The following is a 94,629-nucleotide window of genomic DNA, read 5'->3' on the forward strand; positions in this document are numbered from 1 at the left end:
GGGCCGTGCGCGGATGTTTCGCCGGGGCGGGCGCCGTGGTCCATCGCTCTCGCCTCTCCCTCGCCTCGCCGGTCCGCGTACGGGCCCGGACCTCTCGCTTCCACGGTATACCCCCCACCGGTACATGGGACAGCCCCCGGGCGGATCGCTCGGGGGCTGTCGCCGGTATCGGGGTTCGGGCAGCGGCCGGGTCAGCGCTTCTTTTCGCGCTTCATCCGCTCGGTGGCCTTCGCGGCCGTCTCCTTGACCTTGCCGGTCATCTTGTCCGTCGTGCCTTCGGTCTTCATGCGCGGGTTGTCGGTCGCGTCTCCGGTCTTCTCCTTGACCTTGCCCTTGACCTGCTTGGCCTTGGCCTTCGCCTTGTCCATCATGGGAGCGTCCTTCCGTTACGGATACGTGCGTTCGCTGCGGGCCGTGCTGCGTACCAGCGGGCCCGTCCGCCACCGCCTGCCGTGCCGCGGACCAGGAAGCCGAGGAGCCGGAGCACCAGGAGGGCAATGGCGATGTACCAGAGCACCTTCACCGCGAACCTCCACCGCGAACCCGGCACCGAAGAGGACCAGGATGAGGAGGAGCGCGAGGAGGAGCGGGACCATGTCGATGCCTCCAGTGGCAGTGGTCTCGACCGGCTTCCGTACCGGCGTCTGCCCCGGAGGCCGCACGTCATGCGTTGCGCAGGCGTATCCCCGTAGCTTTCGGGAAGGTGCCTGGGCAGAACGGAAGGGTGATGCAGGATGGTTCCGGGAGCGGACAGCGAGCGCTTCACCGTCGCGGTGCAGACCGTGGACGGTGCCGTGGTCTTCGAGCTGGCGGGTGAGCTGGATCATGACACGGCACAGCCCCTGCGGGAGGCTCTCGACGCGGCTGTCACGCCGGGGGGCCGGCTCGTGGTCGACCTCTCGGAGCTGGGGTTCTGCGATTCCACCGGGCTCAACGTGCTGCTGCACAGCCGACTGACGGCTCAGGAGGCCGGCGGCAGCCTGGAACTGGCGGGGCTGCGGGGATCGGTCGCCCGGATGTTCCACATCACCGGCGCGGACGGGGTCTTCCCCGTGCACGCCGATGTGGCGGAAGCGCTGGGCCAGCGCAGCGGCCCGGCGGCCGGCTAGCCGGCGGCGCCCCGGGCCCGCGGATGCGGGGCCGCCTCCGCGACCGGGCCTCCGGGGCCTGCCGGGACCTCAGCACCTGGGAGGTCCACCGGTACGTGGGTACACGGGTACTCCGGTACCCGGCACTTCGGTACCGGGTACCGCCATTTCTAGATATCGCTTCGTCGACACCGAGGAGTACGAGCGCCATGGAGCAGCGGGGGTCACCCGACCGGACCTGGTACCTGGTACTGGACGGGACCACCAATGCCGTGACGCGGAGTCGTGACTTCACCCGCCGGGCTCTGACCGCCTGGCACTGGCTCCCGGCCGAGGGGGAGGCGGGCCAGCAGGCAGCGGACGACGTGCTGCTGCTGGTGTCGGAGGTGGTCGCCAACGCCTGCCTGCACGGCGGCGGTCCCACCTCGCTGCTCCTGGACTGCACCGATGACCGCCTGCGGGTGGAGGTGACCGACGGGAACCCGGCGCCGCCGGTGCCCGTGCAGCCGCGGAGCGCGAGGGACCGGGGGCGGCCGGGCGGCCACGGGCTGCGCATAGTGGAACGCCTCGCCCGCAAGTGGGGTTCCCTCCCGCTGCCGGAGGGCAAGTGCGTCTGGCTGGAGGTGCCCGTTCCGGCCGCGGTTCGACACCCGGGCCTGAGCGGACCGGTGGGGACGCCCGGGTGGTGACGGCGGCGCCGCCGCGGAACCGCTGATCGCCTCGGCTCCGTGGAGCGGTCGACGCGGCGACGTCCTACGGGCGTCCGTACTGGAGCAGGACCACGCCGTTCCCGAAGGCCCGGGTGCCTTCCAGACGCAGCGGTGTGCGCGTGTCGGAGGGCGGGAAGAGCGGCTTCCCGCGGCCGATGCGCACGGGGTGTACGTAGATGCGGTAGCCGTCCACCAGGTCGTGGCGCAGGAACGAGGCGGCGAGACCGGCCCCGCCCAGGACCAGGTCACCGCCCGCGGAGGCCTTGAGTGCGACGACCTCCGCCGGGACGACATCCCGCACGACCGTGGTGTTCCAGTCGGCCTCCCGCAGGGTGCGCGAGTACACGTACTTCGGCATGGAGCGCCAGATGGCCGCGAACTCGGCCATCGGACCCGTGACCCCGGGGTCGGAATCGGCCGTGGGCCAGAACCCCGCCATGAGCTCGTGGGTGACCCGGCCGCTGAGGAATCCGCCCATGGCGCGGAGCTCGTCGTTGAAGTGCTGGTGCAGTTCGTCATCGACGAGGTGCCAGTCGATCTGCCGCTCGGGGCCCTCGATGAAACCGTCGAGAGACACCGACATCATCAGCATGATCTTCCGCATGCCGGCCACGCTATGCCCGGGTGCCCGGTAGGCACCTCCTGCGGGCGCCGACTCGCCGTGACACCCCACCCTCATACTGATCGGTGTGAAAACCGAAGACGAGAGCGTCCTGTTCGGCATCGAAGGCGGGACCGGGGTGATCACCCTCAACCGTCCCAAGGCCCTCAACGCCCTCACCCACCCCATGGTGCTGCGGATCACCGAGGCCCTGACCGCCTGGGAACAGGACCCCGCCGTCCGGCAGGTCCTCATCCGCGGCGCCGGCGAGCGCGGGCTGTGCGCGGGCGGGGACATCCGCGCCATCCACGACGACGCCAAGGCCGGAGCCGCCGCCTCCGCGGACTTCTGGCGCGACGAGTACCGCCTCAACGCCCACATCGGCCGCTACCCCAAGCCCTACGTCGCCCTCATGGACGGCATCGTGATGGGCGGCGGCGTCGGCGTATCGGCCCACGGCAGCGTCCGCATCGTCACCGAGCGCTCCCGCGTCGCCATGCCCGAGACCGGTATCGGCTTCGTACCCGACGTCGGGGGCACCCGTCTGCTGGCCCGCGCCCCCGGCCTCCTCGGTACGCATCTGGCCCTCACCGGCGCCGCGGTGGGCGCCGCCGACGCGCTGCTGTGCGGCCTCGCCGACCACTTCGTGCCCGCCGGCCGGCTCGTGGACCTGGTCGGCGACCTCGCCGCGGCCCCCGTCCACGAGGTGCTGCCCCGCTACGCCGCCACGCCCGAGCCGGGGGAACTCCCCGGACAGCGCTCCTGGATCGACCACTGCTACGCCGCCGGCAGCGTCGAGGAGATCGTGGCGCGGCTGCTCGCCCACGCGGCCGAGCCCCACGGCGACCCGGCCGCGAAGGAGGCGGCCGAGACGATCCTCGGCAAGTCCCCGACCGCGCTCAAGGTCACCCTCGCCGCCGTGCGCCGGGCCGCCGGGCTCGGTTCCCTGGAACGGGTGCTGGCCCAGGAGTTCCGGGTCTCCTGCCATGCGCTGCGCACGCCCGATCTGGTGGAGGGAATCCGGGCGCAGGTCATCGACAAGGACCGGAACCCCCGCTGGTCCCCGCCGGACCTGGCCGCCGTCACGGACGCGGACGTGGAGCGGTTCTTCGCCCCGCTCGGCGCCGGCCGCGAGCTGCGCCTCATCGAGAGCGGGGTGCCTCAGCGGTAGCCGGTGGTGTCCGCGGGCCGGCCCGGGTCCTGCACCTCGACCATGTACCGCCAGGCGTCCGGCCTGCTGCCGTCGAGGTCCGTGAAGCCGTACACGCCGGCGAGCTGCCCGCTGGAGAGCGACTGCCCGTTCCAGCGCGCCACCTGAGGATCCGCGGCCAGCGCCGCCACCGCCCGGCCCACGTACGAGGGGGTCTCGGAGATGGCGAAATGCGGAACCGTGGCGAGCGCGTCCCGCCAGTTCGCCTCCGTCACCCCGAAGTGGTCGAGCATCATCTCCGAGCGCAGCCAGCCGGGCGTCAGCGCCACCGCCGTGGCCCCGCGCGGCCCGAGCTCGTGCCCGAGGGCGAAAGCCATCCGCAGGACGGAGGACTTGGCGATGTCGTAGAAGAACGACACCCGGTAGTGCCTCCCGTTGTAGTCGGCGGTGCCGTCCGTCATCTCCACCACCAGCCCGCCCGGCTCGCGCAGCAGCAGCGGCAGCGCGAAATGGCTCGTGATGGCGTGGGTCTCCACCGCCAGCCGCATCAGGCGCAGCCCCTTGTCCAGGTCGTGCTCCCACACCGTGCTGTCCCACTCGAAGAGCTGCTCGCCGCCCCAGATGTCGTTGACCAGGATGTGCAGGCGCCCCTCCTCGGAGTCGATCCGCCCGACCAGCGCCTCGACCTGCCCCGGCTCCAGATGGTCGGCGACCACGGATACGCCCCGGCCGCCCGCCGCCGTGACCAGCTCGGCGGTCTCCTCGATGGTCTCCGGCCGGTCGTACTCCGAGCGCCGGCCGCGGGTGCTGCGCCCCGTCACGTACACGGTCGCGCCCTGCGCGCCGAGCTGGACCGCGATGCCCCGCCCGGCCCCCCGCGTGGCCCCCGCCACGAGGGCTACCTTGCCGGCGAGGGACAGCCGGGCAGCGGGTGCCTGCCGAGTCGTCTCCGGTGCCTGCTCTGCTCGCGGTGTCCGCCGTCCGTCCGACATGGCCCGACTCTACGCCGCGGGCGCGGTGGAGCGCCGGTGTCGGGCCGCCCCGCCGGAACCTGTTGGACGTGCTCCTGGCAGCCGGTGTGGTCACGCACGCGGGCGGCCGGCCCGTTCCGCGGCCCGGCGCGCCATGGTCTCCAGGTAGTTCTCGGTGATGCCGTCCTCGGTACCGGCGCCGGCCCGGCCCGTGGCCAGCTCTGCGCGCTTGCGCAGCTCCACCACCCCGTCCGTGAGCAGTTCCCGCAGATCGGACGGGCGCGGCAGATCCTGTGCCCGGTCGGCGGCCGGCCCGGTGGCGGGCCCGTCCGCGGCCGGCTGCTCCGGCAGGGCCTGCTCCGGCAGGGGCCGTTCCGGCAGGGGCTGCTCCTGCTCAAGCCGTTCTCGTTCAGGCCGTTCTTGATCGGTCTGGGACATGCTCGGTGCTCCTGAGGCTTCAATGGCGTCATGCCGGCACGGAGTCATGCCGTCACGGCGTCACGGCGTCGGAAAGGGCGGCCGCCGGATCGCTCCGGCTGCCGCCCTGCTCGTTTCCGGCCCAGTGAACGACCGTCCGCCCCGCGCGGGGCGCCGTTCAGGTGACTTCTCCCTCGCACGGGTACCGAGATTCCCACGGGAGGGTGACATCACCGTATGAAGTGATCGTCAGCTCCCTCGTGGTGTTACATCAGCCGGAGGCGGCCGCCGAGGGCAGGAACGCGGCGGTCCCGGCGGCCAGTGCGTACGGATCCCCGGTCGGCTCCTCCCGGTGCCGCGTGGTCCGCCGCGCCCACTCCTCCTCGAAGGCGTACCAGTCGATCGCCCGCGGCGCGGTCGCACCCACCAGTGCCTCTTCCAGCGAAGTGAAGTAGGCGTTCCACCGCCGGCCGTACAACTCCGCGACCAGCCCGCCCCATTCGCGGTTCGCGTAGTCGTGCAGGAAACCGCCCTCGCTCGTGCTGCGCCGGCCCCACACGCTCAGGATCGAGCGGGCGTCGTACTCGTACCGGTCCCGCTCGGCCTCGTCGGCGCCCCAGGACCGGGCCGCGCCCAGCCACTTGCCCAGCAGGAAGTTCGGATCGGAGCTGGTGAGCGCTTCCAAGTGCCCTTGCGCACGCCGCCATTCGGCGGTCAGCTCGCGGAAGTGGGCGAGGTCCTTCGCCTCGTACGCCGCCTTGATCTTGGGCAGCAGGACCCGCGCGTGGTTGGCGAGGGCCTGCCGGGCCGTGTCCACCAGGTCGAAGCGGTAGGCACTGGAGCCGCGCAGCGCCGGATCCACCTGGAGCAGGTGGTCCAGGGCCCGGCGCACGGACGCGGCCGGATAGCGCATGGACTTCGGACTCCAGTACGCCGCCCCTGCCGCGGTCAGGCTCGGCCGGGCGGTGAAGAGGCTGTCCTGCGACTCCGACCACAGCCCCGAGGAGGTGCTGTACGGCCCCTTGCGCAGCTCCTCCCAGGCTGCGGCGGCCTGGGCGTCGGGTTTGCCGTAGCGGCGCGCCGCGAAATCGGCGAACCATGTCCGCTGGTCGACCGGCCCGGGCTGCCACGCCAGGTCGGTGAAGAGGTCGAAGGCCGCCGGATTGGTCCCGGTGGCCTCCGGCAGGTAGGCGATGCCCCTCAGCGCGCTGCCGTTCTTGGCGCGCCAGGCCCCGAAGCGGTCGAGCCACACGGAGGTGTTCGCGCCGATCGTGGTGTGCCCGCCGAAGTTGTAGATGGTCCCCATGGCGTACGGGGCGCCGCCCCAGCGGGCCTCGCGGTCGAGCCGGTTGTACCGGTCGGACAGCCCGTCCAGGATCAGCAGCTTCGAGGTGTCCACCCCGGCGAGCAGTTCCTTCGTCGGATCGTCCTGCCAGCCCAGTACGGCCCACAGTGCGCCGGGGTGGGCGGCGTGCAGCGCCTTCTGGATGGCCCCGGCGGCCGAGCTGACGTCGACCGTGCCGGTCTGGCCGCCCTCGTGCAGCGGACTCATCCGGTACATCGTGCTGTCTCCGAACACCGCGCGCTGCTCCGCGTAGTAGGCGGCGGCCAGCTTTCCGAACACCGGTGAGGCCGGGTCCAGCCAGTCCGGCCGCTCAAAGCCCGCCCACTCGCCCTGGGGCACCGTCTTCGCCCCCGGGTTGCGCGCGACGAACTGCGGCGGCACGGTGCCGAAGTAGCCGGGCAGCACCGGGGTCATGCCGAGGCCGCGCAGTTGCTCGGCGATCCGCCCGCCGAGCGCGGCCCGCTCCCGCATCAGCCGCTCGGAGACCGGGCCGCCGAAGCCGCTCAGGTTCTGCAGCAGCCACCAGCTCTGGTGGGCGGGGGCGGGGATCCACTTCCGCAGCTCCTCGGCGGAGTAGCCGAAGCCCTGGAGTGCGCGGTAGTACGGGTACTCGGCCCCGACCTGCACGAACACCTCGTTGACCCCGTGCAGGGCGAGCAGGTCGATCTGCCGCTGGTGCTCCTCGAAGGAGCGGTAGGGGCCGGAGTATCCGTCGTCGGTGTCGTTCAGCGCGTACCGGTGCGGGACCAGCGCGCTGCGGGTGACCGGGGCCGGGACGCCCGGCAGCTCGTCCGGGAGCATCCCGATGCTGTCGCCGGGCCAGCCGATGTCGGCCCCGGCGATGTGCTGGAGGTACCAGCCGACGCCCGTGAGCAGGGTGGCGCCGGTGCTCCCGCGCACGGTGATGGCGCCCGCCGTACCGGAGACGGTGAAGGTGTCGGCTGCGGCGGCCGCATCGGCCACGAGGGTGAACTGCCCGGCGTGCACGGGCAGCAACCGCTTCAGGGAGGCCCGCGCGGGCGCGGTGTCGAAGGTGCGGGTGCGGGCCGCGGCTGCCCGTACGTGCTGCGGTTGTGCGCGGTCCGGTTGTGCGCCTTGTGCGCCTTGTGCGTCGTCCGGTCGTGCGCCGTCCTGCCGCACGTCGGTGTGGCGTACGTCGGCCCGCGCGGGGGAGCCCGACGCCGGGGCGGTCGCGCCGGGCGCGGAACCGGCGCAGACCAGGGTCAGCAGTGCGGCGGGCAGAGCCGCGAGAGCGAGCGGGCGCGGCAGTGGCCGGGGCCGGAATCGGGGGAACGGCCATGGGGGTGTGGGGCGCAGTGCGGGGCGCAGTGGCCGGCGGCTGCCGCTCGGCATCGAGTTCGTCATCCGTTCGCCGTCAGACCGGAAGGGACCAGGCCTGGTCGACCCGGTGGTCGCCGCAGGTGATCAGCCGCAGCCGCTCGGCCGGTGCGTCGGGGGCCGCGGCCGCCGCGGGCGCCGTCAGGCACAGCCCGCTCGCCTTCTCGATCAGGGCGCCGTCGCGCCGGTGTGTCCAGCTCTGCCCCTGCGGTGCGGGCGTGGGTGCGCAGTCCGCCAGCTCCACCCGGCCGTCCCCGCTCGCCGTCAGGCACTGACCGGCCAGGCGCAGGCTCGCGTCCTGGCCGAGGATCCAGCGCTGGTCGGGAGCTCCGGTGCACGGCGACATCACCACCGCGCCGACGCCCGTGGTGTTGGCGCCGTCGGCGCACTGGACGCCGTTACCGGTGATCTGTCCGGTGGGCACGGCTTCGGCGCAGCCCTGCGGGGTGAGCCGCCAGACCGCCGTGTCGTGGGCGGCGAGTCGCCCGGTCAACCGGCTGGAGATGGTGCGCGGTTCGCCGCTCCAGAGGTCTTTCGCGCTGACGGTGCAGGAGGGCAGGCCGATCTCGTCGAGCGGTACGGAGATGTCCCGGGTCCGGTCCGAGCGGTTGAGCACGGCCACCGCCCGGTCGCCGTTGGCGAGCGGCCGGGCCAGGATCTCGAAGGTGGCGTTGGAGGAGACCACCGCGCCCTGACGGCCCAACGGGTCCTGGTCCAGCTCGATCAGATCGGTGTTGCCGAGGGCGTCGAGCCCGGCCGGGGTGAGCGCGGACACCTCGGAGGAGAGGATGAACGGAGCCGCCATCATGGCCCACAGGGCGACCTGGCTGCGGCTCTCGGCGGCGGTCAGCCCCGGGGCGCCCGCGATGAGGAAGTCGGGGTCGTTCCAGTTGCCGGGCCCCGCGTACCGGCCGAGCCAGCGGTTGTAGCCGTAGTTGCCCATCACCGAGCCCCAGCGCGAGGTGGCGGGCGCGGCCGGTTGGTAGACCTTGATGTCCCGGCCCTCGCGCCACAGCTGTCCGGTCTCGCCGACCCAGCCGAGCACCTTGTGCCAGTCCGGGCTGCCCCACTCGCCGTACTGGAAGTAGGCCGGCGCCGAGGCGGACAGCACCATGTCACGCCCGCTCTCGCGCAGCGCCCTGGCGACGGCGGTGTACGCGTCCCGGTACGCCTGCTCCTTCGTCTTGCCCTCCGGCACCCACAGGTTGCAGCCGTCCATCTTGACGTAGTCGACCTTCCAGGAGGCGAACTGCCGCGCGTCCTGGGCGTAGTGGTCCGGGCCGCCGCCTTCGGGGGCGCCGCTGCCGGGGTAGCGCTCGCAGGTGAGATGGCCGGCGTCCTGGTAGATGCCGAACTTCAGACCCTTGGCGTGCAGGTATTCCCCGAGCCAGGCCATGCCGTGGGGGAACTTCTCCGTGTCGACCACCAGGGCGCCCTGCGCGTCGCGGCTCCTGGTCATCCAGCAGTCGTCCACGGTCACCGTGTCGTAGCCCTTGGCGGCGAGCCCGGTGGAGACGAGCGCGTCGGCGTTCGCGACGACCTTGGCCTCGTCGATGTCGCACATGAAGTGCGCCCAGTTGTTCCAGCCCATGGGCGGGGTGAGCGCGAGCGGTGTGTCCGAGGTCGCGGTGGGATCCGCCGCCGCCGGCGCGGCGGGGGAGAGCGAGAGGGCGAGCAAGGCGGCCGCGGTCAGGCAGGGGAGCGACGCACGCAGGCGAAGCGGCACGGAGTCTCCTTGACGTGGGGGCGGGCATACCGGAGGGATCGTGCCCCAGTGCAGCGAGGTGACTACACGCTGTCAACGCAAGTCGCCGGTTGTCACCCAATGACCAGCAGGATGGCCGCAGTCGGGTCACACGAAAGAGGTCATCCGCCGTACGTGCGACATGTGATACGCCGTATGATACGGTGTATCACATGCCCCGAAGATCAGCCGCGCTCAACCGCGCGACGCCCGAGGCGATCGCCGTCGCCGCCCTGCGGATCCTTGACGACGAGGGGCCCGGCGCGCTCAGCTTCCGCGCCCTCGCCGAACGGCTCGACGTCTCCCACGCGACCGTCCAGCGCCGCTGCCACGATCTCGCCGGCCTGCTGGACCTGTGCACCGAGCACCTGGCCGCGCAACTGCCCGAGATACCCGCCGGGACCGACTGGGCCGAGGCCACCGAGCGGCGGTTCACCTCTCTCTACCGGGTGCTCACCGCCCACCCCGGGCTGCTGATCCTGCGCGGCGGCCGGCCCTGGCTCGGCCGGCAGCTGCTCGCCCGGCTCGTGGAGCCCGCGCTCGCCGACAGCGTTGCCGCGGGGATGACCGCCGCCGAGGCCATGACCGCCTACCGCCGGATGTACCTGCTCACCCTCGGCAGCGCCGCCTTCGTCGACCACCGCGATCCGGCCGGGGCCACCGCCGCCTCGCGGGCGGCCCTGGCCGCGCTCGATCCGGAGCGCTTTCCCGTGCTCGGCGGCGCACTGGCCGACGTACTGCCCGCCCTGACCGACCACGAGGTGTACTACGGGGCCCTGCGCCAGCTGATCGAGGCCGCCCGGCCCGCCGTCTGAAAGGCAGTCCCACCATGGAACAGCAACTCGACCAGGCCGCGGTGCGCGCGGCCGCCGACCGGATCGCCGGCGCGATACGGCCCGTCACCCTGGCGCCCGCCGCCGAGGGCGTCTGGTACGCGCTGGAATACCTCCAGCACACCGGCTCCTTCAAGGCGCGCGGCGCCCGCAACTTCCTCGCCGCGCACCACGAGGCGGGCACCCTCCCGGCCGCCGGTGTCACCATCGCCTCCGGTGGCAACGCCGGGCTCGCCTGCGCCTGGGCGGCCCGCGCGCAGTCCGTGCTGGCGACCGTGTTCCTGCCCGCCACCGCCCCGCGCGTGAAGGTGGAACGACTGAGGGGATACGGGGCCGAGGTGCGGCTCGTCGGCGAGCGCTACGCCGAAGCCCTGGCCGCCTGCGAGGAGTTCGCGGCCGGCAGCGGGGCCCTCAGCAGCCACGCCTACGACCATCCGCTCATCGCCGCGGGTGCGGGGACCCTGCTGGAGGAGATCCGGGCCGCGCTGCCCGGGCTGGACGCCGTGATCGTCGCCGTCGGCGGCGGCGGGCTGTTCGCCGGGATCGCCACCGCCGCACGGGAGTACGGCGTATCGGTGATCGCCGCCGAGCCGGAGCACTGCCGCGCCTTGAACGCGGCCCTGGAGGCCGGGCGTCCCGTGGACGTCACCGTGGACTCGGTCGCCGCCGATTCGCTCGGGGCCACCCGGGTCTCGGCCGACGCGCTGGCCGCCGCGCGGGAGAAGCACGTGCGCTCCGTCCTCGTCCCCGACGCGGCGATCACGGCAGCCCGCCGCGCCCTGTGGGAGGAGCACCGGATCGTGGTCGAGCCGGGCGCCGCCACCGCCCTGGCCGCGCTGCGCAGTGCGGCCGAGCCGCTGGGAGCGCGGGTCGCCGTCGTCCTCTGCGGGGCCAACACGGACCCCGCTGACCTGATGACGCCCCGGACCTGAGGACCCTCGACCGGGACCGGGCCCAGGCTCGACCGGCGCCGACGAGGTCCTCGCCCGCACACGCGAGGACCCCACCGGCGACACGTTCCGGCCTCGTCACCGGCATCCTCCGGATGCGGAGCCACGGCGGCTGGCGCCCCGGCGGGTGATGCGACGAGGTGGCGGGTCGGGACCGGGGCGGTGTATCAGCCCTTGTCGACCTTGATGACGACGGTGCTGCACACCTTGTCGGCGAAGGTCTGCTTCTTCTCGTCCCACAGCGGCCACAGCCAGCCGATGTAGCACGGCAGACCGTCGAGGACGTGGGCGAGCTTGCGCACCAGCGCCATGCCGAAGCCGAGCGGGCTGCCGTCGGCCTCCCGGCGCAGGCTGATGCCGACGACCTTCTTGCCGGTGGACTGGCCGGTCTTGCCCTCCTTGTAGAGCTGGAAGAAGCCCATCGCGAAGGCGTACACCACGCCGATGACGAAGAGGAACCCGGGCTCTTCCGGATTGTCGCTGGTGGCGAGGTCGATGAGGCCCAGCGCGTACATCGGACCGACGATGATCAGGGCGTCCAGCAGGTACGCGCCCACGCGGTGGCCCCAGTGGGCCAGTGGCGGCATGCCGGCACCGGGCATACCGGGCATGCCCGGTATGCCGGCCGGCGGGTACGCGCCGTACGGCGGCGGGGCCTGCTGCGGGTAGCCGTACTGCGGGGGCACGCCCTGCGGCGCCTGCTGCGGGTAGCCGGGCTGGCCCTGCGGGGGCTGCTGGCTGTACGGGTTGTTCGGATCGCCGAAGCTCATGGCGAAATCTCTCCAGGGATGAACCGGGGACGAAGCGGGACGACGCGGAGTGGAGGCGCATGGCTCTGAGCGGTCGGCCTCCGTGCTGCCGCGATCTTGCAAGTCATCATCGTGTTCGCAACGTCGGCCGCTGTCCAATTCGCTCGGTCGGGCGCCGGCCCGGACCCTCGCGCGAACCGGTCCAATGATCTTGAATGGCCGTCGCCGACCGGGGCGGCTGCCGCGTGGCGGAGAGCCAAGGGCAAGAGGTTCGACGCCATTTGGCGAGACATCCGGTAAAGCGCATTAGTGCGGGTCTTCGCCCACCGTCGATAAGAAGTCAATCCCCTGACGCCGGACCGGCTTCGTTGTTGAATCGATACCACCGGCGACCGGCTTTCTACTAAAGCGCATCAGTCCAGCTCAGTTGGGGGAGTGCGAGGCCATCTATGCCAGTCGGCAGCCCAATTGCGGCATTCGGGACCGATGCCCCACCAGCCAATGGGAACTTCGGCTCATTGACGTGATCTGCCTCACGGGCGACCGTGGTCACCGCCCTCCGGCAATGAGGCCGGACTTCTGCAGAGGCGGCCACGATGACTCGTTGGAACCTGACCCGTATTGCCGTCACCGCGCTGGCGGCCGGCACCGTCCTGTCCGTCTCGGCCTGCGGGATGAGCGGCGGTGCCGGGGATGTGGAGGAGGCGGAGAGGACGGGCCGCGTGACCGGAGACATCACCTTTCGCACGCTTCAGCTGAAGCCCACCTTCACGGCTTATGTGCAGGGGGTCATCGACGCCTTCGAGCAGAAGTATCCGGAAGTCAAGGTGAAATGGGAGGACATTCCGGGCGACGGCTACAACGAGAAACTCGTCGCCGACGCCCAGGCGGGCGCCCTCCCCGACGTCGTCAACCTCTCCACCGACTCCTTCCAGCTTCTCGGCGACCGGGGCATGCTCGCCGACGTGGCCAAGCTGGACGGGGCCGTGGCCAAGGAGTACGTGCCCGGCGCCTGGGAGCAGTTCAGGCTCCCGGGCAAGGGCGACGGCGTGTACGCGTATCCCTGGTACGTGACCCCGGAGATCCTCACCTACAACAAGGATCTCTTCGAGAAGGCCGGTCTGGATCCGGCCAAGCCGCCGACGAGCGTCGAGCAGTTCTTCGACTACGCCGAGCAGATAGCCGCCACGTCCGGCGGCCAGTACTCGGCCTTCATGGCCGACCCCAAGGGCAGACTGCCCGGGGACTGGCAGAAGATGGGCATCCCGATCCTGAACGAGAAACGGGACCGGTTCACCTTCGACACCGACCAGGCAGTCGAGTGGGTCGAGCGGATGAAGAGCTTGTACGCCAAGGGCGCCATGCCCAAGGAGTCCCTCCTCAAGTCCGACGACATCAACCAGCTCTACGGCGGCAGCAAGCTCGTCTTCGGCCCCGGTTCCCCGGGCTTCGTCAAGGACATCAAGCAGAACGCGCCGCAGGTCTACGCCCGCACCCAGGTCGCGGGAGCCGTCACCGGGAAGCTGGGCCACATCGGCATCTACGCGCAGTCGCTCGGCATCAGGAAGGACACCAAGCACCTGGACGCGGCGGCGGAGTTCGCCAAGTGGGTCACCAACGGGCCCAACCAGGTCGCGTTCTCCAAGAAGGCCACCATCTATCCGTCCAACGCCGTCGGCCTCGCCGACCCGTACTTCGCGGACCGGGGCGACGGGAAGGACGCGGAGACCGTCGCCCGCGCGGTCGGCGCCGAGCAGCTGAGGACCGCCGCACTCGACGCCAACACTCCCGTCCAGTGGACCAACCAGGTGGGCGACGCCGTCGTACGGGAGATGCAGAAGGCCATCAAGGGTGAACAGGATCCCCGGACGGCGGTGCGGAAGGCCGAGGAGGAGGCCAACAAGCTGCTCGCCCACGCGGTCCAGAAGTGACCGCCGACGGCTTGAGGGAGGCGCGGGAGGAGGGGGCGCGGCAGGCCGACCACCGGGCCGGCCGGGCACGGCGCGCTGAGTGGGCCGGGCGGGCGCAGCGCCCGAAGTGGGCGGAGCGGCCGAAGTGGGCCGGGCGGGCGGGGCCGGGCGAGCAGGTCAGGGGTGCGAGGCCGGCCAGGCGGGCCAGGCGGGCGAAGCGGGCCATGGAGGCCGATACGGGACTGCGCCACCGCACGTGGTGGACCCCCTACCTGTTCCTCGCCCCCGGCCTGGTGATGGTCGTGCTGTTCAGCCTCTGGCCCTTCGTCAACACCGTGGTCCTCTCCTTCACCGACTCCCGGATCCTGCGCGGCGGCTCGTTCGTCGGCTTCGACAACTACCGCCGCGCCTTCGCGGATTCCGATTTCTGGGTCGCGACCGGCAACAGCGTGCTGTACCTCGTGGTAGTCGTACCGTGCCTGGTCCTCATGCCCCTGGCCCTCGCCGTCCTCGTACAGGCCAAGATCCCCGGCATCGGTTTCTTCCGCTCCGCCTTCTACACCCCGGTGATCGCCTCCGCCGTGGTCGTCGGCCTGATCTGGCAGTGGGTGCTGCGCAGCGACGGCGTCGTCAACACCGTCTTCCAGAAGCTCAGCATCATCTCGGAGCCCATCCCGTTCCTGACGGACAGCACCATGCTGCTGGTCTCCGCGATGATCGTCACCGTGTGGAAGGGCCTTGGCTACTACATGGTCTTCTACCTGGCGGCCCTCGGGAACGTGCCCGCCTCCCTCTACGAGGCGGCCGCGATCGACGGCGCCGGCCCCGCCCGCCGCTTCTTCAGCATCACCGTGCCCCAGGTCAAGCCGATGATGCTGCTCGTCGGCACCCTGTCGGCCATCTCGGCGCTCCGCGTCTTCACCGAGATCTACATCCTCGGCGGCGAGAGCGGCGGCCCGGGCGGCGGCGCGCGCACCCTGCCCTTCCTCATCCGGCAGGCGGGCCTCGGCTTCGCCGGTGAGACCGGTTACGCCTCCGCCATCTCCATCCTGCTGTTCCTCCTGACGCTGGTGTTCAGCCTGCTGGGCCGGCGTCTTTCGAAGGGAGACGAGAGTTGAGTACCCCGTCCTCCCCCGGGAGCACGGCGAGCACGCATGCCGGCGGCGCCCGCACGCGTACCGGCGCCGGCCGCAGGCGCTACCGGATCGGCCTGGCCGCCCGGTACGCCACCCTGGTCCTGATGCTCGTCGTCATGCTGGGCCCGATCGTCTGGCAGTTCCTCACCTCGATCCGGGGCCGTACGGAGAACGTGTACGACGGAGTGCTGCCCTCGCAGCCGACCCTCGACAACTACGTCCGGGTCGCGGAGTCCTTCCCGCTGCTCCAGTACGTCGGCAACACCCTGATCGTGGCGGTGCTCGCGATCACCTCGAACCTGCTGTTCGCGGCCATGGGCGGCTACGCCCTCTCCCGGACCGCCTGGAAGGGCCGCAAGACCGTTTTCACCGTGCTGGTGGCGACCCTGATGTTCCCCTTCGAGTCCGTCATGATCTCGATGTTCCTCACGGTCCGCGAGATGGGGCTGGTCGACACCCTCATCGGGGTCTGGCTCCCCGGAGCGGTCTCCGTCCTCAACATCATGATCATGCGAGCGTCGTTCCTCGCCGTGCCCAAGGAGGTGGAGGAGGCGGCCGTCCTGGACGGCGCGGCCGAGTGGACCCGCTTCACCCGCGTCTTCCTCCCTGCCGCGAAGGGCGCCCTGGCCGTCGTCTGCATCACGAGTTTCATGGGCGCCTGGGACGACTTCCTGTGGCCCCTGCTGGTTCTCACCGACAGCGACAACTACACCCTCCAACTGGGTCTGAAGTCCCTGGCCGGCGCCACCACCGTCAACGACCAGCGGCTCATCGCCGCCGGTGCGATGGCCGCGCTCATCCCGATGGTGCTGCTCTTCTTCGCCCTCCAGCGTTTCTTCTTCAAGGGAGTGGGCGAGGGAGCCGTCAAGACCTGAGCCGCGCCCGCACGCTTACCCCGCCACCTCCGCCTCCTCGCGTACCCCTCTCGACCTCCCCTCTCCTGGAGCAGCCGTCATGCACGATGACCGCAGCATCACCGAACACCGCCTCCGCCGGGTCCTCAAGGAGCGCATCAAGCCCGCCGTCCACTCCCAGTCCGTTCCACTGGCCATCGAGCGGTGGGAGGCCCCGGGAGAGCCCGTCCCCGTCGCGGAGGGACTCGCCGCCGTCTACGAGCCCTGCTCGATCGGCGACGCCTGGGGGCCCGCCTGGGGCACCACCTGGTTCAAGGTCACCGGCGCCGTGCCGGCCGAGTGGGCGGGCCGTACGGTGGAGGCCGTGCTCGACCTCGGCTTCGACCGGATGATGCCCGGCTTCCAGTGCGAGGGCCTCGTCCACCGGGCCGACGGCGGCGCGATCAAGGCGCTGAACCCGTACAACGACTGGGTGCGTGTCGCCGACCGGGCGGAGGGCGGCGAGCGCGTCGAGTGGTATGTCGAGGCCGCGTCGAACCCGGTCCTGGTCGACCACTCGGCCACCTACGAGGGCGATCGGCAGACCAGCGCGGACCAGCCCCTCTACCGGCTCGCCCGGATGGACCTCACCGTCTTCGAGACCGAGGTCTGGGAGCTCGTCCAGGACCTCGAAGTGCTCCACGAGCTGATGATCCAGCTCGACGGGGGCGACGCCCGGCGCTACGACATCCTGCGCGCGGTCGACGCGGCGCTGGACGCGGTGGACCTCGGTGACGTTCCCGGCACGGCGGCCGCCGCCCGCGCCTGCCTCGCCGGGGTGCTCTCCGCCCCAGCGCACGCCTCCGCCCACCGGATCAGCGCGGTCGGGCACGCCCACATCGACTCCGCGTGGCTGTGGCCGCTGCGCGAGACGGTGCGCAAGGTCTCCCGTACGACGTCGAACATGGTCAGCCTCATGGACGAGCACCCGGAGTTCGTCTTCGCCATGTCGCAGGCCCAGCAGCTCGACTGGATCAAGACCTACCGGCCGGAGCTCTTCGAGCGGATCAAGAAGAAGGTGGCCGACGGGCAGTTCGTGCCGGTCGGCGGCATGTGGGTGGAGTCCGACACCAACATGGTGGGCGGCGAGGCGATGGCCCGCCAGTTCCTCTACGGCAAGAAGTTCTTCCTGGACGAGTTCGGCATCGAGACCCGCAACGTCTGGCTGCCCGACTCCTTCGGCTACACCGCCGCGATGCCGCAGATCGTCAAGCTCTCCGGCTCCAAGTGGTTCCTCACCCAGAAGATCTCCTGGTCCCAGGTCAACAAGTTCCCCCACCACACCTTCTGGTGGGAGGGCATCGACGGCACCCGCGTCTTCACGCACTTTCCGCCCGTCGACACCTACAACTCCGATCTCGGCGGCGCCCAGCTGGCCCACGCCGCACGCAACTACCGTGAGAAGGGCCGGGGTTCGCGCTCGCTGGTGCCCTTCGGCTGGGGCGACGGCGGTGGCGGGCCCACGCGCGAACAGCTCGCCCGGGCAGCGCGCCAGCGGGACCTGGAGGGCTCCCCGCGGGTCGAGATCGAGAGGCCGGACGCCTTCTTCGAACAGGCCCACGCCGAGTACGGGGACGCGCCCGTCTGGGCCGGCGAGCTCTACCTGGAGCTGCACCGCGGCACCTACACCTCCCAGGCCAAGACCAAGCAGGGCAACCGGCGCAGTGAGTCGCTGCTGCGCGAGGCGGAGCTGTGGGCGGCCACCGCGGCGGTGCGGGTGCCGGGGTACGCGTACCCGTACGAGGCTCTGGAGCGGATCTGGAAGACGGTGCTGCTGCACCAGTTCCACGACATCCTGCCGGGCTCGTCCATCGCCTGGGTGCACCGCGAGGCGCGTGAGACGTACGGCGCGGTACGCGAGGAGCTGCGGGGGATCACCGCCGCCGCGCAGCGGGCGCTGGCGGGGGAGGGCGCCGAGGAGCTGGTCTTCAACTGCGCCCCGCACACCCGGCGCGGCGTCCCGGCCGGCGGCGCGGGCCGGCCGGCCGCCGCCGGGCCGCCGGTCACGGTGGAGGAGCGGCGCGGCGGCGGGCACGTCCTGGCCAACGGGCGGCTGCGGGTGGCGCTCGACGGCCGTGGGCTGATCGTCTCCGCCTACGACCTGGAGGCGGGGCGGGAGGCCGTCGCACCGGGCGGTGCGGCCAACCTGCTCCAGATCCACCCCGACTTCCCCAACATGTGGGACGCCTGGGACATCGACGCCTTCTACCGCAACAAGGTCACGAACTTGGTGCAGCTGGACGCGATGGAGGTCACCGAGAGCGGCCCGGAGGCCGTGACCGTGCGGGTGACGCGCTCCTTCGGCGGCTCGAAGGCCGTCCAGCACGTCACCCTGCGCGCGGATGCGAAGACGGTGGACATCGTCACGGACGTGGACTGGCACGAGACGGAGAAGTTGCTCAAAGCCGCCTTCCCGCTGGACGTCAAGGCCGAACGGACGGCGTCGGAGACGCAGTTCGGGCACGTCTACCGGGCCACCCACACCAACACCTCGTGGGAGGCCGCCAAGTTCGAGATCTGCGCGCACCGCTGGATCCACGCGGAGGAGCCCGGCTGGGGCGTGGCGCTGCTCAACGACTCCACGTACGGGCACGACGTGACCCGTGACATGCGGGCCGACGGCGGGCAGACCACCACGGTCCGGCTCTCCCTCCTGCGGGCTCCGCGCTACCCGGACCCGGAGACCGATCAGGGCCCGCACACGCTGGGCTTCTCGCTCGCCCCGGGCGCCGGGATCGGGGACGCGGTCCGCGAGGGGCACGGGCTGAACCTGCCCGAGCGCACCCTGCGGGGCGCCGGCCCCGTCGCCCCGCTGGTCACCGTCGACAACGACGCGGTGGTCGTCGAGGCGGTCAAACTCGCCGAAGACCGCAGCGGTGATGTGATCGTCCGCCTCTACGAGTCCCGCGGCGGGCGCGCGACGGCCACCCTGGCGGCGGGCTTCCCGCTTACCGCCGCCGTCGAGAGCGACCTGCTGGAGCGTCCCTTGGAGGGCGCCGCCGTCGCCGCGCCCACCCCGGCGGGCACGGCCGCCCTCACCCTGCGCCCGTTCCAGATCGTCACGGTCCGCCTCCGCCGCGCCTGACGGCCGGACGGGCCGGACAGGGGTCGCCGCGTCACGGGGCCGGGGCCCCTTCCCCAGGGTCACCGTGGCTCCCCGGAGGCCGGCGCCGACCGGCGCGGGGCGTGAAGTCCGCCACAGCGCCGACGGGGTCGGACCGGTGGGGAAGGGCTCCTGGCCCGGCGGGCCGCCCGCCTGATTTTGCACTTAGTTGCAAAACCGGGCAGGCCTCGCTAGAACAGGTTCATCACCCGCGCGCGAGGAGGCCGCCCCCGATGAGTCCGCAGAGCCCGCAGAGTTCCCAGAGCCGGTACCCGCACCTGCTGAGCCCCCTGGACCTCGGCTTCACCACGCTGCCCAACCGCGTGATCATGGGATCGATGCACACCGGCCTCGAAGAGCACGAGGGCGGCTTCGAGCGCCTGGCCGCCTTCTACGCCGAGCGCGCCCGCGGTGGCGCCGGCCTCATCGTCACCGGCGGCATCGCCCCCAACGACCAGGGCCGCCCCTTCGAGGGCGGCTCCCGCCTCACCACCGAGGAGGAGGCCGCCGAGCACCGGGTGATCACGGACGCGGTGCACGCCGAGGGCGGGAAGATCGCGATGCAGATCCTCCACTTCGGCCGCTACGCCTACCACAAGGACCTCGTCGCCCCCAGCGCCCTCCAGGCACCCATCAGCCCCTTCGTCCCGCACGAGCTCACCGACGTCGAGGTCGAGCGCACCATCGAGGACTTCGTCCGCGCCGCCCGCCTCGCCAAGCTGGCCGGTTACGACGGCGTGGAGATCATGGGCTCGGAGGGCTACCTCATCAACGAGTTCATCGCCGCCGCCACCAACCGGCGCACCGACCGCTGGGGCGGCGCGTACGAGAACCGCGTGCGCTTCCCGCTGGAGATCGTCCGGCGCACCCGCGCGGCCGTCGGCGAGGACTTCATCCTCGTCTACCGCCTCTCCATGCTCGACCTGATCCCCGGCGGCTCCACCCTCGACGAGGTCGTCCGCCTCGCCAAGGAGATCGAGGCCGCGGGGGCCACCATCATCAACACCGGCATCGGCTGGCACGAGGCCCGCATCCCCACCATCGCCACCTCCGTCCCGCGTGCGGCGTACACCTGGGTCACCAAGCGGCTGATGGGCGCGGTCTCCGTGCCGCTCGTCACCAGCAACCGCATCAACACCCCCGAGATCGCCGAAGAGCTGCTCGCCGACGGGCGCGCCGACCTCGTATCGCTGGCCCGCCCCTTCCTGGCCGACGCCGACTTCGTCGCCAAGGCCGCGGCCGGCCGCTCCGAGACGATCAACACCTGCATCGGCTGCAACCAGGCCTGCCTCGACCACACCTTCAGCGGCAAGATCACCAGCTGCCTGGTCAACCCGCGCGCCTGCCACGAGACCGAGCTCGTCCTGTCCCCCACGCGCCGCAAGAAGCGCGTCGCCGTCGTCGGCGCCGGCCCCGCCGGACTGGCCTGCGCCGTCTCCGCCGCCGGACGCGGTCACGCCGTCACCCTCTTCGAGGCCTCCGGACACATCGGCGGCCAGCTCGACATCGCCCGCCGCATCCCGGGCAAGGAGGAGTTCCAGGAGACCATCCGCTACTACGGCAACCAGCTCGTGGACAGCGGCGTGGAGGTCCGCCTGAACACCCGCGCCGACGTGGAGATGCTCAGCGGCTACGACGAGGTCGTCGTCGCCACCGGAGTCACCCCCCGCACCCCCGACATCGAGGGCGTGGACCACCCCAAGGTCGTCAGCTACCTCGACGTCCTGCGCGACGGCGCCCCCGTCGGCGAGCGCGTCGCCGTCGTCGGCGCCGGCGGCATCGGATTCGACGTCGCCGAGTTCCTCACCGACAGCGGCGAAGGAGCCTCCCAGGACCCCGCCGTCTACTTCCGCCACTGGGGCGTGGACACCGAGTACGCCGCGCCCGGCGGGCTCACCGCCCCCAGCCGTCCGACGCCGCCGCGCCAGGTCCACCTGCTCCAGCGCAAGACCACCAAGGTCGGCGGCGGCCTCGGCACCACCACCGGCTGGATCCACCGCGCGGAGCTCAAGCACCGCGGTGTCGTCTCCGTCGCCGGGGCCGCGTACGACCGCATCGACGACGAGGGCCTGCACATCACCGTCGACGGTGAGCAGCGGCTCGTGCCCGCCGACACGGTGGTCCTCTGCACGGGCCAGGAGCCCCGCCGCGACCTGTACGAGGCGCTGCGCGCCGCCGGCGTCGAGGCGCACCTGATCGGCGGCGCCGACGTGGCAGCCGAACTCGACGCCAAGCGGGCCATCCGCCAGGGCACCGAACTGGCCGCCGGCCTCTGAAACGGCGAAGATCCCGACGGAGCAAAGGAGTTGTGGCGGCCCGCGCCGGGCCGCCACAATCTCCCCCGTGACGCTCACACCGGCAGACGCAGACAAGATCCTCGCCGCCCACTTCGCCCCCTGGGTGCTCGCCCTCGGCCTGACCGTCCAGGAGACGGGCGAGCGGCACGCCGTGCTGCGGCTGCCCTGGTCCGACGAGCTGGCCCGGGACGGCGGCGGCCTCTGCGGGCAGGCCCTGATGGCGGCCGCCGACACCGCCACCGTCATCGCGGTCTGCGCGGCCCGCGGCGGCTACGGACCGATGACCACCGTCCAGCAGTCGGCGAGCTTCCAGCGGCCGGTGGTGGGCGCGGACGTACTGATCCGCGTACAGGTCACCAAACTGGGCAAGCGCATGGCTTTCGCGGACATCACGATGACGCCCGAGGGCGCGGACGAGCCGGCCGCCACGGCCTCCACCGTCTACGCCCTGCTGGGCTGAGCAGCGGGTGCCGGACCACCGCCCGCTGGGGCGGAACACCAACTTCAACGTCTTCTGGCTCGGCCAGGCGCTGTCCGTCCTCGGCGGGTCCATCTCGCTGCTCGCGCTGCCGCTGCTCGTCCTGGACGCCACCGGGTCCCTCGTCCAGATGGGCCTCGTCACGGTCATCTCGGCGGCCACCGCCACCATCACCGGCATGTTCGCCGGATACGTCGTGGACCGGGTGGACCGCCGCCGCCTCATGATCGTCTGCGATCTGGCGCGGGCCGTGCTCCTCGGGGCCGTACCACTCCTCTGGTGGGCGGGCGGTCCGCGGATCTGGCTGCTGTACGTGCTGACCGCCCTCATCGCCGTCCTGAAGATGCTCTTCGACGTGGCGTACGTGACGGCCGTGCCCCAGCTGGTCCCCGCGAGCGACCTCACCGCCGCCAACGGGCGGCTGATGAGCACCTTCGCCTTCGGGACCCTGCTCGGGCCGGTCGCGGCCGGCGTCATCACGGCCGGGGCGGGCGCGGACTGGGCGCTGGCGGTGGACGGAGCGACCTTCCTGGTCTCCGCCGCCAGCCTCGGCTGGGTGAAGTTCGCCCCGATCGCCCCTGATCCGAACCCGGCGGGGGAACGACCGCCCGGGGCGGGTGGGGGCGGCGGGACGGTGGCCGTGGTGTTCCGGGAGATGTTCGTCGTGGGCTTCCGCTTCCTGTGGCACCACCCGCTGCTGCGCCCGTTGACCGTGCTGCTCACCCTCCTGACCTTCGTCACCACGGGCGCCACCGACCTGCTGATCTACCGGGTCCAGCACGACCTCGGCCGGGACGCCACCACCCTCGGCTACGTGATCGCCGTGAGCGGGGCCGGCGCCGTGATCGCCGCCTTCACCGCCGGGACGCTGCGCCGGATCTTCGGCTTCGGCGCCTGCTGGCTGGTCTCCGTAGGGATGATCGCGGTGGCGGTGGCGGGGACCGGTGTCAGCCGCGACGTGCCGGTGATCGCCGCTCTGGCCGCCGTTTTCATGTTCGCGGTCACCCTGGCCGGGGTGTGCTCCATGACCCTGCGCCAGGAGGTGACTCCGACCACCTGCTCGGCCGGGTCACCTCCGCCTTCTGGACCGTGCACAACGCGTCGGGCCCCGTGGGCGCGGCCGCGCTGACAGTCCTGGCCGCCCGGCACGGCGTACCGGAGGTCAGCGTGGCCGCCGGGGCCTTCTGCCTCCTGATCGTCGGGGCGGAACTGCTGAGCCCGCTGCGGGCGGCCGGAGCCGCAGCCGCAGCCGGGGCGCCCGGCCGGACCGGGCCCCGGAGCCCTGAGACCGGCGACCCGGCGGGCAGCGCGGACGAGATGCCGCTGAGCCGGTAGGGGATCGGAGCCCCCTTCGCGCCGACGGCACGGCCGGGGCACCGCCCGTGATGACGCGGACGGTGCCCCGGGGACGAAGCGGTGCGCGGAAAGCGCAGGCTGTGGTGGGGCGGCGCGGACGCCGGGTCAGAACCGCCCGGGTCCGGCCGGGAACGGCAGCGGCTGCGACGGGGTCAGCGACTCGCGGCGTTCCGCACCCGGGGCCGGCGTCTGGCAGGTCACGTCCTCGTCCGGCAGCCGGCCCGTGGTCAGGTAGGCGTTGACGGGCGCGTTGGCGCAGGAGGCGGGGTCGATCAGGTACACGCCGTGGCCCTCACCGCCGGCCGCCACCACCATCCGCGAGCCCTTGAGCGCGCGGTGCAGGCCCTGGCCGCTGACGAGCGGGGTCTGCGAGTCCCACTCGTTCTGCACGGTCAGGACATCGGCCCGGGTCTTCATCGGAGTGGCCGCCTCGACCGGGCGCTGCCAGAACGCGCACGGCTTCACGTTGGACGCGAAGTCGCCGTACAGCGGGTACTTGGCCTTGTCCTTCACCGCGTCCCGCTCGTACTGCTCGGTGTAGCGGGGCCAGACGCCCGTGTCCCCGCAGACCACCGACCAGAAAGCGGCGGTGCCGTTGTCCGAGGCGGGGTCGGCGGCGGGGCCGGCGCGGCGTACGGCGCCCGGGCCGTCGGCCCGCACGTCGGCCAGCAGCTTCTTCACGTCCGGTACGGCGGAACCGGCGGGCTGCGGCTTGCCCTCGGCCGCGGCCTTGAGCGCCACGATGACCGGCGCGGCCTGCGCGGGGTAGAAGAACAGCGCCCGCGCGGTCCGGATGTCATCGCCCGTGAATTTCTGGCCCTCGAACTCGATGGGCTCCCGGTCGGCGCGCGCCACCAGCGCCCAGAAGGTGTCCGACACCGCCTTCGGCGTCTCACCCAGCTGGAACTCCCCCGACCGCTCGGCCGTCCACTGCGTCCACCGGGCGAAGGCGGGCTCGGCCTCGGTCGCCCACACCTGGAACATGCCCCGCCAGATCCGCTGCGGGTCCACACCGCTGTCGAGCACGAAGCGGTCGGTCCGGGCGGGGAACATCTGCGAGTACACCGCGCCGAGGTAAGTCCCGTACGAGTAGCCCACGTACGAGATTTTCCGCTCGCCGAGCACCGCACGGATGACGTCCATATCGCGCGCCGTATTGCGGGTGGTGATGTGCGGCAGCACCGCACCGGACTTCTCGCGGCACTTGTCCGCGACGGTGCGCGCCCAGGCCACGTCGGACGGGAAGGTCTCCGGCCGGTACGGCCGCTCGGTGAGCTGTTCGGCGTCGGTCAGTCCGCAGGTGACCGGGGTGCTCGCGCCGACGCCGCGCGGGTCGAAGCCGATCAGGTCGTACTGCTCGCGTACGTCCTTGGGCATCAACTGGTTCATCATCAACGGCAGATCGAGTCCGGAGCCGCCGGGACCGCCCGGGTTGAGCAGCATGGCGCCGTGCCGTTTCGCCGGGTTCTCGCTCTTCATCCGGGATATGGCGAGGTCGATCGTGCGGCTCTCGGGACGCCGGTAGTCGAGCGGGACCTTGATGGTGGCGCACTCGTACGAGGCCGGCTGGTCGGGACTGCAACGCTGCCAGGAGGGCTTCTGCTTGAGGTACTCCGCCGCCGGGGCGGCGGAGGCCTGTGTCGCGGACAGCAGGGGCACGGTGGTCGCGAGGAGGCCGGCGGCGGCGAGCAGGGGTGCGAAGGGTTTCATGCGCACGAAGAGGCCGTTCCTTTCGGAGGATTCGTCTACGCGACCACCCTGTTACACGCGCAGGCGAGGCGAATCATCCCGAAGGGCAGGTCCTTGTGCTCCTCACGAAGGAGCTCAAATCCGGACAACTGGCCGACACGCCGCAGGGTTTGCGGGGCGGCAGGCATGACAGAGGCCCCGCGCCCTTTCGGAAAGGTGCGGGGCCCGGGGGCTTCAGCCGGCGGTGGGCCGGTTCCGTCATCCGGTCAACCAGTCAACTGGTCATCATGTGCGGTGCGAGGTCGCCCTGTCAGTGGCCGTCAGGTGTAGCCGTCGGGCGACTGGTCGAGGGTGAACAGGCCCCCTCGGGGTCCCGTACGGTCACCTGCTGCCGGGCGCCCCATTCGTTGGCCAGGACCGCCCCGTAGAAGCGCTCGGCGGCCCGTAGGTCACTTGCCATCGGGCTGAGCCAGCCCGGCGCACCGAGCACGTCCGCCGCGACGAGCACCACGGTCGTCTCCTTCCTCGGCCGGTCCCTCGTCCGGTCGTCCGGTCCCTCAGCCGGTCGACTGCCGCGGCTGCCCGTCCGCGAAGTCCGGGGCCGCCCTCGCGGCGGCTCGTTTCGCCCGCCGGGCCGCCTGCTCCAGGAGCCGCCCCATCTGTTCCCGTACCTCCTCGAAGTCGTGCCAGGGGTCCGACGGGGCCCTGCCGTCGCTGCGTCGCGGGGGCGAGATCTCGCCCCGGTCGGGGCGTACCGGCGTGTTCACGGCGCCTCCCACGTGCCTTGTGCTGCTCAGCTGGCGGCCGTGCCCACGGGGGGAGGACGGCCGGCTGCTGTCCTTGCGGGTGCGTCTTCCCGCAGATGGCGCGGCCATGCATCCGGTGACGCCCGCACCTGGGGCTCCTCTACGTCCCGTGCGGCTGCCTCGGCGCCTGCGCGTGGCCTGCCTCCCCGTCATCGACCGGGCTCGGCGGCTCGGCGTGCCGGATCAGGCGGCGGAAGGCGACGCTTTTGGGGTGGGGGAGGTCCCGGGGGCCGGCTTCTTGCATTCCGGGACGGCCGGCACGTCCTGCGTGCGCGTCGCCGAGAGCCAGCCGTAAGCGGTCTTCCCGCCGCTCACGCCCGTCCCGCCCGTCCCGCCGTTCTCCGAGACCCTGACCCGGTACCAGTTCGCCGAGCTGACGCCGTTCTCGTCCGCGACGCGGGTGGCACCGTACGCCACGCAGTCGGCGACCAGGGCGTCGCCGTGCCAGACGCGCTGGGCCACCACGTTGTCCGGGACGTAGGGCTGCCAGGGATCACGGGCCAGCCCCAGGCGGCAGTTGGCGGGCCGTTCGGTGTTGCCGAGGCAGCCCTTCTCCACGTTGAACACGTGGATGACGACGCCCGGGGAAGCGGTGGGCTTCGAGGGGGGCGGCCACAAGAAGGCGTAACCGAGTGCCCCGGCGGCCGCGGTGACCACGCCCGCCGAGGCGAGGAGCACGCGCCTGCGGCGCCACCTCGGGGTGCGGGCACCCCGGTCCCCGGCGGCCGCCGCCCTGATCCGCGGGAGCAGGGTGTGCACGGTGTGGCGGGCCCTGCGCGCCGGTTCCACGGTGAGGCAGTCCGAGACGACCGGGCGCCACTCGTCCGGGAGTTCCGGGCTGAGCCGCAGCTCCGCGCGGCCGGCGCCGTACTCGTACAGCGCGGCGGCGCGCGCCGCGGCCGTGGCCCCCGGGAACGGCAGCCGTCCACCGGTGAGCACCTGGTGGGCGGTCACCCCCAGGGCCCAGACGTCCAGGCTCGGCCGGATGGTGATGCCGCGCTCGCTGAGCGGCTCCGTGCTGCGCTCGGGCGGCAGGTAGTCGGGGGAGCCCATCGGCGGCGCGTAGCCGTGGGTCCCGTCGAGCCGGGTGGCGAGCCCGAAGTCCGCGAGGCGCACCGACCCGTCGGACATCAGCAGGACGTTGCCCGGCTTGAGGTCGCCGTGCACCCAGCCGGAGGCGTGCAGATGGGCCAGGGCCTCGCACACCTGCGTGAGCAGGGTGCCCGCGTCGGGCATGGGACCGGCCGTCGGTTCTCCGGCGTCGTGCAGGAGGTCGAGCAGGCTGCGCTCGGCCCGCTCCATGACCAGGACGACAGCGCCGTCGAGTCCGGGATGCGCGCCGTCCCGGACTTCCATCGTCTCGTACACGCGGATCAGATGCGGGTGCGAGGCCTCCCGGCTGAACTCGACCTCGCGCCGCGCCGTCTCGGCCAGCTGCCGCGCCTGGCGCGGTGCGAGCCCCGCCGTGGAGAGGAACTTCAGGGCGGCCTCGGCGGGCCGTCCCGCCCCGGCCGGCCCGAGGCGGCGGGCCGCGTACACGCTGCCCCAGCTGCCCTCCGCTATCGGTTCGGTGACCTCCCAGTCGCCCACCCGGTAGCCGACGGGTACCTCCGTCGGACCTGCCGGCCTCATGGCGTGCCCGGACCGGCGACGGCCGAACGGGGCGGCAGCAGGGCCAGGTGCTCCTCGCGTACGAGCCCGAAGCGCAGCGCGAGCGACACCAGCGCCTCGCGCCGTCCTTCGAGCCGCCGCCCGGGGTCGTCCTCCTTGCTCTTGACCCGCAGCTTGTTCCGCGCCAGGTAGTCGATGTGGAAGCTCACGGCCTGTTCGGTCAGTTCCCGGCAAGCGGGGTGCGGGCGCAGCCTCGCGGTGATCTGCGGCGTGGTGGGGACGGCAGCGGCCGGCAGATCGCGCAGCCGGGGCTCGCACAGGGCCACCAGGACCAGGAAGTACGTGGCGGACTCGTCCAGCGAGTACGCCACGAGGGTGGCCGCCCCACCGAGCCGGGCGAGGTCGGCGGCCTCGCCGTAACTGTGGGAGGGCGCGAACACCTGGAAGGACAGTCCCTGCGGGGAGCGCGTCGGCAGGACGACCCGGGAGAACTCGAACGGCACCGGGGCGCCGAGCCGCCGGGCCGCGACGCGCACGTACTCGCCCGCGCCCTCCGGGTTCTCGACCAGATAGCTGCGCGTGGCGCTGAAGTTGCTCAGCTGCCAGTGGTCCTCGCTCGCACGGATCTCGCCGGCCAGCCGGGGCACCGCCGGGTCGTCGAGCACGACACCCACGGGTGTCCCGGGCGCCCCGCGCCCAAAGCGCACCGCCTCCCCTGGTCCCAGTTCGAGACTGACCGGCTCGGCTCCCACGCCCGCCGGCACATGCACAACGACCGTCATGCCGTTCCCCCATGGCCCGTTTACGGGGCGCACGGTAGCACTTGTCGGCACTGCGTCAACATGGGGAAACGCGCCAGTGGCGCACCGGGGTCGCGCGCCGGTGCGCCACTGGACGGGTGGAGCGGTGGAGCGGTGCACTGGTGGAGTGGCGCGTGGGCGTTCTTGCCGGGCGCGCGCTGTCCCACCGGGCGCGTGGTGCTGCTACCAGGTGCCGTTCCCGCAGGAGTACACCCACCGGTGCGAGGCGGAGTTGTCGTGGACCCGCTCGCCCAGGCCCCGCGTGTCGCCGTTGCGGGTCCAGTTGAACGTGTGCGAGTTGGTGCGCAGGTTCCACGCGGTGCCGTAGCCGATGCACGCGTAGGCGCCGGTGTTGTTGTCACCCCAGTAGATGTTGACGTCGTCACGGCCGCCGGAGGAACCGTTGTTGTGGACCCAGTCCACCTTGTTCTTGACCTGGGACGGCCACGAAGAGGAGTTGCCGGCGTTCTGGTAGAGGTAGTTGTGGTCGTCCGAGTAGGCGCAGAAGTTCGTGTAGCCGCAGCCGCCGTCGGCCTGCGCCGCGGTCGGAACCGCCACGACCGCCGCACCGGCGATCGCGAGGCCCGCGAGGACGGTCCTGAGCTTGTTCATTTCTTTCCCTCCCAGTGTGCTGTGCGTGGTTCACCGCCGGACGGCGGTACGCGACGTCAGTTCCCGTCAGTGCCGGGCGACCACATCGCGAGCTGTGGGCAGGGCCGCCAGCTGCATCCGCCGCATGGCGTCGAAGGCGGCCCGGTTCTCGGCGCGGACACGGTCCGAATGGCGCCGGTGCAGGTCCTGCGCGGTGTCGGCGAGGCCGGTGGAGCGGGCGCATTCGGCCTCGGCGGTGGCCATCGGCACGTCCTGGGCCTCGGCGGCCGCGCCGGTCCGCCGCAGCTGCTCCTCGCGCTGCCGCAGCGGATGGCCGGCCGCCGGGAAGCCGCGCCGGCCGACGCACTCGTTCCACGCGGCCAGCGCCGACCGGAAAGCGGGGTCCTGGCCGACCCGGCTCGTGCGGACCGCCGCGAGCTGGTTCACCGTCTCGCTGGCCCGGTACCAGAGCCGTGCGTCACCGTAGAGCCGCCGCCACGATTCGGCGACGCAGCCGCGGTCGCTGTGGCTCAGCGTGCCGCCGAGAGGGCTCTCGACCTCCAGCCCCTTCGGTTCGGGCCCCAGCAGGGCCACCCCCATGGCCTCCCGGCGCTCCGGGGAGAGCCCGCTTTCGTACTGGCCGCGCGGGCCGGATCGTGCCTCCTCGTCGAGCTGCCGCTCGATCTGGCGCCCGTACCCGTGGCTGCGCGCCCAGGCCACGTCGTCCACCCCGTACGGAAACTCCCGGAAGTCGGGATGCGGCAGGCGCGGCAGGGGCCAGTACGAGAACCCCTGCGCGCGCATGCAGTCCTGTACGAGCAACTGCCCGGCGCTGTGGAGCAGATCCAGCTCGGCGGCGTCGGGTGCGCGCACCGGGGCCTGCCGGTCGGCGCCGTCCGCCGGCAGCCCGGTCCAGGCGGCCACGGCCAGCAGCGCGCCGCAGGCGGCGAGGGAGGCGGAGATCCACGCCCGCCGGGCGGTGATCAGCATGGCGTGGTGACGACCCCCGTGGCGCCACCCCGCCGACTGTCCGCCGGCCCCGCAGACCGCCGCGGAACCCCCGGGCCGCAGCGCGCCGGCGGCGTCACCCCCGTACCGGGACCCGTGACACGTCGGCCCGTCCCGGCACGGTCGCCGCCCCCTGTCCCGGCACGGGCACCGGCCACGCTGCTCCGGCCAGCGGCGGGCGCGTTCAGCACCACCCGCCGCCGGGCCGCACCTCCCTCCCGCACCGCCGCGTTCGCGTACGCGTACGCGGCCACAGCGGGTTCTTCGACCATCCCCGTGCGGGCGGCCATGACGACGGCCTGCCGTCTCCTCCGCATGGCAGGACCCCTTCCCGAAGGCGTTTCACCGACGGGGACGAGGAAACCGTGTCCGTGGCCCTTCGAGAACCTGTGAGTTGATAGGTAGCCCCGGCCCGCCGGCTCGGCTAGGTCCTGTCCCGGCCCCCATCGGCTGGGCAGCCGCTCCGTTCATGTCCCGTACCGGCGGGCGGGATCGGAATCCCGCCAGGTGCGGCGGCGGTCACCTCGGCTCGCCAGGCGTCATGTGTAACGTTCGACGTGCGGGGGGACCGTGACGCGGGGGCGAGGAGGAGGGGGCAGTGAGCGGGGTAGTGATCCATCTGCCGCAGGGCACGGGGGACGGCGGAGGGGGACCGTGCGGCGAGGCCGTGACATTGCGGCTCGGCCCGGGGGAAGTGGCCCGTTTCGGGCGGGGTTCCGCGACCACCCCCGTCGAACTGCGCCTCGTCGATGCGGCGATCTCCCGGCTGGCCGGGGAGATCCGGGTGACGGACGACCACTGGCAGCTCAGCAACCACAGCGCGACCCAGAGCTACCTGGTGGAGAACCCGGAAGGAGCGGGGGAGTACCTGAGGGTGCCGCCGCGACGAGCCGGCGCGCCCATTCCGTTCGAGTTCTCCCGGGTCGTGCTGCCCACCCGCGGCACCACCACCGTCGCCTTCCAGGTGTTCGCGCCCGACCACGTCTACCTCGACCCGGAGGGCCTCGGCGGGCCGTGGGGAAGCCGCACGGTCACCGCGTACTCCATGGACGAGACGGCCCTCTACTTCCTGGTACTGGTCGCGCTGTGCGAACCGAGGCTGCGTGACGAGTCGTCGGTCGCGGTGCCGACCACCCCGCAGATAGTCGAGCGGCTCAGGGGCCACGCCGCCTGCGGCCGGCTGACGGCCCGGGCGGTCAGCTCGCACATCGACTACCTGGCAGAAGAGAAGATGCGGATCAGCGTTCCGGTCGAGAGCGGGGCCCGGAGGGAAGCCCGCCGCAACGGCAAGCGGGAGACGCTCGTGGGGCTCGTGCTGCGGTTCGGGCTCGTCCGGGAGGAGCACCTCGCCCTGCTGCCGCCCCGGGCGGCGGCGGGCACACGGGAGCGGACGGCGGGATGAGTCACACGCCGAGGGAAAGCAGCCGCACGCGGCGGTACGGCCGGCGGACCGCAGGAGGACACGGTGCACGGCGCGGCCGACACATCCGGAAATGATCTGACCGAACCGCTCCCGCGCGGCTACCGCGTCGGCGGCTGGCAGGTCACCGAACCCATCGGGGCCGGAGGCTGGGCGACGGTCTACGGGGCACACCCGGTCGGCTGCCCGGCGGTCGGGGCGGCGGTGGGGGCGGCAGACGGTGCGGTGGTCGGGGCGGTGGTCGGGGCGGCGGGGCCGGAAGAGGTCGCGCTGAAGATCCTGCCCACCGCCGGTCTCGCACCGCGCCAGGCCCGCAAGGTGGCGGAAACCGCCCGCCGCGAGGTGGAGCTCGGCCGCCGGGCCGGCCATCCCAGGCTCATCCGCCTGCTGGACTCCCTCATGCTGAGGGAACCGGATCACCCGTTCCTGGACGGCGCGATCGTGCTGGTCATGGAGCGGGCCGCGGGCAGTCTGCGGGATCTGCTCGACACCGCGGTGACCGAAACCGAAGCCGCCCGGCTGTTCGCCGAGATCTGCGAGGGCCTGGTACACCTGCACCGCAGCGGCTGGGTGCACGGCGACCTCAAGCCGGACAACGTCCTGCTCATGGCCGACGGTTCGGTGAAGCTCTCCGACTTCGGACTCGCCACGGAGATGACCGGCACCCACGGCACCCACGGGTACGGGCCTCCGATGGGCACCTTGGACTACCTGCCGCCCGAGCGCTGGAAGGCCCCGCTCGGCGAGCACGGCGTGCAGGTCCGGCCGAGCGCCGACATCTGGGCCCTCGGCATCATGATCCACGAGGTGTTCGCCTCCGGCGCCTCACCCTTTCCCGGCGCCACGCCGGGGGCGCGCGGTGCGGCGACCCAGGAGTACGCCGACGGGCGCGCGCTGCTCCGCATGGACAACGCGGTCCCGCCGTTCTGGCGTGCGCTGGCCGCCGACTGCCTGGCCCCGACGCACGCGGCGCGCGCCGCGCACACGGCGGACAGCCTGCTGACGCGCATCACCACCAGGCAGACGGCGGACACGGCCACGGACACGACCACGGCCGCGGAAACGGACAGGGACACGGAAACGGAGCCCACGGGCGAGGCCGCCGAGACCGTGGCCGGCCGTCCGTCGGGCCGCCCGTACGAGCAGGCCTCCGGTTTTCAGGCCTCCGGGCAGGCGTCCGGGCGCGCCTCGGCACGTCGGCGCAAGACAACCCGCACCGCCCTCGCGGCCGTCGCCGCGTGCACGGCGGCCGCGGCGATCTGGGCGTACGCCGTCCGCGACGGCGCCTCCGGCACGCCCGCCGCCGCGGGATCGGCCGGCGCGGTGCCCGATCCCGCCGGCCGCATCCAGGTGTTCAACGCCGAACAGCGGTGCAGGGACCGTACCGACCGGGATCCCCAGTGCAGTCTCGGTCTGGCGATCGACCCCTTGAAGCTCTACACCAGTGACAACGTCGTACCCACCCGGGTGTGGCACGGCGACGTCCTCGCCGTCGACTGCCGGCTCCCCCTGGGCATTCCCATCATCGACGAGGCGGACGCGCAGTCCGCCGACTGGTTCCGCGTCCGCCTCCCGGCGGACTCGGACCGGCCGACCGCCTGGCTGCCCGCCGTGCGGACGAAGGACCGCCCCGAGGTCCCCGACTGCCCGCGTCCCACTCCCGTACGGTGAGGCGGCGCCGGGCCGTGGCCCCGCCGGCCTGACCCCGCTCGTCACCGCGGACCGCCCCCGGCCGGTGCTCCCGCCGGTCCGCGAGTGGCGGGAGGCCAAGACCCCCGAAGTTTCGCCGGATCGCCGAGCGCTGTCACTCCGGATCGTTCCGGATGCCCCGGGCCGGCGTCCCACGACTACCTTGCAGACCGTCCGTCCACGGACCGCACTGGTGACCCCTCCGTACCGGGGGGGGGCGAAGCGCGTCGGGGGGCCCGCCGCTCGATCCCCGTATTGGGGCCGGGGCCGGGGCGGGGACCCGGGCGGGGCCTCCCCTCCGGTCATCCCCTTCCGGCGAATCCATTGACCGGCAGGCTAGTTGACGATGCGAAGGAGTTGGCAGGTGCACGGCTTAGCCGCACGACGCACGAGCTTCAGAACGGCGGTCCTGCTCCTCATGACCGCCGTGTCCGTTCTGGGACGCCCGGCGTGGGCGCAGGCCGCGGACGACGTGCCCGGCCCCCTGCGAAACGCGGCTCCGGCCGAGGCGTACTGCCATGTCCCTCCGGAACGGGACATCGCGGTGACGCGCAAGGTCTACGAGGTGGGCCAGCGGCGGGCCGTGTCCGACAAGGTCATGCTGGCCGGCTTCGAGACCGGCTGGGTCGAGTCCCGGATGAACAACCTCGATTGCGGGGACCGGGATTCGCTCGGCGTCTTCCAGCAGCGGCCCTCGCAGGGCTGGGGCACACCCGAGCAGGTCCTCGACGTCGACTACGCGGCCGACAAGTTCTTCGAAGTGGCCCAGCAGATGGAGCCCGACATGGAGGGCAGCACCCCCGGGCAGCTCGCCCAGGCCGTGCAGCGCTCCGCCTACCCGGAGCGGTACGACCAGGCGGAGAACATCGCTCGGGCCCAGCGGGACGAGGCCTTCCGGCCGTACGGCGCGATCGGGGCCAAGTACGACGCCATGGGCGGTCCCGGTGGGGCGCTCGGCTGGCCGGTCCGCGCCGAGGAGGACGCGTCGCTGGGCGGGCGTTTCCAGCTGTTCCAGAACGGGATCGTCATCTGGCGTCCGGATGTCGCGCATGCGATCCACGGGGACATCCTGTCGGCGTTCTGGGCGTCGGACTCGGAGCGTCGGTGGGGTTTCCCGACGATGGACGAGGCGGAGGGGGCGCAGGCTCCGGACGGGACGCGGGGCCGGTACCAGTTCTTCGAGCGGGGGCTGTTCCTGTGGTCGCCGCAGACGGGCGCGCATGTGGTGCACGGGGCGATCTACGACGCCTTCCATGCGGCGGGTCACGAGGGGGCGCTGGGCTATCCGGTGACCGATGAGATGGACGAGGCGGGCGGCAAGGCCCAGAAGTTCCAGAAGGCCACCATCCACTGGAACCGGTCCAAGGGCACCTGGATCACCAACAACTGACCAGGGCCGCTCACCACTTCCACCCACCGCCCCTACGAACGACCACTTACCACCCACCACCCATTACTTACCGACCAGGAGGCCGTTGTGAGCGAGCACCACCCCACCCGCAGGAGTGTCCTGAGGACCGTCGCCGGAGCCTCCGCGGCGATGGCACTCGGCGGCGCGGGCGTCGTCGCGGCGGCATCGGCGGCCCACGCGGTCGGCGACAGCCCCGACCTGCGCATCGTGGACCGCATGGAGAGCGACCACCGCATGTGGTACTACCGGTTCCAGACCAATGCCATCGGCTGGAACCCCGCCGTCAACGTCCTGCTTCCCGACGGCTACCACACCAGCGGACGCCACTACCCGGTCCTGTACCTGTTCCACGGCGGCGGCACCGACCAGGACTTCATCAGCTTCGACCGTCCTCCCCTGGACATCCGCGCCTGGACCGCCGGCAAGCCGATCATCGTCGTGATGCCCGACGGCGGCCATGCGGGCTGGTACTCCAACCCGGTCAGCTCCAACACCGGGCCCCGCAACTGGGAGACCTTCCACATCGCCCAGCTGATCCCCTGGGTCGAGGCCAACTTCCGGACGTACGCCGAGTACGACGGCCGGGCCGTCTCCGGGTTCTCGATGGGCGGCTTCGGCGCGCTGAAGTACGCGGCCAAGTACTACGGCCACTTCGCCTCGGTGAGCACCCACTCCGGCCCGGCCAGCCTGCGCCGCGACAACGACGCGGTCATCCACTGGGCCAACGTGACGTCCGCGGCCCTGGACCTCGGCGGCGGCACGGTCTACGGCGCGCCCTTCTGGGACCAGGCCAGGATCAGCGCCGACAACCCGGTCGAGCGCATCGAGAGCTACCGGCACAAGCGGGTCTTCATGGTCGCCGGTACGAGCCCCAACCCGGTCAACTGGTTCGACACGATCAACGAGCATCATGTCCTCGCCGGGCAGCGGGAGTTCCGGGCCCGCCTCGGCGAGGCCGGGATCCACCACGAGTGGTACGAGGAGCCCGGTGGACACTTCGTCCGCCCGGAGCTGTTCAAGCGCGACCTCGACGGCATCATCGACCGCCTCCGCAAAGCCTAGACGGCCCCGAACCCCGGGGCGGCGCCCCGCTCCGAGCCCGGTCCCCCTCACTCATCCCGGACCGGTCTCGGAGCGGCGGCTTGCACGGGTGGCTTCCAGGCGGTCATGGTGCCGCGTCGGCTCCGGGATGGCCCCGCCCGGCCCGGCCGAGCGCTCAGCGGCCGTCGATCAGTGCCTCGGCCAGCTGCGGGGAGAACGTGCCGGCCTGCGGGGAGCCCGCCGGGCACTGGGCGGAGTTGCCGTCCGAGTCACCCAGGTTCTTGATCCACAGCTGGTACTCCGCCCCGCCGGCGCTGCCGGCGCGGGAGCTCACACCGAGCTAGCGCAGGGGCGGGTTGCAGAATCCGACGTGCCCGCTGCCCGGCGAGCCGGGCACGACATAGCCGCCGTTGCCGTTGCGGGATGTGTCGACCACCCAACGCGTGGTACACCGTCGTCTCCGACGGCTACGCCAAGCGGCTGACCGCGCAGCTCAAGACGGACTTCGGTCGGACGGGCGGTGGAGGTCAGGAGAGCGGCGGCCAGTACGGAGGCGGCGGCCGCCCGGCCAAAGGGGTGCTGTGACGCGTGCCATAACGCGCGGCGGCCACCCGCTGGGAGCGCGGTGGTGGAATCGGGGTGGTGGTCGATCGCGGACCGAGCCTGTCCGCAAGGGGTGTCAGGGTGGCTCCATGGACGTGAACGCGAGCCCTTGCCCCGAGGCCCGTGGCCGCCCCCGGTGCCGCACATCCACCCTGAACTGATCCACCACCGGTCCGATGTCTGCCTGCCGCGGCCTCTGCCCGCGCACATGAACCGCTACGAACGGAGCAACCGATGAGCCGCCACATCCAGGTCACCTTCGACGCCCATGACCCGCGGGCGCTGTCGTCCTTCTGGCGGGACGTGCTGGGCTACGTCCATCCCGGGCCGCCGGGAGTCGACCTTCCCGAGGGCGCCGACCCGCTGGCCGCGTGGGACGACTTCCTCGCGCGGGTCGGCGTACCGGTGGAGCGGCGCAACGCGAAGTCGGCCATCGAGGACCCGGACGGGCACGGCCCACGGCTGTTCTTCCAGCAGGTGCCGGAGGACAAGATCGCCAAGAACCGCGTCCACCTCGACGTCCGTGCGGCCCCGGGACTGCACGGAGAGGAGCGGATGGCGGCGCTGGAGGCCGAGTGCGACCGGCTCGTCGCGCTGGGAGCGGCGCGGGTGCGCCGCTTCGAGCCCGAGCCCCCGATGAGCGCCGGCTACCTCGTGATGACCGACCCCGAGGGCAACGAATTCTGCCTGGACTGACGCGGCGCGTTCTTCCGTCCCCGTGCCGATCCGTGCCGATCCGGGCCGATCCGGGCCGATCCGTGCCCCGGATATCGCGTCGCGTGGCCGACGTGGGGCCGGACGTGCGGGCGGACGTGCGGGCGGACGGACGGACCATGTCGCAGTGCCGTCGAGGCAGACTCGGCGGCCGATCCGGGTAGGTGAAGGTCAGGATTCCCGTCAGTCGCAGCGTTCCCGCGGGAAGGGAGGCCGACGGTGAATGAGACGTTCACGCTGGGGCGGATAGCCGGCGTGCGGGTGTCGGTGAACTGGAGCGTCCTCGTCATCTTCGTCCTGGTGGCGCTTTCTCTGGCCCAGGGCCGGCTGCCCCACGCGTACCCAGCTCACCCCCAGGTCGTCTACTGGGCTTGGGGGCTCGTGGCGGCCGTGGTGTTCTTCGCGTCGGTGCTGGCGCACGAGGTCGCCCACGCGGTGGTGGCCAAGCGCCACGGTGTCGAGGTCGAGGGCATGACCTTGTGGATGCTCGGTGGCGTCGCGCGGCTGAAGGGTGAGGCTCCCACTCCGAAGGCGGAGGTACGCATCGCCGGCGTGGGTCCGTTGACCAGCGCCGTGCTCGGCATCCTGTTCGTGGTCCTGGCGGCCGTGGCCGCCGCGCTCACGGGCCCGAGTCTGCTGGTGGAGGTGCTCGCCTGGCTGGCCGGGATCAACATCATGCTCGCGCTGTTCAACAGCATCCCCGCAGCGCCCCTCGACGGCGGCAGGCTGCTGCGGGCCTTCGTGTGGAAGCGTACGGGGGATCCGATGCGGGCTGCCGTGGTGGCCGCGGCGGCCGGCCGCGGCTTCGGCTGGCTGCTCGTCCTCTACGGCTTCCTCTCCATGCTGCTCACCGGCAGCCTGGCAGGGCTGTGGACGGCGCTGATCGGCGGATTCATGATCGCCGCCGCCACCGTGGAGGGCCAGCAGGCGCAACTGCGGGCCACCCTCGCGGGAGTGTCCGTGGGCCGCATCATGACCCCGGATCCGGTGACCGTGCACACCGGGACGACGATCGACGAGTTCCTCGCGGCCGCCCCCTTCGGACACCACCGCCACACGGCGTTCCCGGTGGTGGCCGAGGAGGGGACACCGGTGGGTCTGGTGACGGCGGCGAGAATAGAGGGGACGCCGCCACGCGAACGACACGACGTCACGCTCGACCAGGTGATGTGCCCGCTCGACCGGGTGGCCACCGCCTCTCCTGACGAGTCCGTCAGCGATGTGCTGCCGAGGCTGGAATCCGCCGCCGAACGCCGGGTCCTGGTCCTGGACCCCGCCACGCGAGCCCTGGTCGGCATCGTTTCCGACTCCGACATCAACCGCGCCGTCACCTGGCTCGCCACCACGCGCTCTCGATCCTGACGGCCAGGCCATCCGCCGCTTTTGTGTCGGTTTATAGCTTGGTGCCGGTTTATCCGGTGGCGGGGCGGACAGTCGCCTGTCACCGGGAGCGGAGCGGGTCGCCGACCGGTCCCTGTTCCGCTTCCTGTCGTGGACGACATGGAGGTGTTGATCATGGTGTTGCCCATTCGGCGCGGCGGGGCCTTGCCCGAGCGGCTGCGGCCGGCGTGGGGATCGTGGGACCCGTTCCGTGATTTCGAGAACATGTGGGGCGAAATGGGCCGCATGCTGGAGCAGGCGGCGATGCCCGGAGAGAGCGGCCAGAACTGGCTGCCCATGGCGGAAGAAGAGGAGACCGACGACTCGTACGTCGTCCGGATGGAGCTGCCGGGTGTGCCCGCCGAGAACGTCGACATCGAGGTGGACGGGAACGAGCTGAGCATCTCCGGCGAGGTCTCGGAGGAGCACCGCGGGAAGGTCCTCTCCCGCAGGACGGGCAAGTTCTTCTACCGCACCAGCCTGCCGGGCACGGTGAACGCGGACCAGTGCGACGCGGACCTCAGTGAGGGCATGCTCACCATCCGCATTCCGAAGGCGGCGGAGGGCACGCGTCACAAGATCGAGCTTCGGGGCAAGGGCTCCAAGAGCATCGAAGGCGCCCAGGCCGGCGGCGGCGTGGAGGGCATGGGGGGAACCGAGGGCATGCAGGACATGCAGGGGACCGAAGGCAGGCGGGGCGGCGCAGGCATGGAGGGGACCCAGCCGGCAGCTGGGGACATGGACGACATGAAGGACACACAGGGCAGGCGGAGCACTCCGGGGATGCGGGACACCCAGGGTACCCAGGGGACGCAGGGCATGACGGGCGACGTGGCGTAGTCCCGCGCGTCCACCCGGACCGGAGCGGCGGACTGACCGGCAGGTGATGCAACTGCCGGTCAGTCCCCCGCCACTGGGCCTTGACGGCTTTCCCGTCCCTCGCTGGGAGATTCCGCCTCATCTTCAGCGGGTGACGATCACAACATGGAGCCGTCTTGGGCCGTGCACGCCTTCGACGCGGTCCAGTTCGATGTCGCTGGTGGCGGAGGGGCCGGAGATCCAGGTCTGGGGGCGGGTTGGGTCGAGGCGTGGCAGGGCCTGGGGAATGGAGGCGACGACTTGGTCCTTGGCGCGTACGACGCAGACGTGTAGGTCGGGGACGAGAGTGAGGGCGCGGCGGCCCTGGCCGGGGCCGCCGTCCAGGACGATCGTGCCGGTCTCGGCGATGGCGAGGGCGCAGCTGGTGACCACGGCGTCTGTGGTGTCCAGCTCGTGCGGCGTGAGGGTGGCGTCCGCGTCGTGGTACTGCTCGGCCGTCGTCGCGGACAGCCATGCGGCGGGCAATCCGGGTGGTACGGCGACGGTGTGGGCGTCGTGCCGGTGGAGGAGTTCTGCCACCAGGGCGGGGAGCTCGGTTTCCGTGGTGCGATGGACGATCGCGCGGTAGTCGGCGAGGTTCTCCTGGAGGAGGTCCAGGATGGTGACGGGGGCGTCGGGGGTGTGGGTGGTGAGGTAGTCGCGTGCCGGTTCCGGGGTGAGTGGCGTGTCGGCGAGTGCCTGGCGGATGCGGTCCAGGACGCGTTCGCGGGAGTTCTGATTCACGTGCGGTTCTTCTTCCACCAGTCACGGAACGGCTCGGCGGGCATCTCGGGCAGGTCGCGGCTCTCCGACCACGGGCCGACGCCCGGCCCGGGCAGCTTCCTCGGGTGCAGCGCGCGCGTCCTCGACGCGACGCGCTCGCCAGCGGCGAGAACGCCGGGGTGGTCGAGGATCCAGCCGGCGGCCTTCATCGCCGCCCTCTCCAGCCGGTGTCCCTTCCCGCCCTGCCCGGCGACCTTCTCGCGGAGGTGGACGAGGACCTCGGGGATGTCGATGGCGACCGGGCACACGTCGTAGCAGGCCCCGCAGAGGGAGGAGGCGTACGGGAGGGAAGCGTCGATCTCGCTCTGTGTGCCCCGAAGTTGGGGGGTGAGGATGGCGCCGATCGGGCCGGGGTAGACGGAGCCGTACGCGTGGCCGCCGGCCCGCTCGTACACGGGGCAGACGTTGAGGCAGGCGGAGCAGCGGATGCAGCGCAGGGCCTGGCGGCCGACCTCGTCGGCGAGGGTGTCGGTCCGGCCGTTGTCGAGGAGGACGAGGTGGAAGGTCTTCGGCCGGTCCGCGTCGGTGGTTCCGGTCCACATGCTCGTGTACGGGTTCATCCGCTCGGCCGTCGAGGAGCGGGGGAGCGTCTGGAGGAAGACCTCCAGGTCCCGCCAGGTGGGGACGACCTTCTCGATGCCGACGACGGAGATGAGGGTCTCGGGGAGGGTGAGGCACATGCGGCCGTTGCCCTCGGACTCGACGACGACGAGGGTGCCTGTCTCGGCGACCATGAAGTTCGCCCCGGAGATCCCGACCTTCGCGCGCAGGAACTTCTCCCGCAGGTGCAGCCGGGCCGCCTCCGCCAGCTCGGCCGGGCTGTCGGTGAGGTTGTCAGGTGCCTCTCGGCCCCACTTGCCCATCTCGGTGCGGAAGATGTCGCGGATCTCGCCGCGGTTGCGGTGGATCGCGGGGACGAGGATGTGGGAGGGCCGGTCGTTGCCGAGCTGGACGATCAGCTCGGCGAGGTCGGTCTCGTAGGCCCGGATCCCTTCGGCCTCCAGCGCCTCGTTGAGGCTGATCTCCTGCGTGGCCATCGACTTGACCTTGACGACCTCCCTTTCGCCGGTCGCCTTGACGAGGTCCGCGACGATCCGGTTGGCCTCGGCCGCGTCCGCCGCCCAGTGCACGGTGCCGCCGGCCGCGGTGACTGCTTCCTCCAGCTGGAGCAGGTAGTGGTCGAGTCTGCTGAGGGTGAGGTTCTTGATCTGCTTGCCGGCCTCGCGGAGCTCGGCCCAGTCCCCGAGCTCGGAGACTGCCATGGCTCGCTTGTCGCGGATGGTGTGGGTGGCGTGGCGCAGGTTTGCCCGCAGGGTGTCGTTGCGTACGGCGTCGTGCGCGGCCTTGGGGAAGGCCGGCATGCCGATGAAGGTCCCGCTCATGCCAGTGGCTCCTCTTCCGTGCTCGCGAGGATCTCCGCGAGGTGCAGGGCGCGTTGCGGGGCTCCTTGGCGGCGCAGCATGCCGTCGATGTGCATCAGGCAGGAGTTGTCGGCGCCGCACAGCACCCCGGCGCCGGTGGACAGGGAGTTGCGGATCTTGTCGGCGCCCATGGCCGCCGACACGTCCGGGTTCTTCACCGCGAAGGTGCCGCCGAAGCCGCAGCACTCCTCCGCCCCGGGCAGCTCCCGCAGTTCGAGCCCCTTCACTGCCTGAAGGAGCCGGCGGGGGCGTCCTCCCAGACCGAGCATGCGCAGGCCGTGGCAGGAGGGGTGGTAGGTCACCTTGTGGGGGAAGTACGCCCCCACGTCCGTCACGCCGAGGACGTCGACGAGGAACTCCGTCAGTTCGTACGTCCTCGGGACGACGGAGTCGGAGGCCTCTGCCAGCGTGCCGCCGCGGCCTTCGGCGCGGGCCTTCCGGGCGATCCTCGGGTAGTTGTCGCGGACCATGGCGACGCAGGAGCCGGACGGGGTGACCACGTAGTCGTAGCCCTCGAAGGTGCGGGCCATGCGGTGGACCAGGGGTTCGGTCTCGCGGCGGTAGCCGGTGTTGTACTGGGGCTGGCCGCAGCAGGTCTGGGCGGCGGGGAAGTCCACCGTGACGCCGAGGCGTTCGAGGAGTCTGACGGTGGCGATGGCCGTGGAGGGGTAGATCGCGTCGTTGACGCAGGTGACGAAGAGGGCGACGCGCATCAGGGGTTCCTCGGGACGGGGTCGAGTCGGGCGGCGGCCGCGTTCCATGCGGCGGTGTCACCCTGGGGGGTGTAGTGCCGCAGGTGCTGTGTGGAGGCGGTCAGGCGGCGCATGTCGGCGAGGTCGCCGGTCAGGCCTGTGGCGCGGGCCTGGACGAGGATGTTGCCCAGTGCGGTGGCTTCAGTCGGGCCGGCGATGACCGGCAAGCCGGTGGCGTCGGCGGTGAGCTGGCAGAGGAGTTCGTTGCCGGAGCCGCCGCCGACGAGGTGGATCCGGGTGATGTCGCGGTCGGCGAGCTCGGCGGCCTGGCGCAGGGTGTGGCGGTGGGCGAGCGCCAGGCTTTCCAGGATGCAGCGGACGACTGCGCCTTGGCTACCGGGAACGCGCTGCCCGGTGCGGGCGCAGTAGTCCCGGATGCGGGCCGGCATGTCGCCGGGGGCGAGGAACTCCGGGGCGTCCGGGTCGAGGAGGGAAGCGAAGGGTTCGGCCCGGGCCGCGTCGGCGAGGAGCGCGGGGATGCGGGTGGGCAGGTTCTCCCTCTCCCAGGTGCGCCGGCACTCTTCAAGCAGCCACATGCCCATGATGTTGCGCAGGTAGCGCACGGTGCCGTCGATGCCGCGTTCGTTGGTGAAGTTCGCCGCCCGGGAGGCTTCGCTGAGGACCGGGGTGTCGAGTTCGAGGCCGGCGAGCGACCAGGTGCCGCACGAGACGTAGGCGAAGCCGGGTTCGGTCGCGGGCACGGCGACGACCGCGGAGGCGGTGTCGTGCGAGGCGACCGTCGTCACCGGCGTCCGGGGATCGAGCCCGGTGTACGTGGCGACGTGGGGCAGCAGGGTGCCGGCCGGGTCGCCGGGCGCGCGCAACGGTGGGAAGAGGCCGGGATCGAGAGAGAGCCGGTTCAGGAGGTCCTTGGACCAGGTGCCGGTGCGGGCGTCGAAGAGGCCGGTGGTGGAGGCGTTGGTCTCCTCGGCTCCGATGGACCCGGTCAGCCAGTGGATCAGCAGGTCCGGGATGAGCAGCAGCGTGCGGGCGGCCTGCCACTGGGCGGTTCCTTCGGCGGAGGCGAGCTGGAAGACCGTGTTGAACGGGAGGTGCTGGAGGCCCGTGATGCCGTACAGCTCCTCGGGGCCGACCTTGGCCCAGACACGGGCGGCCGCGCCGTCGGTCCGGTCGTCGCGGTAGTGGAACGGGTGGCCGAGCAGGGCTCCGTCTGTGTCGAGGAGGCCGTAGTCCACGGCCCAGGTGTCGACGCCGACGGAAGCGACGCCGCCGGAGCGGGCGGCCTCGCGCAGTCCGTCGAGGACGCCCTGGAACAGGGCGAGGGTGTCCCAGCGCAGCCCGTCCGGCAGGCGCACGGGTGTGTTGGGGAAGCGGTGGACCTCGGTGAGGTCGAGGTTGTCCGGACCTGCCCGGCCGACGATCACCCGTCCGCTGGTGGCGCCGAGATCGACTGCGGCGAACGCGGACGCGAAGGCGGACGACGGGGGAGTGGTGGTCATGTGGATACCTCTGCGGTGCGGGCGGCTCGTCGAGGAACAACGAGGGAAGAAGGGGCGGACCGGCGGCGCCCGGCGGGCACCGTGTCAGGGCCGGTTCCCGTACGGCAACGCGCCGCCGGTCCGCGGAGGCACCTGGGGCGAGTGCGTCAGTGGAGGCACCTGGGGCGAGTGCGTCAGCCACCCGCCCCAGGGCGATCAGAGGGCCCTCAGCGAAGGAAGGCCGCGGCGACGCCGGCGTCGACGGGGACGTGCAGGCCGGTGGTGTGGGTGAGGTCGCCGCCGGTGAGGGCGAAGACCGCGTTCGCGACGTGCTCGGGCAGGACCTCGCGCTTGAGGAGGGTGCGCTGGGCATAGAACGTGCCGAGCTCCTCCTCCTCGATGCCATAGGTGGCGGCGCGCTGGGCGCCCCAGCCTGCGGCGAAGATGCCGGAGCCGCGCACGACCCCGTCGGGGTTGACGCCGTTCACCCGGATGCCGTGCTCCCCGAGTTCGGCGGCGAGGAGCCGCACCTGGTGGGCCTGGTCGGCCTTGGTGGCGGAGTAGGCGATGTTGTTCGGGCCGGCGAAGACGGCGTTCTTGGAGGCGATGTAGACGATGTCGCCGCCGAGGCCCTGCTCGATCATGACGCTCGCGGCCTCGCGGGAGACCAGGAAGGAGCCCCGGGCCATGATGTCGTGCTGGAAGTCCCAGTCCTTCGCGGTCGTCTCCAGCAGCGGCTTGGAGATCGAGATGCCGGCGTTGTTGACGACCAGGTCGACACCGCCGAAGGCGAGGACAGCCTTGCGGAACACGGCGCTGATCTGCTCCTCGGACGTGACGTCCACGGTGACCGCCACGGCCTTGTCCGGGCCGCCCAGCTCCTCGGCCACGGCGGCGGCGTTCTCGCCGTTCAGGTCGGCGACCACGACACAGGCGCCCTCGGCGACCAGCCGGTGCGCGATCGCCTTGCCGATGCCCGAGCCCGCGCCCGTCACCAGAGCGACCCGGGTCGCGAGGGGCTTCGGCTTCGGCATTCGCCGCAGCTTGGCCTCCTCCAGCTCCCAGTACTCGATCCGGAACTTCTCCGCCTCCTCGATCGGCGCGTACGCCGACACCGCCTCGGCACCGCGCATGACGTTGATCGCGTTGACGTAGAACTCGCCCGCCACACGTGCGGTCTGCTTGTCCTTGCCGAACGAGAACATGCCGACGCCGGGAACGAGGACGATCGCCGGGTCGGCGCCGCGCATCGCGGGCGAGTCGGGACCGGCGTGCCGCTCGTAGTAGGCGGCGTACTCCTCCCGGTACTCCGCGTGCAGCTCCCTCAGCCGGGCCACGGCCTCGGCCAGCGGAGCCGTGGGAGGCAGGTCCAGGACCAGCGGGCGCACCTTCGTCCGCAGGAAGTGGTCGGGGCAGGACGTGCCCAGGGCCGCCAGGCGAGGGTGCTGGTCGTGGGCGAGGAAGTCGAGGACGACCTCCGAGTCGGTGAAGTGCCCCACCTGCGGGCGGTCCTGGGAGGCCAGAGCGCGGATCACGGGCGCGAGCAAGGCGGCCCGTTCCCGGCGCTTCTCCTCACCCAGCGGCGCGTGGCTTTCCAGGGGCGAGCCGAACGGCTGCTTCCCGCCCCGCTCGGTGAGGAAGGCATCCGCCGTGCGGATCATCCACACGGCATTCGCCTCGCACTCCTCGGAGGTGGTGCCCCAGGCGGTGATCCCGTGCCCTCCGAGGACGACGCCGACGGTCTCCGGGCTGGCCTCCTTGATCGCCGCGATGTCCAGACCGAGCTGGAAGCCGGGCCGGCGCCACGGCACCCAGGCCACCTTTCCGCCGTAGCACTCCGCCGTCAGCTTCTCGCCGTCGGCGGCGCAGGCGAGGGCGATGCCGGAGTCGGGGTGAAGGTGGTCGACATGCGGGGCGTCCACCAGGCCGTGCATGGCGGTGTCGATCGACGGGGCGGCGCCGCCCTTGCCGTGCAGGCAGTAGTCGAAGGCAGCGACCATCTCGTCCTCGCGCTCGACACCGGGGTACACGTCCTTCAGCGCCCGCAGCCGGTCGAGGCGCAGCACGGCCAGGCCGTCCTCGGTGAGCGTGCCGAGGTCGCCGCCGGACCCCTTCACCCACATCAGCTCCGTGTCGGAGCCGGTGACGGGATCGGTGACAGTGCCCTTGGCGGAGACGTTGCCGCCGGCGTGGTTGGTGTTGCGGGGGTCGGAGCCCAGCCGGTGCGCGCGGCCGAGGAGCGCGGCGACTTCGGGGTGGGTGGCCATGTGTGATCGGTCCTTCAGAGTCGAAGTGTGCGGGAAGGGGAAGGAAGGCGTCCCTGAGGGGGCGGGCATCATCCGGTCCTGCGGACCGAGCGGTGGGAAGCCGCGTGGTCAGGCTCCCCAGCCGGCCTGCTGGCCGCCGACACGATCGATGGCGATCCGCTCCTGCCACCCGGAGGCGGCGTACGCGGAGACGGGGTCCGGTGCGAGCCCCTGTTCCTCGCGGACTTCGCGCAGCGACGGGCGCACGTCGGTGTTGTACGCGTCCATCAGCACCGCGTTCGCGGCGAGGACGTCACCGTCGCGCTGGGCGGTGGCGAGCGCGTCGAGGTCGACGAGGAGGGCCTTGGCGGTGGCCTCCTGGACGTTCATCACGGAGCGGATGACGGCCGGGATCTTCGCCTCGATGTTGTGGCACTGGTCGAGCATGAAGGCGACGTTCGCGGCCGGGGCGAGGCCGCCGTTCTTCGCGACCTCGTGCATGATCCGGAACAGCTGGAAGGGATCGGACGAGCCGACCATCAGGTCGTCGTCGGCGTAGAAGCGGGAGTTGAAGTCGAAGCCGCCGAGCTTCCCCTCGCGCAGGAGGAAGGCCACGATGAACTCGATGTTGGTGCCCGGCGCGTGGTGGCCGGTGTCCACGACAACCTGGGCCTTGGGCCCGAGCTTGAGACAGTGGGCGTAGGACGTACCCCAGTCCGGGACGTCGGTGGTGTAGAAGGCCGGCTCGAAGAACTTGTATTCCAGGAGCAGGCGCTGCTCGTCACCGAGCCGCTCGTACACCTCGGCAAGAGCAGCGGCGAGACGGTCCTGGCGAGCCACGATGTCGTCCTGGCCGGGGTAGTTGGTTCCGTCGGCGAACCACAGCTTCAGGTCCGACGAGCCGGTCGCGTCCATGATGTCGACGCACTCCAGCAGGTGGTCGACGGCCTTGCGGCGCACCTTCACGTCCGGGTGGCAGACGCTGCCGAGCCGGTAGTCATCGTTCTGGAAGGTGTTGGAGTTGATCGCCCCCAGTTCCAGGCCGCGCTCCTTCGCATACGCGGCGAGCCCGGCGTAGTCGTCGACACGATCCCAGGGGATGTGGAGGGAGACTTTCGGGGCGATGCCGGTGAACTCGTGCACCTTCGCGGCGTCGTCGAGCTTCTCCCACGGCGTCCTGGGGACACCGGGCTGGGCGAACACCCTGAAGCGGGTGCCTGAGTTCCCGTAGCACCAGGAGGGCGTCTCGATGGTCTGGGCCTTGAGCGCGGCCTTCACGGCGTCCCGCACGACAGTCATTGGGCAACCTCGGAACCAGGGCCGCGCTGTACCGCGTCGGCGTAGTGAATCGTTTCATCGTTACGGAAGCATGTATCCGTGGAGTGGTCAAGAGAGTGCGAGTGATCTGTCGTGAAAGGATTCACCGAGGATGGTGTGGTGGCGACCTAGGATGGCGAGCACACGGATTCGAGGCGAACGGACGGTCGGCAATGGTGGGCATCAAGGACGTGGCGCGCCAGGCGGGCGTCTCCGTGGGGACGGTCTCCAACGTCCTGAACAGGCCCGAGCGTGTCTCCAGTGAGGTCCGAGCCCGTGTCCACGCGGCGATCGACCTGCTGGGGTACGTCCGCAGCGAGTCGGCGCGGCAACTGCGTGCCGGCCGGAGCCGCATGCTCGGGCTGCTGGTCATGGACACCGGGAACCCCTTCTTCGCCGTCCTCGCCCAGGGCACCGAGCGGGTGGCCGTCGAAGCCGGCCTCGGAGTGATGGTGTGCAACAGCGCCGAGAGCGCTTCGGCCGAGCAGGCCTATCTGTCGCTCTTCGTCGAGCAGCGCCTGCGTGGTGTCCTGTTCGCACCGGTCGCGTCTGACGGTGAACCATGGGAGGCGCTGCGACGCGCGAACATCCCGTTCGTCATCGTCGACCGGGCGGTCGACGCGCGGACCGCCTGTTCAGTGGCCGCTGACGACGTCCTGGGAGGCAAGCTCGCGGGCCGGCACCTGCTCGCCGCCGGCCATCGGCGTATCGCCTACGTGCGTGGCTCCGGTGATCTGCAGCAGGTCCGGGATCGGCGTGAGGGCCTTGTCCGCGCGGTGGAGGAGTCGGGGCTCGGCGCCGACGCGATCGTCGACATCCCAGCCGAGAAGCTGGACGTCGGCGCCGGCCGGGACGCCGGGGCCCGGCTCATCGGCCTCTCGCCCCGACCGACGGCCGTCTTCTGCGCGAACGACCTCCTGGCCCTGGGCGTCATGCAGACGGCCTTCGATGCGGGCGTGCGTGTCCCGGACGACCTTGCCGTCGTCGGCTACGACGACATCGAGTTCGCAGAGGCGAGCCTTATCCCGTTGACCTCGGTGCGCCATCCGGCCGCGGAGATCGGCCGTCTCGCAGCACGGCTCCTGCTGCAGAAGCTAGAGCCGTCGGACCCGGAGCACGACCATCAGCACACCGGCATCGTGCTCCAGCCGGAGCTCGTCGTGCGCAGGTCGAGCATGCCGCGGTCCTGACCTGAGTCCGCCCCCGTGGTCCCGCCGCGCAGCGTCAGGATTGCCGCCGGCGCGGACGGGCTTGAGCCTTGCGGTCCTCTTGCTCCATTCGCGACAGGTAACGCAGGTCTGCCCATGCCGTTCGAGGCGGACGAGGGGCCGTGACGCTCGCCGCCGTGGCGAACCCGCGAACGTCGGTGAGTGAGAGGCCGGTCCCTCACGCGGCCCGCCAACTACGCCTGCAGCAGCGGTTTTATGTGAATCCGGTCACTGTATTGACAGTGGCTGGAGCGCGGCCCTACGTTCACGCCCAGTCGATTGAAACGATCCAGAGCGTCTTTGAGGCCCACTCCCGGACTGCGCAGTCACGGGGCTGAGAAGGGTGTACACATGCTCAGATTGGGTTTGAGCGAACGATCACACAGCGGATTCCTGCGGTCGCGAGGTTCGGCCGCGGTGCGCCTGACCGCAACCACGGCAGCCCTGGCGTTGAGCCTGACCGCCTGCGGTTCCGGCGGGGACGATTCGTCGTCCGAGGGTACCGTGACCATCACCCTGGAAGGCCCGAACCAGTGGAGCGAGAGCGGTTCGTCGTTCGGTGAGCCGTGGGAGGACCTCGTCGCATCCTTCCAGAAGGAGGAGCCGAACATCGAGGTCAAGACCGTCGTCCTGCCGCTGAACAGCTTCGCGCAGACGATCTCCACGCACCTTGCCGCCGGTACCGCACCAGAGTTGGTGTTCAGTCAGGTACCCCACAAGCCGCACATGGTGCACGCCCTCGACGAGTACCTCGCGAAACCCAACCCCTACATCAGGTCCGGACTGGGCAGCGAGAAGTGGGCCGACGCCTTCCGCAAGCGCTACTACGGCCCGGAGAATCCGGCGCTCCGCAACGCTGAGGGCAAGCTTGAATTCGTGCCCTTCAACCTGGCCGGGACCGGGTTGTTCTACAACAAGGAGGCGTTCGACAAGGCGGGGCTGGCGGGGCCGTTCAAGACCTTCGAGGACTTCATCGATGGGTGCGCCAAGCTGAAGGGGGCCGGCTACACACCGCTCGCGATGGACCGGTCCGACCTGGGCCCCGATTGGACGATGACCGCGATCAGCGGGATGTTGCTCGACAAGCACGTCGATCGGCTCAACGTCTACACGGCGGACGGCACACCCGGAAAGGCGACGTCGGCGACGGGCGAACCCGTCGTTACCAACAAGTCGCTCGCCAAGGCCGTGCTCTCCGGCGATCTGACGCCGAAGACCCCCGAGGCCGTCGAGTCCCTCCAGCTCCTCAAGAAGGTGTGGGACTCCTGCGTCGACAAGCAGTGGTCGGGCAACACCGAGGGGCTCAACGGTGCCGTGGTCGGACTGCGTGACTTCGCGGCCGGCAAGGCCGGCATGGCGTGGGGCGTCAATTTCGGTGTCACCTCCTTGCAGGACGTGAAGTTCGACTTCGGCAGCATGCCGTTCCCACAGATCACCGAGGAGTCCACGCCGCTCGCCAATGGCGCTCCGGCGCGGTTCGGGGCCGGTGTCGGCGGCACCAACTACATGATTCCGTCGACCGTCAAGGGCAAGAAGCTCGAAGCCGCCGTGAAGTTCCTGCAGTTCGTCAGTGCGCCGGAGAACGTGCAGCCCTGGCTGAACGCCACCGGTGGCATCCCCGCGGTCGAGGGCGCTTCCGGCGCCGACGAGACGAAGATGTTCGCCGAGGGCAGCTGGGGCGACCAGGTCCCCCTGGTCATGCCCATCGGGCCGCCGGGCGTGACCAGGCTCAGCCTCGTCGACGGATGGCTGCTGGGCACGAAGTCACTCCCGGAGCAGCAGCGTTACCTCCAGGACCTGTGGATCGATGGGCAACGCCAGGCCGTCAAGGACGGCAAGTGGGGGAACGAGCCTTGGGCGAAGTAGAGGCCGGCGGAAACAGCGGGCGGGCGACTCGCCCGGTACAGGACGAGGCGCGACGCCCGGAAGGAGGAGTGATGGCGAGGGGCTGGAAACGCTTTCCCTGGTTTGCCTATCTGGCCCTCATGCCACTCTTCACGACGCTGGCCGCGTTCGCCTACTACCCGGCGGCAAGCGGGATCTGGCACTCGTTCTACGAATGGCGGCCGGGCTTCGACTCGCCCTTCGTCGGACTGGACAACTACAGGGCCATGCTGGACGACGGCCTGTGGTGGCGGTCGTTCCGCAATCTCGGTGCCATCTTCGTCTTCGGTATCACCGTGGCGTGGGCGATTCCGCTGCTCGCGGCCGAGCTCATCATCAGCCTGAAGAGCAAGCGCGCGCAGTTCTTCTTCCGCACCGCCCTGATCGCGCCCATGGCGTTTCCCGGAGTCGTCACGGTCCTGCTCTGGGCAGCGATGTACGAACCCAACAACGGCGTCATCAATCGCGTACTGCGAGCCGTCGGACTTGACGCTCTGGCGCAGAACTGGGTGGGCGATCCGCAGTTCGCGCTCCTGTCGCTGCTGTTCATCGGTTTCCCGTTCGTCGCCGGACTTCCGTTCCTGGTGTTTCTCACCACCCTGCAGAACGTCCCGGCCGAGGTTTTCGAGGCGGCCGCCCTCGACGGCTGCGGCCGGCTGCGGCGGCTCTTCGCGATCGACCTTCCGCTGATGGTTAGCCAGCTCAAACTGCTGGTGTTCCTGGCGACGATCAACGTCCTGCAATACGGCTTCGCGGCGTACCTGCTCACCGGAGGCGGACCCGACAACGCGACCGAGGTGCCGGTGCTCCGCATGCTCGGAGTGGCGTTCCAGGGCAGCGAGTGGGGCTATGCCGCCGCGCTGTCCACCACGCTGTTCGTCATGACGATCCTCCTGAGCGTCATCATCGTGTTCGTCAGAAGAGAGGACCGGGCCGATGTCCGTCGACTCTGAGCTCCAGCTCCGCCGGCCCAGCGCCCCGGACCGGAGCGAACCGGGGCGAACCGGGGCGGGGCCGGCCACGTCGGGCGGACGTCGGCGCGGCAACCAGCTCGCGATCAAGGGCGTGCTCAGTGTCATCGCGTTCGTCGGGCTCTTCCCGTTCCTCTTCATGCTCATGACGTCGCTGAAGACCAACCAGCAGTACTACGAGTCGTGGTGGATGCCCAGCCTGCCGTTCCACTTCGACAACTACGCCAGGGCCTGGGAGCAGATCCAGCCGTACCTGGTCACCTCAGTGGTCGTGGCGATCGCCTCCGGTGTCGGAGCGCTCGCGCTGTGCATGGTGGCGGCGTTCGTCTTCGCCCGTTACGAATTCTTCGGAAGGAACGTGCTCTTCGGGCTGGTCGCGGTGCTGCTCATGGTGCCGGGCATCTCCAGTCTGATCCCGATGTTCGTGCTCATGCGCGACATGGGGCTGCTCAACACCCGCATCGTCCTCGTCATCCCGCACCTCGTAGGCGGCGCGGTGCTCGGAACCCTGCTGATGAAGACGTTTGTCGAGCAGCTGCCGCAGGAGCTCTTCGACGCCGCGCGTGTGGACGGCGCCGGCGGGCTGCGGATGTTCGTCTCCATCATGGTTCCGTTGTCGCTCCCCGTGGTCGGAACCGTCGCGTTGGTGACCGTGATCGGCGTGTGGAACGACTTCTTCTGGCCCTTGCTCACCGCCACGGAGAACGATCTGCGCACCGTGTCGGCGGGTCTGCAGTTCTTCCAGACTCAGCACGCGACGGAATACGGTCCGCTGTTCGCGGGATACGCCATCGCGAGCATCCCGCTGCTGCTGCTCTTCGTGTTCCTGTCCAAACATTTCCTCGCCGGAATGCAGGGCGGGCTTGCGGGCGGCGGCACCGGCAAGTAGAACCCGGCCGCGGCTGATCAGACAGCCGAATGGGCTGCGGAACTGTCCGCGACGCCCGGCTCGATGGGCCGCTCGTCCAGTCGGCCGGAGCCGCGGAGACGATCCGATGGAAGCCCGAACGGCCACCTCCGCCGGCCTCGCGGCCAAGACAGCTCCAGCCAGCCTGAAACGAAAGGACCGCACCATGGGCACCAACGGCATCGGACGAAGGCAATTCCTACAGTACGGCGCTATCGGCACGGTCGCCGTGCTCGGCAGCGGTTTCTTCCGGGTCACACCGGCCGGTGCCGCGGAGCGCGCTGACACCGCGCCCTGGGAGTTCGATTCGGCTCGGGGCTTGTTCATCCAGCCGATCACCACCACCGGCACAGCCGTGGGGTGGGAATTCAACAAGGACGGCGACGCCGAAGGATGGACGGCGGCGAAAGGCCTGGCGCCGTTCGTCGTGCGCGGCGGCACACTCAGCACCAGCGTCACCGGCTCCGACCCCTACATGATGGCGCCGCCGTTGCACCTCAACGGCATCCGCGACCGCATCCTCCGGTTCCGGATGCGGGCGACCGCCGGTGAGAGCATCTCGGTCTACTTCGCCACCGACAAGTCCCCGACGCTCGGCGTGGACAAGCTGATCGAGATACCGATCAAGGCCGACGGAGCGTTCCACGAATACACGGTGGACCTCGCGGCGAAGAACGCGCTGTGGCAGCAGGGAACGGTGCAGGTGTTCCGCCTGGACCGGGAGCCGCCGGGCGCCGACGGCGCCCAGATCGAGTTCGACTACATCCGCATCGAGCAACTCGGGGCCAGAATCGCGGTCGCGCCACTGATCGTACGGCCGGGCTCCGTACGCCCCGGCGAAGAGGTCACCCTGGCCGTCCAGCTGTCCAACGTCGGCGGCGAACCGTCCACGGCCTTCCCCGCGAAGATCGCGCTCCCGAGCGGGGTGACCCTCGTCACCGGTGGCGCGACTCAGCACGCCCCCGTCATAGCACCCGACGGCAAGACTCAACTGCTGTGGACGGCGCGCCCGACGGTCGACGTACCCGGCGTGGCCACGTTCGACATGGAGGTACCCGGCAGCCGCCAGCAGTTCGGCGCGATCCTGCCCATCGTCCCGGTGCCGCCCCCGTCCGCGCACTGGTGGCCCAGCGGTGTGCATGTCTTCCAGGACCAAGCAGGGCATGTGCACCTGCAGAACAAGAACGTCCGGGCGATCGTCGTTCGCGGATCCGGCGGCTATACACAGCTCCTCCTCGACGTCAGGACGGGCCAGGAGTGGAAGCGGATGGCGACGTCGCAGCCGCTCAGCTACCTCGTCGGTCCGGCAGCCGACGGCGTCCGGCTGATGCCGATCGTTCCGGACACCGCTCAAGTGGCCGCTGACCATGTCGTTTTGACGGGGCAGGTGACGGACGCCGACGGCGTGCGATGGTCCTCGCAACTGCGGCTCGCCGTCAGGCCCGTTTCCGACGACGCCGGGTCAGCCGCACGCGCCGTCCAGGCCACGTACTCGATCACGCCCGATCGTCAGGCGAGACTGCTCGCCTTCGGCGGCCCCTCGCTCACCGCCGGCGAGGGCAGCTTCGGCAAGCCCAAACACATGGGGCTCTTCCCCGGGCTGGAATGGCTCGTCGCGGGAGAGAGATCGTCGAGCACCCTCGATGTCTGGCCACCGGACAACCTCCGTATCGCACCGCATCCGTTGAGGATCACGGTCCCGGTGATGGCGATCTCCGGCGGCGGGTCGACCGTGTCGGTCGCCTGGGACACGAACCAGCAGTGGGACGGCCAGAACCGGTACCCCAGCGCACGGTTCGCCTCACCGAACTGGCTCGCCGGGCAGGCCAACCATCTGCTCTCACTGTTCGTCCCGGCCGTTCCCAACCCGGTCCCGGAGAACGCGCCATGGGCGACGACACCCTATTCCGCCGCGGCCGGCCGGCCGCTGTCCGTCAAGGCCGATTTCATCGTCAACCCCTCCGACGACGTGCTCACCGCCGTCGAGGACTGGTACTCGCTGCATGGCGTCCCCGAGCCCGGCACGATGCCATTCAGCTGGCAGGACGAGCTCGCGCTCGTCCGGCACGCCTACCTCAAGTCCTTCTGGGATCCGGCGGTCAAGGGGTGGGCGGCGTGGTCCGGTCAAAAGGCATTGCAATACGTGCCGTACGGGGTGAACCTGCATATCGCCGGACTGTTGACCACGGACGCCAACGAGCGCACGGCCGTGTTCAACCGGGTGCACGAATTCGTCGTCAGCGTCCTCACCAACAACGGTCGCAGCGCGCTCGGCAACACGGACGGCACGTACAGCGGCTGGTTCCACGCGCCGTTCTACCTCGGCAACCTCGAAGGCGCCATCACCGAGTTCGAGAAGAACAGGGACGCCAGAATCCGCACGCAACGACCGTCCGGCGGCTGGGCCTTCAACCCCAAGGAGGCGGAAGACGAGATCCTGGGTGAACGCGGAACCGAGATCATGGGCGTCTCGACCGTCCACGCTCAGGGCCTCCTGCGCTATGCCCGGCTCACCGGAGACACCGTCGCCCATCAGGCGGGTATGCGGGCTCTCGACTTCATCGAACAGTTCAACGTGCCACGCGGCGTGGGTGTCTGGGAAATGCCCATCCACACGCCGACGCTGCTGGGCTCCGCGTACGGCATCGGTGCCTACACCGAGGCGTACCGGCTCACCGGCGAGACCCGGTACCTGAACCGGGCCGTCTACTGGGCGCGGACCGGACTGCCGTTCCTGTACGCGTGGTCGGCACCCGACCGGCCGTACATGCCGTACGCGTCCATCTCCGACTACGGCGCGACGATGTTCACCATCCCGTGGTTCGGCCGACCGGTGCAGTGGGTGGGCCTGGTGTACGCCTACTTCCTGCTCAGTCTCCTCGACGCCTCCGCCGACCCGAGCTGCACCAAGCCGTTCCACCTGCCGGCCGACATCGGCGGGTTCCCTTGGCGCCGGATAGCCGAGGCCATCGTGATCAGCGCGCTGCACCAGCAGCGGACCACCGAGCCGTACAAGGGTGGCTACCCGGACAGCTGGCTCCTGGTCCCGAACACGCCGGTGAAGGACTTCGACCTCAACCCCGACGACATCCTCAAACCCATGGTCATGCTTCTCGGTCGCCCCGTCGACGTGCAGACCGCGCTGATGCATCCGAACACCCGGATCTCCACCGCCGCCGACGTGCTCGGCGCCGAGCGCACATCATCGAGGCTGACCGCCAGGCTGGGGTTCTTCCCGGGGCAGGTGTCGCAGCTTCTCATCACCGGAATACCCACCCCGCGTTCGGTCCAGGTCGACGGCCGCAGCCTCGGCCCGGTCACCGACCTCGACGCCGCGCCGGAAGGGTTCAAGCATGTCGCGAACGGCACCACGTTCATCAAGATGCGCCACGCCCAGCAGTCGACGCTGACCATCGACTACTAGGTCCTGTCCGGGCGGTCTTCGTGGATCAGGTCGCGTTGTCTGGTGCGGTGCATCGCAAGGCGGAGGGGCGCAGCTCGTACTCGGCCGTACTTGCGCGCTCCGACAACGCAGGGAGGTGCCGTGCCAGGCAGCGCGGGCCCGCGGAGATCGCCCGGACAGGGCCTAGAGCGGGCGAACGAGACCCGAGCGTGCCGGAGGTGAACGCGTCCCGACGGCACGCTCGCTCTCACCAGGCGGCACCGCCGTTCTCCCCAGGCGACCGCCGTCTGGGACGCCCTACCCTTCCGGCCTTGCGGACCGGACGCGAAGGACCGAACCCTGTGGGTCACCGTACGAGGAGGAGCACTGTGCCGAGCAGCAAGTTGGAGCTGGATCTGGTCCCCATCCCGCCGGGAACCGCGCAGACCGGGACGCTGAGCACGCAGGTCGAGGCTTTGGCCGAGCGTTTCGCAGTGCACCCGTCCTGGTTCGACGGCGAACTGCCCGCCGCCCGGGTCGAGCTGCCCGCGTACGACATCGGCCGCACGCCCGTCACCAACGAGCAGTGGGCGTTCTTCGTCGCCGACGGCGGCGGCGCGGCACCCGACTGGTGGCAAGGCCCCACCCCGCCGGAGGACTCGGCCGACCACCCCGTCACGCACGTCAACTTGCACGACGCCCAGGCCTTCGCCACCTGGGCCGGTGTGCGCCTGCCGTCGGCGGCGGAATGGGAGCGCGCCGCGCGGGCCGACGAACACCGCGTCTTTCCTTGGGGTGACGAGATGGAGCCGTCGCACGCCCACTACGACGCCGATCGGACCGCCCCGGTGGGATCGCTGCCGGCCGGAGCCAGCCCGTTCGGCGTCCTGGACCTGTCCGGCAACGTCGCCGAGTGGACCGCCGACCAACCCGACCCCGCGACCGCGGTCGTCAAGGGCGGCAGCTGGGTGACGACGTTGCCGGCCAACCTGCGGGTGGCCGCGGTCGGGCAGTCGGGCTGGGCGCTGAACCGCACGGACTACATCGGCTTCCGCGTCGCGCGAAACCGCTGAGGAGTGAAACGATGAAGTTCGAGCCCATCGCGGGGACCATGAGCGCCTGGCTGAGCGAGGTACCCGCCTTTCCCGGTGCCCGCTTCTCGCTCGCTTTTCCGGAGGCCATCGGCGACGCCGCATCCGCCGTCTGGTACACGACGCTGGTGCCGCAGTGGCAGCGGCAGGAGGCCCGTATGTGGCGGGCCACCGGACGCCGACCCGGCGAGCTGGCCTACGAGATGAGGGTCGACCTGTCCTTGGACGACGCCGTCGTGGTGTCGTACACCCTCGAGAACGAGAGCGACCGCCACTGGGAGAACGCACTGGCCTTCAACTGCCTGTCCTGCGGCGGCGCCCGGGACGTCAGGGACCACGACTGCGAACGGCACTTCACCGGCATCGCCGGCGAACCCGTGCCCCTGCTCTCCGTGCCGCGCCGGCACAGCACCCGGCCCACCGTGCAGTTCTACTCGACCGCCGGCGCGCCCCCCGCGACGGACCTGCCGTTCGTCTCCGCCTTCCACGCCACGCCCGATGTCGTCCTCGACCCGTGGGTGGCGGTGTGCAGCCGCGACGGCAGCCGGACCGTCGCCACCGTCGGCCGTCCGGCGGCGTTCCTGTTCCACAACAGGGAGTACTCCTGCATCCACGCGGCCAGCGGCTTCGGGGCCATCGCGCCGGGAGGGTCCGCCACCGCGGGCAACGACATGTTCTTCCTCGACGCGCCGCTGGCCGACGCGCTGACCCGCATTCGCTCCTCGATGGAGGTGGGGGTATGAGACTCCCGGTGACGGGCCGCGGCGCCACCCCGGGGCGGCGGCCGTGACGCGCCCCGAGCTCGACGTCGACGGGTCGCTCCTGCTGCTCAGTACCGCAGGCGTGGTGCACGCGGTCGACATCGCCGGTACGGCGCGGCAGGTCGCGTTCGGCCCGGGCCACCGGCTCGGCGCCGAGGAACTCAAGCAGCTGCGCGGCGGTCGGCTCGGCGCCGAGGTCGAGCTGCAACTGGCCGGGGACGACCGCCCGCTCCCTCAGCACGGCACCCGGTGGACGGGCTGCGGCAGCACAGAGAGCACCACGGTCCAAAGCCACCGGGCCGAACGGCTGGGGGACGGTGGCCTGCACGTGGTGCTCAGCTCCTCGGGCGACCAGGGTCTGGAGATGGACCTGCACTTCCTGGCGAGGCCGGGTTCCTCCTGCCTGACCCGCTGGACAAGCGTCCGCGCGACCGAGGTGCCGCTGACCGTCGACCACGTCAGCAGCGGAATGCTGCGCGGCCTGGCGGCGCACGGCGACTTCGACGCCCTGTGGCTGCACACCTACGACGGTGGCTGGTGCTGGGAGGGGACCCTGCGGTCGCGGCCGGTGACGGACATCGGGCTGTACCCGGAGTCCTGTATCAACGCCTGGTCGGTGGAGACGACCGGTTCCTGGTCGTCGAAGCACGTGCTGCCGTTCTACATGCTGGAGGACCGCGCGGCGGGCATCTCGTACGGCATGCAGGTCGACGCCGCCGCCAGCTGGCGCATGGAGGTCGGCGCCGACTCCGGCACCGTCTACACGCAGGCCGGCGGCCCCGACTACGCCGGTGGGCACTGGCGCCATGTGCTGGGCACGGGGAAGCAGTTGGACACGGTGCCGGTCGTGGTCGGTGCCGTGGAGGGTGACCGCGCGGAGGTGGTCGACGCCTTTCACCGGCACCGCTGGCTGCACCAGGCACCGCGGGAACCGCGGCGCGGTGTCGTCTACAACGAGTACCACGCGACGATGAACACCCTCGACGCCTCCACCGTCGCGTCCCAGGCGGCCGCGCTGACCGGCACGGGCGTCGAGACCTTCGTCCTGGACGCCGGGTGGTACTCACCGCAGACGCCCGAGGGGGAGATCGCCACCTGGTGGACCCTGGCGGGGGACTGGACGCACGACGAGAGCCGTTTCCCCGCGGGCATGAAAGCCCTGGCGGGAGACCTGAGCGACGCCGGGCTCGTACCGGGCATCTGGCTCGAACCCGAGGTCGCCGGGGTCGCCTCGCGCCTCGTGGCCGAGCACCCGGACTGGCTGCTGCAGCGCGACGGCCGGCCGCTGCTCGACGCGGGCCGGGCGTTCCTCGATCTGCGGCAGCCACAGGTCCGCGACCACCTGGCCGGGGTGCTGGACGGGCTCGTCGAGCACGGCTACGCGTACTTCAAGTTCGACTACAACACCGAGGTCGTACCGGGACCGGATGCGCCGCCGCACGGACCGGGGCAAGGCGCGCTGGAGCTTGCCGCGGGCTGGCAGGCGGTGCTCGACGGGCTGCGCGCCCGGCATCCGCACGTCGTACTGGAGAACTGCGCGAGCGGCGGTGGGCGTACGAGCTACGGCCTGCTGTCGCGCACGCATCTCGGCAGCGTCAGCGATCACGGCCACTGGATCGGTGGCTGGCGCAGCTTCCCCAACGTGTTGCGTGCGGTGCTGGACGTACTGCACCCCTCGCAGGCCGTCAGCTGGGCCGTGCTCCAGCCGGACCTGAGCCTCGCCGAGACGCGATACCGACTGGTCGCAGGGCTGCTCGGGCGCATGACCCTGAGTGGGCCCGTGGACCGCCTCGGCGAGGACCAACGGGCGCTGATGGTCGAGGCGGTGGCCTTCGCGAACGCCTCGGCCGACCTGCTCGCGAAGGCGTCGGTGCGCCGGCACGGCCCCCAGCAGCCGCCGCATCGCACCGAGGCGCTGACGGCTCTGGAGGTCTTCTCCCCGGCCGGCTGCCTGCTCGGGGTGTGGCGGCAGGACACCGAGGACGACCGGTTGCGGGTGCGCCCGCACGGGCTGCGCGAAGGACAGCGCTACCACGTCCGGACCTTCCCGGCGGGAGCGGCACCGCGGGAACTGGTGGGAGGCAGTGAGCTCACGCTCCACCTACCCGACCGGTTCGACGCCGTCGCCGTCGCCGTGCGGCCTGTCGACACGAACTGCCGGGAGGCGACATGACGCACCTGTGGACCAATGGCGCGCCTGAGATCGACGCGCACGTCGGCATCCGCGCGGTGGTCGACCTGCCGGAGCAGCGCCCTCTCGTCGTGCGCTTCTCCGCTTCGTGGTGGGCGGTGCTGCACGTCGACGGCGAGCCCGTCGCCGAAGGACCGCCACGCGCCCCCGCCGACCGCCCGGAGCACGTGGAGATGGCGCTCCACCTCGCTCCCGGTCCGCACGTGTTGGCGTTCCACATCGTGCACCCGGGCGTGCCGACCGAACAGGCAGCGGTCGTGGCGCCGCACCTGTGGGTCGAGGTCGAGGGACACCCAGGCCTCGACTGGCGGGCAGCGCCGCTGCGGGCGTTCCGGCCGGGGGTCCGCCGCGTCAACGACAACCTCGGTTTCGTCGAGTGGTGCGACATGCGCGAGCTGCCGGCGTGGACAGGCCCCGCCGCCGTCGACACGTGGGCGCCCGCCGTAACGGTGCCCGGCCTGCCGGTCCCCGCTCCCGACACGGGCCCAGCGGTGTCCCTCACGCCCCTCACCGCCGTACGGGTGGCGCAGGGGGAGTGTGCCGAGCGCCTGCTGCTTCCCGAGGACGACCCGGCCGCCATGGTGTTCGCCCGGCAGTTGGCGCCGGACGGGCAGGTGCCCGCGCAGGGGGTGTGGGCGCGCTTCGACCTCGGCCGCGTCCGGCTCGGGCGCCCGAGTGTCGAGATCAGCGCGCCCCCGGGCGCCACCGTCGATCTGCTCTACAGCGAGGACCTCGTCGATGGCCGGGTCACGCCCTGGATCTCGATGAGCAACGGCCTGTCGGCGAACCTCGACCATTACGTCGCCGCCGGCGGGCAGCAGCGGCTGGGGCCGGTGACTCCCCGCGCCGGGCGCTGGGTCGAGGTGCACGTGCTGGCCGAGGCCTCGCCGGTCCATATCGGGGCGTTGCGCTTCGACGAGCGCAGCAGCGCCCCCGCCGACCCGGTCGGCAGCCTGGCGACCGGCTCTCCCCGGCTCGATCGCATCTGGCAGGTCGGCGTCGACACGCTGCGGGCCTGCTCCGAGGACGCCCTGGTCGACTGCCCGGTCCGCGAGCGCGGCCAGTGGCTGGGCGATGCCGTGGTCGGCATGGAGATCGCCGCCGTCTCGCACGGGGATCTGCGGATCGTGGAGCGCTCGCTGCGGATGGCGGCCGGCTGCGCCGATGACGACGGGTTCGTGGCCGGTCAGGGGCCCGGCGCCGTCCGGCACCTCGCGTCGTACTCCGCGCTGTGGCCGGGGGCGGTGCTGCGGCATGCCGCGCTCGCCGGCAGCCGCAAGCTGCTCAGCGAGCTGGCACCGGCCGCGGCATGCAACGCCGCGGCGTTCTGCGCCCGCCTCGGCCCCAAGGGGATCGAGGGGCCTCTGCCGTGGCCGTTCGTGGACTGGGGCGCCGCCGACGACGGCCTGTCGATCTCGCTGCTGGCCCTCGACGGACTGGACGCCTCAGTCCGCTGGCTGCGCGAGGTGGGACACAGCGCCACCGCGGCCGTCGACGAGGCCGCCGCGGCGCTGCGCGAGACGCTGACCCGTCGTACGTCCGCCGAACCGCTCGGCTACCACGCGGCGTCCCTGGCGCTGCGCGCCGGAGTCCTGCCGTCGAGCGCCGAGCCGGCCGCCGTGCAGCTGGTGCTCGACCACCTCGACTCCTGCTTCCCCCTCGACGCCACCGGACCACGGCTGTCCAGCCACCTCGCCACGGGCGAGCGCTTCGTGACGCCGTACTTCCTGCACTTCTCGCTCATCGAGCTGGCCCGTCGTGGCCGGGCGCATGAGGTGCTCGAACGGATCGAGGAGCTCTACGGCTGGCTGCTCGACCAGGGAGCCACGACATGGTGGGAGAACTTCGACCCCCGGTGGAGCCGGTGCCACCAGTGGTCCGGGACCCCGACGTGGCTGCTGTCGCGGATGCTGCTCGGACTCTGGGTGGAGCCCGACGGCGGGCTGCGCCTTGAGTTGCTCGCCGGCGAGCGGACGGGGGCGTCCGGTCGGCTGCCGCTTCCCGGCGGGGGAACGGTGGAGGTGTCGTGGCGGCGGGACGACAAGGCGATACGCTGGTCGGCTCGTCCCACCGGACATGTGGAGCTGCGCCAGGGCGATCTCGTGCACACGCTGGAGCCCGGCGCGCAGCTGAACCTCGTCCTGCCGATGTGACGCTCCGTCTCACAAGTCCGCGGCTCCGTGCGCGTGGGCGATGACATCGGAGGCACGGGTGCCGGACCGTCCGCTCATGGTCAGTGGGGCGCCGTTGCCGGTCGTGAGCCAGGCGAACATGTACCAGTTCCAGCCCGGCCGGCGGCTGCGGCACGCGCGGGTCGAGTCACGCATGGTCCTCCTGTGCCGTAGAGGAGGCGGCCAGGTCTGGGTCAACGGACAGCGACATGTGATGAGGGCCGGAGTGCTTCTCATCCTGCCGTGGGGGCGGTCGATCCGGTATGCCGCCGACGTGCTGGACCCGTTCCTGCTCGTCGGCGTGCATCTCATCCCCGAGCACGATCCCGGGCACCGGGTGGTGGCCGATGTTCCGCACGACCGCGACCACCCGCTCACGGGATGCGGGTGGCGGCGCGACGGCACTGTCCTTTCCGGCGGCTCGGTCGTGGTCTCCTCCGCCGAGGAACGCCCGCGGTTGGTGGATGTCTCCTTGTACGCGGTCGAGGTGTTCCGGCGGGGCGTGCCGGACGAGGGGCTGATGGGGGCGCTCGGGACGCTGGTCCTCCATGAGCTGTCGGAGCCGCTCGGAGCGGCCGGGCCCTTGTACGGGGCGCTCGTCCCCGACGATCTGCGCCGCGTGCTGCAGTACGTCGACCAGGAGCTGCACCATCAGCTCACGATCGGCGAGCTGGCCGGCGTGGCGGGCTGTGGCGTCGCGACGCTCACGCGCCGGTTCCGCAGGCACCTCGACACCTCGCCGATGGGCTGGGTCGCCGCACGGCGGATCGCCCGGGCACAGGAGCTGCTGCGCACGACCGGCCTCACGGTCGGCCAGGTCGCCCGGCGGTGCGGCGTGGCCGACCCGTACTACTTCTCCCGCTTGTTCAGGCAGCACGTCGGTCAGTCACCACGGGAGTGGCGAAGCGCCCAGCACGTCCTGTGACCGGCTGCGGACTCCGGAGCCTTCCACCACCCACGGCCGAGCCCGCGGCCGAGACGCAATGCGCGACGGCGCAGGCTCGGTCGAGGTCGTGTCGGTCCAGTGGGCCGGCGGCAGGGCCGGTGACCGGGAGGGCACGGATGCTTCAGCGGGCAAAGCGCGGGAAGGGGGGCGCCTCAACAGGACGGCGCTTCACGGTCATTCGGACGGGGACCCCGCAGCGGCCGATGTCAGCGGAGGGAACAGGTCGCCGTCGAGGCGGTCGCCGGGCAGGAGGCCGACGCCGTCCGTGACCGGGTGCGGACGGCCGTCGTAGACCGTGTCCGCGTCCATATAGATCACGACGTGCGCGAGCCGTGCCGCGTCCGTTCGGTTGGGCAGGGCCATGTGCCCGGTGTAGCTGTTGTGGAAGGTGATGTCCCCCGCGCGCAGCGGGACGGTGACCCGCTCGCTCCACCGCAGTTCGGGGTCGATCTCGAACAAGTCGCCCTCCTTGTGCAGGTCCTGGGGCCGCAGCCCCGTGTGGGTGTGGGAGCCGGGCAGGAAGGTCATGCAGCCGCGCTCGGCCGGTACGTCGACCAGCGCGACCCAGGCGGACAGCGCGTGCCGGCAGGTCCGGTGCGGCCAGTACGGGTGGTCCTGGTGGAACTCGGTCGCGGTCTCGTGGTGCGGCGGCTTGACGAGCACCTGGTCGTGCCACAGACGCAGGGGCACACCGGCCAGCTGATGCGCCAGCGCCGAGAGCTTCGGGTGCAGGGTGAGCGCGCGCAACGCCGCGCTTGTGCGCCAGACGTTGACGTACTGCCTGAAGGCCCGCATCTCCGGGCCGGTCGACGATGCACCGGGCAGTTCGGCGGCGGCGCGGGCGTAGCCGGCGGCCTCGGCCGCCGAGAGGACTCCGGGCACGCGCACGAAACCGTGCCGCCGGTAGTGCGCCACGCCCTCTTCGGAAAGCTCCATCGTGCTCCTCAACCTCATCGGCCCCAGCAGGGTCTCAGCGATACCCCTCATGCTGGTCGCCCCGGTGGAAGCGGGGCTAGCCAACGACTCGCACGAGGTAGCACGATACTGATGTGCCGTACCAAGTCACCCTGTTCGACGGCCTGTTGCATGGCACGGGCCTGTTCCCCGCCCGGGTTCCGGTGCACACTGGCCGGCACCGGCTGACCGGCAGCGTGCCCGGACACAGCCACGACTTCTTGGAGATCGCCCTCGTCGTCTCCGGGCGGGGGCGGCATCTGACCGCGGCCGGGGGCCGGCCGCTCGCCGCAGGGGACGTCATCGTGCTCCGGCCGGGGCCTTGGCACAGCTACGTGGACTGTACCGGTCTCACTGTGGTCAACTGCTGCTTCGCGGCCGAGCTGCTCCGCGCCGACCTCGCCTGGATCCGCACCGAACCTGCCGTCAACCACCTGCTGTGGGGCGGGCCGAGCGCGCCGGGCAACGCCGGGGTCTTCGGCTTCCGGCTCGATGCGGAACACCACACGCGGTGCCTGTCGCTCCTCGGCGAACTGGCCGCGGCGGCCGGGCACGACGGCCCGGTCCACAGAATCGGTGTCCTCGGCCGCCTCGCGGTCTTCCTCGACGCTCTCGCCGCGGCGGCACCACAGGCACCCGCCGCGACCGCCCGGGCGGACGCACCCTCGGCCCACCCGCTCGTACTCGGCGCCGTACGGCTGCTGGAGTCCGATCTCGCACGGGCCTGGACCCCGGCCCGGCTCGCCGCCGAACTGGCGGTCAGCACGGGCCATCTCACCCGGATGTTCACCAGCCACATCGGGCTCCCGCCTATGGCCTACCTCGCCCGCGCGCGGGCGGAGAGCGCGGCGGCGCTGCTGCGGGGCACCACACGGCCCGTGGCGCGCGTCGGTGCCGCGGTCGGCTGGCCCGACCCGAACTACTTCTCCCGCCGGTTCCGGACGCACTACGGACTCAGCCCGACCGCCTACCGCGCGGCGGGAGATGACGCGGGATGACGGGATGAGACGCGCGCTACGGTGCCGGGGCCGTCGCGACGCTCACCGAGCGAGTTGTCCGGTACTGAACAGGTGACGGCCCGACCCGGCGGCGAAGACCGCGCAGCCGTCGTCCATCCGCAGGAACTCGGTGTCGCCGGCACTGACATCCGCGGCGACACGGGCGGGGACCCACACCTCGGCGGCGGTGCCCACCGGCAGGCCGAGACGGAGAGTGAAGCCGCCGCCGCCCGACTCCCAGCGGGTGGTGACCGGGCCGTAGAGCGCGTCGAAGCGGGCGCGCGCCGCCGTCACCGCACCGCCGGGGCGGGGGCGGACGACCAGGCGCCGGAAGCCGGGCGCGGTGGGCGCGATGCCGGCGATGGTGGCGTACATCCACGCGCCGACCGCGCCGTAGGCGTAGTGGTTGAAGGAGTTCATCCCCGCGTCCTGGAAGCCGCCGTCCTCCCTTACGGAGTCCCAGTGCTCCCACATGGTGGTGGCGCCGCGGGCGATCTGGTAGCCCCAGCCGGGGAACGACTCCTGGAGCAGCACCCGGTACGCCACCTCCGTGCGCCCCGCGGCAGTGAGGGCCCCGAGCAACCGCGGCGTGCCGAGGAAGCCCGTCGACAGGTGCCCGTCCCGCGCCTCGATCAGCTCCACCAGGCGGTCCGCGGCCCGGCCACGGTCCGGCTCCGGCAACAGATCCATGGACAGGGCGAGTACGTACGCGGTCTGGGTGTCGCCCGTGATACGGGCGCCGTCCTGTGAGACATAGGCCGCGCAAAAGGCGCCGCGGACGGCGGCGGAGAGCTTCTCGTAGGGGACTGGGTCGTCACCGAGAGCCCGCGCCATGCGGGCAACGAGGTGGGCGCTGTGGGCGAAGAAGGCGGTGGCGAGGACGTCCTTGGGCGTCTCGTCGCGAAGGTTGAGCCAGTCACCGTAGCCCGTGGCGGGACGCAGGTAGCCGTCGCTGTGCTGGTGCAGGTAGTCCAGCCAGCGCTTGGCCGGCTCCCATGCCTCCTTGAGGACCCGGGTGTCCCCGTACGCCTGGTACAGCGCCCACGGCACGGAGACGCCGGCATCGCCCCAGCCCGCCGTGCCCGCGCCCGACATGCCGATCTGCGGCGCCACATCGGGGAACGCGCCGTCCGCCCGCTGGGCGTCGTACAGGTCCCGCAGCCACTTGGTGAGGAAGCGCGCCGACCCCATGACGTAGGCCGCGGTGGGGGCGAAGACGCCGATGTCCCCGGACCAGCCGAGCCGCTCGTCGCGGGCCGGGGTGTCGGTGGGGACGGACAGGAAGTTTCCGCGCTGTCCCCAGGTGATGTTGGAGTGCAGCTGGTTGAGCATCGGTACGTCGGTCTCGAAGTCCATGGTGAACGGGGCCGAAGTGTGCATGACCCGGCCGGTCACCGCGTCCAGGGGCGGCACCCCGGGGTAGCCGGTCACCTCTACGTAGCGGAAGCCGTGGAACGTGAAGCGCGGCTGGTAGACCTCCACCGAGCCGCCTTTGAGGGTGTAGGTGTCGGTGGCCCGGGCCGACCGCAGGTTGGCGGTGTGGAGCGTGCCGTCCGGGTTGAGTGCCTCCGCGTGGCGCAGCCGCACCACCGTGCCCGCCGCGCCGGAGACCTTCAACCGCACCGAACCGACCATGTTCTGGCCCAGATCGAAGACGAAGACCCCTGGGGCGACTTCGGTGACCTGCCGGGCGGGGAGCTCGCCCGCCACCCGGACCGGGGCATCGGCCTGGGCCACGATCGCGGGTGGTGTGGTGACCGCCGCAGATTCCACCGGCTGCCATCCGGAGTCGTCGAAGCCGGGCTGTGTCCAGCCGTCCGTCTCCCGCCGGGCGTCGTAGTCCTCGCCCCCGATCAGGTCGGCGGAGACCAGCGGGCCCGCCGCCGCCCGCCACGCCTGGTCCGACACGATCCGCTCGGTTGAGCCGTCGGTATACGTCACATCCAACTGCGCGAGCAACGAAGGGCGTTCGCCGTAGTGGCGCCGGCCGAAGGAGGCGATGGTCCCCGCGTACCAGCCGTCCGCCAGGTGGAAGCCGAGCGTGTTGGCCGCGCCCCCGCGCAGCAAGTCGGCGACGTCGTAGGTCTGGTACTGCACCCGCTTGCGGTAGTCGGTCCAGCCCGGGGCCAGCTCGTCGGCGCCGACGCGGCGGCCGTTGAGGTGCGCCTCGTACAGGCCGAGGGCGGTGGCATACAGACGCGCGCGGGCGATCTGTTTCGCGGGGAGGCGGAACTCGCGTCGCAGCTGGAAGGCGGGGGATGCGGCGGGGGCCACCGCCCCTCGCGGGGCCTTGCCCCAGGGGGCCCACTCGTCGGCGGCCGCCCAGGCGCTGTCGTCGAAGTCGGGGCCTGACCAGTCACCCGCAGGTTCGCTACCGATGGTCTTCCACGTACGGCATGTCCGCACGTGGCGTACTGCGTCGGCGGTGGTGAACTGCAGCACTCCGAGGAGGCCCGCCTCCCCGGATCCGGTGCTGCTCGTGTCGACGCGGACTGCTACGGCGGTGCGTCCCGGCCGCAGCTGGGCGGTGACCTCGGCCACGGCTGGACGGCGCCAGTTCTCCGCGGTGGGATCGGCGACCGTGTGCAGGACCTGGGTGCCGCCGACGTAGGCGGTCAGGCCGCCGTCGGCGGCCAGCACCAGACAGGCCCGGCGGACACCTGCCGGCACCTCGACGACGACGCGGAACCAGCGGATCGCGGCTGAGGCCCCGGTCTGTGCCAGGCCCCGCGCGCTGCCGTCCGCCAGGCGTAGCCACTGGGCCCCTCCCAGGGGCGGCACCCCCGGCAGCGGGGCCGCTGCTGCCGCGTTCACGAGGGCCGCTGGGGCGCCGATCCAGCGGCCGGTCCAGTCCGAGCCGTCCATGAGTCCGGTCTCCCACCAGGAGGGCTCGCTCCATTCGCTTGCCACGCCGTCCGTGTCCCAGACCCGCACCGACCAGTGGTATCGGGTGCGGGGGACAAGCGCGGGACCGGCGTAGGGAACCAGCACCGACTGGTCGGATCGCACCCGAGAACTGTCCCAGATGTCAGGGGCGTTGACCTTGTCGGCGCTGGTCGCGACGTGTATCTGGTAGGCGCCCTGCGCCTGATCCGGTCGGTCGGAGAGCAGCTGCCAGCTCAGCCGCGGCCGTTCCGTATCGAGCCCGAGAGGGCATTTGGCATACTCGACGGTGGGCTTGACGACGTGCAGAACCCCCACGGGAGTGCCCCTCTCGGACGACATCGCCGACAGCACGGATGATGAATCGTTTCAGGCACGCTAGGAGGGCCCGCTGCGACGCGTCAACCCCGGCGGGCCCCGAAGTCCTCAAGCGGAGGCGTGTCCAGAAAGCCGTCACGGCAACGGAGTTGTCGCGACCGGAGCCTCCTCGGTCGGAGCCGGCAGGTGTTGCGGTGAAGCGAGGCTGAGGACGCCTGTGACCTTCGGAGCTGCGGCCTACCGACCGGCGCGTCACGCTCGGGGCGGCCGGTGAGCTGTGGCGCGGCCCAGAGTCGAGAGCGCTGATCAGATCGTCCATGAACGGAGCGTTTTCCACATGGCGCGGCGAGAAGGCGAGTTCCTAGCCTGGGCGCCATGAGTGAAACCATGCCTTCGGTTCTGGTGAAGGTCCAAGCCGCTGATCTGACGCCATTCGAGGAATCCACCGAACTTCGCGACTACCCCCACGAGTTGCGAGCCCGAGCCGAGCGCGACGGGTATCTGTTCTTCCGTGGACTGCTCGATCCGGAGCCGATTCTGCAGTTACGCTCCAAAGTCCTCGACATACTGTCGGAGCATGGTCTACGGGCACCGGATGCCGATCCGCGCGACGGGAAACTGGATCTCGCCCGGCTTGACCAGCTGCCCGCCGACCAGATGCGGGTCGATATCGGCGTCACCGCGGAGCTCTATGCCGCCATGCAGAGGCTGCCCGAGCTGCATCGGCTGCCGCACCAGCCGGCGCTCCTGGACCTCTATCGCAAGCTCTTCGGCACCGACGACGTGTTCGTCCATCCGCGTCACATCATGCGCGCCATGACGGCGCACCCGTCGACGGGCGCGACGCCACCCCATCAGGACTTCCCGCTCGTTCAGGGCAGTACCGAAACGTGGACCTGCTGGTTTCCCGTCGGGGACTGCGGTCTTGCGAGCGGTCCGCTCGTCATCCTGCGTGATTCCCACCGGCAGGGCCGCCTGCCGGTGGGAACCGGGGACGGTGACGGCTACTGGACCAACTGGGGTGCGCAGCTGTGCGCGCATGAGACCAACTGGGTCGGCGGCGATTTCGCCGTGGGCGACGTGGTGACATTTCCCAGCCTCACGGTCCATCAGTCGTTGCCCGCAGTGGTCCGCGACGAGGTCCGCATCTCCATGGACGTCCGCTACCAGCGCGCCGACGACGTGATCGAAGCCCGCTCCCTGACGAACCATGCGGAGCGTTCCTGGGACGAGATCTACCAGGGGTGGTCAAGCGAGAACGCGGACTTGATGCACTACTGGAACCCGGATCGGCTTTCGTACGTCCCGTGGGACGAATCGCTCCTGGAGCCGGGCACCCGCAGAATTTGCTGACCAACGGCTCTGGTCGAAGGGTTGGTTGGCCGCTCCGTCCGGCTGTTGCCCGGAGTCGCTCCCCGCGCCTTCGCGGTTGCCCGAGCCGGTGCTGGAGGTGCAGGGGCCGGAGGGCTGGGACGCGGGAAGCCCTCCGCCTCGTACGCGGGCCGCCATCCGCCGACGCAGAGGCCGCTCAACAGGCCGGTCCTCGCGGGGACATCATCGAGTTGCCGTGATCTCACCGGTCACGCTCGGCAGAGAGGGACCGCCATGTGCTGCGACGACGAGCTGCCCCCCGCGGCCGGCGAGGCGCTGGCGCGCTACCGCGCGCTGCTGGCCGCATCTCCGCTGGACTGGGGGGCCGAGGCGCCCGACGTCATGCTGGACGTCCTTGATCTGGCCCGCCGCTGGGGTGTGCCGGCGCTCGGCCCGGTCCTCGCCGCCATGGGGGAGGACCGGCGCGTCGACCGCGCCGCCGCTCTCCGGCTGCTGGTGACCGCGGACGCGCCGCTGCCTCCCGGTGCCGTCGCCGTCGACGTCCTGACCGGGACCGTGCGGTACGGCGAACCGCTGCACGTGCTTGACGGCTCCCGCGGCCCCGCGACCTGGTGCCCCGGAGGTGTGCTGGTGGTCGTCGTGAACGACACGCCCCATGCGGTCGATGTCAGGGGCGCGGCCGGTGCGTGGACGGTGGCAGCCGGTGCGGTCGGCCGGATGGAGCTGGAGCCGGGGCTCGCGTCGCTGCGCGCCGGTACGGTGACGGTCGACCTGTCGCCCGCCGTGCGCCGCGTGCCTCCGGCCGTGCTGGAGCTCTCGGCCACCACGCCCGTCCGATGGAGCGTCGTCGACGCGGCGGGGCAGCCGTGGGCGCCCACCGGAGGCCGGCTGAAGTACGACGTCCACGACCGGCCGTTCTTCCACGCGCAGGAAGCGACGCTCGAGGTGCCGGCCGGCGTGGTGCGGATTACGGCGGCGCGGGGTGCGCAGTACACCTCGGTCTCGGAGCGGGCCGAGCTGCACGCCGGCGGCACGACACGGCTGCACCTGGAGCCGGAGCGCTGGTGGGACGGCGACGGCGGCGGCTGGACCGGCGCGGACCTGCACGTGCACGCGAACTACTCGGGTGACCAGGTGGTCTCGCTGCATGACGCGGTCCTCATGCAGCAGGGCGAGGGGCTGGACCTGATGGGACTGGTCGCCGGCAACTGGCACGGCGACGAGATCTACGACCAGGCGCTCGTGGAGAGCCGGCTGGGCCGTCCGCTGCGGCACGAGCACGGCACGACAGCCTTCGGGGTCGAGTTCCGCAACGACCTGCTGGGCCACTTCCACGCCACGGGCGGGCACACCTCACCCGCTCGCTGGGCGACGGGGCACGAGGGCAGCTCGCACCCCTGGGACTGGCCCGCGAACGCGGAGACGGCGGCCGAGCTGCGGGCGGGAGGCGCGGCCATCGGCTACTGCCACCCCGTGGTCCGCCCGTTCCCCCCGGATGCCGAGTCGGCGCCGGATCACCTCTTCGACTGGGTGATCCGGTCGGTGGAGGCGCGGGAGCTGGTGGTGGACGCCGCGCTTGGCCTGGTCGACAGCATCGACCTGCTGTTCTCGGTCGACCCATCCGGCCCGGCCGAGCTCTGGTACCGCCTACTGGGCTGCGGGCTGCGGCTCGCGCCGACGGCCGGGACCGACGCCTTCCTGTCCTTCAGCCGGGCCGGTGCCTTCTCCGGCCCGCCGGGCTCCGGGCGGGTCTACGCATGGACCGGGGGCGACCACGACCCGGAGGCGTTCAGCCGCGCTCTGCGCAGCGGTCCCGTCGTCGTCACGAACGGTCCTTGGGTCCGGCTGCGGGTGGACGGACAGGACGAGGGCAGCCGGATCGACGGCGCGGCCGGGCGGAGCGTTCACCTGTCGGCAGCCGCGTACGGACCCCAGGCACGCCTGCTTGAAGTGGTCGCGGCAGGCGGGCGTGTGCTCGGCTGCGCCGAAGGCGACGGGCCGCTCGCGGTGTCGCTCGACCTGGAGGTGCGGGAGCCGACCTGGGTGGCGGCGCGCTGTACGGGCGGAGCGCACCCCGACGTGCTGGCCGAGCGGGCGTGGTCGCACACCGGTGCCACGTGGCTGGACGTGGACGCAGCCGGCGTACGCCGCCAGCCAGACCTGGCCTTCTGCCGCCGGTGGCTCGACCTGCTGGCGGACTTCGTGCAGAAGCACGGCCGGTTCCACGACGACCAGCAGCGGATCGACTTGCTCGCCGCTGTCGACGCCGCCCGCCCCTTCTACGCCGCCGGTCCCGAGGTCGCGAGCCAGGTGACCGCTGCGCCGATCGACCTGCGCGACTGGCCTTGACCTCAGCATTCGGCGAAGAGGGAGGCCGTGCCCCCGGAAATGTTCAGAAGGGCCCCGAAGGCCCCTCTGAACTGCTTCTCACCGTCGGGACCACATGATTTGAACCTGCGCCCCCTTGACCCCCCAGCCAAGTGCGCTACCAAGCTGCGCCACGTCCCGATGCGCGGGATTTCCGGCGCTCACGTCCCGGTCGGCGGCTTGAGAAAGCACGGCTTGGCTACCGGCGATCCGTCTCACCACGAGACGCCGCCGTGACAGCCATCACGGCGAGCCTTCGCGGTGCGTTGCGTAGGCTGGCGACGTCGTCGCGGTAGGGGAGTGGATGGGGCGGCCCAGCCCTCCCGATCCGATCTGACGATGTGTCAGAGAAGTCGGCGAGTGGTCAGCATGAGTTTCCCGAGAACCTGGGGAACGCTGACCGGGCATGCGACTCGTTGTAAGGTAGGGAAACCGCCCTTGACCTGCAAAAACGCAGGCAGGGAGCCTATGTCCAGGAGTACCTCGATGATGCGTACCATGTTCAAGTCCAAGATCCATCGGGCCACGGTGACCCAGGCTGACCTGCACTACGTCGGCTCCGTGACCGTTGACGCCGATCTGCTCGACGCGGCGGATCTGCTGCCCGGGGAACTCGTTCACATCGTGGACATCACCAACGGTGCCCGCCTGGAGACGTACGTCATCGAGGGTGAGCGCGGGTCCGGGGTGATCGGGATCAACGGGGCCGCCGCGCACCTCGTGCACCCCGGCGATCTGGTGATCCTCATCAGCTACGCGCAGATCGAGGACGCCGAGGCCCGGGGGTTCAAGCCCCGAGTCGTGCATGTCGACGCGGCTAACCGGATCGTCGAACTGGGGGCGGATCCGTCCGCCCCGGTGCCGGGAACCGACCAGGAGCGCAGCCCCCACGCCGTGGCCCGCTGAGGGCGAGCCGGGGCCCCGGGCCGCCGTGCGCCGAGGGGCGTGCGGGCCGGTACGCGGCGGGTGTGTACCGGCCCGCATGGCGGGAAGGCGACGCGTATGGTGCGAAACGTTGTACGCAAGTCGGAGCAGACGCAGCCCCCGGTCCCCGAGCCCGACCCGGTGCCTCCGCCGCCCGGTCCCGGGCCGTTTCCGGATCCCGAGCCCATTCCGCGGCCGGTGCCCCCGCCCGTGCCCGGGCCGGTCCCCGAGCCCGACCCGGTGCCCCCGCCGCCCGGGCCCGCGCCGATTCCGCAGCCCGGACCCCTGACCTGAGCCGCTGACGCCGCCACGCCACCTGCTGGGCCGAGCCGCCCGGCAGGTCAGCGGTGGGCCAGCGGAGTCGGGCGTCAGTTCGCGGGGACCTCGGAGCGGTCGCCGCTCCAGAGGGTGTGGAAGGAGCCCTCGCGGTCGGTGCGCCGGTAGGTGTGCGCGCCGAAGAAGTCGCGCTGGCCCTGGGTCAGAGCCGCGGGCAGCCGCTCCGCCCGCAGTGCGTCGTAGTACGCCAGCGAGGCCGCGAAGGCGGGCACCGGGATGCCCTGGCGGACGGCCGCCACCAGTACGGCCCGCCAGCCGTCCTGAGCGGCCCCGATCTCCTCGGCGAAGCGCGCGTCGGCCAGCAGGCTCGGCAAGCCGGGCTGCGCGTCGTAGGCGGCGCGGATCCGGTCCAGGAACGCCGCCCGGATGATGCAGCCGCCGCGCCACAGCGAGGCCACCGCGCCCAGGTCCACACCCCAGCCGTACTCCTCGCTGCCGGCCTGGATCTGGTGGAAGCCCTGCGTGTACGAGACGATCTTCGAGGCGTACAGCGCCTCCTCCACCTGGGCCGCGAAGGCGTCCGCCTCCTGCGGCGAGAGTGCCGCGGCCGACGGCCCCGCAAGCCCGCGGGCGGCCGCGCGCAGCTCGCCGTGGCCCGAGACCGCGCGGGCGAAGACGGCCTCCGCGATCCCCGACACCGGCACCCCGAGGTCCAGCGCGATCTGGACGGTCCAGCGGCCGGTGCCCTTCTGCTCCGCGGCGTCGGCGACGACGTCGACGTACGGGCGGCCGGTCGCGGCGTCCGTGTGCGCGAGCACCTCCGCGGTGATCTCGATCAGGTACGAGTCCAGGCGCCCCCGGTTCCAGGCCCGGAAGGTCTCCGCGATCTTCGCGGGGGAGTAGCCGGCCACCTCGCGCAGCAGGTGATAGGCCTCGGCGATGAGCTGCATATCGGCGTACTCGATGCCGTTGTGCACCATCTTGACGAAGTGCCCGGCGCCGTCAGGGCCCACGTGCGAGGTGCACGGCGTGCCGTCGGCGGCCTTCGCGGAGATCTTCTCCAGCAGCGGGCCGAGGGACGCGTACGACTCCTCCGAGCCGCCGGGCATGATGCTCGGGCCGAGCAGTGCGCCCTCCTCGCCACCGGAGATGCCGACGCCAACGAAGTGGATGCCCTGCTCGCGCAGTTCCTTCTCGCGACGCCGGGTGTCCTCGAAGTGGGCGTTGCCGCCGTCGATGATGACGTCGCCCTCCTCCAGCAGCGGGGCGAACTCCCTGATCACCGCATCGGTCGCCTCTCCCGCCTTCACCATGATGACGAGTCGGCGCGGGCGCTCCAGCGCGTCGACGAACTCCTTTGCGGAGGTGGCCGCCACGAAGGCGCCCTCGTGCCCGAACTCCTCCACCAGTGCCGTGGTCTTCGCGGCGGTGCGGTTGTGGACGGCCACGGTGAAGCCGTTGCGGGCGAAGTTCCGGGCGAGGTTGCTGCCCATCACCGCGAGCCCGGTGACGCCGATCTGGGCTGTGCTGGTGCTCATGCGTGCGCTCCTGCGTGCTTCGGTGTGCGGGACCGCCGACGCTACCCCGACGCGCTCGCCCATCGGTCGTCCGCCGGTCGAGACAATGTCAATTTCCGGCCGGACGCGCCGCGTTGCGCCCGGGTGCGCCCCTTGTCCCGCCCTGGGCGTGACGTTAGGTTGTGCGGTTCCTGATGTCTTCAACGGGGGCACTCCCATGGGTGTACGGGGCCGGCACCGCCGGTATCAGCCGAGCAGTATCAACCGGGCGTCGCTCGCCGTCACCGCCGGTGGCGCGGGGATCGCGCTGCCTCTCCTCGGTGCCACGGGCGCCCACGCCGCGTCCGTGGACACGTGGAACAAGGTCGCCGCGTGCGAGTCCACCAGCAACTGGCACATCAACACCGGCAACGGCTATTACGGCGGCCTCCAATTCAGCCAGAGCACCTGGCGGGCCTTCGGCGGAACCGCTTACGCGGCCCGCGCGGACCTGGCGACCAGGGACCAGCAGATCGCGGTCGCCGAGAAGGTGCTGAAGGGGCAGGGCCCGCAGGCCTGGCCGAGCTGCAGGAAGCAGTCCGGGCTCAGCCGCGGCGGTGCGGCCCCGGTGGCCGCCCCGGCCGGGGCCGCTCACCAGAAGCAGGCGGGCGCGGCCCAGGTGCAGCCGCAGCAGACGAAGCAGCCCCAAGAGACGAAGCAGCCCCACCAGACACAGCAGCCCCACCAGACACAGCAGCAGACGCACCAGACGCAGCAGCAGCCCCGCACGGCCGGGGCGCCCGCGGCGACCGGGGCCCCGGTCCTGCCGAACCCGTACGTCGTCGCCCCCGGCGATTCCCTCTCGGCGATCGCCACGGACCAGCGCGTCGAGGGCGGCTGGCAGGCGCTGTACGAGACCAATCGCGCCATCGTGGGCCGCGATCCGGACCTGATCTTCCCCGGGCAGCGGCTCACGCTGCGCATCACCGCCGCGCCGCCCGCGCAGGCTCCGGAGAAGGCGCCGCGGACCGCCCCGCAGGCACCTCCCGGCGGCGCCCCGGGGACCGCGAAGCCCGCGAAGCCCGCGGCGGACAAGCCGGCGGATCAGCCCGCGGACAAGCAGGCCGGGAAGCAGACCCAGCAGCCCGCGGAAAAGCCGACTGAGAAACCGGTGCGGAAGCCGGTGCAGGCACCGGCCGAGAAGCCCGCCGCCCAGCCGCCCTCAGCGAAGGACCAGGCGGCCTCGGGCGGATTCTTCGCACCCGTCGACGCCGCCCTCGGCACCGCGTACCGCGTCGCCGGTTCCTCGTGGTCCAGCGGCTACCACACCGGCATCGACTTCCCCGTGGCGACCGGTACCTCCGTCAAGTCCGTCGGTCCCGGCCAGGTCGTCTCCGCCGGCTGGGCCGGTGCGTACGGCTACCAGGTCGTCATCCGGCACACCGACGGGCGCCACTCCCAGTACGCCCACCTGTCGGCGGTCGGCGTCAAGGCCGGACAGCAGGTCGTGGGGGGCCAGCGCATAGGCCGTTCCGGCTCGACCGGCAACAGCTCCGGCCCGCACCTGCACTTCGAGATGCGCACCGGACCCGGCTACGGCTCCGACATCGACCCCCTGAAGTACCTCCGGAGCCACGGAGTGCGCATCTGACCCCCGTACGTGCGGCGGCACGGCCGTGAGCAGGATCAGACCGGCCGCCGCCAGCGCGGCGCTCGCCGGGGCCCCGTCGTGCCCGCGGCCGTACGAAGACGGCCGCCATCGGCAAGGCGAAGACGATGGTGAGCGCGCCCAGCGGCTGCACGAGGCTCAGTGGTCGGTAGCCAGCGCGACCACGTGCAGCAGCGCACCGATGCCGTTTGCCTCACCCGCCTGCGCTATTCCTCCGCCCACAGGTGGTCACGGGCCATACTCCGGGCGTAGTACGGGACCACTCGCCCAGCCGCTTCCCCCGGCAGCGGGATGCGCCGCGCGCGCCGGGGGCAGCAGCGCACCGTGACGGCGGCCTCGCGATCCGTGAGGCGGACCGGATCGGTTTGGTTCCGGGCGCGTGGGATCCGTACAGTTTCCCTTTTGAGGACTTCCAGGACTTCCGCAGCAGGCGGATGCGGACGAACGATCAAGGAACGGCAGCGGCCATGACGGTGACCGAAGACAACCTCTCGTACGGGCCGGGCATCGACCCCGAGCGGCTGGCTCTCTGCCTGAGCGTGCTCGACGAGCTCGACAAGCTCGACGTCGACCACCCGGACGCCGTCACCGTACGCCGTGCCACGGCCGGCCTCTACCGCACGGTCAAGCAGCGCCGCCGCCAGGAGCGCCGCGCGGCCAAGACCGCCAACGACAAGGCCGTCACCGAGGCGACCGCCACCGGCTCCGCCGAGCGCATCGACGACGAGACCCAGGGCAACGCCCTGACCGCCGCCGCCAAGGGCCCGATCGCCGGGATTCTCCAGCGTCCCCGCTCGTGCTACGTCTGCAAGACCCGCTACGTCGAGGTCGACGCCTTCTACCACCAGCTGTGCCAGGACTGCGCCGCCTTCAACCACGCGCGCCGCGACGCCCGCACCGACCTGACCGGCCGCCGCGCCCTGCTCACCGGCGGCCGCGCCAAGATCGGCATGTACATCGCGCTGCGGCTGCTGCGCGACGGTGCGCACACCACCATCACCACGCGTTTCCCCAAGGACGCCATCCGCCGCTTCAAGGCCATGCCCGACAGCTCCGAGTGGCTGCACCGGCTGAAGGTCGTCGGCATCGACCTGCGCGACCCGGCCCAAGTCGTGGCGCTGGCCGACTCGGTGGCGGCCGAGGGCCCGCTCGACATCCTGATCAACAACGCCGCGCAGACCGTACGCCGCTCCCCGGCCGCCTACAGCGAGCTCGTCGCCGCCGAGAGCGCCCCGCTCCCCGCCGGTGAACTGCCCACCGCCGAGGTCATCGGCACCTTCGGCAGCGGCGCCGTCGACCGTGTCGCGGCCCTGCCCACCGGCAAGGGCGAGAAGCTCAGCGCCCAGGACATCACCGAGCTGGCGCTGGTCTCCGGTTCCGCCTCGCTGGAGCGGATCGCGGCCGGCACGGCCATCGACGCGGGCGGCCTGGTCCCGGACCTGCACGACACCAACAGCTGGATCCAGACGGTGTCCGAGGTGGACCCGATCGAGCTCCTCGAAGTGCAGCTGTGCAACTCCACCGCGCCGTTCATCCTGATCAGCAGGCTCCGTCCGGCGATGGCCGCTGCCGCCGCCGAGCGCCGGTACGTGGTCAACGTCTCCGCGATGGAAGGCGTCTTCAGCCGTGGCTACAAGGGTGCGGGCCACCCCCACACCAACATGGCCAAGGCCGCGCTGAACATGCTGACGCGCACCAGCGCGCAGGAGATGTTCCAGAAGGACCAGATCCTGATGACCGCCGTCGACACCGGCTGGATCACCGACGAGCGCCCCCACCCCGACAAGATGCGCCTGGCCGAGGAGGGCTTCCACGCCCCGCTCGACCTGGTGGACGGCGCGGCCCGAGTCTACGACCCGATCGTGCGCGGCGAAGCGGGCGAGGACCTCTACGGCGTCTTCCTGAAGGACTACGCCCCCGCCAACTGGTAAGCCCCACGCCCCGCCCCGGACAGCCTCCGGTCGCCCCCTCCAGTCGCCCCCTCCGGTCACGCCGGAGGGGGCGACTGCGTTCGTACGGCCCGCCCCCTTCCCGCCCCTTCCCCGGCGGCACCCCGCCGTCGCATAGGCCCCGGCGCGCGTCGTCCGTCCGGCCCAAGGCCGGAGCCCCCCCCGCACCAGTCCGGCGCCGCCCGCGCCGTCACCCGGACGGAGCAAGTGACCACGGTCCGGCACCACGCCTCCCACCTGCGGTTCCTTGGCGGAGGGAAGGTCGGTGGCGGCGTGGCGCGGAGGGTCCGGAGACCCTAATGGCGCAGGTCGGCGGCGTGCCCGCCGCGTCCGGGCGTGTCGCGCGCCCCCTCGGCGGGGCGAGGAGCGCTTCCCCCGGCTGCTGGATACGTTTTGATCTCCGGTACCCCGGAACTCGGCGCGGCCGCTCGCTCCGCCGTCCGTACAGCGGTGTCGAGTTGACCGTCCGCCGCGGACACAGGTCCACGACTTCCTGAACTCGCGGTCAAAACCAACAAACGGCGTGGATTTTGCCCAACCATCGAGCGGGGGTGCGCTCATATGTGTACTCTGAGGGGCATCAAGAAGGCCCCTATCCGGGCCACGCTCCACCATGGCGCCACCGCGTCCGGAAACCCTTTCATCCCTGCCCGGCGCGCGGTTCGCCTGCCGGGTTACGCGACACGAAGGAGTGCGCGGTGACAGAAATGACCAAGCCCGAGAAGAAGATCGTGCTGGAGCGTACGGGCTGGCGGGCCAGCCCCCGTAAGGACGAGCTCGGAAACCTTGAGGTCTGGGCCAGGTCCGCCCCCATCCGGCTCGCCGGGTACGAGGACGATCTGGCCGAAGCGCACATCCTGCCCGGAATCGACTAGAGCCGCCGGGTCAGGCCCCGGCCCGAGCCCCGGCCACGGCCCCAGCCTCGCCACGTGCCCTCAGCGCCCACCCGCGCCGGGGGCGCTGGCATGCCAAGAGGGGCTCCGCCGACCGGAGTTCCCGTTCCGCTACGCCCTGAGCGTCATCGCTGTCGGCGATCATGACTACCGCGGTCGTCGCCGCCGGTACAGGCTGATCCGCATGAAGCTACTGATGCTGGGTGGTACCGAATTCGTCGGACGCGCGATCACCGAGGACGCCCTCGCCCGGGGCTGGGAGGTGACCGTCTTCCACCGCGGCCACCACGCGCCCCCGCCGGGCACCTCAGCCCTCCACGGGGACCGGACGGCCCCCGGCGGGCTGGACGCCCTGGCCGAGGGGGAGTGGGATCTCGTCGTGGACACCTGGGGCGGAGCCCCGACCGCCGTGCGCGACAGCGCCCGCCTGCTGCGCGACCGCGTCGGCCGGTACGCGTACATCTCCAGCCGCTCCGTCTACGCCTATCCCGCCCCGGCCGGGCTCGCCGAGGACGGCCCGCTGGTGGAGTCCTCGCCCGACGCCGCATCCGTCGCCTACGCCGAGGACAAGCGGGGCGGCGAGCTCGCCGCCCTCGACGCCTTCGGCGACCGCGCCCTGCTGGTGCGCGCCGGACTCATCCTCGGCCCGTACGAGAACGTGGGCCGGCTGCCCTGGTGGCTGAGCCGCACGGCCCGCGGCGGCCCGGTGCTCGCCCCCGGCCCACGCGAGCTGCCGCTCCAGTACATCGACGTACGGGACCTCGCGCGCTGGACGCTGGACGCGGCCGGCGCCGGGCACGGCGGCGCGTACAACCTGGTCTCCCCGCCCGGGCACGCCACGATGGGCGCTTTCCTCGAAGCCTGCGTCGCGGCCACCGGCGGGGGCGCCGAGCTGCGCTGGACCGACCCGGCCCGCATCGAGGAGGCGGGGGTGCAGCCCTGGACCGAGCTGCCGGTGTGGCTTCCGCAGGGCGAGCTGCACGACTTCATGTACGGCGGGGAGGTCTCCAAGGCTCTGGGCGCGGGCCTGGAATGCCGCCCGGTCGAGGAGACCGTGGCCGACACCTGGGCCTGGCTCCAGGAGCTCGGCGGGGTGGCCCCGCAGCGTCCGGACCGGCCGGGTCCGGGCCTCGACGCCGAGCGGGAAGCGGCCCTACTCGGCCTCTGACAGCGCTGAGTGCGCGAGACGGGTGGGCGGCATGAACTCGCCCAGCAGCGTGCGGTGCCACCAGGCGCCCGTCTCGCGCAACTCCCGCCAGGTGGTGAAGCGGTAGCGGTACAGCCTGGCCCGCACGTAGACCGGCGGGGCGTCCGGGAAGGGGTTGTGGCGCAGCAGGCGCAGGGTGTCCCGGTCGCCGCGCAGCAGCCGTTCCACGAACGGCCCGAACCAGTCCCGGGCGTAGGCGGGGGAGAGCGCCGCGAACCACATCAGCCAGTCGAGCCGCAGGTGGTACGGGGCGAACTGGCGCGGAAGGCGCCTCACATCGCCAGGTTTCCCCTTGAAGCCGTACTCCCGCCACTCGCCGTCCGTGCGCGGCACCCGGTCGGCGGTGCCCTCGACCACCACCTCGTCGCGGATCCGGCCCACCGTGCCGAAGGCCCCGTAGGTGTTGACGAGGTGAAGCGCGTCGAAGGAGCGGTTCATCACCTGGCGGCGCGAGATCATGTTGAGCACCGGCTTGCGGCTCAGCACCAGCACCAGCGCGGTCACTGCGAAGACCAGCACCATGAACCACACCGGTGCCTGGCGGGAGGCGGCGGCCGGAGGCGCGCCCGCCAGGCCGCTGAAGTCGACCGCCGGCAGGGCGAGCGTGATCGTCAGCCAGTTCAGCCAGGCGAAGTTGCCGGACAGCACGAGCCACAACTGCGTGGCGATGATGGCGCCGGCGGCGTACGAGGCCACCGGCTGCGGGGTGAACAGCAGGACCGGCACCACCAGCTGCGTCACGTGGTTGGCGGCGCACTCCACCCGGTGCACGGGTTTCGGCAGATGGTGGAAAAACCAGCTGAGCGGCCCGGGCATCGGCTGTGTCTCGTGGTGGAAGTACAGGCAGGTCAGCTTGCGCCAGCAGGGGTCCCCCCGCATTTTGATCAGCCCCGCCCCGAACTCCACCCGGAAGAGCAGCCAGCGCAGCAGCCACAGCACCAGCACCGGCGGCCCCGTCTGCGCGTTGCCGAGGAAGATGGCGAGGAACCCCGCTTCGAGCAGGAGGGATTCCCAGCCGAAGGAGTACCAGGTCTGGCCCACATTCATGATCGACAGGTACAGCAGCCACAGCAGGACCCACATCGCCATCGCCGCGCCGAGCGGCACCTCGTCGCCGGCGCCCGCGGCCAGCGCCGCCGCCAGGGCTGCCCCGGTCCAGGCGCAGGTGGCGAAGAACCGGTCGGAGTAGTGGAGTTGGAAGAGGCTGGGGGCCCGCCGGAAGGGGACGTACCGGATGTGGTCCGGGACGGGCAGCATGCCGTGGGCCCCGATCAGGGCCCGGAACTGCAGGGCGGCCGCGAGGAAGGCGCAGAGGTAGACGCCGGCGAGGGCCCGCTGGAAGACCAGTCGGCTCAGCCAGTAGTCCGGTGCCGTGAACCAGTCCATCCACTCCAGTATCAGCCCGCGCTCGCCAGCCCGCGCAGGGTGCGGCCGAGCAGGCGCGCGTAAGCCAGCTGGAGGAGGGGGACCACCGGGCCGGCGAGGCGGGTGTACCAGCGGGCCGGGCGGCTGAAGGCGGTCACGGTGAACCACACCGCGCCGTCGGCTTCCATGTCCACGATGAAGGATTCCTCCCCGCACTCCGGGTGACCGTTCAGGGTTCCGTACGCGAAGCCGGTGCGGGCCGTCTCGTACGCCGTCCAGATCACCTGACACGGAGCGGTGATCCGCAGCGGGCCGAAGCCGATCCCGACCTCGACCCGGTCGCCGGGCCGGACGGCGGCGGTGTCGGTCCGTACCCGCATCCCCGAGGCCCGGTGGGCGGCGAAGGTGGTGACCGCCGCTCCGGCGGCCTCGAAGGCGGCCCGCCCGTGGCCGATCCGGGTGCGGTGGCGCAGGTGGTTGTATCCGGCGGGCAGCGGCCGCCCGGCGGTGGCACCCCGGTCCGGGTAGTTGAGGCTGCCGGTGGGGGTGGTGCGGGACTTGCGGCCGGCGCCGGTGAGGCGGGTCACGGGGCGGTCTCCTGTCGGTCTGCCGTCAGTCGTGGGTGTGCCGCCAACGGGCGCTCTGCTGTCGGTCGTCGGTCTGCCGTCAGCCTGCGCCAGGCCAGCACCGAGCACAGGGCGAAGCCGAGTGCGTTGCCGAGGCCGTGCGTGGCCGCCATCCAGGTCAAGGTGGGGTGGGCGACGCCGGTGGCCTCGCCGACCGCCCACCACAGGGCGAGCAGCATGGTGGCCACCAGCACCGCCGCCGAGAGGGCGAGCAGCCCGCGGGTGGTCCGGTCGCGGCCTGCCGGGCGGATCTCCCGCCAGGTCAGCAGCGCCACCGCCCACATCCCGCCGGTCAGCACCACGGCGCCCACCAGCTCGGCCCAGTCGTCGATGAAATAGCCGAGGAGGACCAGCAGGGTCCCCGCCGGCACGCTGTACGCGGCCCAGCGTGCGCAGGGGCCCGGAGCGGCCGCCCGGCATACGAGTCCGGCGACCAGGGCGGCGGTGAAACCGGCGAAGTGGAAGTGGGGCACGGTCAGCGCCAGGATGTCGAGGTCGAAGCCGAAGAGCCGGTACCCGGCGCGCTCGGCGACCAGCGCGGCTCCCGCGACGGAGGGCGAGACGAGGGCGGTGAGGACGGCGACCTCGGGCGGGGCGAGCGAACGGGTGCGCAGCAGCCGTGCGGGGGCCCGGGCCGCGAGGGCCACGGTGGCTGCCGCATAGAGCGCCGCCAGCACCACGGCCGGGGCGCCTCGCGGCAGCCAGAGGCACAGCGCGCCGGGGGCGGCCAGCAGCGGCCAGAAGCGGGCGGTCGAGCGCAGCCCGGCCGGGTCGATCAGGCGCAGGCCGGCGGGCAGGACGTAGAGCATGCCCAGGGTGACGATCACGTTCACCAGTACCGTCACCGCGGACTCCCCCGATCTGTCGCTCGGCGCCCGTGAAGGTCGCAGCGTCCGGAGCCGGAACCGTCCAAATGTTTTGAACGCGTTCAGCTCGCGGTCGTGAGCCTACGCGGCGTCTTGAACATGTTCAAGACGTTCTCCGGTTGCGAGGGTCGCGCGGATGCGGCAGACAAGAGGGAGCAACCGGGGCGAAAAGGGAGATCCACGTGCATGCACCGACACCTCCGACACCTCGTCAGGCGCCGCGTCGTCACGCACCCGTCGGAGCCGCCCTCTTCGCCCTCCTCGGTCTGTTCGCCGCGGCATGCGGCGGCTCCGACGACGCGCGGAGCGAGGCCGGTTCCGAGAGCCGGGAGGTCCACCTCCAGCCCGTGGGCGCCGCCGGCCCCGACCCCTTCACCGCCTCCTCCGCCACCGCCGAGTCCGCTCCCGTGCAGCCCCCGCTGCCCAATCCGACGGGGCGGGGCATCCGTACCGTCAACGCGGCCACCCCCGGCCTGTACGGCGGCACCCAGCGGCTCGGCAGCTGCGACGTGGAGCAGCAGGTCCGCTCCCTCACCACCGACGAGGCCAAGGCCAGCGCCTTCGCCCAGGCCTCCGACATCGAACAGGCGAAGATCCCGGACTTCCTGCGCGGCCTCACCCCCGTGGTGCTCCGCGCCGACACCCGCGTCACCAGCCACGCCTTCCGCGAAGGCCGCGCCGACGTCTTCCAGTCCGTACTCCAGGCGGGCACCGCCGTTCTCGTCGACGGGCACGGCATGCCCCGCGTCCGCTGCGCCTGCGGAAACCCGCTGCTGTCCCCGCGTGCGCCCAAGGGCTCACCGGTGCAGAAGGGAGACCCCTGGAACGGCTACCAGCCGAACCAGGTCATCGTCATCGAACCGACCCCCCACGTGATCGACAACCTGGTGATCGTGAACATCGCGGACAACACCTGGATCGAGCGCAGGACCGGCGACGACGGCGCCCAGGACCGCACCCCGCAGATGCTGCCCCCGTACGACCCGGCCGACGGCATCCCGACCGGCCCGCCGACCCCCACCGGGCCCTCGCCCGACCCCTGCCGGGGCGCCCCAAGCGACGGCCGGCCCCGCACCGCGCCGCCGGGCGGGATCCCGGCCCCGGGCGCGACGGACTGCCCGCCACGCTCGAACGCCCCCTCGGATCCGGTGACACCGCAGCAGCCGCCCTCCGACACCCCCTCCGACGTGCCGCCGCAGATGCCGGGCCACCCCACAGAGCCGGGGGACCCCAACGCCCCGGCCGATCCGAACATGCCGGCCGACCCCAACATGCCGGCCGACCCCAACATGCCGACCGATCCGAACATGCCGGGGGACCCGAGCGACCCGGCGTACCCCATGGAGCCCGACGGTTCGACGCCGCAGCCGACCGACCCGTACGCCCCCTTCGACCCCGAGGACCCGTACGGCGTCCCCGACGAGCAGCAGCCGCCCTCCGACCCGGGTTACTCCTTGGAGAGCGCCTGACCGGGCCGTGTGTCATGGTGGATCGGTGCCGCCCACCGTATCGCTGCCGGACGACTGGCCCGCGCACCCGGACCGGTCGCTCTCCCTGAACCGCATGGGCAGTTTCGACTGGGACCTCGTCACCGGGCTCATGCACATGGACGAAGCGGCCCTCGACGTCTTCGACACCACCCCGGAGGCCTACGACGGGCGGCCCGCGTCCCTGGCGCCCCGCGTCCCGCCCGCCGAAGCGAGCAGGCTCGACGCACTCGTCTCCAGCGCCCTCAAGAGCCGGGGGGACAGCTACGGGGCCTACTTCCGCATCCGCTGCCAGGACGGGCGGCTGCGCTGGACCCACACCCAGGGCCGCGTCATGCGCGCCCCGGACGGACGCCCGTACCGCATCATCGGCATCGTCCGGGACGCGACCGAGGAGCTCAGCCATTCGGCGGAGCGCCTGGGGCTGGACGAGGAACGGCGCCGTCAGACGACGGTGGTGGAGAGCACCACCGCCGCCCTCGCGCACGCCCGCACGGTCAAGGACGTCATCGACGCGCTCGGCGACGCCCACGGCCTGGAGCGGCTGGGCTCGATGGGCATGGTGATGGGCCTGGTCGAGTCCGGCCGGATCCACCTCGTCGCCGAGGGGCCGCAGGGCGGTTTCGTCCCCGGCACCCGCTACACCCGCGTTGACGAGCAGTACCCCATGAGCGAGGTGGTCCGCTCCCTCCAGCCGCGCTTCCTCCACTCGGCGCAGGAGTTCGCCGCGGACTATCCCGCGCTCTGGTCGAAGATCTCCTCCATGAACATCTCGGCGGCGGCCTACCTGCCGCTGATCGCGCAGGCCCGCCCCATCGGCGCCATCGGCCTGCTCTACCAGGACAAGGACGGCTTCACCCAGGACGAGCGGAACCTGCTGGTCGCGCTGGGTAGCAGCATCGCGCAGAGCCTCCAGCGGGCGATGCTGCTGGAGCAGGAGCACGATCTGGCGGAGGGCTTGCAGCAGGCGATGCTGCCGAGGCGGATCCCGTCGGTGCCGGGCGCGGAGATAGCCGTCCGCTACCGCTCCGCCCGCATGGGCCAGGAGATCGGCGGCGACTGGTACGACGTCATCCCGCTGCCAGCGGGCACCTCCCATGCCGGAGGCCATGGGGGAGGCCGCGTCGGCGCGGTCATCGGCGACGTCCAGGGGCACGACACGCACGCCGCGGCCGTGATGGGCCAGCTGCGGATCGTGCTGCGCGCCTACGCCGCCGAGGGGCACGCGCCGGCCACCGTCATGGCCCGAGCCTCCGTCTTCCTGCACGAGCTCGACACCGACCGCTTCGCGACCTGCACGTACGTGGAGGCCGACCTCTCGACGGGCGTGCTCCAGTTCGTCCGGGCCGGACACATCGACCCGCTGCTGCGCACGCGGGACGGGGACTGCCGCAGGATCTGCGTGGGGGGCGGGATGCCGCTCGGCCTCTCGGCGGAGTTCGGCCGCCTCGAATATCCCGTGACCACGGTGGAACTCGACCCGGGAGAAACGCTCCTGCTGTGTACGGACGGCCTGGTGGAACAGCCCGGCGCCGACCTCGACGACGGCATCGACCTGCTGAGGTCGCTGATCCGCAGTGGACCTGCGAACCTGCAGCAGCTCGCGGACCGGCTGTGCGGGGTCCTCGACGAACGCGGCGGGGACGACGACATGGCACTGCTCCTGCTGCGCCGCCGGGTGGAGGACGCACCGCGGGGCGGCGGGCGCCTGCAGCAGCATGTCGCCCCGGGCGACCCCGAGGCGCTGGTGGCGGCCCGCCACATGATCGGCGCGGCGGTCCGCGCGTGGGGCGGGCGGGAACGGGCGGACGAGATCGAACTGGTCGCCGACGAGCTCATCGTGAACGCCCTCATGCACACCGACGGCCCGGCCCTCGTCACCCTGCGCGTCCTGACCGGCCACGAACGGCGCCTGCGGGTGGAGGTCGAGGACCGCTCCAGCGCGCTTCCGAGGCGGCGCGAGGCGGGCGAATCCGGCGTCTCCGGGCGGGGGCTGATGCTGGTGGACCGGCTGGCGGACGTGTGGGGAGTGGAGTCGCGGGGCAGCGGCAAGTCGGTGTGGTGCGAGTTCGTGATGGCGTAGGGCGCGTCCGGCGCAGCCCGCCGCCCGGTCGGCGGCGCCGGGTCGGGCACGCCCCGGCTCCGGAGGGGCGCAGGAGGTAAAAGTACGTTGCGGTGCGGGACCGCGGTCGCGGAGGATCGGCGCGATGACCATCGCCCTTGATGACGTCCGCCGGTTCCTGGAGGCAGGGGACCTGCCCGGAGCGGTACGGTCGCTGCGTCCGCGCGCCGAAGCCCTCTCCCTCCCCGAACTCGCCGAGGCCGCCGAGGCGTTGGCCGAAGCCGCCGACTTCGAGGACCTGGCCGCCGCCGCCCACGCGGCCGGCCGGCGCCCGGATGATCCCCAAGCCCTCTACGACCTCGGCTACGGCTGCGTCGAACGCGGCATCGCCTTCCTCGCCGTCGGGCCCCTGCGGGAGGCACTGCGGCTGCTCCCCGAGTCCCGCCCGCTCCTCGCCGAACTGGTCTCCGCCCTGGAGGACGAACACCGGCACGCCGAGGCCACCGCGCTGCTCGCCGCCCGGGGCGAACGGCTGCCCGCCTGGCCCGAGACGTACCTCCTGGTCCACCACACGCTCCTGGCCGGGGACCTGCCCGGCGCCCGGGCCGCCGCTGCCCGGCTCCCCGACCCCGAGGACGACACCTGGCAGTGGGCGCACGCCCGCCAGCGCCGCATGCTGGCCCGCGCCGAGCTCGCGGCGGCCGCCGGACCGCTGGACCGCACCGATCTGCGCGGCTGGCAGTTCGCCCTCACCGGGGCGCTCCTGGGCACCCTCTCCCCGTACGGCTTCGGCGCCGGTATGACGGGCCGCTACGGGCTCCTCGGCGACGACCACGCCCAGTGCCGCCGCGGCCTCGCCCGCCTGGCCCTCGCCCTGGAGGCCACCGGCCGCCGCCCGACCACCACCGCCGTCTCGCTGCTGCCCGGCCGCTCCGACCGGATCCTCGGGCTCGCGGCCGCGGCGGTGCTCGGGCTGCCCGCCGTACCGTACGAGCCCACCCGCACGGACACCGTCGTCATCGCCTACGACCTCGGGGCGTGCGATCGGCAGCTCGCGCAGAGCCTGCGCGCCCGAGCCGACGGCCAGATCCTGCACGAGCACGCCACGCGCTGGACCGGCCCGCCGCCGGTGAGCCCCGACTCCAGCGCCCTGCTCGCCCAGTACGTCCGCAGTCCCTGGGAGGAGGACGACCGCCCGGAGGAGGAGATCGCCCGGGACATCGCCCGGGCCGACGCCGCTCCCGACCCGGGCGACGGAGAGGGACCGGCCGACCCGGACGACGCCTTTTGCGCCTATGCGGCGGCGGTGGCCCCCGGCTGGCTCACCGGCACCCGCGACCACCTCGGATCACCCGGCCCGGTGCCCAGCTCGCGTTTCGCCTGAGGCGGCGGCAGGCTGGGACCATGCCCGAACTGCCGGAGGTCGAGGCCCTGCGGGAGTACCTCGACGAGCACCTCACCGGGCGGGTGGTCGAGCGCGTCCTCCCCCTGGCCGTGAGCGTGCTCAAGACGTACGACCCGCCGCTGACCGCCCTCGAAGGGCAGCGGGCCGGCCCCACCATGCGCTGCGGCAAGTTCCTGGCCCTGCCGATCGGCGACCTCCACCTCGTCACCCACCTGGCCCGGGCGGGCTGGCTGCGCTGGCACGACACGCTGCCCGCACAGCCGCCGCGCCCCGGAAAGGGGCCGCTGGCCCTGCGCGTCGTCCTGGAGGGCGGCGGCGGCTTCGACCTCACCGAAGCGGGGACCCAGAAGCGCCTGGCGGTCTACGTCGTCCGCGATCCCCGGGAGGTGCCGGGCATCGCCCGCCTCGGCCCCGACCCGCTCGCCGCGGACTTCGACCGGGACGCCTTCGCGGCGCTGCTGGCGGGGGAGCGGCGCCAGATCAAAGGCGTACTGCGCGACCAGAGCGTCATCGCCGGCATCGGCAACGCCTACAGCGACGAGATCCTGCACCGGGCCAAGGTGTCGCCCTTCAAGCTGGCCGCCTCCTTCGACGAGGACCAGACCACCCGGCTCTACACGGCCCTCCAGGACACCCTGCGCGAGGCCGTCGGCCGGGAACAGGGCGTGGCCGCCGGAAAGCTGAAGGCCGAGAAGAAGAGCGGGCTGCGGGTCCACGGCCGGGCCGGGGAGCCCTGCCCGGTGTGCGGGGACACCGTCCGGTCGGTGTCCTTCGCCGACTCCTCGCTCCAGTACTGCGCCACCTGCCAGACCGGCGGCAAGCCGCTCGCCGACCGGCGGCTCTCGCGCCTCCTCAAATGAACACCCTAGGTCCTGTCCGGGCGGTCTTCGTGGATCAGGTCGCGTTGTCTGGTGCGGTGCATCGCATGGCGGAGGGGCGCAGCTCGTACGTGGCCGTACTCGCGCGCTCCGACAACGCGGGGAGGTGCCGTGCCGGGCAGCGCGGGCCCGCGGAGATCGCCCGGACAGGGCCTAGACTCCCGGACCATGGCCGAGCTTGAGCAGCCGCCGCCCCGGCGGGAGGTCGTCACCGGGGTGCCCCGGGGCGCCCGCCGGCGGCCGCCCGCGCACACCCCGGCCCGCTCGGAGATCTCCGAACAGACCACCCTCGGCGCCACCTATGTCCGGGCCCTGATGCGCAGCCAGTTGCGGGCCGGCCTCGGGGCGCTGGCCGCCCTCGCGCTGCTGGTCGGGACCCTGCCGCTGGTGTTCCTGCTGACGCGCGCGGGCTCGGGGCCGCCGGCCTGGGTGGTACTCGGCCTGCTGGCGTATCCGGTGATGTGGCTCATCGCCCGGTGGTACGTGACACGGGCCGAGCGCAACGAGGCCGACTTCACGGGCCTGGTGACCGATCCGGCCGAGGCGCCGGGCCCCGCGCCGCCGCGCATCCGTTAGCCCGATCCGCGACTCAGAACAGGTGCATGGCCAGGTGGCCGAGCGGGAGGCCGAGCTGCCAGGCGGGGGTCCACACCCGCGCGTTCTCGTCCAGCCCCGGCGGGGTCTCGGTGTGGCCGCGGCGCCCGGGGTCGATGTTGGTGGCGAACAGCTCCGTGCGGTCCAGCCAGCGCCAGGCCGCACGGGCCAGTTCCAGGTCGGGTTCCTCGGCGCGGCCGCGCTCCCTGGCCTCCTCGCCCAGCGCGAGGAACCGGGTGTGCACCCAGTCGCGCCAGGGGTGCCCGTACGCCGTCAGCGACAGCCACTCGTCGAGCTGCGAGACCACCCGGATCCCGGACAGTTCACCGGCGGCGTCGGAGAGGTAGATGGTCAGGGCGAGGGTGTCGCGCCCGGCCCGGAACTCCAGGGTGCTGACCGGGATCAACCGGCCCGTGCGCAGCAGTTCGTCCGCGATGTACTCGGCGTAGAGCCATGCCATGGGCACCGCGAGCCCGCCGTCACTGGTGCCGTTCATACCCTCGGGCTGCACCGTTCCACCTTCTCCCGCACGTCGAGCGTCCCGCCGTCAGCCCTGAGCCTGTCCCGGGCGGCGCGCGCGACGGGGGATGTTTACTCAACTTGAACGCTCTGATGCCGAATTGGATACGTTTCTTGTCCGATCCGCATGCATTCGCGGCTTCCTCGCGGCTTCTTGGCGGCTTCCTCGGGGCAGCGTTCAGGCCGCGCGCCAGGAGACGATCAAGCGCCGAGCCCGTACCCGTACCCCTGGAGACCCTTCCTCAGCGCGCGCAGGGCGTAGTGCGTCCGGGACTTGCCGGTTCCGGCCGGGATGCCGAGCTCTGCCGCGGCCTCCGCGACGGAGCGGTCGCGGAAGTAGACCTGCATCAGCACCTCGCGGTGTTCCGGCCCCAGGGAGCCCACGGCCCGGCGGACGTCGATCGCGGTGACCGATCCGGCCACCGCGTCCTCGGGTGCGGGCGCCTGTTCCAGCCCCTCGGGGTCCACCTCCAGCGGCCGTGACATCCGGGCCCGCCGGGCGTCGATCGCGAGCCGCCGGGCCACCGTGAAGAGCCAGGGCCGCATGGAGTCGTGCCCGCTGTCCAGGACCTCCGGGTGCTGCCAGACGCGGACCAGCGTCTCCTGTACGAGGTCCTCCGCACGCTGGGCGTCCCCGGCCGTGAGGCCGAACAGGAAACCGAACAGTGCCCGGCCGTGCTCGCGCTGGAGTTCGGCCAGCGCCTCGGGGTCCGTGCGCTGGAGGGTGGGTGAGAGCGGCACGAGGGGGCTCCTTCCGAGGTGCGTGGGGGTCCGTTGGGGAGGCGGTTCGTTCACCCTCACCCGCACCGGGCCGCCCGGGAACCGTCCGGCGGCGGTATTGCGCCCAAGCCCCCGGGTGATCCGGTGGGCGGCCGCGCCGGGCGGTGAACGGTCGAACGGCGCGGCGAACGGCGCCTGCGCGGGCTCACTGCCGACCGGGCCGCCGTTCGCGGCACGTCCGGGCGGCCTTCGGGCGCCGTCCGGTCGCCGCGGCTTCCGGGCGCCGCGCCGGAGCGGCCGCCATAGGGGTGAGCCGGTGTCCTGCGGGCGAGCCGTTCCTTGACTTGGGGCGCCTACTTCTATGGATTGCAGGGGATCGGTAAGTCGGATAGTCCTACTAACGAGAGCTGCGACAGATGACCAAGCGCACCCGGCACGCCGTCGCCGTCCTGTCGGCCCTCCTGCTGTCCGCGGGCGCTGCCGCCGGCTGCTCCACCACCGGACGCCCCGCACCGGCCCGCCTCGCCGACTCCGGCGGACCGGGTGCCACCAGCGCCGCGGGACCCTCCGCCGCCAAGGGCTTCACCCTCGTCGCCAGCGGGGACGTACTCCCGCACACCTCGATCATCCAGCAGGGCGCGGCCGACGCGGGCGGCGACGGCTACGACTTCCGGCCGATGTTCTCCGGCGTCAAGCCCGTCGTCTCCGCGGCCGACCTGGCCCTGTGCCACATGGAGACCATCTACGGGGAGGAGGGCGGCCCGTACACGGGCTACCCCGCCTTCAAGTCCCCGCCGCAGATCGCCGACGCACTCAAGGACGCCGGATACGACGGCTGCTCCACCGCCTCCAACCACACCCTCGACGACGGAAGCACCGGGCTGCGCCGCACCCTCGACCGCTTCGACAAGGTCGGTCTCAAGCACGCCGGCTCGGCCCGCACGGCGGCCGAGGCGGCCACGGCGACGACGTACACGGCGGGCTCCGCCAAGGTCGCGCACCTCGCGTACACGTACGGCACCAACGGCTACCCCATGCCCGACGGCCAGCCGTGGGCGGTGGCCCTCATGGAGCAGGACGAGATCATCGCGGACGCGCGGGCGGCCCGGAAGGCGGGCGCGGACGTGGTCCTCGTCAGCGTGCACTGGGGCACGGAGTGGCAGACGGAACCGGACGCGACGCAGCTCTCGCTCGGCAGCGCGCTCACGGCCTCGCAGAGCGGCGGACGCCCCGACATCGATCTGCTCCTCGGAACACACGCCCACGTGCCCCAGCCTTATGAAAAGGTCAACGGCACCTGGATCGTCTACGGCATGGGCGACCAGGTGGCGGGCCAGATGTTCAACCACTCCGGCGCGGAGGATCCGCGCGGCGGTTACGGCTCCATCGGACGCTTCACCTTCGCCCCGCCGGCCGCGGAGGGGCGGCGCTGGCAGGTCACCAGAGCCGAGTTCATCCCGCAGTGGATGGACCGGGGCGCGGGCAGGGTGGTCAACCTGTCCGAAGGCCTCGCGCACCACCCCGAGCGGGAGGACTACCGGACCGCCCGGGACGCCGTCAGCGAGGCCGTCCTCAGCCGCGGCGCGGCCAAGGCCGGGCTGACGACGGGCAAGTAGACCTGGGGGCACGCGATGGCGCCGACAGGCTGCCTGGACATCGCCACCGAACGGGGCGGGTGGCCGAGCCGGGGCGGGTGGCTGAGCCGGGCGGGTGATGGGCAGGGCGCGCGTCCGCGCCCCTCGACATCTGTGACGATGTCGTTGATACGTAGGAATCATGACAAATGATGAGCCGACCGTAAGACGACGCGTAGTCCTGCGTACCGCCGTCTTCCTGGGAGTCGCAGGCGCCGCCGGACTGATCAACGCGGGCGGCGAGGGTGGCGGGGGAGGCGAAAGCGGTGTGGGCGGTACGCCGGGCTCCGGTGGCGCGGTAGGGCCCGGAGCGAATCCGGCGGCCGGAGCGCCCGGGACGCTCGTCCAGGCGCCGCCCGAGAAGTCGTACCGGCTGCGGCCCATGACCGCCGAGGCACCCGCCCGGCCGCCCGCCGCCAAGCCCGCGGTCCGCACCCGGCCCATCCTGGAGCTGCCGACCGGCCCGGCCACGGCGAGCAGCATGGTGCTCACCTTCGACGACGGCCCCGACCCCCGGTACACGCCGGGCATCCTGGACACCCTCGGGCGGTACGGCGTACGCGCGATGTTCTTCGTCTGCGGAGAGATGGCCGCCGAGAACCGGGACCTGCTGCGCCGGATGTCCGCCGAGGGCCACGTCATCGGCAACCACACCTGGACCCATCCGCTCATCCCCAGGCTGAGCCGGCCCGGCCTCGCGTCCGAGATCGGACGCACGAGCGATGTCGTACAGCGGAGCGTCGGGGAGGCGCCGCTGTGGTTCCGGGCGCCCTACGGGGCCTGGAACCGGGCCGCCTTCGAGATCGGCGCCGAGCTGGGCATGGAGCCGCTCGCCTGGACGGTGGACTCGCTGGACTGGAAGGAGCCGGGGACCACCGCGATCGTCTCCCGGGTCCTCAAGGGCGCCGGGCCCGGCGTGATCGTCCTGTCGCACGACGCGGGCGGCAACCGGTCGCAGAGCGTCCACGCGCTGTCCGCGTACCTGCCCCAACTGCTCGCGCGCGGTTACCGGTTCACCCTCCCGGTGGTTCCGGCCCGCTGAGGCCATCCTGCCCGGGGCTCACCCCCGTGCGCTTCGGGCCCGACCGCGCGGCCCCGTACGTACCGCCGGAGTCAGCGGGCCTGCACCATCCGGGCGAAGACGACCACGTTGCCCTCGTAGCCGCGGGCCTTGGAGTAGCCGCCGCCACAGGTGATCACGCGCAGCTCGGGGTACCCGGTGTCCCCGTACACCCGGGCTCCGGGGAAGGACTCCTTCGAGAACACCTCCACGCCGTACACCTCGAAGACCGCCGTGCGCCCGTCGTACCGCTCCACCTCGATGTGGCTGCCCGGCTTGACCGAGCCCAGGCCGAAGAAGACCGCCGGGCCCTGCGCGTTGTCCACGTGGCCCACGATCACCGCTGAGCCCCGCTGGCCCGGCGAGATGCCGTTGAGGTACCAGCCGGCCAGGTTCCGGTCCTGCGGCGGCGGGGCGTCGATCCAGCCCTCCGCGTCCAGCCCGACCGTCATCACCGGCGCGTCCACATTGATCGTGGGAATCCGGATGCGCTGCACCGACGAGTGCTCCAGCACCTCCAGGTCCGCGGGCGCGGCCGGCGGATTCACCGGCAACTGGTCGGCGGTCACCGCGACGGCCGAGGCCGCGGTGGGCTGGGGCGGCCCCTCGTCGATGTTCACGCCGTTTCGCACCATGGCGAGGCCGGTGAGCATGACCATGGCGAGTACGCCCCACGGCGAGCGTTTGCGTGACTGCCCGGTCTCGTCCTCGCCCATCGTTCTCCCTTCCCGACGCGGGGGTCCCGACCCGCGTTCCCGTCCCGCCCCCACTACGCCCTACTTCACGCACGCTAAGGCTGAGTCGGCGGGACGGCGATTGGGGAGGGGGCGAACGGGTGGCGCACTCCGGAAGCGGCCGGACGGGGCCGGAAGGGGTGCGCCCATCCAGGTAATCGTCACATAAATGACTGACGGGCCGTGACCTGCGGATCCGTCAGCCGAGCGGTCCGCGCTTCGGCGTGTCGCTCAACCGTGCGGACCAAAGCCGCACATGCGGAGCTTGCGGGCCGCGCTGAGGGTTCGTCGTGGGAGGCGTTCTCGTCGATCATCCGGGGCCGACGCTCCGGGGCGCTTTCCGCTGGAGGTTCCACCATGCGTGTTTTCCGCGCTCTTACCGTGACGGCGGCGGCCTGCGCCGCGATCGCCCTCAGTGCCCCCATCGCCTCCGCGAACCCACCGCTGGGCGGGGGCGGCGGCCCCAGCAACGTCTCGGTCAACCCGTACTCCGTGCACCAGGGAGCCACGATGCAGGTGAGCGCGTCGGGTTGCGGACACGGCGGTACGGTCACCTCTCCCGGCAACTTTCCGCCGGCCAACCTGTCGGCCGGGTCGATCGGTTTCGCGACCGTCCGCATCTTCAACCACGCCTCGCCGGGCGAACACACGCTGTCCGTCAGGTGCAACGACAGCAGCCTGATCGCCACGCACCGCTTCAGGATCCTCCCGGGCCGCCCCGCCCAGGGCGGTATCGGCGGCTCCATCGGCCCGTCCGCCGCCGAGACCGCCATCGGGGCGAGCCTGGTCGGCGCGGCCGCCCTCGGCGCGGGCGTCCACGTGATGCGCCGTCGCCGTCCGGCGGTCCGGGGCCGGGCCTGACCGGCTGACCTCCCCGGGTCACACCCCCGGGTGGGCGTCTTCCGCGTCTGCCGGGCCCGCGTGTCACCGGTGCCGCTCCGGGACCCTCAGCCGACTCTCCGGCTGAGGGTCCGGCGTTGGCTGAGGGTCCGGCTGCTGTGGATCCGGCTGAGGGTCCGGCTGAGGGTCCGGCTGCCGCTGATGTGGCTGCCGCGGGTCGGCCGCTGCGGTCGGCTTTGCGTCGGCTCCGGTATCCGGCTGCGGGAGGGGCCCTTGGTTCTGGCCGGCCCGCGATGACCGGCCGCCGGCACGGCCCGGAAGACATGGTCCTGGAGGCCAACCGCATCCGCGAGCTGCTCAGCGGCTCCGCGGACTGGTCGCCGCGGGCGATGGCCGGCGTACACGGGGACACC

The 94,629-nt window shown here is 71.8% G+C and carries 79 protein-coding genes, 1 tRNA gene and 1 pseudogene (1 of these 81 cut by a window edge); 47 read left to right on the top strand and 34 right to left on the bottom strand.

The genetic code is table 11. From position 1 onward, the window contains the following. From ACWDX7_RS10945 to ACWDX7_RS10955, 3 genes and pseudogenes are all read right to left on the bottom strand, one after another. Positions 1–44: the start of a DUF4396 domain-containing protein gene (locus ACWDX7_RS10945; RefSeq protein ID WP_451490145.1), read on the bottom strand. It extends 493 nt beyond the left edge of the window; the window shows 44 of its 537 coding nt (coding positions 1–44); its start codon is at positions 42–44; its stop codon lies beyond the left edge, outside the window. A 147-nt stretch (positions 45–191) separates the two neighbouring features. Then, entirely contained in the window at positions 192–371 is a 180-nt protein-coding gene (locus ACWDX7_RS10950; RefSeq protein WP_451490146.1) for a CsbD family protein, read from the bottom strand. Further along, positions 368–596, bottom strand: a pseudogene (locus ACWDX7_RS10955) (hydrophobic protein). Before ACWDX7_RS10955 ends, ACWDX7_RS10950 begins: the two are co-directional and overlap by 4 nt. A 138-nt stretch (positions 597–734) precedes the next feature. Here ACWDX7_RS10955 and ACWDX7_RS10960 point away from each other — a divergent pair. Further along, on the top strand, positions 735–1,109 hold the full coding sequence (locus tag ACWDX7_RS10960) for an STAS domain-containing protein (protein WP_451490147.1): 375 nt from the start codon (positions 735–737) through the stop codon (positions 1,107–1,109). A 188-nt stretch (positions 1,110–1,297) separates the two neighbouring features. After that, a complete protein-coding gene (locus ACWDX7_RS10965; protein ID WP_451490148.1) occupies positions 1,298–1,777 on the top strand; it encodes an ATP-binding protein in 480 nt (159 codons plus the stop codon). Between the two features lie 64 nt (positions 1,778–1,841). On the opposite strand, the gene ACWDX7_RS10970 is transcribed toward ACWDX7_RS10965, so the two are convergent. Next, on the bottom strand, positions 1,842–2,402 hold the full coding sequence (locus ACWDX7_RS10970) for a dihydrofolate reductase family protein (RefSeq protein WP_451490149.1): 561 nt from the start codon (positions 2,400–2,402) through the stop codon (positions 1,842–1,844). A gap of 85 nt (positions 2,403–2,487) precedes the next feature. Here ACWDX7_RS10970 and ACWDX7_RS10975 point away from each other — a divergent pair, with 85 nt between their 5' ends. Further along, the gene (locus tag ACWDX7_RS10975; protein WP_451490150.1) at positions 2,488–3,570 is read left to right on the top strand and encodes an enoyl-CoA hydratase/isomerase family protein; all 1,083 of its coding nucleotides are present in this window, start codon (positions 2,488–2,490) and stop codon (positions 3,568–3,570) included. On the opposite strand, the gene ACWDX7_RS10980 is transcribed toward ACWDX7_RS10975, so the two are convergent. The 4 genes from ACWDX7_RS10980 to ACWDX7_RS10995 form a co-directional block, all read right to left on the bottom strand. Next, the gene (locus tag ACWDX7_RS10980; protein WP_451490151.1) at positions 3,561–4,541 is read right to left on the bottom strand and encodes an SDR family oxidoreductase; all 981 of its coding nucleotides are present in this window, start codon (positions 4,539–4,541) and stop codon (positions 3,561–3,563) included. The two genes, ACWDX7_RS10975 and ACWDX7_RS10980, sit on opposite strands and share 10 nt — an antisense overlap. A gap of 90 nt (positions 4,542–4,631) precedes the next feature. Further along, positions 4,632–4,958, bottom strand: coding sequence for a hypothetical protein (locus ACWDX7_RS10985; RefSeq protein ID WP_451490152.1), 327 nt, complete (start codon positions 4,956–4,958; stop codon positions 4,632–4,634). Between the two features lie 250 nt (positions 4,959–5,208). Then, entirely contained in the window at positions 5,209–7,647 is a 2,439-nt protein-coding gene (locus tag ACWDX7_RS10990) for an alpha-N-acetylglucosaminidase (protein WP_451490153.1), read from the bottom strand. Between the two features lie 10 nt (positions 7,648–7,657). Continuing rightward, positions 7,658–9,346, bottom strand: a complete 1,689-nt coding sequence (locus ACWDX7_RS10995) for a ricin-type beta-trefoil lectin domain protein (RefSeq protein ID WP_451490154.1) — start codon at positions 9,344–9,346, stop codon at positions 7,658–7,660. 191 nt (positions 9,347–9,537) lie between these two features. Here ACWDX7_RS10995 and ACWDX7_RS11000 point away from each other — a divergent pair, with 191 nt between their 5' ends. Together ACWDX7_RS11000 and ACWDX7_RS11005 are read left to right on the top strand one after the other, a co-directional pair. Then, positions 9,538–10,179, top strand: a complete 642-nt coding sequence (locus tag ACWDX7_RS11000) for a TetR/AcrR family transcriptional regulator (protein ID WP_451490155.1) — start codon at positions 9,538–9,540, stop codon at positions 10,177–10,179. Positions 10,180–10,193: 14 nt separating this feature from the next. Further along, entirely contained in the window at positions 10,194–11,129 is a 936-nt protein-coding gene (locus ACWDX7_RS11005) for a serine/threonine dehydratase (RefSeq protein ID WP_451490156.1), read from the top strand. Between the two features lie 185 nt (positions 11,130–11,314). Here ACWDX7_RS11005 and ACWDX7_RS11010 read toward each other — a convergent pair whose 3' ends face one another. Next, positions 11,315–11,917 (bottom strand): RDD family protein, encoded by a 603-nt coding sequence (locus tag ACWDX7_RS11010; protein ID WP_451490157.1) that lies wholly within the window; start codon positions 11,915–11,917, stop codon positions 11,315–11,317. Positions 11,918–12,492: 575 nt separating this feature from the next. On the opposite strand from ACWDX7_RS11010, the gene ACWDX7_RS11015 reads away from it, so the two are divergent. The 8 genes from ACWDX7_RS11015 (at position 12,493) to ACWDX7_RS11050 (ending at position 23,048) form a co-directional block, all read left to right on the top strand. Further along, entirely contained in the window at positions 12,493–13,827 is a 1,335-nt protein-coding gene (locus tag ACWDX7_RS11015; protein ID WP_451490158.1) for an ABC transporter substrate-binding protein, read from the top strand. Between the two features lie 203 nt (positions 13,828–14,030). After that, positions 14,031–14,924, top strand: a complete 894-nt coding sequence (locus ACWDX7_RS11020; protein ID WP_451490159.1) for a carbohydrate ABC transporter permease — start codon at positions 14,031–14,033, stop codon at positions 14,922–14,924. Next, entirely contained in the window at positions 14,921–15,817 is an 897-nt protein-coding gene (locus tag ACWDX7_RS11025) for a carbohydrate ABC transporter permease (RefSeq protein ID WP_451490160.1), read from the top strand. The genes ACWDX7_RS11020 and ACWDX7_RS11025 overlap by 4 nt, the downstream gene beginning before the upstream one ends. A 79-nt stretch (positions 15,818–15,896) precedes the next feature. Next, entirely contained in the window at positions 15,897–18,920 is a 3,024-nt protein-coding gene (locus tag ACWDX7_RS11030; protein WP_451490161.1) for an alpha-mannosidase, read from the top strand. 251 nt (positions 18,921–19,171) lie between these two features. Continuing rightward, a complete protein-coding gene (locus ACWDX7_RS11035; RefSeq protein WP_451490162.1) occupies positions 19,172–21,214 on the top strand; it encodes an oxidoreductase in 2,043 nt (680 codons plus the stop codon). Positions 21,215–21,281: 67 nt separating this feature from the next. After that, positions 21,282–21,695: a PaaI family thioesterase gene (locus ACWDX7_RS11040; RefSeq protein WP_451490163.1), complete on the top strand. Its 414-nt coding sequence runs from the start codon at positions 21,282–21,284 to the stop codon at positions 21,693–21,695. A gap of 7 nt (positions 21,696–21,702) precedes the next feature. Beyond that, the gene (locus tag ACWDX7_RS11045; RefSeq protein WP_451490164.1) at positions 21,703–22,842 is read left to right on the top strand and encodes an MFS transporter; all 1,140 of its coding nucleotides are present in this window, start codon (positions 21,703–21,705) and stop codon (positions 22,840–22,842) included. Next, entirely contained in the window at positions 22,803–23,048 is a 246-nt protein-coding gene (locus ACWDX7_RS11050) for a hypothetical protein (RefSeq protein WP_451490165.1), read from the top strand. The genes ACWDX7_RS11045 and ACWDX7_RS11050 overlap by 40 nt, the downstream gene beginning before the upstream one ends. 126 nt (positions 23,049–23,174) lie before the next feature. On the opposite strand, the gene ACWDX7_RS11055 is transcribed toward ACWDX7_RS11050, so the two are convergent. The 7 genes from ACWDX7_RS11055 to ACWDX7_RS11085 all read right to left on the bottom strand — a co-directional run bounded on the left by ACWDX7_RS11055 (position 23,175) and on the right by ACWDX7_RS11085 (position 29,556). Then, positions 23,175–24,779 carry an alpha/beta hydrolase gene (locus tag ACWDX7_RS11055; RefSeq protein ID WP_451490229.1) on the bottom strand — a complete coding sequence of 535 codons (1,605 nt, stop codon included), beginning with the start codon at positions 24,777–24,779 and terminating at the stop codon, positions 23,175–23,177. 289 nt (positions 24,780–25,068) lie between these two features. After that, on the bottom strand, positions 25,069–25,269 hold the full coding sequence (locus ACWDX7_RS11060; protein ID WP_451490166.1) for a hypothetical protein: 201 nt from the start codon (positions 25,267–25,269) through the stop codon (positions 25,069–25,071). Between the two features lie 46 nt (positions 25,270–25,315). Then, positions 25,316–25,525, bottom strand: a complete 210-nt coding sequence (locus ACWDX7_RS11065) for a hypothetical protein (RefSeq protein ID WP_451490167.1) — start codon at positions 25,523–25,525, stop codon at positions 25,316–25,318. A 222-nt stretch (positions 25,526–25,747) separates the two neighbouring features. After that, positions 25,748–27,196, bottom strand: coding sequence for a serine/threonine-protein kinase (locus tag ACWDX7_RS11070; protein WP_451490168.1), 1,449 nt, complete (start codon positions 27,194–27,196; stop codon positions 25,748–25,750). Then, a complete protein-coding gene (locus ACWDX7_RS11075; protein ID WP_451490169.1) occupies positions 27,193–27,957 on the bottom strand; it encodes a serine/threonine protein kinase in 765 nt (254 codons plus the stop codon). The genes ACWDX7_RS11070 and ACWDX7_RS11075 overlap by 4 nt, the downstream gene beginning before the upstream one ends. A 201-nt stretch (positions 27,958–28,158) precedes the next feature. Next, positions 28,159–28,587 carry a hypothetical protein gene (locus tag ACWDX7_RS11080; RefSeq protein ID WP_451490170.1) on the bottom strand — a complete coding sequence of 143 codons (429 nt, stop codon included), beginning with the start codon at positions 28,585–28,587 and terminating at the stop codon, positions 28,159–28,161. A 66-nt stretch (positions 28,588–28,653) separates the two neighbouring features. Next, positions 28,654–29,556, bottom strand: coding sequence for a hypothetical protein (locus tag ACWDX7_RS11085; RefSeq protein WP_451490171.1), 903 nt, complete (start codon positions 29,554–29,556; stop codon positions 28,654–28,656). A 616-nt stretch (positions 29,557–30,172) separates the two neighbouring features. Here ACWDX7_RS11085 and ACWDX7_RS11090 point away from each other — a divergent pair. From ACWDX7_RS11090 to ACWDX7_RS11105, 4 genes are all read left to right on the top strand, one after another. Then, entirely contained in the window at positions 30,173–30,976 is an 804-nt protein-coding gene (locus ACWDX7_RS11090; protein ID WP_451490172.1) for a serine/threonine protein kinase, read from the top strand. A 63-nt stretch (positions 30,977–31,039) separates the two neighbouring features. After that, positions 31,040–32,665 (top strand): serine/threonine-protein kinase, encoded by a 1,626-nt coding sequence (locus ACWDX7_RS11095; protein ID WP_451490173.1) that lies wholly within the window; start codon positions 31,040–31,042, stop codon positions 32,663–32,665. A gap of 436 nt (positions 32,666–33,101) precedes the next feature. Continuing rightward, positions 33,102–34,073, top strand: coding sequence for an LGFP repeat-containing protein (locus ACWDX7_RS11100; protein WP_451490174.1), 972 nt, complete (start codon positions 33,102–33,104; stop codon positions 34,071–34,073). A gap of 87 nt (positions 34,074–34,160) precedes the next feature. Beyond that, positions 34,161–35,156, top strand: coding sequence for an alpha/beta hydrolase (locus ACWDX7_RS11105; protein ID WP_451490175.1), 996 nt, complete (start codon positions 34,161–34,163; stop codon positions 35,154–35,156). Between the two features lie 154 nt (positions 35,157–35,310). On the opposite strand, the gene ACWDX7_RS11110 is transcribed toward ACWDX7_RS11105, so the two are convergent. After that, a complete protein-coding gene (locus ACWDX7_RS11110) occupies positions 35,311–35,469 on the bottom strand; it encodes a hypothetical protein (RefSeq protein ID WP_451490176.1) in 159 nt (52 codons plus the stop codon). 89 nt (positions 35,470–35,558) lie between these two features. On the opposite strand from ACWDX7_RS11110, the gene ACWDX7_RS11115 reads away from it, so the two are divergent. From ACWDX7_RS11115 to ACWDX7_RS11130, 4 genes are all read left to right on the top strand, one after another. Beyond that, positions 35,559–35,720 carry a hypothetical protein gene (locus ACWDX7_RS11115; protein WP_451490177.1) on the top strand — a complete coding sequence of 54 codons (162 nt, stop codon included), beginning with the start codon at positions 35,559–35,561 and terminating at the stop codon, positions 35,718–35,720. Between the two features lie 252 nt (positions 35,721–35,972). Next, positions 35,973–36,434 carry a VOC family protein gene (locus ACWDX7_RS11120; RefSeq protein ID WP_451490178.1) on the top strand — a complete coding sequence of 154 codons (462 nt, stop codon included), beginning with the start codon at positions 35,973–35,975 and terminating at the stop codon, positions 36,432–36,434. A gap of 237 nt (positions 36,435–36,671) precedes the next feature. After that, positions 36,672–37,814, top strand: coding sequence for a site-2 protease family protein (locus ACWDX7_RS11125; protein WP_451490179.1), 1,143 nt, complete (start codon positions 36,672–36,674; stop codon positions 37,812–37,814). 153 nt (positions 37,815–37,967) lie between these two features. After that, on the top strand, positions 37,968–38,672 hold the full coding sequence (locus ACWDX7_RS11130; RefSeq protein WP_451490180.1) for an Hsp20/alpha crystallin family protein: 705 nt from the start codon (positions 37,968–37,970) through the stop codon (positions 38,670–38,672). 123 nt (positions 38,673–38,795) lie between these two features. Here ACWDX7_RS11130 and ACWDX7_RS11135 read toward each other — a convergent pair whose 3' ends face one another. From ACWDX7_RS11135 to rhaI, 6 genes are all read right to left on the bottom strand, one after another. Then, positions 38,796–39,434: a LutC/YkgG family protein gene (locus ACWDX7_RS11135; RefSeq protein WP_451490181.1), complete on the bottom strand. Its 639-nt coding sequence runs from the start codon at positions 39,432–39,434 to the stop codon at positions 38,796–38,798. Next, on the bottom strand, positions 39,431–40,855 hold the full coding sequence (locus ACWDX7_RS11140; RefSeq protein WP_451490182.1) for a LutB/LldF family L-lactate oxidation iron-sulfur protein: 1,425 nt from the start codon (positions 40,853–40,855) through the stop codon (positions 39,431–39,433). Before ACWDX7_RS11140 ends, ACWDX7_RS11135 begins: the two co-directional genes overlap by 4 nt. Beyond that, complete coding sequence (locus ACWDX7_RS11145; RefSeq protein ID WP_451490183.1) at positions 40,852–41,607, bottom strand: (Fe-S)-binding protein; 756 nt, start codon at positions 41,605–41,607, stop codon at positions 40,852–40,854. Before ACWDX7_RS11145 ends, ACWDX7_RS11140 begins: the two co-directional genes overlap by 4 nt. Next, positions 41,607–43,106, bottom strand: a complete 1,500-nt coding sequence (locus ACWDX7_RS11150; protein WP_451490184.1) for a rhamnulokinase — start codon at positions 43,104–43,106, stop codon at positions 41,607–41,609. Before ACWDX7_RS11150 ends, ACWDX7_RS11145 begins: the two co-directional genes overlap by 1 nt. 206 nt (positions 43,107–43,312) lie before the next feature. Continuing rightward, on the bottom strand, positions 43,313–45,421 hold the full coding sequence (locus ACWDX7_RS11155; protein WP_451490185.1) for a bifunctional aldolase/short-chain dehydrogenase: 2,109 nt from the start codon (positions 45,419–45,421) through the stop codon (positions 43,313–43,315). 39 nt (positions 45,422–45,460) lie between these two features. Continuing rightward, positions 45,461–46,630, bottom strand: coding sequence for an L-rhamnose isomerase (gene rhaI / locus ACWDX7_RS11160; protein WP_451490186.1), 1,170 nt, complete (start codon positions 46,628–46,630; stop codon positions 45,461–45,463). Between the two features lie 191 nt (positions 46,631–46,821). On the opposite strand from rhaI, the gene ACWDX7_RS11165 reads away from it, so the two are divergent. From ACWDX7_RS11165 to ACWDX7_RS11205, 9 genes are all read left to right on the top strand, one after another. Further along, a complete protein-coding gene (locus ACWDX7_RS11165; RefSeq protein ID WP_451490187.1) occupies positions 46,822–47,838 on the top strand; it encodes a LacI family DNA-binding transcriptional regulator in 1,017 nt (338 codons plus the stop codon). A gap of 522 nt (positions 47,839–48,360) precedes the next feature. Next, positions 48,361–49,722, top strand: a complete 1,362-nt coding sequence (locus tag ACWDX7_RS11170; RefSeq protein ID WP_451490188.1) for an ABC transporter substrate-binding protein — start codon at positions 48,361–48,363, stop codon at positions 49,720–49,722. Continuing rightward, positions 49,710–50,693 carry a carbohydrate ABC transporter permease gene (locus ACWDX7_RS11175; RefSeq protein ID WP_451490189.1) on the top strand — a complete coding sequence of 328 codons (984 nt, stop codon included), beginning with the start codon at positions 49,710–49,712 and terminating at the stop codon, positions 50,691–50,693. Before ACWDX7_RS11170 ends, ACWDX7_RS11175 begins: the two co-directional genes overlap by 13 nt. Beyond that, positions 50,677–51,600: a carbohydrate ABC transporter permease gene (locus ACWDX7_RS11180; RefSeq protein ID WP_451490190.1), complete on the top strand. Its 924-nt coding sequence runs from the start codon at positions 50,677–50,679 to the stop codon at positions 51,598–51,600. Before ACWDX7_RS11175 ends, ACWDX7_RS11180 begins: the two co-directional genes overlap by 17 nt. A gap of 106 nt (positions 51,601–51,706) precedes the next feature. Beyond that, a complete protein-coding gene (locus ACWDX7_RS11185; RefSeq protein WP_451750230.1) occupies positions 51,707–55,042 on the top strand; it encodes a hypothetical protein in 3,336 nt (1,111 codons plus the stop codon). Positions 55,043–55,389: 347 nt separating this feature from the next. Then, positions 55,390–56,073: a formylglycine-generating enzyme family protein gene (locus ACWDX7_RS11190; protein WP_451490192.1), complete on the top strand. Its 684-nt coding sequence runs from the start codon at positions 55,390–55,392 to the stop codon at positions 56,071–56,073. Positions 56,074–56,084: 11 nt separating this feature from the next. Continuing rightward, a complete protein-coding gene (locus ACWDX7_RS11195) occupies positions 56,085–56,834 on the top strand; it encodes a hypothetical protein (protein WP_451490193.1) in 750 nt (249 codons plus the stop codon). Positions 56,835–56,877: 43 nt separating this feature from the next. Continuing rightward, a complete protein-coding gene (locus tag ACWDX7_RS11200; protein ID WP_451490194.1) occupies positions 56,878–59,025 on the top strand; it encodes a glycoside hydrolase family 36 protein in 2,148 nt (715 codons plus the stop codon). Next, positions 59,022–61,196: a family 78 glycoside hydrolase catalytic domain gene (locus tag ACWDX7_RS11205; RefSeq protein WP_451490195.1), complete on the top strand. Its 2,175-nt coding sequence runs from the start codon at positions 59,022–59,024 to the stop codon at positions 61,194–61,196. The genes ACWDX7_RS11200 and ACWDX7_RS11205 overlap by 4 nt, the downstream gene beginning before the upstream one ends. Before the next feature lie 9 nt (positions 61,197–61,205). Here ACWDX7_RS11205 and ACWDX7_RS11210 read toward each other — a convergent pair whose 3' ends face one another. Next, on the bottom strand, positions 61,206–61,370 hold the full coding sequence (locus ACWDX7_RS11210) for a hypothetical protein (RefSeq protein WP_451490196.1): 165 nt from the start codon (positions 61,368–61,370) through the stop codon (positions 61,206–61,208). Positions 61,371–61,440: 70 nt separating this feature from the next. On the opposite strand from ACWDX7_RS11210, the gene ACWDX7_RS11215 reads away from it, so the two are divergent. After that, positions 61,441–62,139, top strand: coding sequence for a helix-turn-helix transcriptional regulator (locus tag ACWDX7_RS11215; protein WP_451490197.1), 699 nt, complete (start codon positions 61,441–61,443; stop codon positions 62,137–62,139). 195 nt (positions 62,140–62,334) lie between these two features. Here the strand turns inward: ACWDX7_RS11215 and ACWDX7_RS11220 are convergent, their stop codons facing one another. Beyond that, on the bottom strand, positions 62,335–63,096 hold the full coding sequence (locus ACWDX7_RS11220; RefSeq protein ID WP_451490198.1) for a phytanoyl-CoA dioxygenase family protein: 762 nt from the start codon (positions 63,094–63,096) through the stop codon (positions 62,335–62,337). Positions 63,097–63,209: 113 nt separating this feature from the next. Between ACWDX7_RS11220 and ACWDX7_RS11225 the strand changes: the two genes are divergently transcribed. Then, entirely contained in the window at positions 63,210–64,112 is a 903-nt protein-coding gene (locus tag ACWDX7_RS11225; protein ID WP_451490199.1) for an AraC family transcriptional regulator, read from the top strand. Positions 64,113–64,154: 42 nt separating this feature from the next. Here ACWDX7_RS11225 and ACWDX7_RS11230 read toward each other — a convergent pair whose 3' ends face one another. After that, a complete protein-coding gene (locus ACWDX7_RS11230) occupies positions 64,155–67,337 on the bottom strand; it encodes a family 78 glycoside hydrolase catalytic domain (RefSeq protein WP_451490200.1) in 3,183 nt (1,060 codons plus the stop codon). 351 nt (positions 67,338–67,688) lie between these two features. On the opposite strand from ACWDX7_RS11230, the gene ACWDX7_RS11235 reads away from it, so the two are divergent. Both ACWDX7_RS11235 and ACWDX7_RS11240 read left to right on the top strand, forming a co-directional pair. Further along, positions 67,689–68,666, top strand: coding sequence for a phytanoyl-CoA dioxygenase family protein (locus tag ACWDX7_RS11235; protein WP_451490201.1), 978 nt, complete (start codon positions 67,689–67,691; stop codon positions 68,664–68,666). A gap of 252 nt (positions 68,667–68,918) precedes the next feature. After that, complete coding sequence (locus ACWDX7_RS11240) at positions 68,919–70,994, top strand: CehA/McbA family metallohydrolase (RefSeq protein ID WP_451490202.1); 2,076 nt, start codon at positions 68,919–68,921, stop codon at positions 70,992–70,994. 84 nt (positions 70,995–71,078) lie between these two features. On the opposite strand, the gene ACWDX7_RS11245 is transcribed toward ACWDX7_RS11240, so the two are convergent. Further along, a tRNA-Pro gene (locus ACWDX7_RS11245) sits at positions 71,079–71,153 on the bottom strand. Between the two features lie 345 nt (positions 71,154–71,498). Between ACWDX7_RS11245 and panD the strand changes: the two genes are divergently transcribed. Further along, positions 71,499–71,918 carry an aspartate 1-decarboxylase gene (gene panD, locus ACWDX7_RS11250; RefSeq protein WP_451490203.1) on the top strand — a complete coding sequence of 140 codons (420 nt, stop codon included), beginning with the start codon at positions 71,499–71,501 and terminating at the stop codon, positions 71,916–71,918. 386 nt (positions 71,919–72,304) lie between these two features. Here the strand turns inward: panD and gndA are convergent, their stop codons facing one another. Then, entirely contained in the window at positions 72,305–73,750 is a 1,446-nt protein-coding gene (gene gndA / locus ACWDX7_RS11255) for an NADP-dependent phosphogluconate dehydrogenase (protein WP_451490204.1), read from the bottom strand. Between the two features lie 196 nt (positions 73,751–73,946). Here gndA and ACWDX7_RS11260 point away from each other — a divergent pair, with 196 nt between their 5' ends. The 4 genes from ACWDX7_RS11260 (at position 73,947) to ACWDX7_RS11275 (ending at position 79,387) form a co-directional block, all read left to right on the top strand. After that, positions 73,947–75,359 (top strand): transglycosylase family protein, encoded by a 1,413-nt coding sequence (locus tag ACWDX7_RS11260; protein WP_451490205.1) that lies wholly within the window; start codon positions 73,947–73,949, stop codon positions 75,357–75,359. Between the two features lie 485 nt (positions 75,360–75,844). Beyond that, positions 75,845–77,308, top strand: coding sequence for an SDR family NAD(P)-dependent oxidoreductase (locus ACWDX7_RS11265; protein WP_451490206.1), 1,464 nt, complete (start codon positions 75,845–75,847; stop codon positions 77,306–77,308). A 716-nt stretch (positions 77,309–78,024) separates the two neighbouring features. Beyond that, positions 78,025–78,201 carry a hypothetical protein gene (locus ACWDX7_RS11270; RefSeq protein WP_451490230.1) on the top strand — a complete coding sequence of 59 codons (177 nt, stop codon included), beginning with the start codon at positions 78,025–78,027 and terminating at the stop codon, positions 78,199–78,201. A 202-nt stretch (positions 78,202–78,403) separates the two neighbouring features. Continuing rightward, entirely contained in the window at positions 78,404–79,387 is a 984-nt protein-coding gene (locus ACWDX7_RS11275) for an NAD-dependent epimerase/dehydratase family protein (RefSeq protein WP_451490207.1), read from the top strand. Here ACWDX7_RS11275 and ACWDX7_RS11280 read toward each other — a convergent pair. The 3 genes from ACWDX7_RS11280 to ACWDX7_RS11290 are packed head-to-tail and all read right to left on the bottom strand — an operon-like array spanning position 79,373 to position 82,262. Continuing rightward, a complete protein-coding gene (locus ACWDX7_RS11280) occupies positions 79,373–80,812 on the bottom strand; it encodes a lipase maturation factor family protein (RefSeq protein WP_451490208.1) in 1,440 nt (479 codons plus the stop codon). The genes ACWDX7_RS11275 and ACWDX7_RS11280 overlap by 15 nt on opposite strands. An 11-nt stretch (positions 80,813–80,823) precedes the next feature. Continuing rightward, positions 80,824–81,378 carry a DUF1990 family protein gene (locus ACWDX7_RS11285; RefSeq protein ID WP_451490209.1) on the bottom strand — a complete coding sequence of 185 codons (555 nt, stop codon included), beginning with the start codon at positions 81,376–81,378 and terminating at the stop codon, positions 80,824–80,826. Then, the gene (locus tag ACWDX7_RS11290; RefSeq protein WP_451490210.1) at positions 81,375–82,262 is read right to left on the bottom strand and encodes a YndJ family protein; all 888 of its coding nucleotides are present in this window, start codon (positions 82,260–82,262) and stop codon (positions 81,375–81,377) included. The genes ACWDX7_RS11285 and ACWDX7_RS11290 overlap by 4 nt, the downstream gene beginning before the upstream one ends. Before the next feature lie 203 nt (positions 82,263–82,465). Between ACWDX7_RS11290 and ACWDX7_RS11295 the strand changes: the two genes are divergently transcribed. The 5 genes from ACWDX7_RS11295 to ACWDX7_RS11315 all read left to right on the top strand — a co-directional run bounded on the left by ACWDX7_RS11295 (position 82,466) and on the right by ACWDX7_RS11315 (position 88,691). Continuing rightward, positions 82,466–83,752, top strand: coding sequence for a DUF6777 domain-containing protein (locus ACWDX7_RS11295; protein ID WP_451490211.1), 1,287 nt, complete (start codon positions 82,466–82,468; stop codon positions 83,750–83,752). A 7-nt stretch (positions 83,753–83,759) separates the two neighbouring features. Then, the gene (locus ACWDX7_RS11300; RefSeq protein WP_451490212.1) at positions 83,760–85,853 is read left to right on the top strand and encodes a SpoIIE family protein phosphatase; all 2,094 of its coding nucleotides are present in this window, start codon (positions 83,760–83,762) and stop codon (positions 85,851–85,853) included. A 124-nt stretch (positions 85,854–85,977) separates the two neighbouring features. Further along, positions 85,978–87,216 (top strand): hypothetical protein, encoded by a 1,239-nt coding sequence (locus ACWDX7_RS11305; RefSeq protein WP_451490213.1) that lies wholly within the window; start codon positions 85,978–85,980, stop codon positions 87,214–87,216. Positions 87,217–87,236: 20 nt separating this feature from the next. Next, on the top strand, positions 87,237–88,097 hold the full coding sequence (locus tag ACWDX7_RS11310; RefSeq protein WP_451490214.1) for an Fpg/Nei family DNA glycosylase: 861 nt from the start codon (positions 87,237–87,239) through the stop codon (positions 88,095–88,097). A gap of 186 nt (positions 88,098–88,283) precedes the next feature. Beyond that, positions 88,284–88,691, top strand: a complete 408-nt coding sequence (locus tag ACWDX7_RS11315) for a hypothetical protein (protein ID WP_451490215.1) — start codon at positions 88,284–88,286, stop codon at positions 88,689–88,691. A 13-nt stretch (positions 88,692–88,704) separates the two neighbouring features. On the opposite strand, the gene ACWDX7_RS11320 is transcribed toward ACWDX7_RS11315, so the two are convergent. Together ACWDX7_RS11320 and ACWDX7_RS11325 are read right to left on the bottom strand one after the other, a co-directional pair. After that, entirely contained in the window at positions 88,705–89,205 is a 501-nt protein-coding gene (locus ACWDX7_RS11320) for a hypothetical protein (protein ID WP_451490216.1), read from the bottom strand. Positions 89,206–89,429: 224 nt separating this feature from the next. After that, complete coding sequence (locus tag ACWDX7_RS11325) at positions 89,430–89,969, bottom strand: sigma-70 family RNA polymerase sigma factor (RefSeq protein ID WP_451490217.1); 540 nt, start codon at positions 89,967–89,969, stop codon at positions 89,430–89,432. Between the two features lie 395 nt (positions 89,970–90,364). On the opposite strand from ACWDX7_RS11325, the gene ACWDX7_RS11330 reads away from it, so the two are divergent. Both ACWDX7_RS11330 and ACWDX7_RS11335 read left to right on the top strand, forming a co-directional pair. After that, positions 90,365–91,564 (top strand): CapA family protein, encoded by a 1,200-nt coding sequence (locus ACWDX7_RS11330; RefSeq protein WP_451490218.1) that lies wholly within the window; start codon positions 90,365–90,367, stop codon positions 91,562–91,564. Between the two features lie 160 nt (positions 91,565–91,724). Beyond that, the gene (locus tag ACWDX7_RS11335) at positions 91,725–92,624 is read left to right on the top strand and encodes a polysaccharide deacetylase family protein (protein WP_451490219.1); all 900 of its coding nucleotides are present in this window, start codon (positions 91,725–91,727) and stop codon (positions 92,622–92,624) included. A gap of 71 nt (positions 92,625–92,695) precedes the next feature. Here the strand turns inward: ACWDX7_RS11335 and ACWDX7_RS11340 are convergent, their stop codons facing one another. Next, positions 92,696–93,358 carry a class F sortase gene (locus ACWDX7_RS11340; RefSeq protein WP_451490220.1) on the bottom strand — a complete coding sequence of 221 codons (663 nt, stop codon included), beginning with the start codon at positions 93,356–93,358 and terminating at the stop codon, positions 92,696–92,698. 375 nt (positions 93,359–93,733) lie between these two features. Here ACWDX7_RS11340 and ACWDX7_RS11345 point away from each other — a divergent pair, with 375 nt between their 5' ends. Continuing rightward, the gene (locus ACWDX7_RS11345) at positions 93,734–94,237 is read left to right on the top strand and encodes a hypothetical protein (RefSeq protein ID WP_451490221.1); all 504 of its coding nucleotides are present in this window, start codon (positions 93,734–93,736) and stop codon (positions 94,235–94,237) included. Positions 94,238–94,629: the final 392 nt, after the last annotated feature.

It is taken from the genome of Streptomyces sp. NPDC003034 (genome assembly GCF_053591375.1).

Bases quoted from the DNA above. Each gene is read 5' to 3' on its own strand.
- ACWDX7_RS11230 (WP_451490200.1), bottom strand. From the start codon at position 67,337: ATGTCGTCCGAGAGGGGCACTCCCGTGGGGGTTCTGCACGTCGTCAAG.
- ACWDX7_RS10990 (WP_451490153.1), bottom strand. From the start codon at position 7,647: ATGACGAACTCGATGCCGAGCGGCAGCCGCCGGCCACTGCGCCCCGCA.
- ACWDX7_RS11075 (WP_451490169.1), bottom strand. From the start codon at position 27,957: ATGACGGTCGTTGTGCATGTGCCGGCGGGCGTGGGAGCCGAGCCGGTC.
- ACWDX7_RS11085 (WP_451490171.1), bottom strand. From the start codon at position 29,556: ATGCTGATCACCGCCCGGCGGGCGTGGATCTCCGCCTCCCTCGCCGCC.
- ACWDX7_RS11005 (WP_451490156.1), top strand. From the start codon at position 10,194: ATGGAACAGCAACTCGACCAGGCCGCGGTGCGCGCGGCCGCCGACCGG.
- ACWDX7_RS11195 (WP_451490193.1), top strand. From the start codon at position 56,085: ATGAAGTTCGAGCCCATCGCGGGGACCATGAGCGCCTGGCTGAGCGAG.
- ACWDX7_RS10970 (WP_451490149.1), bottom strand. From the start codon at position 2,402: ATGCGGAAGATCATGCTGATGATGTCGGTGTCTCTCGACGGTTTCATC.
- ACWDX7_RS11120 (WP_451490178.1), top strand. From the start codon at position 35,973: ATGAGCCGCCACATCCAGGTCACCTTCGACGCCCATGACCCGCGGGCG.
- ACWDX7_RS11020 (WP_451490159.1), top strand. From the start codon at position 14,031: ATGGAGGCCGATACGGGACTGCGCCACCGCACGTGGTGGACCCCCTAC.
- ACWDX7_RS11335 (WP_451490219.1), top strand. From the start codon at position 91,725: ATGACAAATGATGAGCCGACCGTAAGACGACGCGTAGTCCTGCGTACC.
- ACWDX7_RS11320 (WP_451490216.1), bottom strand. From the start codon at position 89,205: ATGAACGGCACCAGTGACGGCGGGCTCGCGGTGCCCATGGCATGGCTC.
- ACWDX7_RS11205 (WP_451490195.1), top strand. From the start codon at position 59,022: ATGACGCACCTGTGGACCAATGGCGCGCCTGAGATCGACGCGCACGTC.
- ACWDX7_RS10985 (WP_451490152.1), bottom strand. From the start codon at position 4,958: ATGTCCCAGACCGATCAAGAACGGCCTGAACGAGAACGGCTTGAGCAG.
- ACWDX7_RS11080 (WP_451490170.1), bottom strand. From the start codon at position 28,587: ATGAACAAGCTCAGGACCGTCCTCGCGGGCCTCGCGATCGCCGGTGCG.
- ACWDX7_RS11305 (WP_451490213.1), top strand. From the start codon at position 85,978: ATGACCATCGCCCTTGATGACGTCCGCCGGTTCCTGGAGGCAGGGGAC.
- ACWDX7_RS10960 (WP_451490147.1), top strand. From the start codon at position 735: ATGGTTCCGGGAGCGGACAGCGAGCGCTTCACCGTCGCGGTGCAGACC.
- ACWDX7_RS11210 (WP_451490196.1), bottom strand. From the start codon at position 61,370: ATGCGTGACTCGACCCGCGCGTGCCGCAGCCGCCGGCCGGGCTGGAAC.
- ACWDX7_RS11345 (WP_451490221.1), top strand. From the start codon at position 93,734: ATGCGTGTTTTCCGCGCTCTTACCGTGACGGCGGCGGCCTGCGCCGCG.
- ACWDX7_RS11185 (WP_451750230.1), top strand. From the start codon at position 51,707: ATGGAAGCCCGAACGGCCACCTCCGCCGGCCTCGCGGCCAAGACAGCT.
- ACWDX7_RS11280 (WP_451490208.1), bottom strand. From the start codon at position 80,812: ATGGACTGGTTCACGGCACCGGACTACTGGCTGAGCCGACTGGTCTTC.
- ACWDX7_RS11130 (WP_451490180.1), top strand. From the start codon at position 37,968: ATGGTGTTGCCCATTCGGCGCGGCGGGGCCTTGCCCGAGCGGCTGCGG.
- ACWDX7_RS11145 (WP_451490183.1), bottom strand. From the start codon at position 41,607: ATGCGCGTCGCCCTCTTCGTCACCTGCGTCAACGACGCGATCTACCCC.
- ACWDX7_RS11310 (WP_451490214.1), top strand. From the start codon at position 87,237: ATGCCCGAACTGCCGGAGGTCGAGGCCCTGCGGGAGTACCTCGACGAG.
- ACWDX7_RS10980 (WP_451490151.1), bottom strand. From the start codon at position 4,541: ATGTCGGACGGACGGCGGACACCGCGAGCAGAGCAGGCACCGGAGACG.
- ACWDX7_RS11015 (WP_451490158.1), top strand. From the start codon at position 12,493: ATGACTCGTTGGAACCTGACCCGTATTGCCGTCACCGCGCTGGCGGCC.
- ACWDX7_RS10965 (WP_451490148.1), top strand. From the start codon at position 1,298: ATGGAGCAGCGGGGGTCACCCGACCGGACCTGGTACCTGGTACTGGAC.
- ACWDX7_RS10950 (WP_451490146.1), bottom strand. From the start codon at position 371: ATGATGGACAAGGCGAAGGCCAAGGCCAAGCAGGTCAAGGGCAAGGTC.
- ACWDX7_RS11240 (WP_451490202.1), top strand. From the start codon at position 68,919: ATGTGCTGCGACGACGAGCTGCCCCCCGCGGCCGGCGAGGCGCTGGCG.
- gndA (WP_451490204.1), bottom strand. From the start codon at position 73,750: ATGAGCACCAGCACAGCCCAGATCGGCGTCACCGGGCTCGCGGTGATG.
- ACWDX7_RS11055 (WP_451490229.1), bottom strand. From the start codon at position 24,779: ATGAAACCCTTCGCACCCCTGCTCGCCGCCGCCGGCCTCCTCGCGACC.
- ACWDX7_RS11155 (WP_451490185.1), bottom strand. From the start codon at position 45,421: ATGCCCGCCCCCTCAGGGACGCCTTCCTTCCCCTTCCCGCACACTTCG.
- ACWDX7_RS11150 (WP_451490184.1), bottom strand. From the start codon at position 43,106: ATGACCACCACTCCCCCGTCGTCCGCCTTCGCGTCCGCGTTCGCCGCA.
- ACWDX7_RS11220 (WP_451490198.1), bottom strand. From the start codon at position 63,096: ATGGAGCTTTCCGAAGAGGGCGTGGCGCACTACCGGCGGCACGGTTTC.
- ACWDX7_RS11035 (WP_451490162.1), top strand. From the start codon at position 19,172: ATGAGTCCGCAGAGCCCGCAGAGTTCCCAGAGCCGGTACCCGCACCTG.
- ACWDX7_RS11000 (WP_451490155.1), top strand. From the start codon at position 9,538: ATGCCCCGAAGATCAGCCGCGCTCAACCGCGCGACGCCCGAGGCGATC.
- ACWDX7_RS11140 (WP_451490182.1), bottom strand. From the start codon at position 40,855: ATGAGCGGGACCTTCATCGGCATGCCGGCCTTCCCCAAGGCCGCGCAC.
- ACWDX7_RS11180 (WP_451490190.1), top strand. From the start codon at position 50,677: ATGTCCGTCGACTCTGAGCTCCAGCTCCGCCGGCCCAGCGCCCCGGAC.
- ACWDX7_RS11330 (WP_451490218.1), top strand. From the start codon at position 90,365: ATGACCAAGCGCACCCGGCACGCCGTCGCCGTCCTGTCGGCCCTCCTG.
- ACWDX7_RS11030 (WP_451490161.1), top strand. From the start codon at position 15,897: ATGCACGATGACCGCAGCATCACCGAACACCGCCTCCGCCGGGTCCTC.
- ACWDX7_RS11100 (WP_451490174.1), top strand. From the start codon at position 33,102: ATGACCGCCGTGTCCGTTCTGGGACGCCCGGCGTGGGCGCAGGCCGCG.
- ACWDX7_RS11315 (WP_451490215.1), top strand. From the start codon at position 88,284: ATGGCCGAGCTTGAGCAGCCGCCGCCCCGGCGGGAGGTCGTCACCGGG.
- ACWDX7_RS11010 (WP_451490157.1), bottom strand. From the start codon at position 11,917: ATGAGCTTCGGCGATCCGAACAACCCGTACAGCCAGCAGCCCCCGCAG.
- ACWDX7_RS11265 (WP_451490206.1), top strand. From the start codon at position 75,845: ATGACGGTGACCGAAGACAACCTCTCGTACGGGCCGGGCATCGACCCC.
- ACWDX7_RS11235 (WP_451490201.1), top strand. From the start codon at position 67,689: ATGAGTGAAACCATGCCTTCGGTTCTGGTGAAGGTCCAAGCCGCTGAT.
- ACWDX7_RS11275 (WP_451490207.1), top strand. From the start codon at position 78,404: ATGAAGCTACTGATGCTGGGTGGTACCGAATTCGTCGGACGCGCGATC.
- panD (WP_451490203.1), top strand. From the start codon at position 71,499: ATGATGCGTACCATGTTCAAGTCCAAGATCCATCGGGCCACGGTGACC.
- ACWDX7_RS11340 (WP_451490220.1), bottom strand. From the start codon at position 93,358: ATGGGCGAGGACGAGACCGGGCAGTCACGCAAACGCTCGCCGTGGGGC.
- ACWDX7_RS11070 (WP_451490168.1), bottom strand. From the start codon at position 27,196: ATGAGGCCGGCAGGTCCGACGGAGGTACCCGTCGGCTACCGGGTGGGC.
- rhaI (WP_451490186.1), bottom strand. From the start codon at position 46,630: ATGACTGTCGTGCGGGACGCCGTGAAGGCCGCGCTCAAGGCCCAGACC.
- ACWDX7_RS11115 (WP_451490177.1), top strand. From the start codon at position 35,559: ATGTGTCGACCACCCAACGCGTGGTACACCGTCGTCTCCGACGGCTAC.
- ACWDX7_RS11165 (WP_451490187.1), top strand. From the start codon at position 46,822: ATGGTGGGCATCAAGGACGTGGCGCGCCAGGCGGGCGTCTCCGTGGGG.
- ACWDX7_RS11260 (WP_451490205.1), top strand. From the start codon at position 73,947: ATGGGTGTACGGGGCCGGCACCGCCGGTATCAGCCGAGCAGTATCAAC.